General features: G+C 63.8%; 104 protein-coding genes, 1 tRNA gene and 1 pseudogene (1 of these 106 only partly in view). 63 read left to right on the plus strand and 43 right to left on the minus strand.

All coding sequences use genetic code 11. From position 1 onward, the window contains the following. The 6 genes from WBG56_RS14525 to WBG56_RS14550 form a co-directional block, all read left to right on the plus strand. Positions 1 to 260: hypothetical protein (locus WBG56_RS14525; RefSeq protein ID WP_424269569.1), on the plus strand; the 260-nt coding region annotated here is incomplete at its 5' end. A gap of 26 nt (positions 261 to 286) precedes the next feature. After that, complete coding sequence (locus WBG56_RS14530; protein ID WP_424269571.1) at positions 287 to 1108, plus strand: NAD-dependent epimerase/dehydratase family protein; 822 nt, start codon at positions 287 to 289, stop codon at positions 1106 to 1108. A gap of 40 nt (positions 1109 to 1148) precedes the next feature. After that, entirely contained in the window at positions 1149 to 1910 is a 762-nt protein-coding gene (locus WBG56_RS14535; RefSeq protein ID WP_424269573.1) for an amino acid ABC transporter permease, read from the plus strand. 9 nt (positions 1911 to 1919) lie between these two features. Beyond that, the gene (locus tag WBG56_RS14540; protein WP_424269575.1) at positions 1920 to 2570 is read left to right on the plus strand and encodes an amino acid ABC transporter permease; all 651 of its coding nucleotides are present in this window, start codon (positions 1920 to 1922) and stop codon (positions 2568 to 2570) included. After that, positions 2554 to 3282, plus strand: a complete 729-nt coding sequence (locus WBG56_RS14545) for an amino acid ABC transporter ATP-binding protein (RefSeq protein ID WP_424269577.1) — start codon at positions 2554 to 2556, stop codon at positions 3280 to 3282. Before WBG56_RS14540 ends, WBG56_RS14545 begins: the two co-directional genes overlap by 17 nt. Before the next feature lie 47 nt (positions 3283 to 3329). Beyond that, positions 3330 to 4121, plus strand: a complete 792-nt coding sequence (locus WBG56_RS14550; protein ID WP_424269579.1) for a transporter substrate-binding domain-containing protein — start codon at positions 3330 to 3332, stop codon at positions 4119 to 4121. Here WBG56_RS14550 and ppc read toward each other — a convergent pair whose 3' ends face one another. Together ppc and WBG56_RS14560 are read right to left on the minus strand one after the other, a co-directional pair. Then, entirely contained in the window at positions 4122 to 6971 is a 2850-nt protein-coding gene (gene ppc, locus WBG56_RS14555) for a phosphoenolpyruvate carboxylase (RefSeq protein ID WP_424269581.1), read from the minus strand. 165 nt (positions 6972 to 7136) lie between these two features. Further along, positions 7137 to 7904, minus strand: a complete 768-nt coding sequence (locus tag WBG56_RS14560; RefSeq protein WP_424269583.1) for an SDR family NAD(P)-dependent oxidoreductase — start codon at positions 7902 to 7904, stop codon at positions 7137 to 7139. 280 nt (positions 7905 to 8184) lie between these two features. Between WBG56_RS14560 and WBG56_RS14565 the strand changes: the two genes are divergently transcribed. The 15 genes from WBG56_RS14565 to WBG56_RS14635 all read left to right on the plus strand — a co-directional run bounded on the left by WBG56_RS14565 (position 8185) and on the right by WBG56_RS14635 (position 24779). Then, a complete protein-coding gene (locus WBG56_RS14565; RefSeq protein WP_424269585.1) occupies positions 8185 to 8892 on the plus strand; it encodes a Crp/Fnr family transcriptional regulator in 708 nt (235 codons plus the stop codon). A 101-nt stretch (positions 8893 to 8993) separates the two neighbouring features. Beyond that, positions 8994 to 10682: a dihydroxy-acid dehydratase gene (gene ilvD / locus WBG56_RS14570; RefSeq protein WP_424269587.1), complete on the plus strand. Its 1689-nt coding sequence runs from the start codon at positions 8994 to 8996 to the stop codon at positions 10680 to 10682. A gap of 118 nt (positions 10683 to 10800) precedes the next feature. Next, on the plus strand, positions 10801 to 11628 hold the full coding sequence (gene nadE / locus WBG56_RS14575; RefSeq protein WP_424269897.1) for an ammonia-dependent NAD(+) synthetase: 828 nt from the start codon (positions 10801 to 10803) through the stop codon (positions 11626 to 11628). A gap of 301 nt (positions 11629 to 11929) precedes the next feature. Then, positions 11930 to 12739 carry an enoyl-CoA hydratase gene (locus WBG56_RS14580; protein ID WP_424269589.1) on the plus strand — a complete coding sequence of 270 codons (810 nt, stop codon included), beginning with the start codon at positions 11930 to 11932 and terminating at the stop codon, positions 12737 to 12739. 40 nt (positions 12740 to 12779) lie between these two features. After that, positions 12780 to 13655, plus strand: a complete 876-nt coding sequence (locus tag WBG56_RS14585) for a branched-chain amino acid ABC transporter permease (RefSeq protein ID WP_424269591.1) — start codon at positions 12780 to 12782, stop codon at positions 13653 to 13655. A gap of 3 nt (positions 13656 to 13658) precedes the next feature. After that, positions 13659 to 14687, plus strand: a complete 1029-nt coding sequence (locus tag WBG56_RS14590; protein ID WP_424269593.1) for a branched-chain amino acid ABC transporter permease — start codon at positions 13659 to 13661, stop codon at positions 14685 to 14687. Position 14688: 1 nt separating this feature from the next. Continuing rightward, on the plus strand, positions 14689 to 15465 hold the full coding sequence (locus WBG56_RS14595; protein ID WP_424269595.1) for an ABC transporter ATP-binding protein: 777 nt from the start codon (positions 14689 to 14691) through the stop codon (positions 15463 to 15465). Continuing rightward, positions 15458 to 16159, plus strand: coding sequence for an ABC transporter ATP-binding protein (locus WBG56_RS14600; RefSeq protein WP_424269597.1), 702 nt, complete (start codon positions 15458 to 15460; stop codon positions 16157 to 16159). The genes WBG56_RS14595 and WBG56_RS14600 overlap by 8 nt, the downstream gene beginning before the upstream one ends. A 24-nt stretch (positions 16160 to 16183) precedes the next feature. Then, entirely contained in the window at positions 16184 to 17695 is a 1512-nt protein-coding gene (locus WBG56_RS14605; protein ID WP_424269599.1) for an aldehyde dehydrogenase, read from the plus strand. Positions 17696 to 17810: 115 nt separating this feature from the next. After that, entirely contained in the window at positions 17811 to 19040 is a 1230-nt protein-coding gene (locus WBG56_RS14610) for an ABC transporter substrate-binding protein (protein ID WP_424269601.1), read from the plus strand. A 38-nt stretch (positions 19041 to 19078) separates the two neighbouring features. Further along, entirely contained in the window at positions 19079 to 20734 is a 1656-nt protein-coding gene (locus WBG56_RS14615; protein WP_424269603.1) for an acyl-CoA synthetase, read from the plus strand. Further along, complete coding sequence (locus WBG56_RS14620) at positions 20731 to 21453, plus strand: GntR family transcriptional regulator (RefSeq protein ID WP_424269605.1); 723 nt, start codon at positions 20731 to 20733, stop codon at positions 21451 to 21453. Before WBG56_RS14615 ends, WBG56_RS14620 begins: the two co-directional genes overlap by 4 nt. Then, complete coding sequence (locus WBG56_RS14625) at positions 21450 to 22247, plus strand: enoyl-CoA hydratase/isomerase family protein (RefSeq protein ID WP_424269607.1); 798 nt, start codon at positions 21450 to 21452, stop codon at positions 22245 to 22247. The genes WBG56_RS14620 and WBG56_RS14625 overlap by 4 nt, the downstream gene beginning before the upstream one ends. A 43-nt stretch (positions 22248 to 22290) precedes the next feature. Then, positions 22291 to 23877: an AMP-binding protein gene (locus WBG56_RS14630; protein WP_424269609.1), complete on the plus strand. Its 1587-nt coding sequence runs from the start codon at positions 22291 to 22293 to the stop codon at positions 23875 to 23877. Then, a complete protein-coding gene (locus WBG56_RS14635; RefSeq protein WP_424269611.1) occupies positions 23874 to 24779 on the plus strand; it encodes a MaoC/PaaZ C-terminal domain-containing protein in 906 nt (301 codons plus the stop codon). The genes WBG56_RS14630 and WBG56_RS14635 overlap by 4 nt, the downstream gene beginning before the upstream one ends. On the opposite strand, the gene WBG56_RS14640 is transcribed toward WBG56_RS14635, so the two are convergent. Both WBG56_RS14640 and WBG56_RS14645 read right to left on the minus strand, forming a co-directional pair. Then, positions 24770 to 25750 carry an LLM class flavin-dependent oxidoreductase gene (locus WBG56_RS14640; protein ID WP_424269613.1) on the minus strand — a complete coding sequence of 327 codons (981 nt, stop codon included), beginning with the start codon at positions 25748 to 25750 and terminating at the stop codon, positions 24770 to 24772. The two genes, WBG56_RS14635 and WBG56_RS14640, sit on opposite strands and share 10 nt — an antisense overlap. Continuing rightward, positions 25747 to 26199, minus strand: coding sequence for a PaaI family thioesterase (locus WBG56_RS14645; RefSeq protein WP_424269615.1), 453 nt, complete (start codon positions 26197 to 26199; stop codon positions 25747 to 25749). The genes WBG56_RS14640 and WBG56_RS14645 overlap by 4 nt, the downstream gene beginning before the upstream one ends. A gap of 228 nt (positions 26200 to 26427) precedes the next feature. Here WBG56_RS14645 and WBG56_RS14650 point away from each other — a divergent pair, with 228 nt between their 5' ends. Continuing rightward, the gene (locus WBG56_RS14650; RefSeq protein WP_424269899.1) at positions 26428 to 27228 is read left to right on the plus strand and encodes an EamA family transporter; all 801 of its coding nucleotides are present in this window, start codon (positions 26428 to 26430) and stop codon (positions 27226 to 27228) included. Positions 27229 to 27232: 4 nt separating this feature from the next. Here WBG56_RS14650 and WBG56_RS14655 read toward each other — a convergent pair whose 3' ends face one another. Next, positions 27233 to 28645, minus strand: coding sequence for an L-serine ammonia-lyase (locus WBG56_RS14655; protein ID WP_424269617.1), 1413 nt, complete (start codon positions 28643 to 28645; stop codon positions 27233 to 27235). A 227-nt stretch (positions 28646 to 28872) separates the two neighbouring features. Here WBG56_RS14655 and WBG56_RS14660 point away from each other — a divergent pair, with 227 nt between their 5' ends. The 8 genes from WBG56_RS14660 (at position 28873) to WBG56_RS14695 (ending at position 36287) form a co-directional block, all read left to right on the plus strand. Continuing rightward, on the plus strand, positions 28873 to 29883 hold the full coding sequence (locus WBG56_RS14660) for a GlxA family transcriptional regulator (RefSeq protein ID WP_424269619.1): 1011 nt from the start codon (positions 28873 to 28875) through the stop codon (positions 29881 to 29883). A 42-nt stretch (positions 29884 to 29925) separates the two neighbouring features. Further along, positions 29926 to 30010: transfer RNA gene (locus tag WBG56_RS14665), tRNA-Leu, on the plus strand. Positions 30011 to 30301: 291 nt separating this feature from the next. Then, on the plus strand, positions 30302 to 31213 hold the full coding sequence (locus WBG56_RS14670; RefSeq protein WP_424269621.1) for a LysR substrate-binding domain-containing protein: 912 nt from the start codon (positions 30302 to 30304) through the stop codon (positions 31211 to 31213). 111 nt (positions 31214 to 31324) lie between these two features. Continuing rightward, positions 31325 to 32347: an LLM class oxidoreductase gene (locus WBG56_RS14675; protein WP_424269623.1), complete on the plus strand. Its 1023-nt coding sequence runs from the start codon at positions 31325 to 31327 to the stop codon at positions 32345 to 32347. A 16-nt stretch (positions 32348 to 32363) separates the two neighbouring features. Continuing rightward, complete coding sequence (locus WBG56_RS14680; RefSeq protein WP_424269625.1) at positions 32364 to 33461, plus strand: alkene reductase; 1098 nt, start codon at positions 32364 to 32366, stop codon at positions 33459 to 33461. Between the two features lie 91 nt (positions 33462 to 33552). Continuing rightward, positions 33553 to 34551 (plus strand): LLM class flavin-dependent oxidoreductase, encoded by a 999-nt coding sequence (locus WBG56_RS14685; protein WP_424269627.1) that lies wholly within the window; start codon positions 33553 to 33555, stop codon positions 34549 to 34551. A 113-nt stretch (positions 34552 to 34664) separates the two neighbouring features. Further along, entirely contained in the window at positions 34665 to 35339 is a 675-nt protein-coding gene (locus WBG56_RS14690; protein ID WP_424269629.1) for an NAD(P)H-binding protein, read from the plus strand. Positions 35340 to 35639: 300 nt separating this feature from the next. After that, the gene (locus WBG56_RS14695) at positions 35640 to 36287 is read left to right on the plus strand and encodes a DsbA family oxidoreductase (RefSeq protein WP_424269631.1); all 648 of its coding nucleotides are present in this window, start codon (positions 35640 to 35642) and stop codon (positions 36285 to 36287) included. A 333-nt stretch (positions 36288 to 36620) separates the two neighbouring features. Here the strand turns inward: WBG56_RS14695 and WBG56_RS14700 are convergent, their stop codons facing one another. From WBG56_RS14700 to sauS, 4 genes are all read right to left on the minus strand, one after another. After that, a complete protein-coding gene (locus tag WBG56_RS14700) occupies positions 36621 to 36758 on the minus strand; it encodes a hypothetical protein (RefSeq protein ID WP_424269633.1) in 138 nt (45 codons plus the stop codon). A 120-nt stretch (positions 36759 to 36878) separates the two neighbouring features. Beyond that, on the minus strand, positions 36879 to 38201 hold the full coding sequence (locus tag WBG56_RS14705) for an MFS transporter (RefSeq protein ID WP_424269635.1): 1323 nt from the start codon (positions 38199 to 38201) through the stop codon (positions 36879 to 36881). Between the two features lie 176 nt (positions 38202 to 38377). Further along, positions 38378 to 39901 carry an AMP-binding protein gene (locus WBG56_RS14710; RefSeq protein ID WP_424269637.1) on the minus strand — a complete coding sequence of 508 codons (1524 nt, stop codon included), beginning with the start codon at positions 39899 to 39901 and terminating at the stop codon, positions 38378 to 38380. Beyond that, positions 39898 to 41337: an acylating sulfoacetaldehyde dehydrogenase gene (gene sauS, locus WBG56_RS14715; protein WP_424269901.1), complete on the minus strand. Its 1440-nt coding sequence runs from the start codon at positions 41335 to 41337 to the stop codon at positions 39898 to 39900. The genes WBG56_RS14710 and sauS overlap by 4 nt, the downstream gene beginning before the upstream one ends. A 156-nt stretch (positions 41338 to 41493) precedes the next feature. Here sauS and WBG56_RS14720 point away from each other — a divergent pair, with 156 nt between their 5' ends. Continuing rightward, entirely contained in the window at positions 41494 to 42270 is a 777-nt protein-coding gene (locus tag WBG56_RS14720; protein WP_424269639.1) for an IclR family transcriptional regulator, read from the plus strand. 23 nt (positions 42271 to 42293) lie between these two features. On the opposite strand, the gene dkgB is transcribed toward WBG56_RS14720, so the two are convergent. Together dkgB and WBG56_RS14730 are read right to left on the minus strand one after the other, a co-directional pair. After that, positions 42294 to 43097 (minus strand): 2,5-didehydrogluconate reductase DkgB, encoded by an 804-nt coding sequence (gene dkgB, locus WBG56_RS14725; protein ID WP_424269641.1) that lies wholly within the window; start codon positions 43095 to 43097, stop codon positions 42294 to 42296. A gap of 115 nt (positions 43098 to 43212) precedes the next feature. Continuing rightward, positions 43213 to 43572: pseudogene (locus WBG56_RS14730) on the minus strand (MFS transporter); the annotation flags it as partial. A 103-nt stretch (positions 43573 to 43675) separates the two neighbouring features. Here WBG56_RS14730 and WBG56_RS14735 point away from each other — a divergent pair. Beyond that, a complete protein-coding gene (locus WBG56_RS14735) occupies positions 43676 to 44593 on the plus strand; it encodes a LysR substrate-binding domain-containing protein (protein ID WP_424269643.1) in 918 nt (305 codons plus the stop codon). 31 nt (positions 44594 to 44624) lie between these two features. Here WBG56_RS14735 and WBG56_RS14740 read toward each other — a convergent pair whose 3' ends face one another. The 6 genes from WBG56_RS14740 to WBG56_RS14765 all read right to left on the minus strand — a co-directional run bounded on the left by WBG56_RS14740 (position 44625) and on the right by WBG56_RS14765 (position 50683). Beyond that, positions 44625 to 45386 (minus strand): amino acid ABC transporter ATP-binding protein, encoded by a 762-nt coding sequence (locus WBG56_RS14740; protein ID WP_424269645.1) that lies wholly within the window; start codon positions 45384 to 45386, stop codon positions 44625 to 44627. 33 nt (positions 45387 to 45419) lie between these two features. Next, on the minus strand, positions 45420 to 46535 hold the full coding sequence (locus WBG56_RS14745) for an amino acid ABC transporter permease (RefSeq protein ID WP_424269647.1): 1116 nt from the start codon (positions 46533 to 46535) through the stop codon (positions 45420 to 45422). Further along, entirely contained in the window at positions 46532 to 47728 is a 1197-nt protein-coding gene (locus WBG56_RS14750) for an amino acid ABC transporter permease (RefSeq protein WP_424269649.1), read from the minus strand. Before WBG56_RS14750 ends, WBG56_RS14745 begins: the two co-directional genes overlap by 4 nt. Before the next feature lie 77 nt (positions 47729 to 47805). After that, on the minus strand, positions 47806 to 48834 hold the full coding sequence (locus WBG56_RS14755) for an amino acid ABC transporter substrate-binding protein (protein ID WP_424269651.1): 1029 nt from the start codon (positions 48832 to 48834) through the stop codon (positions 47806 to 47808). 267 nt (positions 48835 to 49101) lie between these two features. After that, a complete protein-coding gene (locus tag WBG56_RS14760; RefSeq protein WP_424269653.1) occupies positions 49102 to 50301 on the minus strand; it encodes an MFS transporter in 1200 nt (399 codons plus the stop codon). Between the two features lie 79 nt (positions 50302 to 50380). Further along, entirely contained in the window at positions 50381 to 50683 is a 303-nt protein-coding gene (locus WBG56_RS14765) for an ArsR/SmtB family transcription factor (protein ID WP_424269655.1), read from the minus strand. A 213-nt stretch (positions 50684 to 50896) separates the two neighbouring features. Here WBG56_RS14765 and WBG56_RS14770 point away from each other — a divergent pair, with 213 nt between their 5' ends. Then, positions 50897 to 51514, plus strand: a complete 618-nt coding sequence (locus tag WBG56_RS14770) for a glutathione S-transferase family protein (RefSeq protein ID WP_424269657.1) — start codon at positions 50897 to 50899, stop codon at positions 51512 to 51514. Here WBG56_RS14770 and WBG56_RS14775 read toward each other — a convergent pair. Then, on the minus strand, positions 51504 to 53393 hold the full coding sequence (locus WBG56_RS14775) for an ABC transporter ATP-binding protein (protein WP_424269659.1): 1890 nt from the start codon (positions 53391 to 53393) through the stop codon (positions 51504 to 51506). The genes WBG56_RS14770 and WBG56_RS14775 overlap by 11 nt on opposite strands. Positions 53394 to 53568: 175 nt before the next feature. On the opposite strand from WBG56_RS14775, the gene wrbA reads away from it, so the two are divergent. The 4 genes from wrbA to WBG56_RS14795 are packed head-to-tail and all read left to right on the plus strand — an operon-like array spanning position 53569 to position 56686. Beyond that, a complete protein-coding gene (gene wrbA, locus WBG56_RS14780; RefSeq protein ID WP_424269661.1) occupies positions 53569 to 54159 on the plus strand; it encodes an NAD(P)H:quinone oxidoreductase in 591 nt (196 codons plus the stop codon). Between the two features lie 42 nt (positions 54160 to 54201). Further along, positions 54202 to 55164, plus strand: coding sequence for a protein-methionine-sulfoxide reductase catalytic subunit MsrP (msrP, locus tag WBG56_RS14785; RefSeq protein WP_424269663.1), 963 nt, complete (start codon positions 54202 to 54204; stop codon positions 55162 to 55164). After that, a complete protein-coding gene (locus tag WBG56_RS14790) occupies positions 55164 to 55769 on the plus strand; it encodes a sulfite oxidase heme-binding subunit YedZ (RefSeq protein WP_424269665.1) in 606 nt (201 codons plus the stop codon). The genes msrP and WBG56_RS14790 overlap by 1 nt, the downstream gene beginning before the upstream one ends. Next, complete coding sequence (locus WBG56_RS14795) at positions 55766 to 56686, plus strand: Rossmann-like and DUF2520 domain-containing protein (RefSeq protein ID WP_424269667.1); 921 nt, start codon at positions 55766 to 55768, stop codon at positions 56684 to 56686. The genes WBG56_RS14790 and WBG56_RS14795 overlap by 4 nt, the downstream gene beginning before the upstream one ends. Here the strand turns inward: WBG56_RS14795 and WBG56_RS14800 are convergent. The 4 genes from WBG56_RS14800 to WBG56_RS14815 form a co-directional block, all read right to left on the minus strand. Then, positions 56674 to 57450, minus strand: coding sequence for a MipA/OmpV family protein (locus tag WBG56_RS14800; RefSeq protein WP_424269669.1), 777 nt, complete (start codon positions 57448 to 57450; stop codon positions 56674 to 56676). The genes WBG56_RS14795 and WBG56_RS14800 overlap by 13 nt on opposite strands. A 57-nt stretch (positions 57451 to 57507) precedes the next feature. Continuing rightward, entirely contained in the window at positions 57508 to 58239 is a 732-nt protein-coding gene (locus WBG56_RS14805; protein WP_424269671.1) for a type 1 glutamine amidotransferase, read from the minus strand. 26 nt (positions 58240 to 58265) lie between these two features. Then, on the minus strand, positions 58266 to 58976 hold the full coding sequence (locus tag WBG56_RS14810; RefSeq protein ID WP_424269673.1) for a ferredoxin--NADP reductase: 711 nt from the start codon (positions 58974 to 58976) through the stop codon (positions 58266 to 58268). Between the two features lie 149 nt (positions 58977 to 59125). Further along, positions 59126 to 60064, minus strand: a complete 939-nt coding sequence (locus WBG56_RS14815) for a LysR substrate-binding domain-containing protein (RefSeq protein WP_424269675.1) — start codon at positions 60062 to 60064, stop codon at positions 59126 to 59128. Between the two features lie 127 nt (positions 60065 to 60191). On the opposite strand from WBG56_RS14815, the gene WBG56_RS14820 reads away from it, so the two are divergent. From WBG56_RS14820 to WBG56_RS14840, 5 genes are all read left to right on the plus strand, one after another. Continuing rightward, complete coding sequence (locus tag WBG56_RS14820; protein WP_424269677.1) at positions 60192 to 61412, plus strand: CaiB/BaiF CoA transferase family protein; 1221 nt, start codon at positions 60192 to 60194, stop codon at positions 61410 to 61412. Between the two features lie 78 nt (positions 61413 to 61490). After that, a complete protein-coding gene (locus WBG56_RS14825) occupies positions 61491 to 62480 on the plus strand; it encodes a TRAP transporter substrate-binding protein (protein WP_424269679.1) in 990 nt (329 codons plus the stop codon). Between the two features lie 56 nt (positions 62481 to 62536). Beyond that, positions 62537 to 63016 (plus strand): TRAP transporter small permease subunit, encoded by a 480-nt coding sequence (locus WBG56_RS14830; RefSeq protein WP_424269681.1) that lies wholly within the window; start codon positions 62537 to 62539, stop codon positions 63014 to 63016. After that, the gene (locus tag WBG56_RS14835; protein WP_424269683.1) at positions 63009 to 64334 is read left to right on the plus strand and encodes a TRAP transporter large permease; all 1326 of its coding nucleotides are present in this window, start codon (positions 63009 to 63011) and stop codon (positions 64332 to 64334) included. Before WBG56_RS14830 ends, WBG56_RS14835 begins: the two co-directional genes overlap by 8 nt. A gap of 49 nt (positions 64335 to 64383) precedes the next feature. Then, positions 64384 to 65118: an enoyl-CoA hydratase/isomerase family protein gene (locus WBG56_RS14840; protein ID WP_424269685.1), complete on the plus strand. Its 735-nt coding sequence runs from the start codon at positions 64384 to 64386 to the stop codon at positions 65116 to 65118. A 27-nt stretch (positions 65119 to 65145) separates the two neighbouring features. Here WBG56_RS14840 and WBG56_RS14845 read toward each other — a convergent pair whose 3' ends face one another. The 4 genes from WBG56_RS14845 to WBG56_RS14860 form a co-directional block, all read right to left on the minus strand. Next, on the minus strand, positions 65146 to 65628 hold the full coding sequence (locus WBG56_RS14845; RefSeq protein WP_424269687.1) for a YajQ family cyclic di-GMP-binding protein: 483 nt from the start codon (positions 65626 to 65628) through the stop codon (positions 65146 to 65148). An 88-nt stretch (positions 65629 to 65716) separates the two neighbouring features. Next, on the minus strand, positions 65717 to 66037 hold the full coding sequence (locus WBG56_RS14850; RefSeq protein ID WP_424269689.1) for a branched-chain amino acid transporter permease: 321 nt from the start codon (positions 66035 to 66037) through the stop codon (positions 65717 to 65719). After that, positions 66034 to 66747, minus strand: a complete 714-nt coding sequence (locus WBG56_RS14855) for an AzlC family ABC transporter permease (RefSeq protein WP_424269691.1) — start codon at positions 66745 to 66747, stop codon at positions 66034 to 66036. The genes WBG56_RS14850 and WBG56_RS14855 overlap by 4 nt, the downstream gene beginning before the upstream one ends. 81 nt (positions 66748 to 66828) lie before the next feature. Then, positions 66829 to 67686, minus strand: coding sequence for an EamA family transporter (locus WBG56_RS14860; protein WP_424269693.1), 858 nt, complete (start codon positions 67684 to 67686; stop codon positions 66829 to 66831). Between the two features lie 128 nt (positions 67687 to 67814). On the opposite strand from WBG56_RS14860, the gene WBG56_RS14865 reads away from it, so the two are divergent. Beyond that, the gene (locus tag WBG56_RS14865) at positions 67815 to 69032 is read left to right on the plus strand and encodes a GGDEF domain-containing protein (protein ID WP_424269695.1); all 1218 of its coding nucleotides are present in this window, start codon (positions 67815 to 67817) and stop codon (positions 69030 to 69032) included. Here the strand turns inward: WBG56_RS14865 and WBG56_RS14870 are convergent. Both WBG56_RS14870 and WBG56_RS14875 read right to left on the minus strand, forming a co-directional pair. Beyond that, a complete protein-coding gene (locus WBG56_RS14870) occupies positions 68973 to 69755 on the minus strand; it encodes a uracil-DNA glycosylase (protein ID WP_424269697.1) in 783 nt (260 codons plus the stop codon). The genes WBG56_RS14865 and WBG56_RS14870 overlap by 60 nt on opposite strands. Next, positions 69752 to 71224, minus strand: coding sequence for a PLP-dependent aminotransferase family protein (locus tag WBG56_RS14875; protein WP_424269699.1), 1473 nt, complete (start codon positions 71222 to 71224; stop codon positions 69752 to 69754). Before WBG56_RS14875 ends, WBG56_RS14870 begins: the two co-directional genes overlap by 4 nt. Positions 71225 to 71339: 115 nt before the next feature. Between WBG56_RS14875 and WBG56_RS14880 the strand changes: the two genes are divergently transcribed. Beyond that, entirely contained in the window at positions 71340 to 72233 is an 894-nt protein-coding gene (locus tag WBG56_RS14880; RefSeq protein ID WP_424269701.1) for a DMT family transporter, read from the plus strand. A gap of 79 nt (positions 72234 to 72312) precedes the next feature. On the opposite strand, the gene WBG56_RS14885 is transcribed toward WBG56_RS14880, so the two are convergent. From WBG56_RS14885 to WBG56_RS14905, 5 genes are all read right to left on the minus strand, one after another. Further along, positions 72313 to 73056 carry an amino acid ABC transporter ATP-binding protein gene (locus WBG56_RS14885; protein ID WP_424269703.1) on the minus strand — a complete coding sequence of 248 codons (744 nt, stop codon included), beginning with the start codon at positions 73054 to 73056 and terminating at the stop codon, positions 72313 to 72315. Next, positions 73053 to 73733 (minus strand): amino acid ABC transporter permease, encoded by a 681-nt coding sequence (locus WBG56_RS14890; protein WP_424269705.1) that lies wholly within the window; start codon positions 73731 to 73733, stop codon positions 73053 to 73055. Before WBG56_RS14890 ends, WBG56_RS14885 begins: the two co-directional genes overlap by 4 nt. 46 nt (positions 73734 to 73779) lie before the next feature. Continuing rightward, entirely contained in the window at positions 73780 to 74577 is a 798-nt protein-coding gene (locus WBG56_RS14895; RefSeq protein ID WP_424269707.1) for an amino acid ABC transporter substrate-binding protein, read from the minus strand. Between the two features lie 164 nt (positions 74578 to 74741). Next, on the minus strand, positions 74742 to 76247 hold the full coding sequence (locus tag WBG56_RS14900; RefSeq protein ID WP_424269709.1) for an NCS1 family nucleobase:cation symporter-1: 1506 nt from the start codon (positions 76245 to 76247) through the stop codon (positions 74742 to 74744). Positions 76248 to 76322: 75 nt separating this feature from the next. Continuing rightward, on the minus strand, positions 76323 to 77045 hold the full coding sequence (locus WBG56_RS14905; protein WP_424269711.1) for an aspartate/glutamate racemase family protein: 723 nt from the start codon (positions 77043 to 77045) through the stop codon (positions 76323 to 76325). A gap of 120 nt (positions 77046 to 77165) precedes the next feature. On the opposite strand from WBG56_RS14905, the gene WBG56_RS14910 reads away from it, so the two are divergent. Beyond that, positions 77166 to 77849: a GntR family transcriptional regulator gene (locus tag WBG56_RS14910; protein ID WP_424269713.1), complete on the plus strand. Its 684-nt coding sequence runs from the start codon at positions 77166 to 77168 to the stop codon at positions 77847 to 77849. An 85-nt stretch (positions 77850 to 77934) separates the two neighbouring features. On the opposite strand, the gene WBG56_RS14915 is transcribed toward WBG56_RS14910, so the two are convergent. After that, complete coding sequence (locus tag WBG56_RS14915) at positions 77935 to 79488, minus strand: NCS1 family nucleobase:cation symporter-1 (RefSeq protein WP_424269714.1); 1554 nt, start codon at positions 79486 to 79488, stop codon at positions 77935 to 77937. A 306-nt stretch (positions 79489 to 79794) separates the two neighbouring features. Here WBG56_RS14915 and WBG56_RS14920 point away from each other — a divergent pair, with 306 nt between their 5' ends. Beyond that, positions 79795 to 82647: a bifunctional diguanylate cyclase/phosphodiesterase gene (locus WBG56_RS14920; protein ID WP_424269716.1), complete on the plus strand. Its 2853-nt coding sequence runs from the start codon at positions 79795 to 79797 to the stop codon at positions 82645 to 82647. Positions 82648 to 82700: 53 nt separating this feature from the next. Here the strand turns inward: WBG56_RS14920 and ovoA are convergent, their stop codons facing one another. Beyond that, positions 82701 to 84851 carry a 5-histidylcysteine sulfoxide synthase gene (ovoA, locus tag WBG56_RS14925; RefSeq protein ID WP_424269718.1) on the minus strand — a complete coding sequence of 717 codons (2151 nt, stop codon included), beginning with the start codon at positions 84849 to 84851 and terminating at the stop codon, positions 82701 to 82703. A 142-nt stretch (positions 84852 to 84993) separates the two neighbouring features. On the opposite strand from ovoA, the gene WBG56_RS14930 reads away from it, so the two are divergent. The 8 genes from WBG56_RS14930 to WBG56_RS14965 all read left to right on the plus strand — a co-directional run bounded on the left by WBG56_RS14930 (position 84994) and on the right by WBG56_RS14965 (position 97559). Further along, complete coding sequence (locus WBG56_RS14930) at positions 84994 to 86955, plus strand: sensor domain-containing diguanylate cyclase (protein ID WP_424269720.1); 1962 nt, start codon at positions 84994 to 84996, stop codon at positions 86953 to 86955. A gap of 130 nt (positions 86956 to 87085) precedes the next feature. Then, entirely contained in the window at positions 87086 to 88285 is a 1200-nt protein-coding gene (gene serA, locus WBG56_RS14935) for a phosphoglycerate dehydrogenase (RefSeq protein WP_424269722.1), read from the plus strand. Between the two features lie 307 nt (positions 88286 to 88592). After that, the gene (locus tag WBG56_RS14940; protein WP_424269724.1) at positions 88593 to 90008 is read left to right on the plus strand and encodes a NarK family nitrate/nitrite MFS transporter; all 1416 of its coding nucleotides are present in this window, start codon (positions 88593 to 88595) and stop codon (positions 90006 to 90008) included. A 79-nt stretch (positions 90009 to 90087) separates the two neighbouring features. Continuing rightward, positions 90088 to 93843 carry a nitrate reductase subunit alpha gene (locus WBG56_RS14945; RefSeq protein WP_424269726.1) on the plus strand — a complete coding sequence of 1252 codons (3756 nt, stop codon included), beginning with the start codon at positions 90088 to 90090 and terminating at the stop codon, positions 93841 to 93843. A 12-nt stretch (positions 93844 to 93855) separates the two neighbouring features. Next, positions 93856 to 95397, plus strand: coding sequence for a nitrate reductase subunit beta (gene narH / locus WBG56_RS14950; protein WP_424269728.1), 1542 nt, complete (start codon positions 93856 to 93858; stop codon positions 95395 to 95397). 13 nt (positions 95398 to 95410) lie between these two features. Then, positions 95411 to 96103, plus strand: a complete 693-nt coding sequence (narJ, locus tag WBG56_RS14955; protein ID WP_424269730.1) for a nitrate reductase molybdenum cofactor assembly chaperone — start codon at positions 95411 to 95413, stop codon at positions 96101 to 96103. Between the two features lie 10 nt (positions 96104 to 96113). After that, positions 96114 to 96803, plus strand: a complete 690-nt coding sequence (gene narI / locus WBG56_RS14960; RefSeq protein WP_424269732.1) for a respiratory nitrate reductase subunit gamma — start codon at positions 96114 to 96116, stop codon at positions 96801 to 96803. Between the two features lie 9 nt (positions 96804 to 96812). Beyond that, a complete protein-coding gene (locus WBG56_RS14965; protein WP_424269734.1) occupies positions 96813 to 97559 on the plus strand; it encodes a peptidylprolyl isomerase in 747 nt (248 codons plus the stop codon). A 7-nt stretch (positions 97560 to 97566) separates the two neighbouring features. On the opposite strand, the gene WBG56_RS14970 is transcribed toward WBG56_RS14965, so the two are convergent. The 3 genes from WBG56_RS14970 to WBG56_RS14980 all read right to left on the minus strand — a co-directional run bounded on the left by WBG56_RS14970 (position 97567) and on the right by WBG56_RS14980 (position 100084). After that, positions 97567 to 98316: a sulfite exporter TauE/SafE family protein gene (locus WBG56_RS14970; RefSeq protein WP_424269736.1), complete on the minus strand. Its 750-nt coding sequence runs from the start codon at positions 98314 to 98316 to the stop codon at positions 97567 to 97569. 65 nt (positions 98317 to 98381) lie between these two features. Beyond that, the gene (locus WBG56_RS14975) at positions 98382 to 99215 is read right to left on the minus strand and encodes a thymidylate synthase (RefSeq protein WP_424269738.1); all 834 of its coding nucleotides are present in this window, start codon (positions 99213 to 99215) and stop codon (positions 98382 to 98384) included. Positions 99216 to 99229: 14 nt separating this feature from the next. Continuing rightward, positions 99230 to 100084 carry an ABC transporter ATP-binding protein gene (locus WBG56_RS14980; protein WP_424269740.1) on the minus strand — a complete coding sequence of 285 codons (855 nt, stop codon included), beginning with the start codon at positions 100082 to 100084 and terminating at the stop codon, positions 99230 to 99232. Between the two features lie 115 nt (positions 100085 to 100199). Here WBG56_RS14980 and WBG56_RS14985 point away from each other — a divergent pair, with 115 nt between their 5' ends. Beyond that, positions 100200 to 101144, plus strand: coding sequence for a LysR family transcriptional regulator (locus tag WBG56_RS14985; RefSeq protein ID WP_424269742.1), 945 nt, complete (start codon positions 100200 to 100202; stop codon positions 101142 to 101144). A gap of 12 nt (positions 101145 to 101156) precedes the next feature. Here the strand turns inward: WBG56_RS14985 and WBG56_RS14990 are convergent, their stop codons facing one another. Genes WBG56_RS14990 through WBG56_RS15000 form a run of 3 tightly spaced genes read right to left on the minus strand, consistent with a single transcriptional unit; the run spans position 101157 to position 104524 of the window. After that, positions 101157 to 102713 carry a methylenetetrahydrofolate reductase C-terminal domain-containing protein gene (locus WBG56_RS14990; RefSeq protein WP_424269744.1) on the minus strand — a complete coding sequence of 519 codons (1557 nt, stop codon included), beginning with the start codon at positions 102711 to 102713 and terminating at the stop codon, positions 101157 to 101159. A 13-nt stretch (positions 102714 to 102726) separates the two neighbouring features. Continuing rightward, positions 102727 to 103614: a 3-methyl-2-oxobutanoate hydroxymethyltransferase gene (locus WBG56_RS14995; RefSeq protein ID WP_424269746.1), complete on the minus strand. Its 888-nt coding sequence runs from the start codon at positions 103612 to 103614 to the stop codon at positions 102727 to 102729. Between the two features lie 52 nt (positions 103615 to 103666). Next, positions 103667 to 104524 carry a 3-methyl-2-oxobutanoate hydroxymethyltransferase gene (locus WBG56_RS15000; RefSeq protein WP_424269748.1) on the minus strand — a complete coding sequence of 286 codons (858 nt, stop codon included), beginning with the start codon at positions 104522 to 104524 and terminating at the stop codon, positions 103667 to 103669. A 317-nt stretch (positions 104525 to 104841) separates the two neighbouring features. On the opposite strand from WBG56_RS15000, the gene panB reads away from it, so the two are divergent. From panB to WBG56_RS15040, 8 genes are read left to right on the plus strand one after another with little or no spacing between them, the layout of a single operon-like run. Then, positions 104842 to 105765: a 3-methyl-2-oxobutanoate hydroxymethyltransferase gene (panB, locus tag WBG56_RS15005; protein ID WP_424269750.1), complete on the plus strand. Its 924-nt coding sequence runs from the start codon at positions 104842 to 104844 to the stop codon at positions 105763 to 105765. A 57-nt stretch (positions 105766 to 105822) separates the two neighbouring features. After that, positions 105823 to 106131: a BMC domain-containing protein gene (locus WBG56_RS15010; RefSeq protein WP_424269752.1), complete on the plus strand. Its 309-nt coding sequence runs from the start codon at positions 105823 to 105825 to the stop codon at positions 106129 to 106131. A gap of 5 nt (positions 106132 to 106136) precedes the next feature. After that, complete coding sequence (locus WBG56_RS15015) at positions 106137 to 106772, plus strand: hypothetical protein (protein ID WP_424269754.1); 636 nt, start codon at positions 106137 to 106139, stop codon at positions 106770 to 106772. A gap of 23 nt (positions 106773 to 106795) precedes the next feature. Then, positions 106796 to 107107, plus strand: coding sequence for a EutN/CcmL family microcompartment protein (locus tag WBG56_RS15020; protein ID WP_424269756.1), 312 nt, complete (start codon positions 106796 to 106798; stop codon positions 107105 to 107107). Positions 107108 to 107135: 28 nt separating this feature from the next. After that, complete coding sequence (locus WBG56_RS15025) at positions 107136 to 108623, plus strand: aldehyde dehydrogenase family protein (protein ID WP_424269758.1); 1488 nt, start codon at positions 107136 to 107138, stop codon at positions 108621 to 108623. Between the two features lie 9 nt (positions 108624 to 108632). Beyond that, positions 108633 to 109061: a hypothetical protein gene (locus WBG56_RS15030; protein ID WP_424269760.1), complete on the plus strand. Its 429-nt coding sequence runs from the start codon at positions 108633 to 108635 to the stop codon at positions 109059 to 109061. A 19-nt stretch (positions 109062 to 109080) separates the two neighbouring features. Further along, entirely contained in the window at positions 109081 to 109464 is a 384-nt protein-coding gene (locus WBG56_RS15035; RefSeq protein WP_424269762.1) for a hypothetical protein, read from the plus strand. 15 nt (positions 109465 to 109479) lie between these two features. After that, the gene (locus WBG56_RS15040; RefSeq protein WP_424269764.1) at positions 109480 to 110811 is read left to right on the plus strand and encodes a SulP family inorganic anion transporter; all 1332 of its coding nucleotides are present in this window, start codon (positions 109480 to 109482) and stop codon (positions 110809 to 110811) included. 321 nt (positions 110812 to 111132) lie between these two features. Here the strand turns inward: WBG56_RS15040 and WBG56_RS15045 are convergent, their stop codons facing one another. After that, a complete protein-coding gene (locus WBG56_RS15045; protein ID WP_424269766.1) occupies positions 111133 to 111885 on the minus strand; it encodes an ABC transporter permease in 753 nt (250 codons plus the stop codon). A 41-nt stretch (positions 111886 to 111926) separates the two neighbouring features. Next, on the minus strand, positions 111927 to 112965 hold the 3' portion of the coding sequence (locus WBG56_RS15050) for an ABC transporter substrate-binding protein (protein WP_424269768.1). 11 nt of this gene lie beyond the right edge of the window; the window shows 1039 of its 1050 coding nt (coding positions 12-1050); its start codon lies off the right edge, out of view; the stop codon is at positions 111927 to 111929.

The following is a 112965-nucleotide window of genomic DNA, read 5'->3' on the forward strand; positions in this document are numbered from 1 at the left end:
GAAACGACAGCAGCCCGTCGTTCATTATTTCCTTCAGTTCCTGGTGCGCAATCATGAAAACGTCCTCTGGTAGTGAAAGAACGCATCAATCCGTTCTTTCCTTATTTAGATATACGTCATCATACAACATGATGGGGAATGAAGCAATGCCGAAAACGATCGCTCGCCGATCGTTGCATCTCTTTAACATTACGTTTGCGGCTGCTCAGGAAATTAGGGTAATTGCTGATTTCTGGTTATACGACAACATATCACAATAGCCCCTTGACCGTATGTGGAGAAGGGCGTGGCCGAGCACAAATTCGAACGACTGCTATTGACCGGCGCCGCCGGCGGGCTGGGTCAAGTCCTGCGCGACACGCTCAAACCCCTGGCGAACGTCCTGCGCCTTTCGGATGTGCAGTCCCTGGGCGATCCCCGGGCGAACGAGGAAGTGCGTCTCTGCAACTTGGCGGACAGGCAAGCGGTCGATGAACTGGTGCAGGGTTGCGATGCCATCGTCCACATGGGCGGGGTGTCGGTCGAGCGTCCCTTCGAGGAAATCCTCGAAGCCAACATCAAGGGTGTGTTCCACATCTACGAAGCGGCGCGTCGCCACGGCGTGCGCCGGGTCATCTACGCCAGTTCCGTCCATGCGGTCGGCTTCTATCGCCAGTCCGAACACCTGGACGCCATGATGCCCACCCGGCCGGATGGCTACTATGGCCTTTCGAAGGTCTATGGCGAAGGCATGGCGAGCTTCTACCATGATCGCTATGGGATCGAGACGCTGACCATCCGCATCGGGTCTTCGTTTCCGGAACCCAAGGATCGCCGGATGATGCATACGTGGCTCAGCAGCCGGGACCTGACCGAACTGATCCGCCGCGGCCTGTTCACGCCCGGCATCGGCCACACCATCGCCTTCGGCATGTCGGCCAACAAGGAGGTCTGGTGGACCAATTCGCAGGCGGCCCACCTGAACTACGCGCCGCAGGACACGTCGGAAACCTTCCGCGATCAGATCGAGCGGCAGCCCATGCCGGCGGCCGACGACCCGGCCATGGTCTGGCAGGGCGGCGTCTTTACTGCGCAGGGGCCTTTCGACCCCGTCAAGGCGCCGGCCTGACCGCCGATCATTCATCATTACGCCAGACGCGAGGTTCAGTGTGCGCTATACCTTCGATTTTCTAGGACTGGCGCCGTATTGGAAAATGTTCCTCGACGGCGCGGTCACCACTCTGGAACTGACGCTGGCCTCGACCGTGTTCGGCTTGATCCTGGGCATCTTGTGCGCGATCGGGCGGCGCGGCAGCCGGCGCTGGCTGTCGGGCTTGTGCGGCGTTTATATAGAAGCGGTGCGCAATACGCCGTTCCTGGTGCAGATCTTCATCTTCTATTTCGGCCTGTCCAGCCTGGGCTACACCATGCCGGCGGCCGTGGCGGCGGTGATCACCATGGTCATCAATGTGGGGGCCTATTCGGCGGAGATCATCCGGGCCGGCATGGACGCCGTGCCGCCGGGCCAGGTCGAAGCCGCCGAATGCCTGGGCCTGTCGCGTCCGCGCATCTACTGGCACGTCGTCATGCTGCCCGCTTTTGAAAAGGTCTACCCGTCCATCACCAGCCAGTTCGTGTTGATGATGCTGATGTCGTCCGTGACCTCGCAGATTTCCGCCGAGGAGCTGACCGGCGCCGCCAACAACATCCAGTCGATCACGTTTCTATCGCTGGAAACCTACATCGTCGTCGCAGGCCTGTATCTCGTGCTGGCCGTCATCCTGAAGACGCTGTTCTGGCTGGGCGGCACCCTGCTGTTTCGCAGGCGCCGCATCATCGCGCGGGACGCCCGTGCCGCGTCGCTGGCGTCTCACGCCGCCGCGCGCCGCCAGACCCCGCCGTCGGTGGCGGCCCGCCAGTCCGCCGTCTAGGAGCCATCCATGGACCATTTCACCTTCGTGCAATTCGTCTATCTGCTCAAGGGCCTGGGCTGGACGCTGGTGCTGTCGGCCTTGTCCTTCGTCCTGGGATCCATCGCGGGGTTCGGGGTCATGCTGGCGCGGGTTTCCCGGTCCGGCATCATCCGGGCCGTCGCAGCCGTATTCATCCAGATGATTCAAGGCATCCCCTTGCTGGTCCTGCTGTTCATCGTCTACTTCGGCGTGGGGATTTTCGGCATCGACGTGCCGCCGCTGGCCGCGGCGGGCATTGCCTTGATGGTCTACGTCAGCGCCTTTCTGGGCGAGATCTGGCGCGGCAGCGTGGAGTCGATCGAAAAGACCCAGTGGGAAGCCGCCGAATGCCTGGGCCTGTCGCGCTGGCAATCGCTGATCCTGGTGGTGATTCCGCAGGCGGTGCGTCTGTCCCTGCCGGCAACGGTCGGTTTCCTGGTGCAGGTGCTCAAGTCCACTTCGCTGGCGTCCGTGGTCGGCTTCGTCGAGTTGACCCGTGCGGGCCAGATCATCAACAACTCGCTGTTCCAGCCGTTCCTGGTGTTCGCGCTGGTGGGCGGCTTCTACTTTTTACTGTGCTACCCCTTGTCGAAGTGGAGCCGAACCATGGAGAGGAAGTTAAATGTCAGTCGTCGTTAGCCTCCAGAACGTTCATAAGAGTTTCGGGCACAACCAGGTGCTCAAGGGCGTGACCTTCGACATCGCCCGAGGGCAGGTCGTCGCCATCATCGGCCAGAGCGGGTCCGGGAAGAGCACCGCGCTCAGATGCATGGACCGCCTCGAAACCATCGATGAAGGCGCCATCCAGGTGTGCGGTCATCTGCTGGGCGGCGACAAGGTCGATCTGGAACAGCTGCGCAAGGACGTCGGCATCGTGTTCCAGAGCTACAACCTCTTTCCCCACCTGACGGTCGGCCACAACATCACCCTGGCGCTCAAGCATGTGCGCAAGCTGTCGCGCAAGGCGGCGGAAGACCGCGCCCGCGCCGTGCTGGAGACCGTGGGTCTGCTGGAAAAATACGACAGCTACCCGGAACAGCTTTCCGGCGGACAGCAGCAGCGGGTCGCCATCGCCCGGTCGTTGGCGATGGAACCCCAGGTCATGCTGTTCGACGAGGTCACATCCGCGCTGGACCCGAAGCTGACCGGAGAGGTCCTCAAGGTCATCGAAAAACTGGCGGAAGGCGGGATGACGATGGTGCTGGTGACGCACGAAATGGCCTTCGCCCGGCGAGTGGCGGACCAGATCATTTTCATGCACGAAGGGCAGGTCTGGGAAACCGGCGGCCCCGAAATCCTGGTCAACCCCGCCACTCAGGAACTGCAGGACTTCATAGGCAATGGCCTATAAATTCAAGAGGCGCGCAGCCTCGTCACAACCCACCGAAGGAGACTTGGATGAAGTTCAAGAAGACAGCATGGATCGCCGCCGCAAGCCTGTGCGCTTTTGGCATGACGGCGCAGGCCGGCGATCTGGATCAGATCAAGAAAGATGGCGTGATCCGGGTCGCCATCGCCATGGGCGTTCCCATGTTCAGCTACGCCAACGCCCAGATGCAGCCGGAAGGATCCGACGTGAGCACGGCTGAGATGCTGGCGAAGGACCTGGGGGTCAAACTGGAACTGGTGCCCATCACCAACGCGGCGCGCATCCCGACCATTCAGACCGGCAAGGCGGATATCGCCGTCGCCAATCTGTCGATCACCGCGGAGCGTTCCAAGGTCATCGACTTTTCCGTGCCGTATGCTTCTTTGCAGATCATCGTGGCCGCCCCGAAAGAACTGAAGATCGCGGACTACAAGGATCTGAAGGGGGTCAAGATCGGCGTGACCCGCGCAACGGTCAACGATACCGACATCACGAAGAACGCGCCGGATGCCAATATCCGGCGATTCGAGGATGATGCCACGCTGGTCACGGCAGCGGCCTCAAAGCAGGTCCAGGCCATCTCGTCGCAGTGGCCCAACGTGGCGGAAGTCAACAAGAAGCTGAAGAACGATCCCTACGAAACCAAGTTCGTCCAGCATGAATTCATGCTGGGGATCGCCATGCCCAAGCAGACCCCGAAGCTGAAGGCCTGGCTGGACGAGTGGGTGCGCAAGAACCTGAAGAACGGCAATCTGAATGCCGCCTACAAGAAGTACCACGGCAACGACCTGAGCCCGTCCGTGCTGGCCAACGGGGCTTGATTACCCTGAGTTCCGCAGGCCGGCCGCAATCCCGTTGATCGTCATGTGGATTGCCCGCTGGTCGCGGGATTCCTGTTCGTTGGCGCGGTGCGCCGATGCGGCGCCTGAACGCATGCGGCGCAGCAGTTCCACCTGCAGGTGGTTCAGCGGGTCGATATAGGCGAAGCGTTCGGCCAGGGCCGCCTGCAGCGGGGCATCGTGGGCCAGCAGCTCGTGCCCCGTGATGTCGCGGAATATGCCGAGGGTGGCGTGGTATTCGCTTTCGATGCGGGTAAAGATCTGCTTGCGCAAGGCCTTGTCGGTCAGCAGTTCGGCATAGGCGCGGCCGATGGCCAGGTCGGTCTTGGCCAGCACCTGTTCCATATTGGACAGCAGGGTGCGGAAAAACGGCCAGTCGCGGGCCATGGCCTGCAGGCGCAGCAGGCGCGTTTCGCGGCCCAGGGCATGATCGGGGCCGCCTTCGTCCAGATAGCGGGTCAGGGCCGTGCCGACGCCGTACCAGCCGGGCAGCGGCAGGCGGCATTGCGCCCAGGAAAACGACCAGGGGATGGCGCGCAGGTCTTCGATGCGCTGCAAGGCCTTGCGTGAAGACGGCCGCGACCCGATGTTCAGGCCGGCGATCTCCCGGATCGGGGTCGAGGCGAAGAAATAGTCCGTGAACCCTTCCGTGCCGTAGACCAGGTCCCGGTATGCTTCCCGGGCCGTCTGCGACATCCAGGCCATGGCTTCGCCGTATTCCGTGGCGTTCTGGTCTTCGTGGCGGGCGGCGGGCGCGCCCGCCAGGCTGGCTTCCAGGGTGGCGGCCACGAACAGTTCCAGGTGCCAGCGGCCGACCTCCGCGTCTTTGTAGCGGCCCTGGATGATTTCCCCCTGTTCCGTCAGGCGGATCTGGTTGTTCACGGTGCCGGGCGGCTGCGCGACGATGGAATCGTAGCTGGGGCCGCCGCCCCGGCCCACGGAACCGCCCCGGCCGTGGAACAGGCGCAGGCGGGTGCGATGCTTGCGGAAGACCTCGACCAGGCGGCGTTCCGCCTGGTACAGCGACCAGTTGGACGTCAGATAGCCGCCATCCTTGTTGCTGTCCGAATAGCCCAGCATCACTTCCTGGATGCCGTCCTGCGCCTGGCGCACGCGGGCGGCGACTTCGGGCAGCGACAGCCAGGCATCCATGATCTCGGGGCCGCGCTCCAGATCGGGGATGGTCTCGAACAGCGGCACCACCATCAAGCCTTCCTGCGCCGCGGGTTGGCCCACCGTCGGCGCGATCAGGCCGGTTTCCTGCTGCAGCACCAGCGCTTCCAGCAGGTCGCTGAGGGTCTCCGTGTGCGACACGATGGATTGGCGGATGGCGGCCGCGCCGAAGCGGCGGCGGCCATCGGCGGCCATGCGCAGGATGGCCAGTTCCTTGGTGGTTTCCGCCGAATATTCGACCCAGGGGGAGACCAGCGGGCGCGGTTCGCGCAGCTCCTGGCGCAGGACCCGGACGCGGTCCGTTTCGGACAACCGCGCATAGCGGACGGACTTGCCGTCCAGCGTGACACCGGCGTGTTGCATCAGTTCGTCGAACACGCGCTCGTGCACGTCGGAGCTTTGCCGCAGATCGACGGTCGCCAGGTGAAAGCCGAAGATTTCCACCGCCTGGCGCAGATGCGTCAGGCGCAGCCGGCCCACCAGGGCGCCGTGATGGGTATCCAGGGATTCGGCAATGGTGCGCAGGTCGGCCGCCAGCTCGGATGCCGCCGCGTAGGCGGGGGCGTCGTAGGTGTTGCGTCGGGCCAGCCGGCGCCCGGTCAAAGCCAGGGCGGTGGCGGCCAGCCGGGCATAGATATGGATGCTGGCCCGCCGATAGGGCTCGTCCTGGCGGTGGGTGGACGGGTCCTGGCTGCTGGCGGCAAGGTCGGCCAGGGCGGGCGTGACCTGCATCAGCGACTGGGACACCGACAGCTCGGCCCCCAGGGCATGGATTTCGGTCAGGTAATAGCGCAAGGCGTGGGCCGATTGGCGCAGCAGGGCTTGCTCCAGCGTGGCTGCGTTGACGTTGGGGTTGCCGTCGCGGTCCCCGCCGATCCAACTGCCCATGTGGGCGAAAGAGGGCAGCGGCGCGTTGTCCACGTCAAAGACGGATTTCGGCGGTTTTCGCAGCAAAGCCCCCATGTCCAGGTGCAGTTGGGGCAGGGTGCTGAAGAACGTGCTGGTGTAGTACGACAGGGCGTTGTCGATTTCGTCCAGTACCGTCAGCTTGCTTTGGCGCAGCATGCGGGTCTGCCACAGCGCGGCGATCAGGCCCGTCAGCCGTTCCTGCAGGTGCGCGGCTTCCAGGGGCGCGTGGGGCGCGTCCATGTGGCGCAGGTGCCGGGCGACTTCCTGGTGCAGGTCCAGGGTGCTCTTGCGCTGCACTTCGGTCGGGTGGGCGGTCAGCACCGGGACGATGCAGGCCTGGGACAGATGCTGGCGGATGCGGCTGCCCGACAGGCCGCCCGATTTCAGGCGTTCCACGGCATGTTGCAGGCTGCCGGGCGTGGCCGAGCCATCGGCCTGCCACTGCAGGCGCTGGCGGCGGGTCTGGTCGCGGTCTTCGGCGATGTTGGACAGGTGCAGGAAATAGCTGAAGGCGCGGGCGACCGAATTGGCCTCGCCGTCCGCCAGTTTGCGGATCTGGCGTTCCAGCATGCGGCCGTCCTTGTCCTGGCCTTCGCGGCGGAATGTGACGGCGGCGCGGCGCAGCTTTTCAATCACGTCGTAGATGGGGCGGCCTTCGCATTCCCGGATGACTTCCCCTAATGTGCGGCCCAGCAGCCGGATGTCCTGTCGCAGAGGGGAAATGACGTCGTTCGGGGATGCGGGCTTCACGGGGTCTCCATCATGGATCGAGGATTGAATGGCGCTTGGGTGCCGCGACCGCGCAGGGAGCCCCGCGCGGGCGGCCGTTCATAATAAGCGCATTAGGGCAATCTTCGCATAGCTGTTATGCGTTTTTCTTATAACAGCGCGGGCCGGGCCGGATGGCGGAGCTGCCTACAAGCCGCCGGCGCAAGCCACCGTGGTGCCGGTGATGTAGGATGCGGCCGGCGATAGCAGCCAGGCAATGGCCGCTGCGATTTCGCCGGGTTCCGCCAGCCGGCCCAGCGGAATCCTGGGCGCGATGCGCGTGGGGCGGTCCGGTTCGCCGGCCGCGGCATGGATGCCCGTCAGGGTGCTTCCGGGCGCCAGGCCGCAGACGCGGATGCCCTCGGCCGCGACTTCCCGCGCCAATCCCAGGGTGAAGGCGTCGAGCGCCGCCTTGCTGGCCGCGTAGTGCACGTATTCGCCGGGGCTGCCGGTGCGCGCCGCGACGGATGACACGTTCACGATCACGCCGGCCAGGCGGTGGCGCCTGAAGTGGGCCAGGGCCTGGCGCGTACAGCGCATGGCGCCCAGTACGTTGACGTCGAACACGTGTTCGATCACCTCGTCGGGCGTCCGGTCGAATGGTCCGATCGGTCCTGTGATCCCCGCGTTGTTGACCAGGCCGGTTATCCGGCCGGCGGCCGACTCCGCGTGTTGAAACATGCGCTGGACCTCGTCCGGGCGGGCGACGTCGGCCTGGATGGCGAATGCCCGGCGGCCCAGTGCCCGGATCTGGTCGGCGACGGCAGTCGCTGCCGCGTCGTCGCGCGCGTAGTTGACGATGACGTCGTGGCCCGCTTGCGCCACGGCCAGCGCCGTCGCTGCGCCGATGCCCCGGCCCGCGCCGGTGATGAGAATGGCGCCGGCCTGTTCGGCCGGCCGGTTCTGGCCGTTCATGATGTGGTTTCCTCGGCAGTGGCGTCGCCTGGGCCGCGCGCCGGGAACCGGCGCGGGTCGACGGACTTATTATGCCGGATCGGTTCCCGAAGAACGATGCCGGATGGGCGCGGAGGATCTGGTTTTCCGGGAGCGGCCCGGAAGTCTGCCGTCGTCCCTGCCGTGTCCTGGCCCGCGGGTATCCGGCTATGACGCAGTATGATGTTTTCGAGGGCGTCGGCCCTTGCAGGATGCGGGCCGCTTGGCCGCATGCCGCCTCATTCACAGGATTGGATTCACGATGACAAAAGTCGATGGGGCCGGGGGTTCCCCCGCCCAGGTCTTTGGCCACCCGCTGTTCCAGGGCATGCCCGAGGACATGCGGCCGATCTTGCTGCGCGATGCCGCCGTCCTGCACACGCAGGATGGCAAGACCTTGTTCCACGAGGGCGGGGAGGCCGTCGAATACCTGTATGTCTTCAGCGGCAGCATCGAGGTGCTGCGCCATACCCAGGATGGCCAGGAACGCGTGTTTTCGATTTTCCACCCGGGACAGATGCTGGCGGAAACCGCCATGTTCATGACCCATGGCCGCTACCCCATGGAGGCGCGTTCGCGGGGCGACGCCGTCGTGCTGTGCCTGAAGCGCACGGGCTTGCAGGAAGCCGTCCGGGCCTGGCCCGAGCTGGCCATGCGCCTGCTGAACCGCCTGAGCGACCGGGTCTATCAGCGCGTCAACGATGTCGAGTGGTACAGCGACAGCACCGCCGCCCAGCGCCTGGCCGATTACCTGCTGCGCTTGCACGGCGACCCCGCGGACGGCCCGGTGCGCCTGCCGCTGACCCAGCGGCAACTGGCCGCGCATCTGGGGGTGCGGCCGGAGACGCTCAGCCGACTGTTGGCCGATTGGGTCGCGCAGGGGCATATTTCCGGCGCCAGGCGGGATTGGGCCTTGCTGAATCCGTCGTTTCTGGAATCCCTGGCGCAGGCTGCACGGCGCAGCTTCTGAGCGACGGATACCTGCAGATTGCGCCGGTTCCCGCTGCGCCTGCGGCAAACAAGCCGTACACTTGAAGATTGTCCGCAGAAACAACCCGTAAGGATCCGCTCATGTCCAAGCCTTTGCGCTCATCCAACATCACCCAGGGGGTGGCCCGCGCACCGAACCGTTCCATGTATTACGCCCTGGGCTATACAGAAGACGACTTCAACAAACCCATGATCGGCATTGCCAACGGGCAAAGCACCATCACGCCTTGCAACAGCGGCCTGCAGCCGCTGGCGGATGCGGCGGCGGCGGCGATCAAGGTCTCCGGCGGCAATCCGCAGATGTTCGGCACGCCGACGATTTCCGACGGCATGGCCATGGGCACGGAAGGCATGAAGTATTCCCTGGTCTCGCGCGAAGTCATCGCCGACTGCGTGGAAACCTGTGTGCAGGGTCAGTGGATGGATGGCGTGCTGGTGATCGGCGGCTGCGACAAGAACATGCCCGGCGGCATGATGGGCATGCTGCGCTCCAATGTGCCGTCCATCTATGTCTACGGCGGCACCATCCTGCCGGGCAGCTACAACGGCCAGGATCTGAACATCGTCAGCGTCTTCGAAGCGGTCGGCGAACACGCCGCCGGACGCATGACCGAGACCGACCTGCGCAATATCGAAACCCATGCCATTCCCTGCAGCGGGTCCTGCGGCGGCATGTACACGGCCAACACCATGAGCTCGGCCTTCGAGGTCATGGGCATGAGCCTGCCGTATTCTTCGACCATGGCCAACGTGCACCAGGAAAAGATCGATTCGGCCGCCGAATCGGCCCGGGTGCTGCTGAAGGCCGTCGAACTGGATCTGAAGCCGCGCGACATCGTCACGCGCAAGTCCATTGAAAACGCCGTGGCCGTCATCATGGCCACCGGCGGCTCGACCAATGCGGTGCTGCACATCCTGGCGATTGCTCACGCCGCGGAAGTCGACTGGACCATCGACGACTTCGAACGCGTGCGCCGCCGCGTGCCGGTCATCTGCGACCTGAAGCCCAGCGGCAAGCACCTGGTGGTGGATTTCCACAAGGCGGGCGGCGTGCCCCAGGTGATGAAGCTGCTGCTGAACGCCGGCCTGCTGCATGGCGATTGCATCACCATCACCGGCAAGACCATCGCCGAAACGCTGAAGGACGTGCCCGACGTCCCCGTTGACCAGGACGTGATCCATACCCTGGACAATGCCCTGTACGCCGAAGGCCACCTGGCCATCCTGAAGGGCAATCTGGCCGAGCTGGGCGCCGTGGCGAAGATCACCGGCCTGAAGAACCCGGCCATCACCGGTCCGGCGCGGGTGTTCGACGACGAACAGTCCGCCATGGACGCCATCTTGGCGGGCAAGATCCATGCCGGCGACGTGCTGATCCTGCGTTACCTGGGACCCAAGGGCGGCCCGGGGATGCCGGAAATGCTGGCGCCGACCAGCGCCCTGGTGGGCGAAGGCCTGGGCGATTCCGTGGGCCTGGTCACCGATGGCCGCTTTTCGGGCGGTACCTGGGGCATGGTCGTGGGCCATGTGGCCCCCGAAGCGGCCGTGGGCGGCACGATCGCCCTGGTCGAGGAAGGCGATTCCATCACCATCGACGCCCATAAGCAATTGCTGCAGGTGAACGTCGCCGACGAAGTCCTGGCCAAGCGCCGCGCCGCCTGGACGCCGCCCAAACCCCGCTATACGCGCGGGGTGCAGGCGAAATTCGCCTTCAACTGCTCCGACGCCAGCACCGGCGCCGTGCTGGATCGATTCGAAGACCGCAGCTGATTCCGGGCGGCCCGCTCTATCGGCGGGCCGTTCTGCAGTATCGTATCGGGCTGGATTTCCCGGGCCGTCTGACGGCGGCTTCCGGGGTCCGGCCCTTTTTGAATGGAGACTGGTCTTGCTGACTGCCGAACAACGCGCTTTGCAATTGCAGATCCGCCTGGGTCTGGGGGTGCGCGACGCATTCGATGCCGCTGCCGAAATCGAACAGCGGGTGGATTTCCTGGCGGAACTGCTGCGCAGCACGGGCGCCCGCGCGCTGGTGCTGGGGATCAGCGGCGGGGTGGATTCCCTGACGGCGGGCTGCCTGTCGCAGCGGGCCGTGCAGCGGGTGCGCGAGCAGGGCGGGGATGCCCGGTTTGTGGCCATGCGCCTGCCCTATGGCACGCAGCTGGACGAGGCCGATGCCCAGGCCAGCCTGCAGGTCATCCAGCCCGACGAAACCCTGACGGTGGACGTGCGGCCCGCGTCCGACGCCATGCTGGCGGCGGTGCAGGCTTCGGGACAGGTGTTTCGCGATGCCGCGCAGCAGGATTTCCTGCATGGCAACATCAAGGCCCGCCAGCGCATGATCGCCCAGTATGCCGTGGCCGGCGCGCGCGGCGGGCTGGTGGTGGGCACGGATCATGCGGCCGAGGCCCTGATGGGCTTCTTCACCAAATTCGGCGATGGCGCGGCCGACGTCACCCCGCTGGCCGGACTGAACAAGCGCCGGGTCCGGGCGCTGGCCGGCGCCATGGGGGCGCCCGACGCCCTGGTGCTGAAGGTCCCCACCGCCGACCTCGAATTGCTCAAGCCCCTGAAGCCGGACGAAGACGCGTTCGGCGTCAGCTACCAGCAGATCGACGATTTCCTGGAAGGCCGGGATGTCTCTCCCGAAGCCTTCGAGATCATCGTGGGCACCTGGCGGCGCAGCGCCCACAAGCGGGCGCTGCCGATCGCGCCCTGACGCAACCGGCGCCCCGCCGCTTGGCGGCGCCCGTTTTCTCCAGGAACCCGGCTCTCTTCGAGTGACCGGGCCTTCCTTCCTGGACGATTCCCCTCCATCGCACCGATATCCGGGCGCCCGCGGGCCGGCACGGTAGATCGACTGCGGGTTCTTTCAACAAGGCCTTCTTCGCCAAGGCGTGTCCGCGTGTGCCTCCATTCTTTGATATCCTGTTGACGTACTGCTGATGTACACATAAAATACAATTAATAAATCTGATGATTATTAAAGATAAAATTCACGTTCGGAGGACGACGGGCTTATGTACAGCCAAATCATGTATGCGGTGGACGGGTCGGTGGCGACCATCACCCTGAACCGCCCCGAGCGTATGAATGCGCTCACCAAGGTGCTGGAAACTGAACTGTGGTCGGCCCTGGATCAGGCGGGACGAGACGACCAGGTCCGGGCGGTGGTCCTGACCGGGGCGGGACGGGCGTTCTGCGCCGGGATGGACATGGACGAACTCGAAGTCCTGCCGCCCGACGACATCGGTCGGCGCGAATGGATGCGCCCCTACGACATGAACCGTCGCGCGGATTATCAAACGCGGTATTCGTATTTCCCCAATATCGACAAGCCGGTCATTTCGGCCATCAACGGCGCAGCAGCCGGCTTGGGCCTGATCTTCGCGCTTTACAGCGATTTTCGGATCGCGTCGACCTCGGCGGTGTTCGCCACGGCCTTCGCCAAGCGCGGCCTGATCGCCGAACACGGTATCGCGTGGATCCTGCCTCGCGTGGTCGGCCATGCGCATGCCATCGACCTGTTGCTGACTTCACGCAAGGTCGACGCGGACGAAGCGCTGCGTATCGGACTGGTGCAACGCCTCGTCGAGCCGGAGCATTTGCTGGAAGAGGCCTACGCCCTGGCGGACACGCTGTCCCGCGATGTGTCGCCCCGTTCCGTGCGTGTCATGAAGCGGCAGCTCTGGGAGGCTCCCTATCAGAGCCTGGGCCAGGCGGTCGTCCTGGCCAACCGGGAAATGTACGACAGCATCCTGAGCGAGGATTTTCAGGAAGGCGTCGCGCATTTCAAGGAAAAACGCGCTGCCCGGTTCACCGGACGATAAGCGGCGTCCATCTAGACAGGCATCTCACTGAGAGGGTCGTATGCCGGGTATTGGAGAAATATTCAGCCAATTGACCAATGGGGTCATTCTGGGCTTGATTCTGGCGCTGGTCGCCACAGGCTTCACCATGGTCCTCGGGGTCATGGGCATTCTCAATTTTTCCCATGGACTGTTGTTCGCGTTGGGGGCGTATCTGGCGCTGACCATCTACAAGGTGACCGGTTATTGGGCGGCTTTGCTGCTTGCGCCGCTGCTGGTGGGCGCGCTCGGCATTCTGCTCGAGAACGTATTCATCCGGCGGCTCTATGGCAAGGATCCATTGTTCGTGCTGCTGCTGACTTTCGGCATCGCCATGGCGGGCGAGGACGTGATCCAGATGATCTGGGGAAAGCTGGCCTATTCCATCGATCCTCCCGCGCAGGTGCAGGGGGTCTTGAATCTGGGTTTCATGCTGTATTCAAAGTATCGCGTTTTCATGGGCCTGTTCGCCCTGTTGGCGATTTTCTCGGTCTGGCTGTTCATGGCGCGCACACCCTACGGCGCCATCATCCGGGCAGGGGCGTACGACAGCGAGATGGTGGGCGTCCTGGGCAAGAACCTGCCGCGCATCCGTTCACTGGTGTTCGGCCTGGCCGCCGCGATGGCCGCCTTGGCGGGCATCATCGCGGCTCCGTTGTGGAGCATCCGTCCGCAGATGGGGCTGGACGCCTTGTTGCCGGCATTTCTCATCGTGGTGATCGGCGGCATGGGGAGCTTCTGGGGCAGCGTCCTGGGCGGGCTGCTGGTCGGGATCTCCAATTCGATCGCCGTCATGTTCATCCCCAGGTTCGCCGACCTGATGATGTACGTGTTGGCGGTGGTCATCCTGCTTTATCGTCCGCGCGGCCTGATGGGTACGCGCAGTGTGCTGGAGTAATCCATGAAAACCGAAAAGAAAAGCGGGCGCGCCGCAGGCGGCATGCCCACGAAGACATTCCTGTTGCTGTTCGCCGGATTCGCCGTGTTGCCGCAGGTGCTGCAGGCGCTGGGAATCAGCCTGAACCTGGGGACGGAAATGCTCATCATCGCCCTGTTCGCGATGGGATACAACCTGATGCTGGGCACCACGGGGCTGCCCGCGTTCGGGCATGCGGCCTTGTTCGGGACAGGGGCCTATGCGGTGGGTGTCATGGGGGGCCATGGCATGGGCGGATTTGTCGAAGGCCTGGTCGGCGCCACCGTCGCCGGCATGCTGGCCGCTTTCCTGATCGGCGTGCTGGTCATGAAAAAGCGCGGGATCTACTTCGGCCTGCTGACCCTGGCGTTCGGCCAGATGTTCTATATCATCGCCTTGCGCTGGGACGAGGTCACGGGAGGCGAGACCGGGCTGACGGGTATCGAGCGCCCGATGCTGTTCTTCCTGGACATGAATAATCCCACTGTCTTCTATTGGACGGTCCTGGTAATTTTCTCGGCGTCCGTGGCCTTGCTCTGGAAGATCACGAATTCGCCCTTCGGCAGCCTGCTGACGGCCATCAAGAGCAACGAGATCCGCACGCGCTACCTGGGCTATGAGACGGTCTACTACAAGCTGCTGGCATTCACGATCTCGGGCGCTTTTTCAGGCCTGGCCGGAGGGCTGTTCGCCTGGCACCAGTATGCGGTCTACCCGCAGACGCTGTTCTGGGTCGAATCCGGCAATATCGTGATCATGACCCTGCTGGGCGGCGGATTGACCAGTTTCCTGGGGCCCGTGCTGGGCGCGGCCGTCTTCGTGGGCGCTCAGGACCTGATCAGCAGCTATACCGAGCACTGGATGTTTTTCTTCGGGTTGCTGTTCATCCTGATCGTCACTGCTTTTCCGAACGGCCTGCCCGAAGCGTTCTCCAGGCTGTACCGCGCGGTCCGGCGCAAGGCCGGCGGCCAGGGCTCGGCCCCGTCGCAAGATGCCGTGAAGGCGGGGGACTGACATGGAAATCCTGCGTACGGAAAACCTGTCCGTTCAATTCGGCATGATCAAGCCGGTCGACGACGTTTCGGTCAGCATCGAAGAAGGCAAGCTGACCTCCATCATCGGGCCCAATGGCGCGGGCAAGACTTCGTTCTTCAATCTGTTGACGGGCTTGTATGCGCCGACGAACGGGCGGGTGTTCTTCGATGGCGAGGACATCACCGATCTGCCGATCCATGAAAAGGTGCTGAAAGGCCTGACCCGGACTTTCCAGATCCTCAATATCTTCGATCCGTTGACCGTCGAGCAGAACGTGCGCATCGCCGTGCAGCGCCGCTTCGGCCGGCAATGGAAATTGTTCGACCGGGTCGACAGCAATGGCGAGGTCGAGGACGCCGTGAGCGAAGTGCTCGAGCGCGTGCGTCTCAAGGACAAGCGAGGGGTTGTGGCCAGCGATCTCTCGCACGGCCATCGGCGGCACCTGGAAATGGGCCTGTCCCTGGCGACGCAGCCACGGGTTCTGTTGCTGGACGAGCCGATGAGCGGTCTGGGGATGTACGAGAGTTCGGTGATGTCCGAATTCATCGGCGATCTGGCCCGGGAGCTGACGGTCGTGCTGGTCGAGCACCACATGCCGGTCGTGCTGTCGATCTCGGACACCATCCTGGTCTTGAGCCGCGGCCGCCTGATCGCTCAGGGAGCGCCGGCCGACATCCAGGCCAGCGAGCAGGTCCAGGAAGCCTACCTGGGCAGCCGCCGTTTCGATATCCAGGCCGGAGAGACGAGCCATGCTTGAAGTGAAGGGAATCAATACATTCTATGGCCATGCGCACGTCCTGTTCGACGCCAGCCTGGCGGTGCGGGAGGGAGAGTGCGTGTCCTTGCTCGGGCGCAACGGCGCCGGCAAGACGACCACTTTGCGCAGCATCATGAACCTGACGCCGCCCCAGGGGGGCGAGGTCGTGTTCATGGGGCGGGCGCTGGGCGGTCTGATGCCCTACCAGGTGGCAAAGGCGGGCATCGCGATGGTGCCGGAGGACCGGCGCATCTTCCCGACCTTGAGCGTCGAGGAGAACCTGAGTCTGGGCGCCAAGCGCAATGCCCAGGGACAGGCGCCCTGGACCCTGGAGCGCATCTACGACATGTTCCCGAAGATGGCGGAACTGCGCGAGCGCAGCGGGGGCAACCTGAGCGGCGGCGAGCAGCAGATTCTGTCGATCACGCGCGCGCTCATGGGGAACCCGCAGCTTCTGATGCTCGATGAGCCGACCGAGGGTCTGGCCCCGATCGTGGTGGAGGACCTGGTCGAGGCGATCCACAAACTGAAGCGCGAACGCATGACGGTCCTTCTGGTCGAGCAGAACCTGAACGTCGCCCTGGACCTGGCCGACCGTTGCTATGTGCTGGACCACGGCCAGGTCGTCAGGGAAGGCAGCGCGGAGGCGATCCGCCGGGACGATGGCCTGCGGCACGACCTGCTGGGCGTGTGATTTTTGTATTTCTGGGAATGAATCATGAGCGATAAAACACAAACCGCCCCGACGCGCGATGATTGGCAGGCGCACAGTCTGGATCTGGACATTCGGTCGGGGATATACATCGACGGCGCTTTCGGTTCCGCCGCGTCGGGCGAAACCTTTGCGTGCGTCAGTCCGATCGATGGCCGCACGCTGGCGCACATCGCGGCCGGCGACGATGCGGATGTCGATCGGGCCGTCCGGTCGGCCCGCGCAGCCTTCGAGGGCGGAGCGTGGTCCCTGCTGGCGCCGGCCAAGCGCAAGCGTGTCCTGCTGAAGTTCGCCGAGCTTATCCGCCGCCATCAGGACGAGCTGGCGTTGCTGGAAACCCTGGACGTCGGCAAGCCCATCCGGTTCTCGAGGACGGTGGATATCCCCTTGGCCGCGGATTGCGTGGCGTGGAACGCCGAGCTGATCGACAAAATGTACGATGAGGTCGCGCCCACGGACCCGAGCGTCCAGGCGACGATCCGGCGGGAACCCGTGGGGGTGGTGGGCATGGTCGTGCCCTGGAATTTCCCCTTGCTGATGGCCGCCTGGAAATTCGGTCCCGCCCTGGCTGCGGGCAACAGCGTCGTGCTCAAGCCCGCCGAGCAGTCCCCCCTGACGGCGCTGCGCGTTGCGGAGCTGGCCGTCGAGGCGGGCGTGCCCGCAGGCGTGTTCAATGTGGTCCCGGGCTTCGGCCACACGGCGGGGAAGGCGCTGGGCCTGCACGCCGACGTGGACATGGTCGCGTTCACTGGGTCCACCGAGGTCGGGAAATACTTCCTGACGTATGCCGGCCAGTCGAACATGAAGCAGGTCTGGCTCGAGTGCGGCGGCAAGAGTCCGCATATCGTCTTCGCCGATGCCTATGACCTGGATGCCGCGGTGAAAGCGGCCGGGATGGGCATTTTCTTCAATTCCGGGCAGGTGTGCAATGCGGGGTCCCGGCTGCTGGTGCAGCGTTCGATTCACGATGAGTTCGTCGAGAAACTGAAGGCCTTCGCCGCGCGCATGGTGCCGGGCGATCCGCTGGATCCCAAGACTGTGCTGGGGTCGGTGGTCAGCCAGGAGCACCTGGAGGCGATTTGCGGCCATGTCGAGACCGCGCGACGTTCGGGCGCCGTGCTGGAAGCCGGCGGCAGCGCCGTGGCGGCTGTGCCGGGGGGCAGCTACATGCAGCCCACGGTGTTCAGCGGTGTCGATAATCGCATGCCGCTGGCCCAGGAAGAGGTCTTCGGCCCGGTCCTGGCGGTGATTCCTTTCGATGACGAGGCCGAGGCCGTGCGGATCGCCAATGACTCGATGTACGGCCTGGCTGCGGGCCTCTGGACGAGCGATCTGTCCAGGTCGCACCGCCTGGCGCGGCAGATCCGGTCCGGCATCGTCTGGGTCAATACCTACGATGCCGGTGACATGACGGTGCCGTTCGGCGGCGTGAAGCAGACGGGGTTCGGTCGCGATCGATCGCCGCATGCCTTCGACAAATATACACAACTGAAGACTGTGTGGATCCACGTGGGCTGATGTCACGACGTGGCGGCGCGCCGGGCATGGCGTGCCGCCACGCGGCCTGCGGGGTCGGGAAGGAGTAGTCATTCCGGCTCATTCCGAGCCGGTCAATCATAAGGATGGAGTAGACATGAAATATGCCAAGATTCTGGGCAGCCTTTTCTTCGCCGGCAGCCTGCTGTGCGTCCCGGGCGCCCAGGCGCAGGAAACCCTGAAGATCGGGGCGCTGCTGCCCCTGTCGGGGAACTATGGGTTCCTGGGCATCACGGAACGGCTGGGTATCGACATGGCCGTCGAGGAAGTCAATGCGGCGGGCGGCATTCTGGGCCGTCAGGTCGAGGTGCTGTACGAGGATGCCGGGGCGCCGGCCCAGGCCGTGCGCAAGGCCAATCAACTGCTGGAAACCAAGAAGGTCGCCTTTTTCCTGAACGGCGGCGGCAGCGCCGTCAGCACGGCGGTGTTCGAGTTCGCGCAGCGCAATAAGGTGATCAACCTGGCGATCGATCCCAATGCGGAGGAACTGGTCACGATCAAGGCCAATCCCTATTCGTTCCTGGTCCCGCCGCCCAGCAGCATGATCGCCAATGCGGTCGTTCCGGAAATGGCCAAAATGGGCAAGTCGGTGTTCTTCCTGACGCACGACTATTCGTTCGGCCATACGCAGACCGCCGAGCAGCGCCGCGTGCTGGCCGGTTTCCCCGGCGTGAAGGACCTCGGCGAGATCAAGGTGCCGTTGAACACGCGCGACTTCAGCTCTCAGATCATCGCGGTGCGCAATGCCAAGCCGGACATGATCGTCGTGAACGTCGCGGGTGTGGACGCCACGGCCCTGCTGCAGCAGATCTGGGAATTCAATCTGTACAAGGAAACCAAGGTTGTCGTGCCGCTGCTGGACTTCGAGGACAGTTGGGCGATCGGCGCCGAGAAGAACACGCTGATCGCGCTGGCCGGCGTGGAGTGGCACTACGATGTGCCCGCTGCGGGCGCCCAGGCCTTCAAGGAACGCTACCAGAAGAAGTATCCGAAGGCGCAGTACCCGGTGCCCACGACCAATGCGGTGAATGCCTACCTGGGCGTCCGTGAAACCTTGCGGGCCATCCAGCGCGCCGGCACCACCGACAGCGACAAGGTGATCTCGGCCCTGGAAGGCCATCAGGTCGAGGATTCCCTGAAACCCAATCCCCTGACGATCCGGGCCTCCGATCACCAGTGGGTGCAGGACTTCTTCATCTACAAGACCAAGAATCCTTCCACCAGCAAGGAGCCGGGCGATATCTACGAGCTGGTTTCCGTGGCGAAGGGTTCGGACATCGTGGTGCCCGACAGTCAGCGCCAGGGGGTTCTGCCCGCCCGTCAGTAGATCTCAGCGCCATTTCTTCAACACCGGCGCTGCGGGCGGTGCATTGCCCGCCCGCAGCGACAGCACGGTTTTTCATCGATCGGATTATGTCAGAAACCAGGATGTACGACTGGATCGCCACGCATGCGCGCAGCCATCCGGACCAAGAGGCCCTTATCGACGATCATTCGTCGCGTTCGTTCACGTACCTTGAGCTTGATCGGCGCGTGCAGGCGTTGGCCGCTTATATGAAGCACCGGCTGGGGGTCCTTCCAGGCGAGCGGGTGGCGACCCTGGCGCATAATTCGACGCATATCCTGGAAGTGCAATTCGCCTGCCAGCGGATCGGCGCCATTTTCGTGCCCCTGAACGTCCGGCTGGCCGTCGCGGAGCTCGACGATATCCTGAGGGATTGCGGCGCCGTGGCGCTGTTGCATGATTCGGAATTCGTCGGCGCAGCCGAGACGCTGGCCGCGCGCCTGCCCATCCGGGCCATGCTGATGCATGAGCGTGGCGAGCCCTGCGAGTACGAGCAGGCCATCAAGGAGGACGTGGGGCTGGGCGACCCTCATGTGAGCGGGCTGTCGGATTGCTGGACGCTGATCTACACCTCGGGCACCACGGGGATGCCGAAGGGCGTCATGGTCACTTATCGGATGGTGCTGTTTCATGCCATCAATTACGGTTTCGCGACCGGCCTGACGTCGGACAGCCACGGCCTGACCTTTCTGCCCATGTTCCACACCAGCGGCCTGAATCTGGCGGCGAACCCCTGCCTGCTGGCAGGCGGGAAGGTCACGGTGATGCGCCGCTTCGACCCGGCGCGCGCCTTGGCGCTGATGTCTCGTTGTTCTCATGTGTTCGGCGTGCCGGCCAATTATCTTTTCATGCAGCAGTTGCCCGAGTTCGCGCAGGCCGATCTCTCCGGTCTGCGCAGCATGGGCGTGGGCGGCGCGCCTATGCCCATGCCTTTGCTGAGCGCTTACGCCGAAAAGGGGGCGGGCATGCAACAGACCTTCGGCATGACCGAAACCGGCCCGACCGTCACGATCCTGGGCGCGCACCGCACGCTCGACAAGCAGGGCTCCGCCGGATTGCCCGTGATGCATATGGAAGTCAAGGTCATGGGTGAGCAGGGCGTCGAGATAACGGGCGGCGAGATCGGTGAATTGTGGGTGCGGGGGCCGTCCATCACCCCGGGGTACTGGAACCGTCCCGAGGAAACCCGCAAGTCCTTCGTCGATGGCTGGTTCCGGACGGGGGATATGGTGCGGTGCGACGAGGATGGCTATTACCATGTAGTCGATCGCTGCAAGAACATGTACATATCCGGTGGGGAGAACGTCTACCCCGCCGAAGTCGAGCGGGTCATCGAGCGGCTGCCCGGCGTCAAAGAGGTGGCCGTCGTGTCCCAGCCCGATCCGAAGTGGGGTGAAGTCGGCCATGCCGCGATCGTGCCGGTCTCGGGCGCGCGGCTGTCGACGGAAGCCATCCTGGCTCAATGCCGTGAGCGGCTGGCGGGCTATAAAGTCCCGCGCCAGGTGAGCCTTCTGGATGCCTTGCCCCGCAATGCGACGGGGAAAGTAGACCGCAAGACGCTGCTGACCCGGCTTTCCCGCGGGGAAGGGATGTCGGAAAATACGGTACCCGTCGCGCCTGGCCTCCCCGGAGACAGGCCCGATCATTCCAGCATTCTTCAGGACCATTCCATATGACGGCTTCATTAAAAGGGCGAGCGCCGGCCAATACCGTTGCGCCGGATGCGTCGCCCGAGGCGCTTGGAGACGATTTCGCCGACCAGGCCTATCACGTGATAGAAGCGCGTATCGTGCAGGTCAAGTATCCGCCGCGGCATATGCTGTCGGAACAGCAGCTCAGCCATGAGTTGGGCATCAGCCGGACTCCGATCCGTGAAGCCTTGCGCAGGCTGGCCGAAGACAAGCTCATCCAGATACTGCCGCGCAAGGGGGCTTTCGTCGCCGATGTCGAGATCAAGCAGTATCTGCATCTGCTGGACCTGCGCCACCAACTCGAATTGTTCGCGGCCACGCGCGCCGCCAAGCGCCAGAGCGATCAGCAGCGCCAGCGCATGGAAGCCCTGGCCGAAGAGTTGCGCGCGGGCATCGGGGCGCCCGATCAGGCGGTCTTCGTCTATTCGGACAAGGCCTACAAGGACCTGATGATCGAGGCTTGCCAGAATCCGTTCATCGGCAGCATCCTCGCGCCTATGCATGCCCACTCGCGCCGGTTCTGGTATTACAACCGCGACCACTGGTCCGCGGACGAGGCCGAGCAGGCTATCGAGCGGCACCTCGGGGTCATGGGCGCCGTGGCGAAGGGAGACGAACAGGCGGTCGCTCGCGCCGTCCAGGTGTTGTTCGAGTACCTGGAAGGATTCGCCCATCGGGTTTTACGCAACGAGTACCTCATATGACATCTTTCGATCTTCAGGAAGAGATCCGGCACGTGGCCGTCGACCGGCCGGAGCCCCATATCGCCCGGGTCATGCTCCAGGGCCGGAGCCGCTACAACCTCATGTCGTACGCCATGCTGCGTGAATTGTGGGCCGTGGCCAACCGCTTGCAGGGGGACGCGGATCTGCGTGTCGTCATCGTGTCGGGATTGCCCGATGCGTTTTCCGCCGGCATGGATCTCAAGCAGGCTGAGGTTGCGGGCCATCGGGCGCTTTCCACGGCGGAACGGCTGGAGATTCATTCGATCGGCGCTCGCGCGTGCGCTGCCTGGGAATCCCTGGACGCGGTCACCGTGTGCGCCATAGAGGGCTATTGCCTGGGGGGCGGGCTGGCATTTTCCCTGGCTTGCGACTATCGCGTGGCCAGCAGTGGCGCCATGCTGGGCGCGCCGGAGTTGCGCAACGGCATGAACATGAGCTGGCAGAGCATCCCCCGGTTGGTCGCCCTGATCGGCCAGGCCAGGACCCGGAAGCTGCTGATGCTGGGGGATCCCGTGGATGCGCAGACGGCGGAGCGCTGGGGCCTGGTCGATGAGCTGTCCGATCCGGGCGACGCGCAGGAGAAGGCCTTGCTGCTGGCTCGCCGCCTGGCGAGCATGCCGCCGGTTCCCATGCGCATGACCAAACAGGCGATCAACGTCGCGGCCAACGCACTGGGCCATGCAGTCAGCTACATGGATCTGGAGCAGTACGTCGCTTGCCAGTCCACGGACGAGCATCAACAGGCGCTGGACGCGTTTTTTCAGCGCCGCTGACCGTACGGCGCATTCCATCATCCATCGATTGAAAGAGGCGAGTGTGTTGTATCAATCCTCCGCCGGGGCCTTGTTGTGCCTAGAGCTTGCCCGGCAAGCCCAGGTCTGCGCCGACCGGCCATTTTTGACGCAGGGCGACAGGGCGTTGAGTTACAGCCAGGCTCACCGCGTCGTGGAAAGTCTGGCCGCCCGCCTCCATCGGCATGGGGTGGCGCCCGGCATGCGGTGCATTCTCTGGATGGAGAACGGCCTGGACTACGCCTTGATCTGGCTGGCCCTGGGGCGGATCGGAGCGGTCTCCGTACCGTTGAATCAAGCCTATCGGGGCGCGTTGCTGGCCCATCAGGTGAATGACGTCCAGGCAGGCGCCGTGGTGACCGATGCCGCGCTGTGGGGACGCCTGGCGGAACAGTCGGATCATTTCCAGACGGCATTTCCCCTGTTGTTTCACGGCGGGCGCGGGGATGCCGACAGCCTGCCGCCCGATGCCATCGAGCTATGGCCGGACGAGGTCGATGCGCCGTGCGAATTGCCCTATCCGGATGCGAGCGCCACGCTCTCGATCTTTTACACTTCGGGGACGACCGGCCCTTCGAAAGGCGTGCTCTATACCCACGCCCAGGCTGCGAACACGGCGGCCAGCGTGGCGACGCACTTGGCAACCGGCGATGTGTTCTACATGACCAACCCCATGTGCCACGTCGGCTTGCCGCATTGCCTGGGCGCGGTCCTGCAGGCAGGGGCGTCCCTGGTCATACGGCCGAGGTTCTCGGCCAGCGGGTTCTGGCCGGACGTGCGCCGGCACGGTGCGACCGTGACCATGATGCTGGGGTCCGTGGCCAGTTTCCTGAACGCCGCCGCGCCCAGCTCCGACGACCACCGGCATTCCTTGCGCAAGGTGCTGATGGTGCCGGTGCTCAAGGATGCCGCGCATTTTTGCGACCGTTTCGGCGTATCCGTCATGAGCTGGTTCAACATGACCGAGCTCAGCGTGCCGCTGGATACCGGAGGGTTCTCGACCCGTCCGGACGGCGGCTGCGGACGGCCGCGCCTCGGCGTGTCCGCCAGGATCGTCGATCGGTTCGACCGGGAAGTGCCCCGGGGCGTGGCGGGTGAACTGGTGATCCGGGACGAGCGGCCCTGGACGGTCAGCCCAGGTTATTTCAATCTTCCCGAAGCCACGCTTTCGGCCTGGCGGAATCTCTGGTTTCATACCGGGGATTCCTGCATCCAGGACGATTCCGGCGCGTTTTTCTTCGTCGACCGGCTCAAGGACTGCATCCGTCGGCGGGGCGAAAACGTGTCCTCGTACGAAGTCGAGTCCCAGATACTGACTCACCCCGCCGTGCAGGAGGTGGCCGTGATCGGCGTTCCATCGGCCGAGGGCGAGCAGGAGGTCCAGGCGATTGTTGCCCTGCGCGATGGCGGTCGCCTGGACCTCCCTGAACTGCTGGATTATCTGTTCGAGAGACTGCCGCCGTTCGCATTGCCCCGCTATGTGGATTTCGTCGCGGGCCCCTTGCCCAAGACCGAGACGGGAAAAGTGCGCAAAAACGCTCTGCGCGAGCAGTACCCCCAGGGGCGTGGCGATCGGGATGCCATGGGATACCGCTTGAGGAAGTCGTCGTGACGAATACACTACCGTTTTCCGCCGGCGCTCTGGGGGCTGAATTGGCGCCGCTGCCGATGAGGGTGACGGCCCGGAACCTGATGAGCTACGCCGCCGTCATGGGCGCCCATGATGCCTGCTATCTGGATGATTCCCGGTCGGAAGGCATCGTGGGCCTGCCGACGTTCACGGTCGTGCCCGAATGGCGGGTGATGAACGGCGCGGCCTATCGCGCGGTCCTGGCCGCGGATGACGAACGCATGTGGCGCTGCATCCACGTCCAGCAGGATTCGCGTTTCCTGCGGCCCATCCGGCCTGGGCAGACAGTGGTCGTCCGGGGGAAGATCTGCGCCTTGCGCCAGACAAGAATCGGCGTCTACGTGGCGGTCAGGCTGGACACGGTGCTGGAGGATACGGGAGACCTGGCGACGCAGAGCTGGTTTTGCGGCATCTTTCTGGGGGATAGGCTGCAAGGCGACGGCGGTGCGATCGCCGAGCCCCCGGCATTGCCGGCCGCCAGGGACATCGCTGCCTGGGAATCGGCCCCCGAACCCGTCCTTGTCGTATCGCGGGCGCTACCGCATCTGTATACCGAAGCCGCGGCAATCTGGAATCCCATCCATACCGAGCGTGTCGCCGCCCGCGCGGCGGGCTTGAAGGACACTCTGCTGCACGGCACGTGCACGTGGGGCAGCGCAGGCCTGGCCTTGATCCGCCGGCTGGCGCAGGGTGACCCCGGGCGCTTGGCGCGCCTGGGCGCCCGCATGGTGGGCAAGGCCTGTGTCGGGGAAACCCTGTTTCTCAGGTATTGCGTTCGGGACGAGCCGCCGGACACCCCGGTCCGATCCGTGGCGTTCCAGGTGCTGGATAGCGCCGGCGGACTGATCCTGGATGACGGCATCGCGGAAGTCCTTCACGCATAGCCCGCCACGATTTCGTAGGACCGCAGCCGCGCTGCGTGGTCGTGCATATTGCAGGTGATCATCAGTTCGTCGGCCCCCGTGCGGGCGATGAAGGACCGGGTCTGGGCTTCGACGGATCCGGGTGATCCGATCGCCGCGCAGGACAGGATGTGATCCAGCAATTCCCGGGCGGCGGGCGGCAGGCTGTCCAGATAGCCGTCCACCGGCCGGGGCAGGCGGCCGGGCCGCCCGGTGCGCAGGTTGACGAAGGACTGTTGCCAGGAGCTGGCCAGGAAACGCGCCTCTTCGTCCGTGTCGGCGGCGAAGACATTGAATCCCAGCATGACGTAGGGCTTGTCCAGATGCTCGGACGGCTGGAAGTGCTGCCGGTAGACGCGGATGGCGTCCATCATCTGGGCCGGCGCGAAATGCGAGGCGAAGGCATAGGGCAGCCCCAGCGCCGCCGCCAGTTGGGCGCCGAACAGGCTGGACCCCAGGATCCAGATCGGGACTCCGTGGCCCTCGCCGGGGACGGCGCGCACCGGGTTCTCGCCCCGGAAATACCCCATCAGTTCCACGACGTCGCGGGGAAACGCGTCGGGATCGGTCTGCAGCGTGCGGCGCAGCGCCCGCGCAGTCGTCTGGTCCGACCCCGGCGCCCGTCCCAGGCCCAGGTCGATGCGGCCCGGGTGCAGGGCCTCCAGCGTGCCGAATTGTTCGGCGATGACCAGGGGCGAATGATTGGGCAGCATGATGCCGCCCGCGCCGACGCGGATCCGCGTGGTGGCGGCTGCCACATGGTTGATCAGGATGGCGGTGGCGGCGCTGGCGATGCCCGTCATGCCGTGGTGTTCGGCCATCCAGTAGCGGTGGTAGCCCCAGGCGTCCGCATGGCGCGCAAGGTCGGCGGTGTGGGCGAACGATTCGGCGGCGTTGCCGCCTTCCGTGATGGGCGCCAGGTCCAGGACGGATAAGGGGATGGTGAGGCTCATGGCTGGCGTTCCGGTACGTTGATGATGGTTTGCTGCATCAGGGCGATCGGTGTCTTTCGCCCGGCGTTCAAAGCAAAGACGTCCACCTGCACGATGGTCAGGGTGCGGCCCTTGCGGATGACCTGGCCGACGGCTTCCAGGGATTCGCCCTGGGCGGGGGCCAGCAGGTTGATCTTGAATTCCACGGACAGCACCGTGTGGCCGTCCGGGGCCTGGGTCATGGCGGCGAAACTGCCTGCGGCGTCCGCGATGGCGCTGGTCGCCCCGGCGTGGAACAGGCCCAGGTGCTGGGTCAGGGCGGGAGAGAAGGGCAGGTGCACATGTGCGCGGCCGCTGCTGACGTCGCCCAGTTTGGCCCCCAGGTGTTGCATCAGGCCCGAGCGATCAAGAAGGGCCTGAATGCGGTCGCGCAAGGCTGCCGTATCCCGGGAAGGTGGAGATGATGCCATCGAGAGGTCCTGTATAGTCGTATGTCTGAAAAGCAATGGGCGGAAAGAAGCCGCCGCGCCCAACCAGTGTCAAACGATAAGCCATTTTCACCGACCGCCCAAGACGCGCCCGCTGGCGGGACCCGACGCCCTGCGGCGCAGGGCGGGGATGCGTCTTCCGCCGAGGGCTCGGGCCCGCCGATACGGGGCGGTGGTCTGTGGCTGGCGGTGGGATTGGGCGTGGCATCCATGATCAGCGTCCAGACCGGGGTGTCGCTGGCGGTGCCCGTGATCGCGGACTACGGGCCGCTGAGCACGTCCGCCCTGCGGATTTGCTGGGCGGCGGTGGTCCTGTTCATTTTCGTGCGTCCGCCCTTGCATCGCTTCAGCGCTGCACAGTGGCGCGCGACGTTGATCCTGGGGGCCGGCATGGCCGTGATGTCCCTGGCATTTTTTGTCGCCTTGGAGCGCCTGCCCCAGCATTTGACCGTGGCGCTGGAATTCTGCGGGCCGCTGGCCGTGGCCGCCTTGGGCGTGCGCGGCTGGCGGGCGCTGGCCTGGCCCCTGCTGGCCGCCCTCGGCATCCTGCTGCTGGCCTGGGGCGACGCGCACGACGGCCCTGGCGCAGATCCGGTCGGCATCGCCTTCGCCTTGCTGGCGGCCGGCGGCTGGGCGGTCTACATCGTCATGATGAAACGCGTCGGCCGAAGCCTGCCGGGCTTGCAGGGCCTGTCGGCCTCGCTGCTGGCGGCGGCCGTGCTGTCGCTGCCCTTTGCTATGGTGGAATCCGGCACGGCCCTGTTCCCCTGGCGTCAGTTGGGGTTGACGGCGGGCTTGGCGGTGCTGGTGCCGCTGGTGCCCTACATCCTGGAAATGCAATCGTTACGCCGCCTGCCGGCGGCCGCCTTTGGCGTGCTGATGAGCCTGGAGCCCGCCATCGGCGCCCTGTCGGGCTGGCTGATCCTGGGCCAGGGCATGGATGGCGGGCAGATTCTGGGCGTGGGGCTGGTGGTGGCCGCCACCATCGGCGTGGTGCGGGCGGGGCGTTAGGGGATCAGCATTCCACCACGTTGACCGCCAGGCCCCCGCGCGACGTTTCCTTGTATTTGGATTTCATGTCGGCGCCGGTCTGGCGCATGGTTTCGATCACCATGTCCAGCGTCACGTGGTGCTTGCCGTTGCCGTGCAGCGCCAGGCGGGACGCATTGATGGCCTTGTTGCCGCCCATGGCGTTGCGCTCGATGCAAGGGATCTGCACCAGTCCGCCCACCGGGTCGCAGGTCAGCCCCAGATTGTGTTCCATGCCGATTTCGGCGGCGTTTTCGATTTGCGCCACCGTGCCGCCCATCACGGCCGTCAGGCCGGCCGCCGCCATGGAACAGGCCACGCCGACCTCGCCCTGGCAGCCGACCTCCGCCCCGGAAATCGAGGCGTTTTCCTTGTACAGGAAGCCGATGGCGGCCGCCGTCAGCAGGAAATCCACCACGCCGTCTTCGGACCACCCCGGGATGAAGGTGCGGTAGTAGCGCAGCACCGCCGGCAGCAGCCCGGAGGCCCCGTTGGTCGGTGCCGTCACTACCCGGCCGCTGGCGGCGTTTTCCTCGTTCACGGCCATGGCATACAGGTTGACCCAGTCCATGGCGAACATCACGTCGTCCGGGCTGGCGGGGCAGGGGGTCCGGGATTCGCCCGATTTGGCCTTCAGTTCGCGATACAGGGCCGGCGCCCGGCGGCGGACCTTCAGCCCGCCGGGCAGAATCTCGTCGGCGAAGTCGCCCTGCAGGCCGCAGCCCCGGTCGATGGCGTCGTCCATGACCCGGGCGATGCGCAGCACCCCGGCGCGAACCTCGTCCGCCGGGCGCAGCGTGGTTTCGTTGGCCATCATCAACTGGGGGATGGTGAGCCCATGGCGGGCGCACTGGTCCATGAGTTCGGCCGCATTGGCGAAGGGGTAGGGCATGGGCTCGTGCTCGGGCACGGTTTCATCCGTTTCGATGCTGTCCAGCGCCCGGATGAAGCCCCCGCCGATGGACACGTAGCGTTCGTCGAGCACGGTGCGGCCCTGGGCGTTCAGGGCGATGAAGCGCATGCCATTGGGGTGCTCCGGCAGGGGCTGCACCCGACCGGAAAACACGGTCTTGGGGTCGAAGGCGATGGTGTGATGGTTCCACAGGGCCAGGCGGTGATCACGGGCCACGGCGCCGACCAGTTCGCCGATGGCGGCCGGGTCGACTGTGTCCGGGGCCTCGCCCATCAGCCCCAGCATGATGCCCATGTCGGTGCGGTGGCCCGCGCCGGTTTCCGCCAGGGATCCGTACAGATGGATGGACAGGCTGGACACCTGATCCAGCAGTCCGCGCGCATCCAGGTTGCGGGCGAAATTGCGGGCGGCACGCATGGGGCCCACCGTGTGGGAACTGGACGGACCGATGCCGATCTTGAAGATGTCGAAAACGGATAAAGCCATGCTTGTCTCTTGTGCAATAGGTGCGGGGAATCCGCGCGCTGCCGGGCGGCGGCGGGCATTCCCTGCTTGCCTTTGATTCTAGTGATTTGGCAAAATATGGATTGAATGAAAACGACATTCATCATGTATTTATTGCTCTATGTCTCTGTCTGCGGATTTGTAGCGCTTTGATGCGCTTTTATCTGGGTTCTTATTTTTGGTATATAAGCGACTTGAAAGCTCTATAAATGAATAAAAGCGACATTACAGGGACTGAAGATATCTCCGTGCGCCTGGGCTTCGTCCTGCTGCCCCAGTTCGCGCTGGGCGCGTTCGCCGCATTTGCCGACCTGCTGGGCCTGCTGGACGCCCAGACCGACACGCCCGGCCCGTGTTCCTGGGAAGTCGTGGCCGACACCCTGATCCCCGTGCGCTGCGCCAGCGGTGTGCAGGTCGTCCCCTCCGACCTGCTGGGGGATCCCCTGCGCTTCGATTACATCGTGGTCGTGGGAGGTCCCCAGCAGCCGCAGGACAGTCCCGGCCCGGCCCTGCTGGCCTGGCTGCGGCAGGCCGCCCGGGGTGGGCGCCGTCTGGTGGGTCTGTGCAACGGCGTTTTCGCCCTGGCCCAGGCCGGTGTGTTGGTCGGCCACCGCCTGGCTGTCAGCAGCAGCCTGTATCGCGAATTCACGGAACGCCACCCGGCCTTCGGGCCGGACGCGCTGGTCACCGACCAGCCCGCCGCCTTCGACCGGCGGCGCATCAGTTGCGTGGGCGGCCCTGCGGTCACCGACGTCGCCGTGCGCATCCTGAGCCGCTACCTGCCCCAGGCCGACATCCAGCGCGCCCTGCGCCTGCTGCAGATCCAGGCCGGCGAGCCTCACCGCCAGGTGCAGCCCCCGCCGCCTGACGTGCCGACGGACAGCCCCCCCGCCGTGCGCCGCGCCGTCCTGCTGATCCAGCAGTACGCCGGCCAGGCCCTGGGCCTGGACGACCTGGCCAGCCGCCTGGGCCTGTCCCCGCGTCAGTTGCAGCGCCTGTTCCGCCAGCACCTGGGCACCACCCCCCAGGCCTACGCCCGTGTCGTGCGCCTGCGCCTGGCCGCCTGGATGCTGCGCCAGACGGACAAGAGCATCGCCGCCGTGGCATCCGACTGCGGCTTCGCCGACGCCGCGCACATGGGGCGCAGTTTCCGGGCGGAATACGGTTTGTCGCCTGGGGTTTGGCGGCGCCAGGCAGGTTCGTCTGAAAACACCGTATAATGGCGGTCCATTTCCGGAGTGACGATCTGTCACCCCGACCCTGCCCGGGTGGTGAAATTGGTAGACGCAGGGGACTCAAAATCCCCCGCCGCAAGGCGTGCCGGTTCGATTCCGGCCCCGGGCACCATCTAAAATCAACAACTTATGAACTTTCCGCTCACATGTGGAATTCGAGCGTAAGCGTGCGTGCCCGTTAACGGTCCAGAGCTTTCTTAAAACACTGCTGGCTGCGTGCCGGGTAAGGGGCTATGGCATAAGACAATTCCATTGTGCGGCATGAAGGCGGACTTGCCACCGCATGATGTGGCAACGCGTCTCGATAAGCTTATTAATTTGGACATATTGCAATAATAAAGCGATGATTCGGGAAATTGGTTCCCGTTTTGGGGAGCGTATTTGACCAGGAGGAAGCCCCCAAATGGAACCCAATCGTCTCGGCGACATTACAGCCTTTGTCGCGGCCGTTAGAACCGGCAGCTTTACGGCCGCCGCATCCTCGCTTGGGCTGACCCGCTCCGCGGTGGGCAAAAGCGTGGCGCGGCTGGAAGCCCGGCTGCAATCGCGTCTGCTGCATCGGACCACGCGAAAGCTGAGCCTGACGGATGAAGGCCGAGCGGTTTTTGAACGCTGGCGACAGATATTGGAAGATCTTGAAGAGGTCGAGGCCACTATGGCGGCGCGCCGGGGCCAGCCTAGCGGCACCCTGCGGCTGACTGCACCGCTTTCTTTTGGCCAGCGCCATATCCTGCCGGTGCTGGGCCATTATTTGAAGCAGTGGCCCGATCTGCGGGCCGACGTTCGCTTCACCGATCGGTTCATCGACCTGGTGGAAGAGGGGTTCGACATTGCGGTGCGTATCGGTGAGTCCCGAGAGGATGCTCAGTTGCTGACCCGCACGGTGGCTGAGCAGCAGTTTGTCACGTGTGCCTCGCCGGACTACTTGGCACGCAAGGGAGTGCCCCAGCGGCCGCAAGATCTTGCAGTCCATGGCACCATTTCGTTTCTGGGCGGAGAGCAGCCTAGCCCTTGGCGCTATCAGACCCCGGAGGGCCTTTACTTGTGCGAAACGCCGGGGCGGTTGAACATCGATAGTTCCGAAGCCATGCGGGAAGCCGCCCTGGCCGGCTTCGGACTGATACATCTGCCGACTTACATTACCGGCAATGACTTGCGTGCCGGCGCCTTGGTCGAGGTGTTGAAACCTTATCGCGCGCCGCCCGACCCGATTCGCGTGGTCTACCCCAGCAAGCGACACCTTTCGCCGCGTATCCGCGCCTTCATCGATCTGTTGGTAGAAAGCTGGCGGGAAGGCGTGCCTTGGGAGAGCTAGCTTAGGCCATTAGGGATTTTAATTCCCTATTGATGGTCTCTAGAAGGTGTTTATCAATGGCCTGGATTCAATCACACTGTCATCAAGGTGAATTGAATTGGAGTCATTGCCATGTCCGCTCTTGCGCAGCCTATCGAAAAGGAGTCATCCTCTTTAGTCGTACGCCCTCATCCCAAGCTTGAGCGCCATCCGGGCTTTCAGCGCCTGTTCCGGCCCGGCGCGCTGACCGTCGGCCTGATCCTTCCGTTGGAAACACATCCTTCCCGGCCCGCGCCGACCATGCGCGACCACGTTGCCATGGCGCAACGCGCTGATGAGTTGGGCTTTGGTGCGCTGTGGATGCGCGACGTGCCCTTCTATGACCCGGAATATGGCGATACCGCCCATATCTTCGAATCCATGGTCTACATCGGCTACCTGGCCGCCGCGACGCGCCGGATCGTCCTGGGCACTACGGGCATCGTGCTGCCGACCCATGAACCCATGTACTTGGCCAAGCAGGCCACATCGCTGGATCAGCTCAGTGGCGGTCGCCTGGTGCTGGGCTTGTCGTCGGGAGACCGTCATAGCGATTACCCAATGCTGGGCATCGACTTCGATACCCGGGGCGAACGCTACCGCGACGCTTGGTCGGTGTTTCGCACGCTGACCGAAGAAAGCTTTCCCAATTTCCGCTCGGCGCGTTTTGGCGGTTCGCGCGGCACGCTGGATCTGGTGCCCAAGCCGCCATTTGGCCGCATACCGTCCATGGCGGTGGGCCGCTCCCAGCAGAGCACGGAGTGGCTGGCGAACAACCTGGACGGGCTGCTGGTCTTCGCGCCGGGTCCCGACAGCCTGGTAAATGTATTTGACGATTGGCAGATGCACGTGCGAGCCGCCGCCGGTGAAGAGGCCTTCAAGCCACTCAGCCTGGGCGGCTACCTGGACCTGAGCAGCAACCCGAACGAGCCGTTCCGGCGCATTCCGGGGGGCTTTCGTGCGGGCCGCAATGGGTTGGTAGCTTATCTGGAACGGGCCCGGGACGCTGGCCTATCGCATGCCGCCTTGAACCCTAAGGTCAGCCGCCAGCCCTACGCCGAGATCCTCGACGAATTGGCCGAGTACGTGTTGCCGCATTTCCCCTCCCATGAGTGAGCCAGGAGCTACTGACATGTCCGCCTTGTTTGAACCCTATGATCTGGCCGGCCTGAAACTGCCCAACCGCTTGGTGATGGCGCCGATGACACGCGCACGGGTGCCGGACACCGTTCCGCCGGCGCAGATGGCGCTGTACTACGCTCAACGTGCCGGCGCGGGACTGATCATCACCGAAAGCGCCCAGGTGTCGCCACAGGGCTGCGGCTATCTGTGCACCCCGGGTATCCACAGCGAGGCACAGATTGCCGGCTGGCGGCGCACAACGGACGCCGTGCATCGTGCTGAAGGACGCATCTTTGCGCAGCTCAGCCACGTCGGGCGCGTGTCCCACACGTCGGTGCAAGAAAATGGCGCGGCCCCCGTGGCTCCCGTCGCCGTGGCCGCTGCCCAGACGTCGGTACAGGCCTTCAATGCCAAAGGAGAACCGTCGCAGGTGCCTGCAAGCCAGCCGATAGCGCTGGATCTGGCCGGCATTCGAGGCGTGATCGACGACTTCCGCCGCGCCGCGCGCAATGCCATGACCGCTGGCTTTGATGGCGTGGAAATCCACGCGGGCAACGGCTATCTGTTCGAGCAGTTCATTAACGGCGGCCTCAATACCCGGGAGGACCACTACGGCGGCACGCCCATTGCCAACCGTTTGCGTCTGTTGCTGGAAACCGTCGACGCCATTTCTGCCGAGATCGGCAGTACCCGTGTCGGTGTGCGCGTTTCGCCTTTCGCCCGGCTGGCGGATCTGCATGCCTTCGAGGGCGAAGAAGCCACCTGGTTGGCTCTGGCTGGCGCGCTGTCGCAGCGCAATCTGGCTTATGTTCATGCCAGCCACTTGGGAACGTCTGCATTTCAAGCGTTGTTTCGGTCTGCCTATTGCGGGACCTTGTTGCTGGCTGGCGGTTTCACGCCAGAGACCGCTGCACAGGCGCTGGCCGACAGGGACACTGACCTGGTGGCTTTCGGCAAGCCCTTCATCGCCAATCCGGACCTGGTCGAGCGTTTGCGCAACGACTGGCCGCTGGCGGAAGCGGGGCGGGAAGCCTTTTACGGCGGGGGGGCGGAAGGCTATACCGATTACCCGAGCTATACCCCGGAAGCATGGGCTGTGCCGGCTTGATCAAGAGCGATGAATGGAATCCTTGAACGCCCCCGGATAACGGAAGTTCGCAGCGTTTCGACACTACACACTATTATTCATGGAGTCAGTTATGACAGCACTATCCGTACTGGATCTGGTCATGGTCGGCGAAGGCAAGACCTTCGCCGATGCCATCGACGAATCGCGCCAACTGGCGCGGCATGTAGAACAGCACGGTTTTGGCCGCTACTGGATTGCCGAGCATCACGACATGCCTGGCATCGGTTCGGCCGCCACTTCGCTCATCATCAACGAAATCGCTTCGGCCACTTCCAATATACGTGTTGGCGCCGGCGGCATCATGCTGCCCAACCATTCGCCGCTCGTGGTGGCAGAACAGTTTGGTACGCTTGCCACTCTGTACCCGAACCGCATCGATCTGGGCATGGGCCGCGCGCCCGGTACGGGCGGCCCGACCATTCAGGCCTTGCGCCGGGGCGCCCCTGAACGGGACTTCCCCCAGGATGTCATCGAAGTCATGGATTACCTTGCCGACAATGGGCGCAGGCCGGTACGCGGTGTTCCTGGCTCTCATGACGTCCCGGTATGGATTCTGGGCTCCAGCCTCTTCGGGGCTGAGTTGGCCGCTGTGCTCGGTCTGCCGTATTCCTTCGCCTCGCACTTCGCACCGCGCTTTCTGCATCAGGCCATTGCCCACTACCGCAAGAACTTTCGGCCGTCGGAACATCTGGCCCGGCCTTACGTGATGATCGGCGTCAATGTGTTCGCAGCCGACACCAACGAGGAGGCCGACTTTCTTGCCAGCTCGCATCGTCAATGGATGACGGATCTGCATGTGGGGCGCATGGGCTTGCTGCCCAAGCCGCGCGAAGGCTATGTGGAAAGTTTGCCCCCCCATGAACGGGATGTGCTGAATCAGGTCATGGCCTGCACGGTGACGGGCGATCGGGATACGGTCGGTGAGGGGCTATCCCGCCTCGTGGCGCAGACCGGCGCCGACGAGCTGATGATCGACTGTCGTATCTATGAGCCCGAAGCGCGGATGCGCTCTCATGAGTATGCGGCCCAGGCGATGGGCGAGACACTGGCGCAACCGGCTTTGGCTTGATTTTTCCGCCTTATGGAATCGTTGAGATGCTTTGCATGAGCAGCGGATCACGCAGGCGTGTGGCTTGCATTTGAACAGTGAAAGATAGTCCATAACCATAGGAGTAAACATTCATGGCTGACACTAATCGGGTAGTGATCATAGGAGGGCATGGCAAGGTAGCCTTGCTCGCGGCGGGCAAGCTACAAGCTGCAGGCTACGCGGTCGATTCGATCATTCGCAATCCAGACCATCGTGAAGATGTACGAAACGCAGGCGGCAATCCTGTTGTGCTCGACATTGAATCGGCCCGCGTCGATGAACTTGCATCGGCATTCTCCGGCGCCCGAGCTATCGTTTTCTCGGCAGGAGCGGGTGGCGGCAATCCGGCGCGCACCCATGCTGTCGACTACGAGGCCGCGACGCGCGCCATGGCGGCTGCCGGTCAGGCGGAAGTCAAGCGCTTCGTCATGGTTTCCTATGCGGGAGCCGACGTAGATATCCATCGGCTCGACCCCCAGAATTCTTTCTACTCTTATGCCAAGGCCAAGCATGACGCGGATGCCAAGCTGCGCGAAAGCACGCTTGACTACACCATTCTCGGCCCCGGCTTGCTGACGACCGCACCAGCCACGGGGAAAATTATGAGAACCGAAAATGTTGGAAAAGACTGGCCGGATGACAGGCGTGTTACCTCGCGCGAGAACGTGGCTGAAGTCATCTCGCATGTCATCAAGACCAACTCGGCTGTACGTCAGACCGTGAATTTCTATGATGGGGATCTTCCGATTGCTGCAGTCGTGAAATAGTGCATGGCGCTTTGAGAGGCCTTGCGAGTTTCGCTGCCGCCCGCAGCGAGGCACGAAATGCTTCCCGGTAATTGGCGAGCAGCCAAAAGCCGGGTTTTTTTACAGAAGTAGCGCCACCGATTGGGCTATGGTGGTGAAACAAGTTGATCGCCTGCGGGCAACCCCCTCCTCATGCCCACGTCCTCCAATCGGTTCATACATCCTGACGGATCGTTTGTGTTGCAACCCGGCGGCATATCGGTTTTCACGGCCGCTCTTGGATAAACTATAGTAGTTGCCGTCTATTGGTAGGAGTGTCGCATGGTCCCCCGTATCAAGATCGATTTCGTCTCCGACGTGTCTTGTCCCTGGTGCGCGGTGGGGTTGGGCTCGCTGGAGCAGGCGTTGTCCAGGATCGATGGCGCAATCGAGGTGGAACTTCATTTCCAACCCTTTGAGCTGAACCCGGACATGCCACCCGAAGGGCAGGATACCGTCGAGCGCCTCTCGCGCAAGTACGGCATGACGCCGGAGCAGGTCCGCCAAAATGGCGAACTCATCACGGCGCGGGGCCGCGAGGTCGGCTTCACCTTCAATATGGACAAGCGCACGCACACCTACAACACCTTCGATGCGCACCGACTGCTGCACTGGGCTGGTCTTGAAGGCCATCAATTGGCCTTGAAGCATGCGCTTTTGAAGGCGTATTTCACGGATGGCGAGAACCCCAGCGATCACGAGACCCTGATCAGGCTGTGCCGAGAGTCGGGGTTGAACCAGGACCGCGCGCGCGAGATTCTGGACTCCGACGAGTACTCGGCGGAAGTACGAGCGCGCGAACGCTTTTACACCCAGCAGGGTATCAATTCCGTCCCTTCCATCATCCTGAATGACCGGCATCTGATCCAGGGTGGCCAGGCTCCCGAGACTTTCGAGCAGGCGTTGCGGCAGGTTGCGGATGCCCGGTGAATCGGCCCAAAGCCAGCGATTCGCGCCACTTGCGCAAGCAATCCGGAACAGGATTGCCGCGTCGGAGCCAACCTGAAGGAAGCCGGGGCGAGAGACGACGAAATCGATGATATCGACGAAGTTGCCGCCCGACTTACGATCTCAGCTTTCAAGTCTGCCAAGCGATAAGAGCGGTATTTCTGCTTTGCTGTACCGCTATTTTTGTTCTGGTGGTTGGGGACATCAGCAGAGCCTCTGTTGAACGTGTTTTTCGCAAACAAAGGCTGATGAATGCTGGTGTCCCCCATGAATGAGGTAGGGCCTGGTCAATGGCCCTGCCCGGCGACAAGATGCCTACTTGTCGGAGCTTTGCTCTTTCTTGTCTTGTTTATTCTCGCCGGATTCGGATTCCTGGTCGGATATCTTTGGGGCTTTCCAGTTAAGCGGTGGCGCGACGATGTCTTTCCAGGCGACACGTTTAGGTGTTGACATGGTTTTCTCCCAAAGCAATGTGGCAGCACACTGTGCGCCGCCACTATCACTGTATAAAATACCAGCATTATTGAATTATGTCAAATCAGAATGGCAGTGTGGCTCCCAGGGTGATGGCGGCTATTTCAGACCGGGGCTCGCATTGATCTGTAGTTCCTTGGCACGATAGCCCTCGCTTTGAGTATCCGGCGCGCGTTTCACGGTCTTGCGTGGATCGATCAGCAGCGCCGTCAGTGCACCCACCCCGAGCAGGCCAGCGGAAATCAGGAACGGCAAGTGGTAGCTGCCCGTGCTCTGGATCAAGAAGCCAAATGCGACGGGGGAGATCATTCCAGCCACACCAAAGCCCGTGTTCATCATGCCAGCTGCTGTACCCGCGTAATCACCGGCAATATCGATGGGCAGGCTCCACAACACTGCATTTGTCAGCTCCAGGCAGAAGAATGACAGCGACAGAAGCAGTACAGCCATGAGCGGATCTTCCATGGAAACCATGGGTACCATGCACAATAGCGCGCCTACCAGCCCGAAGGTCAGGACCGACACGCGGGCGAAGCGGATGTTCCCGGTCTTCTTCAGCAAGGTGTCGGACACGATGCCGCCCAATGTGTCGCCCACCACGCCGGCCATCAAGGGCAAGGCCGTGAACAGCGCCATGGCCTTCAGGTCGAAGCCGCGCTCGTCCTTCAAGTAGGACGGCAACCATGTCAGGTAGACCCACAGCGACCAGCCATAGCAGAAGTCGACGAACGTCACCTTCCACATGCCCCTGATCAGTCGTCCCCATGGTGTCGGACCTTTCTCTTTCTTAGGTTGTTCCACCCTGCCGGCGTTGATTTCCGCCAGTTCAGCCGGGGTGACCCGTGGATGCTCAGCCGGGGTGTCGCGGAATACGAAGAGAAACAGCACGGTCCAGGCCAGGCTGACGGCGCCCAGCACGATAAAGGACTCACGCCAGCCGGCCAGGGCGATGATCAGGACGACCAAAGGTGGAGTGATCGCGCCGCCAAGGCGAGAGAACGAGTGGGTGATTCCCTGGGCAAAACCGCGCTGCGTAATGGGCATCCAGTAGGTGAAGGCGCGCGTTGCGGTCGGAAACGCCCCGCCTTCGCCGATCCCCAGCGCGAACCTCATGACCAACAGGGCGATCACACTGCCCACGAAGCCGGTCAACAGGGTTGCTGCGCCCCAGATCAGGGACAGGACGATGAGTACCTTGCGCGGGCCGAAGCGGTCGGCCAGCCAGCCGCCGAAGATCTGCATGGCGGCGTAAGGGTAGGCAAATGCCGAGAACACGAGTCCGAGCTCCAGGTTGCTCAGGCCCATTTCGTCCCGGATCAGGGGTGCTGCCACGGAAATGTTGACGCGGTCGATATACGCAATGAAATACAGCAGGCACATCACCATCAATATCAGATGATGGGTTTTTACTCGACGTTGCATGTTTGTCTCCCCGGTCGGCGCGAGCGATCCAAGGTCATTTGCGCCGGCTTGATTAGATTGTGTCGGGTATGCGGATTCTGTGCGGCTTTACTGCAGCTTCTTGTGATCTGTTCAAAGGTCTCCCGCCGCGCATTTCCGATGCTGGCGTAGTTGTGGGAAAGGAGGGCCGGACTTGGTCACGCACCAAGTTCCAGCAGTTTGAGGCGCTGTACTTTGCCCGATGGGCCGCGGGGCAGCTCGTCGACTACAACATATTTGCTGGGTGTCTTGTATTTACCCAATTCGCTCAGGCAGTGGCGGCGCAAGGCATCGCCGTCAAAAGCCGCCTTGTCGCGCAGCACCAGATACACGGCTATATCCTGGCCATAGTCGGGGTGCGGCACACCCACCGCGGCCGCCTCCAGGATGTTGGGATGCTTGATGACCGCCTCGTCGATCTCGCGTGGTGCAATATTTTCACCCCCCTTGATGATCAGTTCCTTGGCCCGGCCGGTAACGTAGAAGTAGCCTTGCTCGTCCTGATAACCAATGTCGCCGGTCTTGAGCCAGCCATCATCCGTGAAGGTTTCGCGTGTGCGCTCCGGATCTTTGTAGTATCCCAGCATGACGTTGCGGCCGTGGAGGATGATTTCGCCTTTTCCCTGCGGTGCGGCTTGCTTGCCATCGGCAGTGATCACCATGGCGCGCATGCCAGACGGTGTGCCGATGCTGCCGATGCGTCGTTCCTCAGGTTCTATGGGGTTGCTGAATGCGGGTGCGGCCGTTTCCGTCAAGCCCATGGTCTCGATGATGCCGATGCCGAACCGGTTTTCGAAGGCGCGATGATGTTCCGGCGCCAATGCTGACGATGCTGACCGACAGAACCGCAGGCGGGACAGGTCCGGCATCGCGCGGTCATTGCCGTCATTGAGCAGGTAGGAAATGATGGTAGGCACCACGTTGATCCAGGTGCACTGGAAACGGCTGGCATCCGTCCAGAAGGATGCGGCCGAGAATCGCGGCGTCATCACCACTGACCCTTCGTGCACCAGCGGTGCGATCAGCGTCACCACTAAGCCGTTGATGTGGTAGAGCGGCAGCGAGCCCAGCACCCGATCATTCCGGGTCAGGCGGTGAGCCTCGCTGATGCAGCGGCCGTTGTAGATCAGGCTGTCGTGGCTGTGCAGCACACCCTTGGGTACACCTGTCGTGCCGGATGTGTACATCAGCAAGGCCGGGTCGTCCGGCGCGGGCTCGGCCATGGTGGCGCCGGCGACCGGGTCTGGCGCGAATAATGGTACGTCGTCGCTCGCCGGGTCGCACTCCACCACCCGGATGTCACGGTCCACCTCGCGCAAGGCGGCCGCCAGCGTGCCGGCTTGCTCCTTGCTCGTGAAGATCAGCCGTGTATCGGAGTGGTCGAGAACATGCTTGAGCTGTGCGTGCTGGCACATCAGGTTGATCGGATTGGCGACCAGGCCGTTGGCCATGATGCCCAGCAACAGGACCGCCGTCAGTTCGCCGTTGGGCATATAGACGGACACCTTGTCGCCCGTATCCAGGCCCAGTGCCTTGAATTGTCGCCCCAGGTGCTGACACTGCTGCCACAGGCGCCCGCAGCTCAACTCGCGGCCGCTGTCGGACGAAATGAGATAGGGGCTGTCCGGCTGGCGAGCAGCCAGAGAGCGCAGCAATTGCGCGAAAGTAAGTTGCTCGCTCATGCGCCATACCTCTCGAAGTATCCGCCCAGCACCTGCTCCACCGTGGGCTTGCGTTCCGGAATCCGGCGCGCTACGCGCGTGATGTTCATGTAGTGGCGGTAGTGCATGTTGCCGGAGAAGTTGTTGCCGCCCCATGTGCCGCAGCCCATGGACAGAGAGAAGGGCAGTCCGTTGTCGAAATTACCGCCCGTGGCAAAGCAATGCGCCTGGTTGACGATGACCCGGGACACCGGCAGCGTCTGGCCCAGCACCTCTGCTTGATTCTTGTCACTTGTGTGCAGGCCGACTGAATGGCCCGCACCCATGTAGGCATACTGACGCCATACCATGTCGCAGGCCTCGTCGAAATTCGATGCGCGGTAGACGGTCAGAACCGGCGAAAGCTTTTCTCCGGAAAAGGGGTGATCGCTGCCGAAGTCGGTCTCTTCGACCAGCAGCACCGTCAGTGCGTCCGACGCGATCCGGTCGCTCAGGTCCAGGCCGGCGATGGTGGCTATTTCAGCGGCTGGCTTGCCTGTCACTGCGCCGCTCAGCTTGCCGGCAGTCCACATGACAGCTTGCAGTCGCTGTTTCTCCGTGGAGGTGAGCAGCACTGCTCCTTGCGCCCGCAGGGCGGCCAGCAAGGCGTCGTACGCTGAAGCAACCACCACCAGACTGTTTTCCGAGGAGCAACTGGTGGCGTTGTCGAAAGTCTTGGAAGCCACGATCTTGGCAGCGGCGTCCATCACGTCGGCAGAACCATCCACGATCGATGCCACGTTGCCTGCGCCCACTCCAAACGCCGGCGTGCCACAGGTATAAGCCATGCGGACATTGGATTTCGATCCGGTGGCGACCACGAGGTCTGCCTGGCGCATGAGCTCGGCCGTCGCGGCCTTGGTGATGGGCGCCGGCAGGCATTGCACCAGATCAGCGGGCAGGCCGCATTTGCGTAGCTGCTCGTGAATGAAGCCGATCAGCATCTGGCATGAGCCCAGCCCCTTGGGGGACGGCGCCACGATGACCGCATTGCCACATTTGAGTGCATTGATGATCTTATTGGCGGGTGTAGCAGCCGGATTGGTGGATGGCGTGACGGCGGCCACCACCCCGACGGGGCGGGCGATCTCGGTAATCCCGGTCGCCTCATCGTGAGTCATGACCCCGGTGGAGATGACCCCTTGCAGGTCGCGCAGCAGGCCCAGGGTCTTGCGATCATTCTTACGGATCTTGTCGGCCACGTTTCCCAGCCCGGTGTCGGCAACCGCTCGTTCGGCCAGCAGGCGATTGCGCTCGGGTTCCATGATGGCCCAGGCGGCGGCAGCGACAGCATCATCCAGAGCTTCCTGCCCCATTCCCGAGAATAGGATCTGGGCGCTGCGCGCCCTTTGTATCAATTGATCGACCTGGTCGTTCCTGGCGATTTCCGTATCCGGACGGATTTCCTGAAGTTCCATCTCCTGCTCCTCCTGGTTGGACGGACTAGCATCCAATCTACGTGAGCGGAGAAATAAAGCGTCCCGATTTTTCATGATTCGGTGACGGGATCATCGGTGCGGATGGAAAGACGCGGTTTTCGGGACTACAGTCAATGAAAACGTGAGGAACTCCGCATGTCATCGACCCAGAGCAATGCTACGGCAGTGCGCGCCTTCCGCATCATAGAAATCCTGTCCCAGGCCCGGGAACCGCTATCGCTGGCACAGATCTCCGATCGCATCGAATTGCCAAAGCAGTCCGTTCATCGGCTGCTCAAGCAGCTCGAGAGCGCGTGGCTGGTGACGCGCAATAGTCCAGGGAAACATTACGAATGTTCGTCACGCGTGCGCCGGATGGCCATCAGTATGCTGATGGTGTCAGGGCCGGCAGCGGCTCGAAGGGCGCTATTGCAACAGCTTGTGGACGCTGTGGATGAAACCTGCAACCTGACCATGTCCAGCGGTGACGGTATCGTATATCTGGACAGAGTGGAAGCCAACTGGCCTTTGCCCACGACGCTGCAGGCGGGCACTCGGGTTCCCTTGCACTGTACTTCCAGCGGCAAGCTGTTGCTCAGTTTCATGCCCAGGCAGCAGCGCGAACGCTTGCTGGAGAAGCTGCCCTTGCGTGTGAGTACGCAACAGACCATCACCAGCCCTGAAGTGCTGCGGGAAGAGCTGGTGCGCATCCGTCGCAACCGGCTCAGCTTCAACAATCAGGAGTACATGCCGGGTATCGTGGGAATGGCAGTGCCGGTCATGCTGGACAGCCGCCGTGCGTGCGCGGCGGTCGCCATCCAATCGTCGATAGAGCGTACGAGCGTGGAAGGCCTGACGGCTCATCTTTCGCAGCTGCGCGATACTGCCGAGAAAATGGCCGCCATTTTTCGCGAAAATCACGCATCGCTCTAGACGGGCAGCCACCCCCCCAGAAATCAATCCCAATCCGGAACAAGACCCTCCGGGTTCGCTAACCGCTCGTTCCGATCCAGCTGGGCGATCGCGGCAAGATCTTCGTCATCCAGGCTCAGGGAAGCCGCCTTGAGATTGCTCTCGAGATTGGCGCGTCTGGTCGACGACGGGATGACGGAGAACCCTTGCAGCAGCGCCCAGGCCAGTGCGACTTGCGCCGATGTCGCGCCGTGCTTGTCGGCAATCTGTCGCAATACCGGGTCCTGTACCGCCTTGCCATAGGCGAGCGTCATGTACGAGGTCAGATGAATGCCGTGTTCGCGAGCGAACGCCACCAATGTTCGGTTCTGCAGGTAGGGGCTGATCTCCACCTGATTGGTCGCGATGTTCTCGCGCCCGATCGCGGCCATGGCTTCACCCAACAGCGCAGTGGTGAAGTTGGAAACGCCGATCTGTCGTGTCAGCCCCTGTGCGCGTGCTTCGAGCAGGGCTTGGAGCGACTCGGCCAACGGGACGGCGCCGCCGGGCGACGGCCAATGGATCAAGGTCAGATCAACGTGGTCCGTCCGCAATTTCTCCAGACTGGCTTCCAGGCTTGGAATCAGCGTGTCGCTCGATAGATTGTCGATCCAGATTTTCGTGGTGAGGAACAATTCATTGCGCGGAACGCCGGATTCCATGATCGCCTGACCGACTGCCGCTTCATTCTCATAGATCTGCGCGGTATCGACAGCGCGATAGCCGACTTCGAGGGCGGTGCGAACCGAATCGACCGCGGTCTGGCCCTGGAGACGGAAGGTGCCGACACCGATAGGGGGGATGGACATGGGAATAACTCCTGTTTGATTAAATGAAAATGCGGCGCGGCGCGGCGTGCACTCGCCGGCCTTCGCGATCGCGTCGGTCCAGCCGGCCGGCCCGGACGGTCATCAACAACGCCAGCACCACGCTGGCCGCGATGATCGGCCCGATCGAGAAGAAGACACCGTGCGCCAGGCTGGTCGGCATGCGTGTCACGATCAGTGATTCGTAGCCTGGTGCTTGCCAGGCCACCAGGTTGCCGATGGTGAACAAGGTCATCAGGCCGAGCAGCAGCGCCTTGCGCGGCGCTTTGCCGGTCAAGGCGGTCAGCATTGGCGCGCCGACGGCCACGCCCAGCGCATAGAGACTGACCAGCAGCCCGGCGGCCGGCAGGCTGACGGATAAGTCGGCGGCGATCGTAGGGAGCAGGTCCGCAATGACGAACTCTGTCGTCCCGATGGCGAACGCACCGATTGTCAGTGCCAATAGAGCGATGGGCATGATTGCAGTCTCGCGTCGAAGATGGAGAAGATGCAATTCTGGGCCAGATCGTTTATTCTAAAAAGTCCATATTCATGAAATTACGTTTGATTTAATATCAATAATGAAGTCAACTCTGGATGAGATGCAGGCTTTGATCGCCGTGGTCGATACGGGGGCGATATCGCGTGCTGCGGAACACCTTGGACTGACAGTGTCAGCGGTCAGTCGCACCTTGAGCCGGCTGGAAGAAAAGCTGGACACAACGCTTCTTCAGCGCACCACGCGGCGTCTGGAATTGACCGAGGAAGGCGCTGTCTTTCTCGAGCGGGCCAGAGAGATCGTCGCCAGCGTGGAGGACGCCGAGGAAAACCTGTCCACGCGTCGCGAACAGCCGGTCGGGCGTCTGCGCGTGGATGCCGCCACGCCCTTCATGTTGCATGGCGTGGTTCCCCTGGTCGCGGGGTATCGGGCGCGCTATCCGCAGGTGAATCTGGAATTGACCAGCAACGACGGCTTGATCGACTTGCTGGAGCAGCGCACGGATGTGGCGATCCGCATCGGCAGGCTGAAAGACTCGACGCTGCACGCCCGGTTCATCGGAAGCTGCCGCCTGCGGGTGCTTGCGGCGCCTGGCTACCTGGAGCGCCATGGGCGCCCGCGCAACATCGCCGACCTGGCTCATCATGTCCTGTTGGGCTTCACACAGCCTGCCGTGCTCAATGAATGGCCTTTGCCGGCGCGGGACGATATGCCGTTGCGCATCACGCCAACCATCGCGGCCTCCAGCGGGGAAACTTTGCGTCAATTGGCGCTGGATGGCGCGGGCATCGTTTGCCTGTCCGACTTCATGACCCATCACGATCGTGCCGCAGGGCGCCTGGTCCCACTGTTTTCCAGCCGCACCCTGGATGTGCGGCAGCCGATCAATGCCGTGTACTACCGCAACACGGCGCTGTCGGCCCGGATCTCCACGTTCGTGAACTACTTGAGCGACCATTGGGATACGGGTGCTGGCGGCAGCCCCCCATCGCGTCCGTGATGGGAAGAAAGACCTGGCGGTCCCCGCGCCCTCAGTGATGCAGGATCTGCTCCAGGAACAATTTCGTGCGCGCGCTCTTGGGCTGCGAGAAGAACTCCGCCGGCGGCGCTTCCTCGATGATCTGCCCCTTGTCCATGAAGATCACCCGGTCCGCCACGGTCTTCGCGAAGCCCATCTCGTGTGTCACGCACAGCATCGTCATGCCGGACTGCGCCAGTTCGATCATGACGTCCAGGACTTCCTTGATCATTTCCGGGTCCAGGGCGGACGTCGGCTCGTCGAACAGCATCACGTCCGGCTTCATGCACAGCGCCCGCGCGATCGCGACGCGCTGCTGCTGCCCGCCCGATAGCTGGGGCGGGAATTTGTTCGCCTGATCGGGAATGCGCACGCGGTTCAGGTATTCCATGGCCGTGGCCTCGGCTTCGCGCCGGGGGGTCTTGCTGACCCACATCGGGGCCAGGCAGCAGTTCTGCAGGACCGTCAGGTGGGGGAACAGGTTGAACTGCTGGAACACCATGCCGACGCGGCTGCGGATCAGTTCGATATCCTTGACGTCGGCCGTCAGCTCCACGCCATCGACGGTGATGCGTCCTTGTTGATGTTCCTCCAGCCGGTTGATGCAGCGGATGAAGGTGGACTTGCCCGATCCCGAGGGGCCGCAGATCACGATCCGCTCGCCGCGCTGCACGGTCAGATTGATGTCCTTGAGCACGTGGAACTGGCCGTACCATTTGTGCACGTTTTCGACGTGGATGACGGTTTCTTTGGGGGTGGCGGTTTCGCTGGACATGGGCTTTATGGGTGTCAGAGGTTCATACCTGGGCTATTCGTCCCCGGCCCCGGCGCGCAGCTTGCGTTCCAGGTTGCGGCTGTACAGGGACAGGCCAAAGGTAAACACGAAGAAGATGGCGGCCACGAACAGGTAGGCTTCCGTCGTCACGTCGCCCCAGGCCGGGTCGGAAATCGTGGACTGGATCGTGCCCAGGATGTCGAACAGGCCGATGATGAGGACCAGCGTGGTGTCCTTGAACAGGGCGATCAAGGTGTTGACGATGCCGGGGATCACGGTTTTCAGCGCCTGGGGCAAGATGATCAGGATCATCTTTTTCCAGTAGCCCAGGCCCAGGGCGTCGGCGGCTTCGTACTGGCCGGGTGAAATCGCCTGCAGGCCGCCTCGCACGATTTCGGCCATGTAGGCCCCCCAGAAGCAGCTCATGCCGATGAAGACCCGCAGCAGCTTGTCGAAGGTGACGTCGCGCGGCAGGAACAGGGGGATCATCACCGATGCCATGAAAAACACGGTGATCAGCGGCACGCCGCGCCACAGCTCGATGAAGGCCACCGACAGGCCGCGGATAGCGGGCATCTTCGAACGCCGGCCCAGGGCCAGGAAGATGCCGATGGGCAAGGATGCCACCATGCCGGAATAGGCCAGCACCAGCGTCAGCATCAGGCCGCCCCATTTGTTGGTGGCCACGACCGGCAGCCCGAACAGCCCGCCGTAGATCAGGATGAACCCGGTGATGGGCAACACCGTGAAGCCCAGCGTCAGCAGCACTCTGCGCCCGGGAAACCCGGGAATCATCTGCGGCGCGAAGCAGGCCGCGATGATGAAGAACACGACATTGACGCGCCAGGTCTCGGCGTCGGGGTAGAAGCCGTAGATGAAAAAGTTCAGGCGCTGGCTGATGAATACCCAGCAGGCGGCGCCGCGCGTGCAGTCGGCTTCGGAGGTGCCCAGGAAATGGGCGTCGATGAGGGACCAGTCCAGGAGAGGGACCAGCAGGCGGACCAGGGCGTAGACCAGCACGACCGTGAGCAGGCCGTTGTACCAGGTCGAGAACAGATTCTTGCGGACCCAGCCCAGGAGTCCGGTCTGCGATCTGGGGGGCGGCAGGTCGGGCGCCGCGTCCGGGGTGTTCAGGGCAGGCGTGGTCATGAGCGGCCCCCTCGGAGAGCGACTCGCTGGTTGTACAGATTCATGCTCAGGGAAATCAGCAGGCTGATCGACAGGTACACCCCCATGGTGATGGCCACGATTTCCACCGCGCGGCCGGTCTGGTTCAGGGTGGTCCCCATGAATACGGCCACCAGGTCCGGATAGCCGATGGCGGTGGCCAGGGAGGAGTTCTTGAACAGGTCCAGGTATTGCGTGGTGAGCTGCGGAATGATGACGCGCAGGGCTTGCGGAATGATGACCAGGCGCAGCGACCGCCCGGGCCTGAGGCCCAGCGCGGATGCCGCTTCGCGCTGGCCCTTGCTGACGGATTCGATGCCGGAGCGCACGATTTCGGCGATGAAGGCTGCGGTGAACATGGTCAGCGCGACCAGCAGCGCGCCCAGTTCGGGGATGAAGTTCAACCCGCCGCTGTAGTTGAATCCGTGCAGGGCGGGGATGCTCCAGTGCAGCGGCATCCCCAGCAGCAGGAAGACCAGGATGGGGAGCCCGATGATCAGGGCCGCGTTGATCCAGAACACCGGAAGCCGTTGGCCGGTGCGTTCCTGCCTGCGGCGGACATAGGCCGACCATCCCAGGCTGGCCGCGATGGCCAGCGCGAAGGCCAGCGTCACGAAGCCGAAGCCGGCTTCTGCCTGGGGGGCCGGCAGATAGATGCCCCGGTTGTTCAGGTAGAACAGGTCCAGCACATTGAGGCTGTTACGAGTGCTGGGCAGGCCGCGGATGACCGCGAAATACCAGAAGAAAATTTGCAGCAACAAAGGGATGTTGCGAAAGATCTCGATGTAGGCGAGCGCCAGTTTGGACACCAGCCAATTGCTCGACAGGCGCGCGATCCCGATGATGAACCCCAGGATGGTGGCCAGCACGATGCCGATTGCCGAGACCAGCAGGGTGTTGAGCAGGCCGACCAGGAACACGCGGAAATAGCTCATGCTCTCGTTGTAAGGGATCAGCGAGAACAGCACGCCGAAACCGGCCTGGTTGTCCAGGAACCCGAAGCCTGTGCGGATGCCTCGCGCCTGCATGTTGTCCAGGGTGTTGTCGAACAGTGTCCAGCCCAGCCAGACGACCAGCGCCAGGGCGACTGCCTGGAACAGGATGGCGCGGATATGCGGGTCGTTGCGCCATCGGCGCGCGGGGGGACGATGGGAATGCGGGGTGGTCGTTGTCATGGATGCATGGCGTGCTGCGCGGGCCGGGCCCGGCAGCACGTATTGACAGGGACGGAGCAGCTAGTCGTAAGCCGGGATCAGCGCAAGGGCATGGCGTACATCAGGCCGCCATCGGTCCAGAGCGCATTGACCCCGCGCTTCAGGCCCAGTTGTCCGTGGGCGCCGACCGTATGGTCGAACATCTCTCCGTAGTTGCCCACCTGCTTGATGGCGTTGTAGGCGAACTGATCCGACAGCCCCAGTTTCTGGCCCATGTGATCGCTTTTGCCCAGCAGGCGCTGGATCAGCGGATTGTCCGATTTCATCATCTCGTCGACGTTCTTGGACGTCACCCCCAGTTCCTCGGCGCGGATGATGGAATAGTAAGTCCAGCGGACCAGGGTGTCCCATTGCGCGTCGCCCTTGGCCACGGCGGGGCTGAGCGGTTCCTTGGAGATCAGTTCCGGCAGGATGACGGCATCGTCGGGGTTGGGCAGCTTGACGCGCAAGGCGGCCAGCTGGGACGAGTCCGACGTCAGGGTATCGCAGCGGCCGTCCTTGAAGGCCGTGATCGATGCCGCCGTGTTGTCCACCACCAGCGGGGTGTACTTCATCTTGTGCGCGCGGAAATAGTCGGCCAGATTCAGCTCGGTGGTGGTGCCGGTGATCGTGCAGACCGTGGCGCCGGACAGGTCCTTGATGTGGTCGACCCCCAGCGATTTCTTCACCATGAAGCCCTGGCCGTCGTAGAAGGTGACGCCGGTGAAGCTGACGCCCAGTTCCGCGTCCCGGGTCAGCGTCCAGGTGGCGTTGTGCGCGAGCAGGTCGATGGCGCCCGTCTGCAGCGCCGTGAAGCGTTCTTTATCCGGCAGCGGCGAGAACTGGACCTTGGTGGCATCGCCCAGCACGGCGGCGGCGACGGCGCGGCAGAAGTCGACGTCCAGCCCGGTCCATTGGCCCTTGTCGTCGGGTGCGGCGAAACCCGGCAGGCCGGTATTGACCCCGCAGCGGACATAGCCGCGCTGCTGGACGTCGGCGAGCGTGGCCGCCGAGGCGCTGGCCGCGAAGGTGCCTGCGAGTCCGAGCGCAAGAACGGTCAGGGCCGCCTTGAATGTGGTGGTGCGCATGTGTGAGTCTCCTCTGGGTTTGAAGTGACGAAGCAGCCGATGTTCTTTCTGTGATCATGTCCGCCATGCCGGCGAGCGCAGGGTGGGCACTGCCGCCGCCCCGGCCTGGGCCGGTGGTGGTACATGATAGAACTGCGGCCCTGAAAGGAAAAGCCGGGAGAAACCCCGGTAAGCGAAGCGGGCCTTGCCGGAAGCCATGGGTGCTTCGGATCGCCGATCGATCCTTCCTTCGGAGGTCCCTGTGCGCCGGGCGGGGCGGCAGGCCGCTCAGCGACCGGCGATCGAGCCGCTGGCGTAGCCTTGCGGCGCGCGGCTGCGCAGGGCGGCCATCAGGATCAGGGAAGCCAGGATCAAGGCGACGGACAGCCAGGGCAGATCCGCCAGCCCGAAAGTCTGCGTCGCCAGGCCGCCCAGGGCGGTGCCGATGGCGATGCCGATCTGCATGCCGGACTGGTTGAGTCCCACCAGGACCCCTTGCGCCCCCGGGATCATCGCCGCGGCCCTGACCTGTTGGGCCGGCCCTGCGGCCCATGCCGATATCGACCACAGCATCAGGATGGCGGCCACCGCCGCCAGCGACCCGGGCGCCAGGACCCACGCGGCCAATGGCAGGGTGGCCAGAAAGAGCATTTGCAAGAGTTTGGAGACGACCAGGGTTGCGTGGAACCCGTGCCGGTCGGTGCGGCTGCCGCCCAGCCGCGAACCCGCCAGGCTGGCCACGCCGAACGCCAGGAGCACCGGGCTGACCCATTCGCTGGGCAGATGCTGGACGTCGATCAGGTAGGGAGTCAGGTAGCTGTAGGTCGTGACGTATCCGGCCATCCACAGCACGGTGACCATCAGGCCTCCGATGATCGCCGGGCGCCGGAGGATGGCAAGTTGTTCGCGCAGCGGAATGGAGGCGGCGGGGCTCAAGGCCGGCAGGACGATGCGGTGGCTCAGCGCCGTGGCCAGGCTCAAGAGCCCGATTAGCGGGAATACGGCATGCCAACCGAAGCGCAGGGCGATTTCCCGGCCGATCGGGACCGCCACGATCAGGGACGCGGTGAACCCCATGATGACGGTGGCGATCGCGCGCCCCTGGCGCTGAACGCCGGCCAGCGTGGCGGCGGTGGACAGGGCGGTCACGACGGCGGTGCCGCCCGACAGCGCCTGGATGATGCGCAGCGGGACGAACGCCCAGAAGTCGTTCACCAGCAGCGTGAGCATGCTGGCCAGCCCGTAGACCGTCATGGCGGTGATCATGACCGTGCGCCTGCCGATGTGACTGCTCAAGGCGATGACGAGCGGTACGCACAGGCCGTAGACGAATGCGTAGAGGGTGATCAATTGCCCGGTGAGCGCGACCGGGGCGTTCAGGCCCGGGGCCACCAGGTCCAGTATGCCGGCGAGTATGTATTCATTGGCCCCGGCGACGAAGGTCGTCATCGCGAGCAGCAGGATTTGGTATCTGGGAGAGAGTGTCATGATTTCATATCTACGATTTGGAATTTATCGATGTATTGAAATAAAAATGGACGCGCATGCGGGGGCTTGGGCGTGTTGGCTAGAGTTCCCGGACGATGGCGGAAGCCACTGCGGCCACCGCGTGTTCGTCCCGCTTGTAGCGCGTGTATTTCCCGACCCGGGCCGCCGTGACCAGGCCTGCGTCGCGCAGCATCGACATATAGGTCGAGGCCGTGGACTGATTGACGCCCAGGAGTTCGGAAATCTGCAGGACGCAGACGCCATCGGCGGCGGGATCGGTGCCGCCGACAGGCCTGAAGTGCGTGCGTGGATCCCGCATCGCCGACAGCACGGTGCGGCGATGGGTATTGTCCAGAGCTTTGAGTGCCAGATCGAGGTCCATGACGGGATACTAGACGACATATTGCAAATCGTCAAATTGTTTCGAATTGCCATGCGCGGGAGCGGCCGCATGCGCACCGGGCAATCGGGGCGGATCCGAGGGCCGCAACCGGCGTCTGCCGGGCCCCGGACTGGCCCCGGACGGCGTTCGGCGGCGCCGCTTGCGTTATCGTTGTCCCTTGGGAGTTCCGTTTTTCACCCAGGAGGGTCGCACATGTCCGATGGCATCATTCTGTATACCAACCCCCAGTCGCGGGGCCGCGTCGCGCGCTGGATGCTGGAAGAAACCGGCATCGCCTACCAGACCCGGGTGCTGGACTTCGGGACCAGCATGAAGGCTCCGGACTATCTGGCGATCAACCCCATGGGCAAGGTGCCGGCTCTTCGTCACGGCGAGCAGGTCGTCACCGAATGCGCGGCGATCTGCGCCTATCTGGCGGATGCGTTTCCGCAGGCGGGCCTGAGACCCGCGCCGGACAATCTGGCCGATTATTACCGCTGGCTCTTTTTCGCCGCCGGCCCGCTGGAAGCCGCGATCACCGATGCCCGTGTCCTGGGCGTGGTGCCGGATGCGAAGAAGCAGGCGGTGGTCGGGTATGGCAGCTATGACGCCGTCATCGACGCGCTCTCGCTGGCGGTGTCGTCCAGCGACTATGTGGCCGGGAATCGGTTCACGGCGGCGGACGTCTACGTGGGCGCCCAGGTCGCCTGGGGCCTGAATTTCGGCACCATCGAAAAACGCCCCGAATTCCAGCGATACGCGGATCGTGTCTGCCAGCGTCCGGCTTTCCGCCGCGCCGCCGAACTGGACGATCTGCTGATCAAGAAGTAGGCCGGGGCATGTCGGGGCCGGCCTTGTCCGGCGCCATGAAGCCGCCGGTCTGGCGGCGCCACAGGTGCGCATACAGCCCGCCCCGGGCCAGCAGTTCGGCATGGGTGCCGGTTTCGGTGATGCGGCCCTGGTCCAGCACGACCAGGCGGTCCATGCGGGCGATGGTCGACAGCCTGTGCGCGATGGCGATGACGGTCTTGCCCTGCATCAGGATGTCCAGGCTGTCCTGGATGGCGGCCTCGGTGTCCGAATCCAGGGCGCTGGTGGCCTCGTCCAGCACCAGGATCGGGGCATCCTTCAGCAGCACGCGCGCGATGGCGATGCGCTGGCGCTGTCCGCCGGACAGTTTCACGCCGCGCTCGCCCACGGTGGCATCCAGGCCGCGATGGCCGTCCCGGTCGATCAGGTCCGGGATGAAGCCGTCGGCCTGGGCCTTGCGGAGGGCTTGCAGGATTTGCGTTTCGGTCGCGTCGGGCCTGCCATACAGGATATTGTCCCGGATCGAGCGGTGCAGCAGGGACGTGTCCTGGGTGACGACGCCGATCTGCGCCCGCAGGCTTTCCTGGGTGACGAGGGCGATGTCCTGCCCGTCGATGGTGATGCGGCCCTGGTGGATGTCGTGCAGGCGCAGCAGCAGGCTGACCAGGGTGGATTTCCCGGCGCCGGAGGGCCCGATCAGGCCGACCTTTTCCCCGCCCTGGATGCTCAGGTCCAGTCCGGTGAAGACAGGGTGCCGCGGATCGTAGTGGAAATGCACGTCCTCCAGGCGCAGGGCGCCGTCGGCGACGCGCAGCGGCGGCGCGTCGGCCGAGTCCTGGACGGCCCTGGGCTGCGAAATCGAAGTGATGCCGTCCTGCACCGCCCCGACGTTGGAGAAGATGCTGTTGACGACCGACATGACCCAGCCCGACATATTGCTGATGCGGATGACCAGTCCGGTGGACAGCGCGATATCGCCCACGGTGACTTCGCCCCGGCTCCAGAGCCACAGGGCCAGCCCCGACGTGCCGGCGATCAGCAGACTGTTCAGGGCCGTGACGCCCGCGTCCAGCGCGGTGGTGACGCGGGTCATGCGGGCCAGTTTGTCGGTCTGTTCGGCCAGCGCTTCGGCGACGTAGACTTCTTCCTGCCGGCGGCGTGAGAAGAGCTTCAGCGTCAGGATGTTGCCGTAGCCGTCGACGATGCGGCCCATCAGCTTGGAGGCCGCTGCCGAGGCTTGCCAGGAGCGGTCCTTCATGAGCGGCACGCAGACCCGCAGCAGGGCCGCGTAGATGGCGATCCAGACGATCAGCGGCAGGGCCAGCCGGTAGTCCGCGTGCGCGAACAGGGCGATGGCGCTGCCGGTGTAGACCACCACGTACCAGAGCGCGTCCACCAACTGGACGGCGGAATCCCGCAACGCATCGCCGGTGCGCAGGATGCGGTTGGCGACCCGGCCGGCATAGTCGTTCTGGAAGAACCCCAGGCTCTGGCGGATCACGTAGCGGTGGTTCTGCCAGCGGATGCGGTTGGTCAGGTTGGGGACGATGGTCTGGTTGACCAGCAGGTTGTGCAGGCCGCTGAAGACGGGGCGGGCGACGACCGTGATCAGCGCCATCCAGATCAGTTCGCGTGCGTGGCGGGTGAAGAAGCCCGGTTCGGGGATCTCCTTGGCCAGATCCACGATACGGCCGATGAAGCCGAACAAGGCCACTTCGATCGAGGCCACTCCCAGCCCCACCACCAGGATGGCCAGGAACACCGGCCAGACCTGGGCCAGATAGAAGGCATAGAAACGCCCCACCGACGTCGGCGGCATGCGCTCGTCGGGTTCCTGGAAGACGGCGATCCGGGATTCGAACCAACGGAACAGGGGGGTGATCAGGGTAGAGAAACGCATGGTGTGGAGAGGCCCATTCTACGCGGTCGCGAGCGCGCCGTTTCACGATCCGGGGCGCGGCGCTGGCGCTCGCCGTTTCTGATCACGAAGCGCAGGACACCCGGATCAATTTGGCGTACAGTCAAAAAGACCGTCCGATCCGGCGGTCTTGATCTGAACCTTCCAGGAGATTCGCATGAGTGTTCGGCTTGCCGTCATTTATTACTCGACCTATGGCACCAATTTCCAGATGGCGTCGATCGCCGCCGAAGCCGCCAAGGCCGCGGGCGCCGAGGTCCGGTTGCTGAAAGCGCCGGAAACGGCCCCGGCCCAGGTGGTTGCCGGCCAGGAAGCCTGGAAGGCCCAGGCCGACAAGACCGCCGATATTCCCGCCGTCACGGCGGGTGATATGGAATGGGCCAATGCCTACCTGTTTTCCTGCCCCACCCGGTTCGGCGTCATGGCCAGCCAGATGCGCGCCTTCATCGATACGCTGGGCGGCGTGTGGGCCAAGGGCGGCCTGGCCAACAAGGCTGTGTCGGCCATGTCGTCCGCGCAGAACGCGCACGGCGGCCAGGAGGCCACCATTCTGTCCTTCTATGCCACGGTATGTCACTGGGGCAGCGTCATCGTGGCGCCCGGCTTCACCGATCCGTCCATTTTCAAGGTCGGCGGCAATCCGTATGGGTACAGCCATACCCAGGGCGCTCCTTTCACGGATGACGTGAAAGCCGCCATCGGCTACCAGGCCCGCCGCCTGGTGCAGTTTGCGGGAAAGCTGGAATAAACGAGAGGGCCGGCGGCGCCTGCGGCCCGGAGGTTTGACATCATGCGCACGAAACAGGGACCCTTCATTCCATCGTCCGAGATCACGCCCGAATCCGTCTGGCTCGGGCGGCGACGGTGGCTGCGCCAGGCGGCGCTGGGATCCCTGGCGCTGGGGGCCGCCGGGCTGGCGCGGGCCGCCGATGACGACAGCCCCGTCGGTCCTGTGCTCGACGCCCCGCTGGATGCGCGCTGGTCCACGACCGAAAAGCCCAATGGCTGGCGCGACATCACCACCTACAACAATTTTTACGAGTTCGGCACGGGCAAGGGAGACCCCGCCGCCCATGCCGGGCGCATGAAGCTGCAGCCCTGGGCCGTGAAAATCGACGGCGCAGTGCAGCATCCCATGACGCTGGATCTGGACGACCTGCGCAGTCTGGCGCCTCTGGAAGAGCGCGTCTACCGGCTGCGCTGCGTCGAAGCCTGGTCCATGGTCATCCCCTGGATCGGTTATTCGCTGTCGCATCTGCTGAAGCGGGTCGGGCCGACCTCGGATGCCCGCTATGTGGTGTTCACGACCGTTGTGCAGCCCGACGTCATGCCGGGGGTGCGCCAGGGGATCCTGGATTGGCCCTACACCGAGGGCCTGAGGATGGACGAAGCCATGCATCCGCTGACGCTGCTGACCTTCGGGGTGTACGGGCGCGCGCTGCCGGCGCAGAACGGCGCTCCGCTGCGGGTGATCGTGCCCTGGAAATACGGCTTCAAGTCCGCCAAATCCCTGGTCCACATCCGTCTGCAATCCGAGCCCCCCGTCACGAGCTGGATGCGGGCGGCGCCCCGGGAATACGGCTTTTACGCCAACGTCAATCCCGCCGTGCCGCACCCGCGCTGGAGCCAGGCCACCGAACAGCGGATCGGTTCGGGCTTTTTCGCGCCCCGCCTGCAGACGCAGCCGTTCAACGGCTATGCGAACGAGGTCGCCGCGCTGTATGCCGGCATGGATCTGAAGCAGAACTTCTGATGCGTTCCGGAGGGTGGCTGACCGTATGCATTCACGGCCTGGGCCTGTTCCCCCTGCTGCGTTGGGTGGCGCTGGGGGCGACCCAGGGCCTGGGCGTGAATCCGCAGGAATTCCTGACCCGCTCATCGGGCACCTGGGCGCTGGCCCTGCTGTGGATCGTGTTGTGCGTGACGCCGCTGCGCCGTCTGGCGGGCTGGGGGCGCCTGGTGAAGCATCGGCGGGCCCTGGGGCTGTATGCGTTTTTCTACACGATCCTGCACGTGATCGCCTGGGCGATCTGGGATCGCGGCGGTGTGCCTGCCGCAATGTGGACGGACATCTGGCAGCGGGATTTCATCGGCGTCGGAACGGTGGCCGTGTTGCTGTTGCTGCCATTGGCGTTGACGTCCACCAAGGGCTGGATGCGACGCCTGGGACGCGGGTGGAAGCGGCTGCACTGGCTGATCTACCCGGCTGCTGCGTTATCCGTCCTGCATTTCGAGTGGATGCGGGCGGGCAAGAATGATTTCATGGAACCGCGTCTGTATGCCGTGGGGCTGGCGATCCTGCTGGGCTTGCGCGTGTTCTGGTGGTATCGGGCCAGGCAAGAGAGACACATGCGATGAATCCTGTATCTGAAGAGCAGTCGGGACCGCGGCTGGAGGCGCTGCGGCTGGGTTTTATCGGCGCCGGGCGCCTGGCGCAGGCGCTGGCGTTGGCCTTGCAGCAGGCCGGAGCGCCGGTGGCCTGGGTGGGCAGCCGCCGCCCGGACGGCGCCCGCGCCATGGCCGGGATGCTGCAGGCTTGCCAGGCCTGCGATCCACAGGGCGTGGCCGATCACTGCGACCTGGTGTTCATCACGACGCCGGACGCGGCGATTGCCGGGGTGGCTGAGACCGTGGCCTGGCGCGCGGGCCAGGGGGTGGTGCATTGCAGCGGCGCGACGTCCGTGGCGGTGCTGCAGCCGGCCGCCGACGCGGGCGCGTGGATCGGCGGCTTTCACCCCATGCAGGCATTCGGCGCCGATCCGCAGGCGGCGGTGCGCAGCCTGCCGGGCTGCACCGTAGCGATCGAAGCGGCCGCGCCGCCGCTGGATGCCTGGCTGCATGCGCTGGCGCAGCGCCTGGGATGTGCGGGGCTGACCTTGCCGCCGGGCGCGCGGGCGCGCTATCACGCCTCGGGCGGGTACGCCTCGCAGCATGTTCATGTGTTGCTGGCCGAAGCCGTGCGTCTGTGGCAGTCCTGGGGGGCGACGGAACAGCAGGCGCTGGATGCCTTGCTGCCCTTGTTGCGGGGGACGCTGGCCTCGCTGGCCCGCAGCGGCGTGGCGGGCGGCATGCCGGGGCCGGTGTCGCGCGGGGATGCCGGCACCGTGCGATTGCATCGGCAGGCCTTGCAGGCGGTGGACCCGGCCATGCGCGACCTGTACGACCGCTTGTGCGTGCGCGGAGTCGCTTTGGCTCAGGCTGCGGGGCGGCTGGACCCCGCGCAGGTCAGCTTGATGCAGCAGACGCTGGACGCGCTGCCCGATCAGAAGGAATAGCTGCCGCCCAGCAGGGTCTGGAACTGGGTTTTCTGTTTGACCATCGGGCTGTCGCCGGCTTCTCCGACCAGCCGGCTGGTGCCGACCAGACTGGTCAGGCTCAGGCGTTCCGTCACGGCATAGCGGGCGGTCAGCCGGGCCGAGACGTCCTTGAGGCCGGATGTGGGCTGGTACCGCGCCAGGCCGGAACGGTTGGATTGAGTGCCGTTGATGCCGAAATAGCTGTCCATGTACTTTTCGTTGGCCCAGCTGGCGCCCACGCTGGGGGTCAGGCGCAGGCGGTCGGTCAGTTCGTATGGGTAGGACACGCGGGAGTCGACCAGCAGGCCCCGGTCGCGGTGGGTGACGGCCTGGGTCGCCGCCACGCTGAGGATCGTTCCGGCGACGGTCGTGGACACGCCCAGCCGCGCGCCGACCGCGTCGGACAGGCCGCCGATGCCGGGCGGAACATCGTCCCCGCCGTAGCCCCACATCATGTTCAGGCCGGCATCCAGGGTCAGGTTCTTGCTCTGGATCAGGCTCATGCCGATACCGTCTTCGGTGCGCGCGTAGAAGCGGCCGAGCCGCGCATTGACGATGGGAATGGTCCTGCCCTTGTATTGATCCGAGCCTTCGTAGCGGGGCGTGGCGGCGATGCCGGCCCCCAGGGTGACGCTGTTTTCCGCCGCGTATGTGGCGCCGATGGGCGCGGTGGACACGCCCAGCAGGAGAAGCGCGATATTCAGGTGCGAAGCGCGGGGACGTGAAAAACGAAGGGGATTCATGATCATGGGGTGTGGTTCAAGAGTCGGACAGCGCACTAGTAGCGGCGATGGGCGTCGTCAAGGCGCGGCGGTGGGGCGTCGCTGTCCCTGACGGATGAAGTTCAGGATCCAGCGGCCGACCAGCAGATCGTCCGTCGGGCCGCGCAGGCTGTGCCTGGCTGCCAGCAAGCGTTCGGGGGCGATGCGGTCCCGGCGGGTGGACAGCAGGTCTTCCAGGTAGGCGCGGGAAAATTCCGGATGCCCCTGGATGCCCAGGCAAGTGTTGCCGATCTGCATCATGTAGATCGGGCAGAAACCGCTGCGGGCCAGCACCCGGCCCTGGGGCGGCAGTTCGACCACCTGGTCCTGGTGGCTGGCCAGCAACTGCAGCGTCTGCGAGCGCCAGGGCGTCATCCAGGGTTCCTGCTGGTCCAGGGTGGTCGGGTAGGCGCCCAGTCCCCAGCCCAGGGGGCTGCGTGCCACGCGGCCGCCCAGCGCCTTGGCGATCAGTTGGTGACCGAAGCAGATGCCTACCAGCGGTTGGCGGGTCTGCCAGAGCGCGCGGATGAAATCCGAAAGCCGCCCGATCCAGTCGGCGTCGTCATTGGCGCCGCATTTCGACCCGGTGGTGATCCAGCCGTCCACATCCGTGGCGCGGTCCGGCATCCGACCCTGGTGACAGGCGAAGACCTGGAACTGCAGTTCCGGGTCGACCGCCCGCAGCAAGGCCTGGATCATGTCGGGGTAGTTGCCGTGCCGCCCGATCAAAGGCTGGGCGACGTCGTCGCATTGCAATAAACCGATCTTCATGGGTGATGCAAGAGGTTGGCGAGGGATCAATAGCCCTCGAATTCTTCGGCGCGGATGTTGTCTTCGTTGGCGCCGATCTCGATCAGCAACGCCCGCGTGGCCTTGACCATGCCTTCGGGGCCGGCCAGGTAGAACCGGGGAGCAGCCAGGTCGGGCACGTGGCGGCGGATCATGTCGCCATCGACGCGGCCGTATTCCGCGCCGTCCACGCGGGCCTGGGTGTAGGCCGGGACGAACGTGAAGTTCGCGTGCTGGCGGGCCATCTGCTGCAGCTCGGCGGTATAGGCCGCCTGAGCCGGCGTGCGGTTGGCATAGATCAGGGTCAGGCGGTGGCTGGTCTTGTCGTGCAGGGCTTGTGCGATCATGCTGCGCACCGGGGTGATGCCGATACCGCCGATGATGAATACCGCCGGCACGGATTCGGTTTTATGCAGGGTGAAATCCCCAAACGGCGCGATCAGCTTGACCACAGTGCCGTCCGGTGTTTTTTTGAAGGCTTCCTTGAATGGCGTGCCGCGCATCCGCGTGGCGACCGCCACGTGGGGTTCGAACGGCGCGTTGACGAAGGAAAACCCGTGCATGCCGTCGTGTTTGGGCGTGCCTTCAGGGCTGGGCAGCTTCACGTCGCAGAACTGGCCGGCGCGAATGTCCAGACCAGCGGGTTTTTCCAGCGTGAATTCCATGGTGCCCTCAGCCACTTCCCGTTTGCTGATGAGCTTGACGTCGTATGTCGTCATGGTGTGCCCCTTTTTATACGGTCGATCACAGTGTGTTCTCGTCGCGCAAGGCGGAACATCCGGGAACAGTATAGGTCGTGCGGCCGGGCGCCGGCGGCTTTCAGGGGATGGCGGCAGGGGTATCGCTCGGGCCCTTGGGAAGCGGGGGGCTAGTGCCCGCCGGAATGATTGATGACGCGGCAGCCCTGCCAGACCCCCTGAAGCACCAGATCCGTGGCCAGGCGGCTGCACATTCCGAGGACTTCCCGCGTGGCCACGGAGATGGGCAGCGTTTCGCTGACGCACAGGCAGATTTCCCGCGAGAGTTCGAAGGCCAGGGGATGCATGGCGATGCTTCCAAGCTGCACTTCGTCGTGACCCGCGGAGTAGGGCAGGACGGTGGTGGCGATGCCGGCTTTGACTGCGGGGATGAGGATGGCGGAAGTGCTGGCCTCGGCCAGCAGGTGGTAGGACAGGTGCCGCTGCAAAAAGGCATGCTCGATCCGTGACCGCAGTGTATTGGGCAGGCTGGGCAGGACCAGCGGATGGCGGGCCATTTCTTCCAGGGATACGGGACTGTTGTCGTGCCGTAGTGAAGGATGGGTGAATAAGTACAGGTCCTCGAACAGCAGGGGTTGGCAGTGCATGCCTTTGGGTTTCTTTGGGTCGGGGGCCAGGGCGAAATCGACGCGGCCCTGCATCACCATGGATGTGAGGTCGGCGCTGGGCACGTCAACGATTTCCAGCACGATGGCCGGATGGCGCGCTCTGAGCAGTTCGATCAGACGCAGCGCCAGCATTCTTGCGGTGCTGGACGCCATGCCGATGGAGACCGTGCCGGAGATGAGGCCTTGCTTGCGGGAAATCAGCGCCCGCGTGTTGTCGACCTGCCGCAGGATGGCGCGGGCGTGCTGATACAGCAGCTCGCCTTCCTCCGTCGCCAGCATGCCTCGGGCCGTGCGGTTCAGCAGTTTGACCCCGAGTTCTTCTTCCAATAACGTGATTTGCTGACTGAGCGCGGGCTGTGCGATGTGCAGCATTTCCGCTGCGCGAGTCATGTTCTGGGCTTCGACGATGCGGGTGAAGTAATTGAGTTGCCTCAGATTCATCCTGGCCTCTTTCAGCGTGTCGACCCGTTGATTATAAGTAAATCCGATTGCTGGCTCAGTAAATACTATTTCAATTCGCCGCACGTCGTCCCTAGAATCGTTGAAAAGACATCAAGGAGACAAAACGGTGGATCTGCCGCTTAAGGGACTGAAAGTTCTGGATTTGACCCGTGCTTTGTCGGGGCCGTTCTGTACCATGATCCTGGCGGACATGGGGGCCGAGGTGATCAAGATCGAGCCCACGCCTGGCGGCGACATGATCCGCCAGTGGGGGCCGTTCGATAACGGTATAAGCGTTTATTATCTGAGTGCCAATCGCAATAAAAAAGGGGTGGGCGTGGATTTCCGTCATCCCGATGGTTTGCCCTTATTGCGGCGTCTGGCCCTGCAGTCGGACATCCTGGTTGAAAATTTTCGCGTCGGGACTGCTGAAAAAATGGGTCTGGGGTACGAGAGCCTCGCTGCCGAGTGCCCCAGTTTGATCTATGCGTCGATTTCGGGTTTTGGCAATAAAGGACCGGCCAAGGATTGGCCCGGGTTCGATCAGATCGCCCAGGGTTATTCAGGCTTCATGAGCCTGTCAGGCACCCCTGAGACCGGCCCTATGCGGGTCGGCACCGCCATCGGCGACCTGACCTCTGGCATGTGGGCGGCCATCGGCGTGCTGGGCGCGTGTGTCGCGCGTCAGCAGACAGGGAAAGGCCAGTATGTGCATAGTTCGTTGCTGACCAGCCTGATCGGTCTGCTCAGCGTTCAGGGCCAGCGCTATCTCAGCCTGGGCGAAGTGCCGCAGCCGTGCGGGAATGTGCATCCGGTGATTGCGCCGTACGGCACCTTTCAAACGGCCGATGGTCCCTTGAACCTTGCGCCTGCCACTCAAGAAATGTGGGTGCGACTGTGTCATTTGCTGGGCTGCCCCGAATGGACCGAGGACACGCGTTTCAAGCGGAATGCGGATCGAATCCAGCACCGGCTGGCCCTCAAAGAACTGATCGATGCGCGGCTGCAGACGCGCGGCCGGATGGAATGGACGCCGCTCTTCATCGAGGCCGGCATTCCCGCCGGGCCCATCAATACCTTGGCCGATGTCTTTTCGGATGAGCAGGTCCATCAGATGCAGTTGGTGGAGGCCGTCCAGCATCCGGATCTGGGGGAATTGCGCCAGGTGGGGCTGCCGTTTTTGATGCGCAATGCCGCCGGCCAGAGTTCCGCTGGCGCCACGGTGCAATCGCCGCCGCCCCGACTGGGGCAGCATACGATTCAGGTACTGCGGCAGTATGGGGTGGACGGTGGCGAAATAGATCGTCTATTGAAGGATCAGGTGGTTTTCCAGGGAGCGGATTCGTAGCGCTCAGGCCGATTAAAACAGTAGGACCCAGCACCACAGTCACGTAGAGGACGGGTGCCAACCATCCAGGAGACAAACATGAAATTCACAACCTTATTGCTGGCTGCGATGTGCGCGCTGGGCGTCACGGCGGTTCAGGCGAAGACTTTGAAGCTGACCCACCAGTGGCCCCAGGGAGATGGGCGGGATGCGGGGGCGCGGATGTTCATTCAGGAGGTGCAGAAGCAGGACCCATCCGTCAAGTTTCGCGTCTACCCGGGCGCGTCGCTGATCAGCAACCCGTTGAAGCAGATCGATGCGCTGGCCGATGGTTCGATCGATCTGTCCATTTTTCCGCTGATCTATGCCGTGGGGAAGGCGCCCGAGTTTTCCATCACGATCTTGCCGGGGGCGATCAGCAGTGTGCAGGATGCGATGCGCTTCAAGGGCACGGACTACGAAAAACGCCTGCAAGAGGTGGCGCGCCAGCAGGGCTTTCATATCCTGACCTGGTGGTGGACGGAAGGAGGAATTGCCGACAAGGTGCGGCCCATCACCACGCCCGACAGTGTCAAGGGGCTGAAATTCCGCGGGGCCGATCGCACGATCGACACCATGCTGAAGGCGGCTGGCGCCTCGGTTTTCGCCATGCCTTCCACCGAGCTCTACAACGCCATGCAGACCGGAGTCCTGGACGGCTTGATGACGTCTTATGAAACTTTTATGAGCATGCGCCTGTACGAGCAGACGAAATATGCGACGCTGGGTGGGGATTACACCATTTTTGTGGTGTTCCAGCCGCTGGTGATCTCGACCAAGACCTGGGACAGTCTCAGCGACGAGCAGAAAAAGATCTTCGAGAAAGCGGCGGACGCCACGTTGCCTTCGTTCAACAAGGAACAGGATCGGATCAAGCATGACGCCGTGAAGAAATTCAAGGCGGCGGGAGTCGATGTCCATGCCATGAGCAAGGAGGATTACGCCAGCTGGCTGGCTCTGGCGCACAAGACGGCATGGCCGGAATACGCAGCCATCAGCCCGGCGGCCAAGGGTTTGCTGGAGTCTGTTGAAGCCCTGATCAAGAAGTAGCCGGTACCTGTTCACCCACGCCGCCGGAGGGTTCTGTGCTCACCTTGGAAAAATGCATGGCTAGGGTCAATGTGGCCCTGGCGATACTGGCCGCCATCTTGCTGGTTGCCGCGACCATCATCATTACCTGGATGGTGTTCAAGCGCGGCATCGGTCTGCAAAGCTCATGGGAGCTGGAAACCGCGATCGAATTGATGATCAGCGCGACTTTCCTGGCCTCGCCCTATACGCTGACTACGGGGGGGCACGTCAAGATGGACCTTCTGGACAGTCTGTTGTCGGGATCGTCAGCGCATTGGATGGCATTGCTGCCCAGGGTCCTGGCCTGCGGGGTATGTTTCTATCTGGGCTACGCCGGCCTGGAAATGACGATTCATGCGTACCTGACCGGCGAGCGCGCCCTGGGTATTTGGCAGCCGCTGGTGTGGCCCAAATACTCGACGGTCGCCATTGGCATGTTGCTCACTGCCTTCCAGTATGTTCTGGAGATCGTGCGGGTTTTCGGAGAGCGGCGGCAGGAGATCGACAATGTCTGAACTGCAAATTGGTTTTCTGCTGTTTGTCGCGACGTTTCTGGTTCTGTTTTCCGGCATCCCCATTGGTTTTGGGCTGGTCTTCATCTCCATCGCATTCCTGGCGATCTTCGGCGATGGCAGCGCCCTGGCGACGCTGTCCAATGTCTTCGTCGGCGAACTGTCCAGCTTCGCCTTGCTGACTATCCCTTTGTTCGTGCTGCTGGGTTGCACCATCGGGGCGTCGCGTGCCGGTAAGGACTTGTATGAATCCCTGCATCGCTGGCTGGTTCGCGTGCCGGGCGGGCTGGTGATCGCCAATATCCTGGGGTGCGGCCTGTTCGCGGCCATGTGCGGCTCCAGCCCGGCCACCGCCGCGGCCATCGGCAAGATCGGCATTCCGGAAATGATCGATCGCAAGGTGCCGGCGCGATTGGCGACGGGTTCCATCGCGGCGGGCGGCACGCTGGGGATTCTGATCCCTCCGTCACTGACGCTCATCGTGTATGGCATCGTGACGCATACTTCGATCGCCCGCCTGTTCCTGGCGGGCGTGGTGCCGGGCATCATCCTGGTCGTATTGTTTGCGGTGTATGCCTGGCTGGCCAGCGTCCGCTACGACCGCATCGGCCAGGGCGACAAGTCGATGCTGGAAGCCTATTCCTTCGGCGAGAAACTGCGGGGTTCGATCAAATCACTGCCCTTTCTCGCCATCATCGTGGCGGTGACGGTATTCATGTACACCGGCTTCGCGACCCCGTCCGAGGTCGCCGCCGTGGCCGCCTTCATGGCGTTGGCCTTGGTCATGTTCCTGTACCGTGCCTACCGGATGCGGGATATTTGGCCCATGATGCGCGACACGGTGCGCGAGTCCTGCATGATCCTCATGATCGTGGCCGGGGCTGCCGTGTACGCCTACATGATGTCCTATCTCTACATCACGCAAAGTTTGGCGGAATGGGTTTTTGGCTGGGGGCTCAGCGACTGGCAGCTGATTCTGCTGCTGAATGTCTTTCTGCTGGTTGCCGGGTTCTTCCTTCCGCCCGTGTCGGTCATCCTGATGAGCATGCCGGTCATCCTGCCGGTGCTGACGCAAAGCAATATCGATCTGGTCTGGTTCTCGATCATGATGACCATCAATCTGGAAATCGGCTTGATTCACCCCCCGCTGGGATTGAACCTGTTTGTCATCCAGGGGGTGGCGCCTCAGGTGGCTTTGCGCGACATCATGTTGGGCGTTCTGCCTTTTGTCGCCATCATGCTGGCATTCATCGTCACACTGGTGGTTTTTCCCGGAATCGTCACTTGGCTGCCGGATCTCTTGATGGGACCTGGGGTGTGACTGGCGGGTGAATTCCGATTGCACCCGTATTGGACAAGGAGCGCACATCATGCAGGATCAAGCCCCGGTGCTGACATTCGATGGGGATGTGGCGACACTGACGCTGTGTCGGGTGTCGCAACATAATCGTATTGCGCCGGATGACTGTAGCGTGATCAGCAGCCATCTGCGCGAAGTGGCCGGTCGGGAGGGAATCCGTGCGCTGGTCGTGACCGGGTCGGGCGAGAAGACCTTCAGTTCCGGCTATACCCTGGGGGCGATCCGTGACCAGCTGGACAGCCGTTTTGAAGACATGCTGGATGCATTGGAGGTCTTTCCGCTGCCCACGATCTGTGCATTGAATGGCAGCGTGTACGGTGGGGCGACCGACCTTGCGCTGTGTTGCGATTTTCGTATCGGTGTCGCCGGTAGCCGGTTTCTGATGCCGGCGTCGCGGATCGGGCTGCATTACTATCCGGGCGGCATCCGTCGCTACGTGGCCGTGTTGGGCCTGGCAGCGGCAAAGAAACTGTTTTTGACGGCCCAGGCCATCCAGGATCAGGAAATGCTGCGGATCGGGTTTTTGCACGAACTGGTGGATCGTCGGGACCTGGCGAGCGCGGTCGAACGCTATGTGGAAGGCATCCGCGCTTGCGAGCCGACGGTCCTCGGGACGATGAAGGCCGACCTGTTGCAGGTCGCGGCGGGTCGCTGGGACGAGGCCGGACTGCGGGCGCACTACGAAGCCTCGCTGCGGTCGGATGCCCTGGCGCTGCGCCTGGCCGCCCTGGCCGGGAAATCCTGACCTGGCAACCGCAGCCTGCGTTGCGTTTCAGTCCCGGAAGTTCTGGTACTGCAGCGGGAGTTCCACGTCGGTCTTGCGCAGCAGGGCGATGACCTCTTGCAGGTCGTCGCGTTTCTTGCCGGAGACGCGCAGCTTGTCGCCGTTGATCTGGGTCTCGACCTTCAGTTTGGCCTGCTTGATGGCGGCGATCAGCTTTTTGGCCGTGGCTTGTTCGATGCCCTGGCGGACCGTGACTTTCTGGCGGGCGCCGCCCAGGTTTTCCAGCGGATCGGCCACGTCAAGGCAGCGCACGTCGATGCTGCGCGCCGACAGGCGCCCGCGCAGGATGTCCAGCATCTGGCCCAGTTGGAACGCGCTGGGGGCGGATTGGTTGATCACGTAGCCGTCCAGTTCGAAACGGGCGTCCGTGCCCTTGAAGTCGAATCGGGTCGCCAGTTCGCGGCTGGCCTGATCGACGGCATTGGTCAGTTCGTGTTTGTCGACTTCGGAAACAACGTCAAAACTGGGCATGGTGACATCCTGAGGCTGGAAAGCGATACCTCGATTGTAGAGGATGCCCGGCCGGCTCCGGTGGGATCAGGCGTCCGGCAGTCCGGGTCTATAGCGTCCGCAGCACCATGTAGGCAGCCGTCCCGGCGACGATGCTCAGCAGCGTCTGCCGGGTGCGCCATTGCAGCAGCACGACGAGCGCCACCGCGATCAGTTCCTGCCAGGGGCCGTAGGGGTTGTTGCGCGCCTGGCCCGCCACCGTATCGACCAGCAGCAGCACCATGATGGACAGGGGCAGGGTATCGCCCAGTTTATGCACCAGCGGATGGCGGCGCAGCCAGTGCCCGCCGATGAAGGGCAGCGCCCGCAGACCCAGGGTGAGGGCGGCCATTGCGCCGATGACGGTCAGGACATAGCTGGTGTCGGTCATGAGGCATCCGGTCGTTGCGGGGTGGCGCTGGGGGTGTTGGGTTGTCGGGCGGGCCGCAGGGCTGACGCCGCGAGGCTCAGGGCGATGGCCAGCGCCAGCGCCTGCGCGGGCAGCACCAGCAGCGCCAGAGCGTAGGCAGCCAGGGCGATCCAGATGGGCAGCAGGTCGCGCCGCGCCCGCCATTGTTCGACGGCCAGGACGGCGAACAGGGCGGCCAGCACGAAATCCAGCCCGGTCAGGCCGATCTGGACCTGGGCGCCCAGCACGACCCCCAGCACCGTTCCCAGGACCCACCATCCCTGATTCAGGGCGCAGACCAGCGCCATGCGTCGGGAGCGGGCCTGGGCGGGCAGGGCGGTCAGTACGGAATAGCTTTCGTCCGTCAGGGCGAAAATGCTGTACCACCGTTGCCAGCGGGGGGCCGGCATGTGGTTCAGCAGGGACAGTCCGTAGAACACGTGGCGCAGGTTCAGCACCAGAGTGGCCAGGGCGATGGCGCCGATGGGCAGGCCTGCCGCCAGCATGGGCACCATCATGAATTGCGCAGCGCCCGCGTAGATCAGCAGGCTGGACGCGATGGCCAGCCAGGCGCTGCCGCCCGCCTGGACGAACAGGAATCCGAAAACCGCGCCCAGCGGGATGTAGCCCATGGCCACCGGCGCGGTCAGGCTGGGAATGGAGAGTGGAGCGGGTGTCGAAGGCTGTGGCATGAGGGATGTGGATCGTGGCGGCCTGCGCCGTCGCGCGGGTCCGGCCATTATACGGATTGGGGGCGGCGCCCGAGGACCCGCCTAGCCCAGGCGCAGCAGCGCGGCGCCCAGCACGAGGATGCCTGCCCCCAGCAGCCGCTGGCGCGTCAGTCTTTCATGCAGCACCAGTCCCGAAATCAGCATGCCGAACAGGATGGATGTTTCCCGCAGCGCGGCCACGACGGGGATGGGCGCCAGGGTCATGGCCCACAGCGCGGTGCCGTACGAGATCAGCGATCCCGCTCCGCCCAGCAGGCCGGGCCCCCAGCGGCCCGACAGCTCGCGCAGCAGACCGGGGCCGCGCGCGGACAGGCCCAGGGCCAGCATGACCAGCCCCTGGGTGAGGAAAATCCACAGGGTATAGGCGGCAGGGGCCTGGGAGAGCCGCACACCGGTGCCATCCACCAGGGTGTAGGCGGCAATGACGGCGGCGGTCAGAAGGGCCAGCCTCAATCCGCCCGTCCCCGCGGCCTGCTGCGTCCGGCGGCGCGCGGGCAGGCCGATGCACAGGATGCCGGCGCAGATCGCCAGGATGCCGCCCAGCGCCCAGACGCCCAGGTCTTCCCGCAGGATCAGCACCGATACCATGGCGACCAGCAGCGGCGCGGTGCCGCGCATGATGGGGTAGCCGACGCTCATGTCGGTCACCTTGTAGACGCGGGCCACCAGCCGCATATAGCTGACCTGCAACACCAGCGACACTAGAATGAAGGGCCAGCTGGCGGCCTCGGGCTGCGGCAGCCAGGGCAGCAGCCCGGCGGCCAGGATGCCGGACCAGACGGTGATGTTGATGGCGCTCAGCCAGGTATCGGCGCTGCCCTTGACCAGGGCGTTCCAGACCGCGTGCATCAGGGCGCCGGCCAGGACGGCGGCATAGACCAGGTCAAAGTCGATGTTCATGAGCGAAAGGTGGCTGGGATGTCATCAAGCCCTATATCATAGTGACTTGAACTTGATACAGATTGTGAATGTCGGCGTGTGACGCTTTGTCGTGACTTGCCTGCGATCCTTGAAAAGGCAAGCCTCTGATGGTGAATCTTGATCCGCGTACCATGCTGGTGGTCGAAGCCTTCGTCCTGTTCCTGGTCGGCGGCTTGACGTTCCTGGCCGCGTTCCAGGTGCAGCGCGACCGGACGCTGTTATGGGCGGCAACCGGGATGTGGCTGGCCTGCCTGGGGTTCTTGCTGGGCGTGACGCGTGAATACGCGGACCTGCTGGCGTTTTCCATCATCGTCACCAATATGCTGATGATCACCGGCCATGCCTGTCTGTGGATCAGCGCGCGGGTCTTCGCCGGGCGGCCGGTGTCCTGGCACTGGCTGGTGGCCGGAGCCGTCGTGTGGTTGCTGATGGGGCAGTGGCCTCGGTTCATGGCCGATGCCGATTTGCGCGTGGCGACCTATTCGATCCTGTGCCTGGGCTATATCGGCGCGGCGATGGCGGAACTCTGGTCGGAATGGCGGCGGCACCCGGGGGCCGTGTCGCCTTTGATGGCGTTCCTCACGATCCATGGCCTGTTCTACGTGTACCGGATTCCCCCGGCCCCCGCAAAGCAGGTTGTGTGGCAGAACTGGCCGGATTTCGCGCTCGTCATGTTCGAAGGTCTTTTTTTCGCGATCAGCCTGTCCTTCAGCATCCTGATGATGGTGCGGGCGCGTGCCGAGCAGGATTACCGCCATGCCGCTTTGCACGACGCCCTGACCGGCCTGCCCAATCGCAGAGCCTTGTTTGAACGGGGCAAGGCCCTGCTGGCGCAGGCCCGCGAATCGGGCGCCGACGTGGCCGTGCTGATGTGCGATCTGGATTGGTTCAAGCAGGTCAATGACCGCTTCGGCCATGAAACCGGCGATCGTGTGCTGGTGTGCTTCGCCCGGGTCCTGCAGCAGGCGGCGGGCGCCCATGCCCTGCATGCCCGCCTGGGCGGCGAGGAGTTCGTCGTCGTGGCCGCCAACCTGGGGCCGCTGGGGGCGCAGGATCTGGCGGCCCGTCTGCGCCGCCAGTTGTCCGCGCAGGCCGGCGTCCTGCCGTGCCGCCTGACGGTCAGCGTCGGGGTCGCCTGTTCGCGCCCCGTCGGCTACGATCTGGACCGCCTGTTGGCGCGGGCCGATCAGGCCCTGTATGCGGCCAAGACGGCCGGGCGCGATTGCATCCGCCTGTGGCCGGTGGCGGAATCAGGATCCGCGCCCTCAGCCGCCGTATCCCGCGGCAGCCTGGGGCGCTTTGGCGAGCATCCAGTCGATGCCTGATTCCCCTTGGGACTGCAGCCATTCATTGGCTTGCCGGAAATGACCGCAGCCGATGAACGGGCGTGGCGGGCGCAGGGCCGACAAAGGCGACGGGTGATTGGCCATCAACACCTGGACGGGGCCGGCGGGGGCCTGTAATTCCAGCAATTGACGGCGGGCCTGGGCATGCGAGCCCCACAGCAGCAGGACCTTGGGGCGCGGCTCGCGCAGCACCCGCATGATCAGGGCATCCGTGATGTGCTCCCAGCCTTTCTTGGCGTGGGATGCGGGTTGGTGCGCCTCCACGGTCAAGGACGTGTTCAGCAGCAGCGCCCCTTGTCGCGCCCAGCGCACCAGACTGTTGCGCGGCGGCTGGGCCGGGTCGCCGTATTCCCGCGCCAGTTCCTTGAACATATTGCGCAGGCTGGGGGGCGTGGGACAGAAATCCGGCACGGAAAAAGCCAGACCCTGGGCCTGGTTGGGGCCATGATAGGGATCCTGGCCGACGATGACCACCTGCACGGCCTCGGGAGGGATTTCGATCAGGGCGCGAAACGGCCGCAGGGGGAAGATCTGTGCGCCGGCCGCCTGCCGTTCGGACAGCATGGCGTCCAGCCGGGATAAAACGCCCTGCAGGTGGGGAGCCTCCAGCGCGGCGCGCCAGGCAGGCGGCAAGGCTTCGAGCTGCGCGTGCAAAGACCCCGTGAATGCGTTGAGAACTTCGGAAGAATGCGGATCGGTCATGATCGGTGTGGCAATGGCATGAAAGGAGAGGATTCGGCAATGCCGGCAGTATGCGCCATGTGTCCAGCCTGATCCATCAGGGTCGTCAGCAGGCCGGGCAGCCGGGGGTCATCCATCTGCGACACGTTGAATCGCAGCATGGCGGTGGCGGCGCGGGATAGGCTGAAGACGTTGCCGGGCGCCAGGACCAGGCCCTGTTGCAGACCCAGCGAGGCCAGTCGGGTGCTGTCCAGGGCGCCCGGCAAGCGGCACCACAGGAACATGCCGCCCGGCGGCACGTGCCAGGGCTCCAGCCCCAGTTGCCGCAGCAAGGGCACGGCGCGGCTCATGGCCTGGGCCAGACGCTGGCGCAGCAGGCCGATGTGGCGGGGCCAGGCAGGGTCCTGGATCACATGGCTGACGATGGATTGGGTCAGCCACGCGCCGGAAAATGTCGTTGCCGTGCGCAGATCGGCCAGGGCGTCGACCCAGTCCGCGCGCACCGCCAGATAACCGCAGCGCAGGCTGGCCGACAGGGTCTTGGAAAAACTGCCGACCTGGATCACCCGGTTCAGCCCGTCCAGGCTGGCCAGGTGGGCGGAGGGCGCCGGTTCGAAGGCGCTGAAAATGTCGTCTTCCACCAGGATCAGGTCGTGGGCCCGGGCCAGATCCAGGATCTGCCGCGCCTTGTGGTGGGACAGGCTGGCGCCGGTCGGATTGTGCAGGCCGGAATTGCTGATGTACAGCCGGGGCCTGTGCCGGGCCAGCGCCTGGTGAAAGCGGTCCATGTCCGGGCCATCGGGCTGATAGGGAACGCTGACGATATGGGCCTGGTGGGCGCGCAGCAGGGCCAGGAAGTTGTAATAGCAGGGGTCGTCGACCAGGACGGTGTCGCCCGGACGGATCAGGAAGCGGCACAGCAAGTCGATGGCCTGGGTGCCGGAATCCGTCACCAGGATCTGTCGGGGGTCCACCGGCTGGCCGCGTTGCGACAGTTGCTGCGCAATGGCCGTCCGCAGCGCCGGAAGACCGAGCGCGGCTGCGTAGTCCGTCAGCAGGGTGGCGGGTTCCCGCGCGGCGTGCCGCAAGGCGTTGCGGATGGCCTCGGTCGGCATCCAGTCGGCGGGCAGCCAGCCGCAGCCGGGTTTCAGCGCCTGGGCGCCCATGTCCAGCGACTGCCGGGCGACCCAGAGCGGGTCGATCTGACGGTCCAGCCGCGGGCCGATTTCCGCCAGTGACAGAGGGGCCAGCGGGCCGGCGACGTAGAATCCCGACCCGGCCTGGGGGCGGATCGTGCCATTGGCCACCAGCCGTTCATAGGCCTCGACGACGGTGGATTTGGAGACCCCCTGGTGGCGGGCCATGGACCGCAAGGACGGCAGGCGCGTGCCGGGTTGCCATTCGCGGGCCGCGATGCGCTGGTGCACGTATTGCATGACGTGGGTGGTACGGCCGACCTTGGCGGCGGGCGCGGTGATGGCGGCAGTCATAGTGGGTGAGACCAGTACAGTTTCGTCTCACTGTACCAGACTGTATCTGGCCCGGACAAGGCGCTGCCCGCATAGTGGATGCCGGATCATCAGTATCGACAAAGCGGGATATTTCATGCAGGCAAGCACACGAGGATGGATCAACGGCGCGATCGGCGTGGCGATTTTCAGCGGCTCCCTGCCGGCCACGCGGGTGGCCGTGCTGGGGCTGGACCCCTTGTTCGTCACGGCGGGACGCTCCGCGCTGGCCGGCTTGCTGGCCGTGGCCCTGATCATGGCCGGACGCAACCGGCGTCCCACGCGCGCCGAATGGCGCACGCTGGCATTGGTGGCGCTGGGGGTGGTGGTCGGCTTTCCCCTGTGCACGGCGCTGGCGCTGCGCACCATCACATCCGCGCATTCGCTGGTCTTCATCGGGCTGCTGCCGCTGGCCACCGCGATCTTCGGCACCTGGCTGGGGGGCGAGCGCCCATCGCGCGCCTTCTGGGCGTTTGCCGTGCTGGGGGCTGCATCCGTGGCCGGCTTTGCCTTCAGCCAGGACGGGTCCGGGTCGTTGGGGGCGGACGCGCTGATGGTGGGGGCGATTCTCAGTTGCGGCTATGGCTATGCCGAAGGCGGCCGTTTGTCGCGCCGCCTGGGGGGCTGGCAGGTCATTTGCTGGGTGCTGGTCTTGTCGTTGCCTTTCAGCCTGCCGTTGATGGGGGCGCTGTGGCCGGCCGATGCGGCGTCGGTGCCGCTGTCAGCCTGGCTGGGCCTGGCCTATGTCGCCGTTTTCAGCATGCTGGTCGGTTTCATCTTCTGGTACCGGGGCCTGGCTCTGGGCGGCATTGCGGCCGTGGGCCAGTTGCAGTTGCTGCAGCCCTTCCTGGGCCTGCTGTTGTCGGCCTGGCTTCTGGGCGAATCCGTCACGGTGACGATGATTGCGGTCACCGCCTTCGTCGTGGCCTGCGTGGCGGGGGCGAAGTACACGGCAGCTGCTCCGGCGCCTGCGCCGGGGGTGTCTTCCTGAGGCGACGGGTGCCCGGGGCCGGGCCGGTGGCGCTTCGGTCCGTCAGCGCCAGGTTTCGCCGGCCGCATGGGCCGCGCGTTCAGCCTTGCAGCGTGATCACGAAACGCTGCGTCCTGGGGTCCCGGGGATGCTGGAACAGCTCCTGCGATGGCCCCGATTCGACGATGGCGCCGTCTTCCAGGAACACAGTCTGGCGGGCGATCTGGGCGGCCAGCCGCAGATCGTGGGTGGCCATCAGCATGGTCATGCCTTCCTGGGCCAGGGCGCCCAGCACGGCCACGACTTCGGCAGCCAGGCCCGGGTCCAGGGCGGATGTCGGTTCGTCGCACAGCAGCACGCGCGGCTCGGGCGCCAGGGCGCGGGCAATCGCCACGCGCTGCTGTTGGCCGCCCGACAGGCTGGCGGGCCAGGCGTCGGCCTTGTCGCGCAGGCCGACCTTGTCCAGCAGCTCGCAGGCGCGCGCGTAGGCCCGGTCACGCGGCCAGCGCTTGACGGTGATCAGGCCTTCCATCACGTTCTGGATGGCCGTCTGGTGCGGGAACAACTGGAAGTTCTGGAACACCATGCCGGTCTGCTGGCGGATGCGTTGCACGGCGGGCCGGTCGGGATGCTGTCCGGCTTGGAAGCGCACCGTTTCCGCGCCGATGGTCACTGTGCCTTCGTCCGGGGTTTCCAGCAGGTTCACGCAGCGCAGCAGCGTGCTCTTGCCGCTGCCGGACGGGCCGATCAGCGCCGTGACCTGGCCTTCGGGGATGGCGACGCTGACGGTTTTCAGGACGTCGTGTCCCCCGAAGGATTTGCGGATGCCTTGCAGCTGGATCATCGCTGGCCCTCGGAAAAGACGGCGTGTTGGCTGAAATGGCGTTCCATCCGGGTCTGGGCCGCAGACAGGAAGGAGCACAGCACCAGATAGATCAGGGCGGCTTCCGTGTACAGGATCAGCGGTTCATAGGTGACGGAAGCGATGCGCTGCGCCGCCTGGAAGATTTCCGGCACCGTGATGACGGCTGCCAGGGACGTGTCCTTGACCAGCGCGATGAAGGAATTGGCCAGCGGCGGCACAGCCACCCGGGCAGCTTGCGGCAGGATCGTGCGCCGCAGCGCCTGCGCGCGGGTCATGCTCAGGGAATAGGCGGCATCCCACTGCCCGCGGGGGATGGCTTCGATGGCGCCCCGGATGACTTCCGCGTTGTAGGCGCCGACGTTCAGCGAAAAACCGATCAGGGCGGCGGGCAGCGGGTCCAGGACGAAACCGATGCTGGGCAGGCCGTAGAAAATCACGAACAGCTGCACCAGCAGGGGCGTGCCCCGGATCAGCCAGATATAGAAGCGCACCAGGGCGACCAGCGGCGCCGGCCCGAACAGCCGCGCGATGGCCGCCAGAAAGGCCAGCGCCAACCCCGCCAGGAAGGACAGGATTGCCAGCGGTACTGTGAATTGAATCCCCCCGACCAATAGCGGCCAGAGGGAATTTGCCATCAGATGCAGCCAGTCTGGCACGGTCGGGAACTCCTTGCAGATCGTGTCGCAGTATAGACCACCGGGTTTACTTCACCCGGGAAGACAGGTCGGTGCCGAAGTAGCGTTCCGAGATGGTCTTGTAGGTGCCGTCGGCGCGGATGGCGTCCAGCGCCTTGTCGACGGCGGCTTTCAGGGCCGGTTGGTCCTTGCGCATCAGCACGCCCGATTGGCTGAATTCCGCGCTGGTATCCGTGGCCACGACCTTGACCTTGGCGGCGGGCTGCTGCTTCTTGAAGTCCAGAAAGGACAGTTCGTCGTTGATGGTGGCATCCACCCGTCCCGAGGTCAGCAGCGCGATGGCGTCGTTGAAACCCTGCACCGGCACGACTTCAGCCCCGTAGTGCTGGGCCAGCTTGCCGAAATTGCTGGTGATGGTGTTGGCCGAGCGCTTGCCTTTCAGGTCCTGGAACGTGCTGATCGAGGTGTTGTCGTCACGCACGATCAGCGCGGCGGCCGATGAAATATACGGCTTGGAAAAGTCGTACTTGGACTGACGTTCCGGTGTGATGCCGACCTGGTTGATGACGACGTCGTAGCGGTTGACGTTCAGTCCGGCGATCAGGCCGTCCCATTTCCCCTCGACGAACTCCGCCTTGACCCCCAGTTGCTTGGCGATGGCGCGGCCGATGTCCACGTCGAAGCCCACCAGCGTGTTGTCTTTCTGGTTGTGAAAGGAAAACGGCGCGTAGGTGCCTTCGGTGCCGATGCGGATGACGCCGGCCTTCTGGATGGCGGCGAGATCGTCGGTCGCGGCCTGGGCGGCGGGCGCCATCGACAGCAGGGGCAGGGCGGCAGCCAGAATGAGCGCGGAAAGTTTTTTCATGAGCAGGCCTCGGTAGTAGAAACCCCGCCGCCCGGAAGGGAAGGCCCGGGCGGCGGGGGTTTAATCGGTACCGTTATATCAACGGCATTCCTTATGGGTTTTAATTCTATCCAGACCGAATGGCGGCTGCAAAGCTTTTCGAACCTTAAGCATATGGCAAGGGGTTATTTGACCTCGTCGGCAGGCAGGATCACGACCCGGTTGTTGGCCAGGAAGTAATAGAGGATGCCGGCCAGCGGCGCGCCGATGAACCAGCCGAAGTCCTTGATCTCGGAGAAGGCCGGCAGCAGCGCCACGCTGAGCGACACGATGGCGGATGGAATCAGGGCATACAGGGCGTAGCGGCTGACCCCTTTGTTGAAGTAATAGATCGATTCCGGCTTCGGCAGGTACATGTGCCGGATGCTGAATTTCTGCTTGCGGATCAGGTAGTAGTCGACGACCAGGATGCCGAAGAACGGGCCCAGCAGGGCGCCCAGGCTGCCCAGGAAATAGCCCACGATCACAGGATTGTTGAAGTAGTTCCAGGGAGTGACGATGATCGAGACGATGGCGGTGATCAGGCCGCCCGTGCGAAAGCTGATGCGGCGCGGGTTGATGTTGGAAATGTCAAAGGCCGCCGACACGAAATTGGCGACGATGTTGACGCCGATGGTGGCGAAGACGAAGGCAGTCGTGAAGACATAGAACATCACGGAGTTGTCGACGTGTTCCAGCAGGATGCCGGGGTCCTTGATCTGGCTGATGTCCGCGTTCAGGACCTGGGCGGCGGCGGCCGTCGTGACCACGGACGTGATGGCGAAGGCCGTCCAGTTGATCGGCAGGCCCCAGGCGCAGCCCGACACGATGGATTTCCGATCGGGGGAATACCGGGCGAAGTCCGAGAAATTCAGCATCAAGGTCGCCAGCGTCCCGACGGTCTGCGCCATGGTGATCAGGATGTTGCGTGTTTGCGCATCCCCCGAAACCTTGGTGCCATTGGGGCCCGTGAACCAGTCGAACGACCAGTTCGCCTTGGACAGGAAGTAGAACATCAGGACCAGCATGACGATCCAGATCACGGGGCCGGCCAGGCCCTGGAAGTGGCGGACGGCTTCCATGCCCCTGCGCACGATCACCAGCTGGATGATGGAGAGCGCCAGAAAGCAGATCCAGCCGCCGATGGACAGGTTCAGGAAGCTGGCGGAGGTATCCAGGCTGAGTTCCCGGAAGCCCGGGATGGCCCGGGACAGCAGGGCGTTCAGGGCGATGGAGGCCAGATAGGTCTGCACGCCGTACCAGGCGATGGCTACGATGCCCCGCACGACGGCCGGGATGTTGGCGCCCCAGATCCCCCAGGTGATGCGGCTGATGACCGGGTATGGGGTGCCGGTGGCCTGGCCCATGAAGCCGGACAGGCAGCACCCGGCCAGAATGATCAGGGAGCCCAGGAAGATCCCCAGAGTGATGTCGAAGGCGGACATGCCCAGGCCGACGAACAGGCCGGCCGCCCACGTGTAGTTCCCTGCGTTGTGGGCATCGTTCATCCACAGGGAAAAGAGTTGGTAGCCGTTCCATTTGCGGTGGGACGGGTGGGAGGGAGCGAGGTCCTCGTTGTACAGCCGGCCGGTGGGATCCTGGGCGGCGAGCTCCTGGTTGGAGGGCGTGTGAAAGGTTTCCTGTGACGACATGAGCTTCTCTTCAGAGGAATTGAGCCATCGTGCGACTGGCTGGAAAGGGTGGCGGATCGGTCTGTTGAAGAAAAATCAGGAACTCAGGGGCCAGCCGCGCAATTGTTTCCGGCGGGCGGGGGCATAGGTACGGACTTTCGATGTGCTGAGTTTCATCCGGATCAGGCCTTCGGCCAGCGTGACGGCGGATGCGACCCCGTCCACGACCGGAGCGCCGGTCGCTTGCGCCACGGCCTCGTTCAGGCCGGCCATGCCGCCGCAGCCCAGGCAGATGACTTCCACGCCGTGTTCACGGACGATATGTTTGGCTTTGTCGATGATGGTGGCGATGGTCCGGGCATGGTCCTGCTCCAGTTCCAGGACGCTCAGGCCAGTGGCGATGACGGCGCTGCAGCGACGGTCCAGGCCCGCAAGCAGCAGGCGGTCTTCGATCAGGGGCACGGTGCGGTCCAGTGTGGTGACCACCCCGAATTTGTGGCCCAGCAGGCCGGCCATGATGGCGGCCGCCTCGGTGATGTCCACGACGGGGACGTCCAGGGCTTCCTGCAGGGCTTCTCGTCCGTGCTCGCCGAATCCGGCCTGGATGACGGCATCGAAGGGTTCGGGGTACTTCAGCACGCAGTCCAGCACCCCCAGCGCAGCCAGGTAGCTTTCAACGTTGCCTTCGCAGGATTCCGCCCCGAAAGTCGGCGTCAAGCCGACGATTTCCGTGCCCGAAGCCGCAGCGGCCCGTGCCGAGGCGACGATGGAATCCGTCATGGCCTGGGTGGTGTTGACGTTGACGACGAGAATGCGCATTTCCTGACTCCAGAATCAGTCATATAGGGGTTCACACTAACATTTCAGGATATATGTTAATTGTGATACAACGTATAATAAGACCGATTGTCCCATCCATGGCCTAGGGGTTTCCCTGTAATGAGTCCAAGAAAAAACACCGGAGATCTGCTGCTGGCTGATCAGGCTTTCCTGGCATTCAAGCAGTTGTTGTTGCGGGGAGACGTCCGTGCGGGGCAGATGGTGTCGATCGCCGAACTGGTCGAACGGTCCGGCTATCCCCTGGCGCCTGTGCGGGAAGCCGTCAAACACGCGGAATCCGTGGGTCTGGTGCAGATCCTGCCCAAGCGCGGGGTGTTGGTCATCGAACCGACCCCGGATACCATCCGGGCCTGTTTCCATCTGCGCTGCATGATGGACCAGGAGGGGGCCAGGGTCCTGTCCGCCTGTCCGGACAAAGACGCCTTGCAGGCGCTGCGGGAAGAACACGCCGTGGTGCGTATCCGGGCGGAAGAGGGCATTACCCCCCAACTGCAGCGCCAGGCCATGGAAGTCGACTGGAAACTGCACCTGGCCTTGGCCGATGCCCTGGGCAATCCGCTGGCGGCCCGCGTCTATGCCAGCAATCATGATCGCATCACTGTGCTGCAGCTCTCGCGCCGCTTGCTGCCGGAACGCATCATTCCGGCGATGGACGAACATCTGCGGATCCTGGACGCCGTCCTGCAGGGGCGGGAAGAGGCCGCCATGCAGGCGGTTCGCCTGCACCTGGCGGGCACCTTGCGCTGGTGGGGCGTGGACCTGCCGGAGTTCGCGGTGGCCTGATCCGGCGCCGTGCGCGTGCCGGTCGCGCGAAAACGGCGATGGCCCTCTTGAAGGGCCATCGCCGTTTTCACGACCGCCGTGAGAATCAGGCAGCGCGCGCGTAGGGGTGCTTCATGGCCGGGATGCGGCACAGAACCATGTATATGGCCCCGCCGATGATGACGCCGAAGAACCAGCCGTAAATGCCCCACCAGGAAGGCAGCCAGTTGGTCAGGTGGGGCAGGATGCTGGAGAACAGGCCGCCGACCACCGTGGCGATCACGGCGGCGATGTTCCAGCCTTTGTGGAACTGATAGCGGCCGTTTTCCCGATATAGATCGGCGACGTCGATCCGGCCTTTGGCGATCAGGTAGTAGTCCACCACGATGATGCCCAGCAGCGGCCCCATAACGGCGCCGATGGCGCCCACGAAATTCGCGGCATTGCCGTCCCACGGGGAAAACGGGTACAGGCACAGGGCGATCACGGCGGTGATGTAGCCGCCGCCCTTGAAGCTGATCTTATGGGGAAAGGCGTTGGAAATGTCGAAGGCCGGAGAGACGAAGTTGGCGACCACGTTGATGCCCAGCGTCGCCACGGCGAACGTCAGGGCGGCCAGCAAGGCCAGGAACCAGCTGTCGAATTTGGCGGAGATCTGTTCGGGATGCAGCAGGACTTCGCCATAGACCTGGAAGGCGGCGATGGTCGTGACGCCGGCTACCAGCGAAAACAGGATCAGGTTGACCGGCAGCCCCCACAGATTGCCCTTGCGCACCACGGCTTTGTTCGGCGCGTAGCGGGCGAAGTCGCAGAAGTTCAGGTATAGCGCGGCGAAGTAGGTGATCCAGGTGGCGGCAACGGCCATCAGGGCCGACAACGAACCGGGTTCGCCGGGGACCCCCGCATCGCGGGTTTTCTCCAGCAGAATATCCAGAGGGATGCCGTGTTCCAGGGAAAACCCGCCCGCCTTGATCACCAGTCCCACCGCCAGCACCAGCATGGCGATCCAGACGGCGGGGCCCGCCCAGTCCTGGAATTTGCGCACGGTCTCCATGCCGTTCTGGATGATCAGCAGTTGCAGGGCCCAGACCACGACGAAGCAGATCACTTCCAGGCCGGAATGGCCGAACAGATGCGTCGTCTGATGGAAGTTCATCAGCGTTTCGTTGCGCGTCAGCAGAGCGACGACCGCCCAGGACGCGGCGGCGGTCTGCGCGCCGTACCAGAAGCAGGCCACCACCGCCCTCACCAGAGCCGGCAGATTGGCGCCCCAGACGCCGAACGACGCCCGGGCCAGCACGGGATAAGGCACGCCGGTCTTGACGCCGGCATAACCCAGCATGTTCATGATGGCGAAGATGACCAGGGAACCCAGGCCGATGGCCAGCAGGAAATTGACGAAGCTGCCGCATAGCAGGAACAGGCTGGCGGCCAGGTAATAGCCCCACAGGCTGTGCACGTCCGAGGTCCAGACGTTGAAGATGCTGAAGGCCCCCCAGTTGCGTTCCTTGGCGGGGGCCAGGTCTTCGTTGTACAGGCCGCGGCAGACGTCTGCGTTCAGCGTGGGGCTCCAGCAAGTGGAGGAGCCGCTGTGCGGCGGCGCGGACGAGGATGCGGGCGGGGCGGCCTCGCCGTTCAGGTTTTGACTTGCGGTTGCCATGTGGAGTCTCCGGGGCGGGTGTCGAGCGCTACTTGCACCGACCTGGGCGGTAGGGCCAAGCACTTCTATCGTCTTCGGCATTGTTGAGATGCCATCTGACATTTCACGATATATGTTATCTGCGATACGAAGCATCATAAAACTGAATATTCGATCCATGACCTAGGAGTTTCCCTGATGTGTGGCTTCGACCGTCCGTCCGTGGTTCAATCGTGGTCGCCCGGCGCCCCGGATGTCGGGAAACCGGTGGCTTGTCAGCGACCGAGGCTCCCCAGTACATTGATACATGACCCATGAATAGCGGATATGTGGATACACCCTAGCTATCAGGCGGATGCGCGTCGCGCCGTCCGTTCTGTCAGTGTGCTGATGGTGCTGCTGATCCTGGTCAGCGGCCTGACGTTTCCTGCGTCATTTCATCAGATCGCCCACTATCTGCCGCTGCACAATCTGGCCGAAGCCGTCTCCGTGATGGTGGCGTCGTTGATTTTCGCGGTGCTGTGGGCCAGCCGCCACGAAGCCCTGCCCGGTAATCTGCTCTTGCTGGGCAGCACCTTCCTGGGCGTGGCCCTGCTGGATTTCCTGCATTTGCTGGCCTATCCGGGCATGCCGGATTTCATCACGCCCAATGATTCGGACAAGGCCATTTACTTCTGGCTGCTGGCGCGCCTGCTCGGCGCGTTGGGGCTGCTGGCGGTTGCCGGCCTGGCCTGGAAAGGCCGTGCGGTTCGTGTCCCTTTGTGGCTGCAGGTGATCGGCGTGCTGGTGCTGGTGGGGGGGCTCACCGCGCTGTATTTTCGATGGCCGGACAGGATTCCCCGGGCCTTCATTCCCGGCCAGGGACTGACGGCCTTCAAGGTGTACGCGGAGTACGGCCTCATTGTGCTGTATCTGGCCGCGGCGCTGCTGTTCTGGCTGCGCATGCGCCAGCCGCGGTATTACAACGTCGGAGACCTGTTCGTGGCGGCCTGTGTGATGGCGCAGGGGGAATTCTTCCTGACCCTGTATTCGGGGGTGACGGATGTCTATATCCTTTTCGGCCATATCTACAAGGTCATCGCCTACGCCTTTCTTTACAGGGCCGCCTTCGTCGAGGCGGTGCGGCATCCCTATGCTTTGCTGCAGGATTCCCAGGACAAATTGCGGGCGACGCTGGATGCCATGCCGGATCTGGTCTTCGACATGGATATCGATGGCCGCTATCTGTCGGTCCATACCAGCCGGCCGTCGGATCTCTCCGCGCCCGTGGATCAGTTGCTGGGCCGCGTCGTGGGCGATGTCCTGTCGCCCAGGGCTGCCCGGATCGTGCTGGGCGCTTTGCGGGAAGCCGCGGCGCAGGGACAGTCCCGGGGACAGATCATCACGCTGGATGACCCCGATGGAAAGCCGCGTGAATTCGAGCTTTCCGTCGCACGCAAGGCCATGCTGCGGGGGCACGCGCCCCAGTTCGTGGTGGTGTCGCGGGACGTCACCGCCCGGCTGAAAAACGAGCAGGCCTTGCGCACGCTGTCCACCGCCGTGGTGCAAAGCCCCGTCTCGATCATCATCACCGATCGGCATGCGCGGGTCGAGTTCGTCAATGAAGCGTTCACGCGCATCAGCGGCTATGCGGCCTCCGAGGTCCTGGGGCGCAATCTGCGCCGCTTGAAACCCGCACGCACGCCCGCCACCACGTTCCGGGCCATGTGGTCGCAATTGGCGCAAGGCAAGGCATGGCGCGGCGAATGGCACAATCTCAGCAAGAGCGGCCAGGAATACGTCGAGTCCGTGTTGATCTACCCGGTTCGCAATGCCCAAGGGACCGTCACCAATTATCTGGCCCACAACGAGGATGTGACGGAAAAGCGCCAGGCGGCCGAACGCATCCGGCGGCTGTCGCAATTCGATCAGCTCACCGGCCTGCCCAATCGGAATCAGCTGCGCGAGCAGTGCCGCGATGCCATGGATCGCGGCGGCCGCCTAGCCGCCCTGTGGATGGACCTGGATCACTTCAAGGCCGTCAACGATTCCCTGGGCCATCATGTCGGGGACGCCCTGCTGCAGGAAATGGCGCAGCGCCTGCGAACCCAGTTGCCGAGCATGGCCCTGTTATCCCGGTATTCCGGGGATGACTTCGTCGCCGTGCTGCCCGGGGCCACCCGGCAGCGGGCGTTGGCGCAGGCGCGGGCACTGCTGCAAGCCGTGGCGCTGCCGCTGCGGCTGGCGGATCAGGACATCTTCAGCTCCGTCACCATCGGGGTGGCGCTCTACCCTGACGATGCGGCGGAGTTCGATGCTTTGCTCAAGAGCGCGGAAACCGCCATGTACCGCGCGAAAAGCGACGGGCGCCACCGGGTCGGGGTGTTCACGCCCGAGATGCAGGCCCACGTCAGCCGCGAACTGATGCTGGGCAATGCGCTCAAGCAGGCCTTGGCCAATCAGGAACTATTCCTGGTCTACCAGCCGCAACTGGCTCTCCAGGACGGCGCCATCCTGGGCGCCGAGGCGCTGCTGCGCTGGGAATCCCCCCAATGGGGGCGTGTGCCGCCTTCGGAATTCATTCCCATCGCCGAGGCCAGCGGTCTGATCATCCCCATCGGGGAATGGGTATTGCGCACCGCCATGCGGCAATTGCGCCAATGGCTGGACCAAGGGCTGCCCATGCTGCGCATCGCCGTGAATCTGTCCGCCGTGCAGTTCAACCAGTCCGACCTGCCGGGGCGGATCAAGCGGATCCTGACCGACACCGGGGTGCCGGCCGGCCTGCTGGAATTGGAACTGACGGAGGCCGTGGCCATGAAGGCGCCCGAAGCGGCGGCGCAGCGCATGGAAGAACTGTCGCGTTTCGGGGTCCGGTTCGCCATCGACGATTTCGGCACGGGATATTCGTCGCTCAGCTACCTGAAGCGCTTCAAGCTGCACAAGCTGAAGATCGACCAGTCCTTTGTCCGCGACATCAATGTCGATCCGGAAGACCAGGCCATTGCCGTGGCCATCATCCAGCTCTCGCGCAGCCTGGGGCTGCGCACCATCGCCGAAGGCGTGGAAACCGCCGAGCAGCAGGAATTCCTGAAAGCCAACGGCTGCGAAGAGGGCCAGGGCTATTACTACAGCCGTCCGCTGACGGCGGACGCTTTTGCGGCTTTCGTGCGGGATGGCCAGGCGCCGACGGCGCCCTGAAGCGACGCCGCATCCATGACGGGGATGCGGGCGCGCGGATCAGGCCGCCGGGACTAGCGCCTTTCCCAGATGGTCATTTCCGACAGCGTGTGCTGGAACTTGCGCCGGGTCTCGCGGATCACGAAGGGCACGTCGGTGGGGCCGGACACCAGGCGGAAATGGGCGCCCAGGTGGTCCTGCAGGCCGTCCAGTGTGGTGTAGTTTTCCGCGTCCTTCTTGAACCCGCCGATCCAGGCCTGACGCGGCGTGTGTTCTTCCAGCCAGGTGTAGGGCGAGGCGATCACCAGCAGGCCGCCGGAGACGACGCGCTCGTGGATCTGATCCAGGAAGCGGGCAGGGTCGTACAGCCGGTCGATCAGGTTGGCGGCCAGAATCAGGTCGTATTGCGTGAACTGGGGTTTCAGATTGCAGGCGTCGCCCTGATAGAACTCGACCCTGCCGGTCGTATCCTGCAAACCCAGATCGGCCAGGCTGCGGGCTTTGTAGGACACCAGCTCGCCTTCGTCGGCCAGGGTGTAGCGCAACTGGCCGGATTGGATCAGCTGCACGCCCTGGTTGATGAAGCGGGCTGAAAAATCCACCCCTGTTACCTGATCGAAGGCGCGGGCCAACTCGAAGGTCGCGCGCCCCGAGGCGCAGCCCAGGTCCAGGGCGCGGCGCCGGGGGCGGTCGGCCATGGCGGCGATGGCGTGTTGCGCCAGCGCCTGCGAGAAGTTCTGCACGCCGAAATAGCTGTCGCCGTAATGGAATTCGGCGTATTCGGACATCAGCTTGTCGGTTTCGTAGTAGGCGGCGGGGGCTTCCGCCGGGGCGTGGGAAATCACGTAGCGGAACCCGGCGTGCTGGAAGAAATGCCGCCGGAAGGCATAACGCGAGGCGCGCACGGCCTCGTTGCCGCAGGCGATCCAGGACCCGCCTTTCATCAGATTGTGCCGGCCGTCGAAGGTCGGCGTGGTGAAGTCGTCATAGATCGGGTGGACGTCGAAGCCGTTGAACGGGTAGGTGGGGGTTTCCGTCCATTGCCAGACGTTGCCCACCACGTCGAACCAGTCGCCGTGGGCGTAGCGGTTGACCGGGCAGGACGACGCCCCGTGGTCCAGATGCAGGTTGGCGGCGCAGGCCTGGTCGTCGGGATCGCGCAGGCCGGCGGCATCGTACAGGCGATACCATTCGTCTTCGGTGGGCAGGCGCACCGGCTGGCCGGTTTCGGCGGCCTTCCAGTTGCAGAAGGCCTTGGCTTCCAGGTAGTTGACCTCCACCGGCCAGGACCAGGGCATGGGGATTTCGCCGGTCATCAGGCGCAGCGCCCAGCCCTGGGTCTTTTTCACCCAGAACGTCGGATGTTCGGCTCCGCTGAAGGCCAGCCATTGGCGGCCTTCTTCCGTCCAGTCGCGGTGGTTGCGGTAGCCGCCCGCCTCGACGAAGGCCAGGAATTCCTGGTTGCTGACCAGGTAGCGGCTGGCCTGGAAGGATTCGACGTCGGCGCTGTGGCTGCCGTATTCATTGTCCCAGCCGTATTGGGGGTCCGAGAACGCCTTGCCGATCTGGACTGTTCCGCCCGGCACGCGAACCGGCTCGTTGTCCGGCGCGGCATCGCCCGCATCGGGCTGGGGTTCCCAGCCGGCGGCGGGCTGCACGTATTTCAGGGCGTGCTGGCGGATCAGGACGGACGAGGTTTCCAGATGGATGCGTTCGTGTTCGATCCCCATGATGATGGCCCACCAGGGGTTCTGCCAGTCGATGGGGGATTGCAGGGGCGCGTGGTCGATCAGGTCGCAGACCAGCCGGCGCACTTTGTGGCGGTAGGCCCGGACTTCGGCGATGGTCGGCCAGGCGTAGTTGTGTTCGTCCAGATCGTCCCAGCTCATTTCATCCACGCCGACGGCGAAGATCGACTCCAGGCGTTGATCCAGGCGTTGGTCGATCAGGCGGGTCAACAGCAGCTTGTTGACGAAAAACGTGGCGGTGTGGCCGAAATAGAAGATCAGCGGGTGGCGCAGCGCGATAGGCTTGACGAAATAGGCCTCGTCATCGGCCAGACACTGGAACAGGGACTCGTAGCGATCGCAGGTTTCCAGGAAATACTGCCGGATCGATGCCCGCAAGCGGTTGGTGTCCGGCTCGACCAGATTCGGCGTGCGCATGAATCGCGCCGACTGCAGGGGGGCTGGGGCGGAAGAAAGCGGGGTGGCGGAGGAAGGCATGAGGATATCCGGACGAAATAAGGGCCACGTGAACGCTTTAGCCTAACACGACGGTTTAAAAAATCGCGAGGCGCGGGCTTCACATGCATAATGTACTGATGCAGCATAACCCTGATACGTTTCATGGGGGGCCTGGAGGGGCATGGGTTGTTGGCATGGGCGGAAAGTCGGCTGGGGGTGGCGTGCCTCGCGGGTCCGCGGGCGCGCGCGCCTTGCGTGGCTGGTCGCGCAGGCGCTGCTGGGCGCCTGGCTGATGCTCGCCGGCCCTGCGGCTGCCGTCGCCCAACCCCTGGACGCGATGTGCCCGACCCGGCCCTTGTCCTTGCTGCAGCCGGATGTCCCGTCGCTGGCCGATGTCTGCTTCGTGCAGGACGACCAGCGGGCCCTGGGGCCGGGAGACGTGCTCAGCGGCCGCTGGCCTGTGCAGCGTCGCGACGCCGATCAATTGGTGTTCACCCATACCCGGGCGGCATATTGGGTCTATGTGCCGCTGCGCAATCCCGACCCGGTCGACCATACCTGGTTCCTGCAGCTGGACTATCCCTTGCTGGATGAGGTGGACTTCTGGGTCTATGACCTCGAACCCGCCGGCGCCGCGCCTGTCTTGCTGCATGCCGAACGCATGGGGGACGCGCGGCCGTTCGGACTGCGTCCCGTGCGTCATCGCCTGTTCCTGCTGCCGCTGGATTTCAGGCCGGGGCAGTCCCTGGGCGTAGTGATCCGGGTGCGCAGCAGCGGCGCCATCAACATTCCCTTGTCGCTGCATACGGCGGAATCCGCCTTGGCCGGCACCCAGAACCACAGTCTGGCGCAAGGCATGTTCCTGGGTGCGCTGGGGCTGCTGATCATTTTCAACCTGACACTGTTCCTGCGCCTGCGCATCCTGCAACCCTTGTACAACGCGGCCTACATCCTGTGCGCGGGCCTGTTCCTGGCGTCGATGTCAGGGCTGAGCTTCCAGTACCTGTGGCCGGATTCCCCTTGGCTGGCCAATGTATCGGTGCCGGTGACGGAAGTGCTGGCGATTCTCAGCCTGTTGTTGTTCACGCGGGTCTTTCTCGGGGTTCGCGCCGACCGCTGGCCGCGTCACACGCAGTTGATCCGGGGCCTGTTCGCGGCGGGCGCCGTGCTGTTCGCCGCCAGCTTCTGGGCGCCGTATTCAGTCATCATCAAGGTCAATACCGTGTATGCCCTGGCCAGCATGCTGTGCATGTTCGCCATCGGGATCCGGCACGCGCGGCAGGGCGAACGCGCCGCCCGCTGGTACGTGGCGTCCTGGCTGGTCTTCTATGCGGGTTTTCTGTTCTACAGCCTGGCCGCCTTCGGCTATGTTCCCGGCTTCATGGCCCAGGAACGCTGGATGCAGGCGGGCTTGGGCAGCCAGATCTTCCTGCTGACCTATGCCGAAATCATGCAATTGCGCGATCTGCTGGACCGCGCCTTGCGGATCGAATCCTCGGCCCGCAGCTCCCTGCAGCACGAGGTCCAGGCCCGCACCGCCGACTTGCGGACCGCAATGGGGTCCCTGGAGCAGGCCAATCGGCAGTTGCGCGAGCTGACCCGGCACGACCCCCTGACCGGCCTGCTGAACCGGCGGGGTCTGGATGAGTCCCTGGACCGGGTGCTGGAGGGCCCCGATTGGGTGGAGCCGCATGTGGTGCTGGCCATTTTTGATCTGGACCGCTTCAAGCGCGTCAATGACGACTATGGCCACGACGTGGGCGATTTCGTCCTGGAATGGGTCGCCGAAGTCCTGCGCAATCTGCTGCGGCGCAAATCGGACGTGCTGGCCCGTTTCGGCGGTGAGGAATTCGTGGTCCTGTTGCCGGGCATGGCGGCGCAGGATGCCGCGGTTCTGATCCAGCGGGTGCTGGATCACGTGCGCCGGCATCCCGTGGACCTGGATGACGGCCGCCAATTGCCGCTGACCCTCAGCGCGGGGGTCGCCGCCTGGCGGCCGGGGGACACCGCCCAGTCGTTGTTCCGGCGCGCGGATGCCAGTCTGTATCGCGCCAAGAACGCCGGACGCGACCGCCTGGTGATCGATTCGGACCAGGACGGCCTGGCCGATGCCGGGGAAGAAATCTCGCGCGATTCGGCATAAGCATATACGGCCGGGCCGGGGATACCCGTGAAATCGACCCTTTTTGACCCTGCTTCCATTAGGGATGACCCTGACGCGGACTCAGAAATATCGCACAATGGTCGTTTTCCAATGCTTGAGAAGGATCAAGATGGCACGCATCGTTCTGTTCGAAAACATCCATGCCAGCGCCAAGGAAGTCTTCGTCGCCGCCGGGTTTGACGAGGTCGTCACCTATCCGGGTGCATTGACGGGAGACGCCCTGCGCGAAGCCCTGCAAGGAGTGCATGTCGTCGGGATCCGCTCCCGGACCCATCTCGATCAGAGCGTGCTGTCCGACCTGCCGGACCTGCGGGCCATCGGCTGCTTTTGCATCGGCACCAACCAGGTGGACCTGGAAACGGCCGCGCTGCGGGGCATCCCGGTGTTCAATGCGCCGTTCTCCAACACCCGGTCCGTCGCCGAACTGGTCCTGGGCGAGGCCATCCTGCTGCTGCGCCGGATTCCGGAAAAGAACGCGCGGGTCCACGAGGGCTTCTGGGACAAGACCGCGGACGGCGCCTACGAGGCCCGCGGCAAGACCCTGGGCATCGTGGGCTATGGCAACATCGGGTCCCAGGTCGGCATCCTGGCCGAATCCTTCGGCATGCGGGTCCTGTACCACGACATCGAGGCCAAGCTGCCGCTGGGCAATGCCCATGCCACCAGTTCGCTGAAGAAATTCCTGGCCCAGGCCGACGTGGTCACGCTGCACGTGCCGGGCGGCAAGGACACCGCCAACCTGCTCGACGCCGATGCCATCGCGGCCATGAAGCCGGGCAGCATCCTGATCAATGCCTCGCGCGGCACGGTGGTGGATATTCCGGCGCTGCAGCGCGCCCTGAAATCCGGCCATCTGTCGGGCGCCGCCATCGACGTCTTTCCGACAGAACCCAAGAGCCGCGACGAGGCTCTGGACAGCCCGCTGCGCGGGATGCACAACGTGATCCTGACGCCGCACATCGGCGGCAGCACCCAGGAATCCCAGGAAAACATCGGCCGCGAGGTCGCGGAAAAGCTGAAGCGCTTCGTCAGCAGCGGCACGACCAAGGGCACGGTGAACTTCCCGGAAATCTCCTACCACGAGCAGGCCGGCGCCGTCCGCATCATCCACATCCACCAGAACGTTCCGGGGGCCATGGGGGCGCTCAGCAACCTGATGGGCGAGTTCGGTCTGAACATCGTCAGCCAGCAGTTGCAGACCCGCGGCAAGATCGGCTACGCCATCACCGACGTCGATGGCGAGGTCACGGACCAGGTGGTCGAAGGCCTGCGCCGCCACCCCATCACCATTCGCTGCGATCGCGTCTGATTGCGCGAAGCGACGCCCGCGCCGCGCAAGCGGCCCGGGGCGTTCGGAGAAGGGCCGCACCCATCCGGGATGCGGCCTTTTTTTTCGCCGCAAGTAGTCTTTGGTGATTCAGACACTTATACTGGGCCCATTCCGTCAGATCATGGGGCCCTGGACTTCACGGGGTCTGGGCAATCTTCCGGACAGGGTGGTGTGCTTCCCCGGGCGCTGGGGCGCTTGTCGGAAACTCCGGTGGGTTTGATCCAGATCAGCATCCCTATTCATCGTGGGGTCTATCGTACAGGGTCTTTATCCCAGGAGTCCTTGCATGAGCACAGTGCATGATGATGCCTCCGGACGCCAGCGGGGCCGCCTGCTGACCGTCTGGACCCCGGAAGACAAGGCGTTCTGGGCGCACGAAGGCCGCGCCATCGCCAACGTCAATCTCTGGATCTCGATTCCCGCGCTGTTCCTGGCCTTCGCGGTCTGGCAGATGTGGAGCGTGGTCGCCGTCAATCTGCCCAACCTGGGCTTCAAATACACGGAAAACCAGCTGTTCTGGCTGGCGGCGCTGCCCGCCTTGTCGGGCGCCACGCTGCGGATCTTCTATTCCTTCATGGTCCCGGTCTTCGGCGGACGGCGCTGGACTGCCCTGACGACCGCCAGCCTGCTGTTGCCCACCATCGGGGTGGGGCTGGCCGTCCAGGATCCGGCCACGCCGTATTCCACGATGTTGCTGCTGGCGCTGCTGTGCGGGCTGGGGGGCGGCAATTTTTCCTCCTCCATGTCCAACATTAGTTTTTTCTTTCCCAAGGAACGTAAAGGCTCCGCCCTGGGCTTGAACGCGGGCCTGGGGAATCTGGGCGTGTCCTCCGTGCAGTTCCTGGCGCCGCTGGTGATCACCATGGGCATCCTCGGCCCCTGGGCCGGCGAGCCCCAGATGGCCAAACTGTCCGGCGCCCATGGCGTGGCCGAGGTCTGGGCGCAGAACGCCGCCTTCATCTGGGCGCCCTTCATCATCATCGTCTCCATGCTGGCCTGGGTGGGCATGCACGACATCGCGGATGCCAAGGCGTCCTTTCGTGAACAGGCGGTCATCTTCAAGCGCAAGCACAACTGGATCATGTGCTTCCTGTATCTGGGCACGTTCGGGTCCTTCATCGGCTTTTCGGCGGGTTTCCCGCTGCTGATCAAGTATCTCTATCCCGATATCCGGCCTTTGCAATATGCCTGGCTGGGGCCCCTGGTCGGCGCCATGGCGCGGCCCTTCGGCGGCTGGCTGTCCGACAAGCTGGGCGGCGCCCGGGTGACGTTCTGGACGTTCTTCTGGATGGTGCTGGGCGTGCTGGGCGTCATGGCGTCGCTGCCGGGCTCCGGCTCGCCGGGCAGCTTCACCGGCTTTTTGCTGGCCTTTCTGTTCCTGTTCTTCCTGACCGGCATCGGCAATGGGTCCACCTTCGCCATGATTCCGGTCATCTTCAATACCCTGGCTCAGCGCCGACATGCGGCGGGCTCTCCGGCGCAGGCGGAATCCGAAGGGGCCAAGGAATCCGCCGCCGTGCTGGGGTTCAGCGGCGCCATGGGCGCGTATGGCGGGTTCTTCATTCCCAAGAGCTTCGGCACGTCCTTCGATCTGACGGGTACTCCGTACGCGGCGCTCGTGTTCTTCGTCGTGTTCTATGCCGTCTCCATTGCCGTCACCTGGTGGTATTACTCGCGGCGCGGCGCGGAGATCCCGTGCTGAGGCCCTGCATGTCCCGGTCTGGCGGCCGGATCGCCATTGATCGGTGTTTTATCGAACGCTTTCCAACGGAGCAATCATCGTGAGCCATTTCATTGATCGCCTGAAGTATTTTTCCCGGCCCAAAGAACCCTTTTCCAATGGGCATGGCACTGTCGTCCACGAAGACCGCACCTGGGAAGACGCCTACCGCAATCGCTGGCAGCACGACAAGATCGTCCGTTCCACGCACGGCGTGAACTGTACCGGGTCCTGTTCCTGGAAAATCTACGTGAAAGGCGGCATCGTCACCTGGGAAACCCAGCAGACGGACTATCCCCGCACCCGGCCCGACATGCCCAATCACGAGCCCCGCGGCTGTCCCCGGGGCGCGACGTTTTCCTGGTACCTGTACAGCGCCAACCGGGTGAAATATCCCATGCTGCGCGGGCGCCTGGCCCGGATGTGGCGCGAACAGCGCAAATCCATGGATGCCGTGCAGGCCTGGGAAGCCATCGTCACCGATCCCGACAAGTCCAAGGCCTACAAATCCGTGCGCGGCCTGGGCGGTTTCGTGCGGTCCACCTGGGACGAGGTCAACGAGATCATCGCCGCCGCCAACATCCACACCATCAAGCGCCACGGCCCGGACCGCATCGCCGGATTCTCGCCGATCCCGGCCATGTCCATGGTGTCGTATGCCTCGGGCAGCCGCTATCTGTCGCTGCTGGGCGGATCGCTGCTCAGCTTCTACGACTGGTATTGCGACCTGCCGCCGTCCAGCCCCCAGACCTGGGGCGAGCAGACCGACGTCAGCGAATCGGCGGATTGGTACAACTCCACATTCATCATGCTGTGGGGCTCGAACGTGCCGCAGACGCGCACGCCCGACGCCCACTTCATGGTCGAAGCCCGCTATCGCGGCGCCAAGGTCATTTCCGTGTTCCCGGACTACGCCGAAGGCGCGAAATTCGGCGATCTGTGGATCCACCCGAAACAGGGCACCGATGCCGCCCTGGCCCTGGCCATGGGGCACGTGGTGCTGAAGGAATTCCACCTGGCGGGGAAAAGCGCCTATTTCGACCGCTATTGCCGCCAGTACACCGACATGCCGTTCCTGGTGCGCCTGGTGCGCCAGGGCGACCGCTACGTGCCGGACCGCAAACTGCGGGCCGCCGATTTTCCCGATCGCCTGGGGCAGCAGAACAACCCCGAATGGAAGACTGTCGCCTGCGACGAACAGACGGGTGAATTCATCGTCCCGCAGGGGTCCATCGGTTTCCGCTGGGGCCAGAAAGACGGCGAAGACGCCGGCAAATGGAATCTGGAATTGAAGGATGCCCGAGGCCAGGACGTCAGCCCGCGCCTGTCCCTGATCGATGCCCACGATGAAGTCGTACCGGTCGCCTTCCCGTATTTCGGCGGAGTGCATCACGATTACTTCAAGGGCACGGACCACGACGAGGTCCTGCTGCGCAATCTGCCGGTCAAACGCGTGCAGACGGCCGAAGGCGAGGTCCTGGTCGCGACGGTGTTCGACCTGTTCGTCGCCAATTACGGCATCGATCGCGGCCTGGGCGGGGACAATGTGGCGTCGTCCTACGATGACGACGTGCCCTATACCCCGGCCTGGCAGGAACGCATCACGGGCGTGCCGCGCGAGCAGGTCATCACGGTGGCCCGCCAGTTCGCCGACAACGCCGACAAGACCGAGGGCAAGTCCATGGTCATCCTGGGGGCCGGCCTGAACCACTGGTACCACATGGACATGGCGTATCGCGGCATCATCAATCTGGTGTCGATGTGCGGCTGCGTGGGGCAGTCGGGCGGCGGCTGGTGCCACTACGTGGGCCAGGAAAAACTGCGCCCGCAGACCGGCTGGACCATGCTGACCTTCGCGCTGGACTGGCTGCGTCCGCCGCGCCACATGAACGGCACCTCGTTCTTCTATGCGCATACGGACCAATGGCGCTACGAAAAGCTGCAGGTGTCCGAGCTGCTGTCGCCGCTGGCGGATGCCTCGAAATACCAGGGCAGCCTGATCGACATGAACGTGCGGGCCGAACGCATGGGCTGGCTGCCCACCGCGCCGCAGTTGCAGACCAATCCGCTGCAGGTGGTGCGCGATGCCCAGGCGGCCGGGATGGACCCCAAGGAATACGCGGTGCGGGGCCTGCGCGACGGCAAGCTGAAATTCGCCTGCGAAGACCCCGACAATCCCGATAATTTCCCGCGCAATCTGTTCATCTGGCGGTCCAACATCCTGGGTTCGTCGGGCAAGGGGCACGAATATTTCCTCAAGCACCTGCTGGGCACCCAGCATGGCGTGCAGGGCAAGGACCTGGGCGAAATGGGGGCGGGCAAGCCCCTGGAAGTCAACTGGCGCGACGAGGCCCCGCAGGGCAAACTCGATCTGCTGGTGACCTTGGACTTTCGCATGTCCACCACCTGCGTGTATTCGGACATCGTGCTGCCTACGGCCACCTGGTACGAAAAGAACGACCTGAATACCTCGGACATGCACCCCTTCATCCACCCGCTGTCGGCGGCCGTGGACCCGATCTGGGAATCGCGCAGCGACTGGGAAATCTACAAAGACCTGGCGAAGAAGTTCTCCGAACTGGCCGCCGACGCGGACCTGCCCGACGAAGACCTGGTGCTGCAGCCCATGCAGCACGACTCCCCGGGCGAACTGACCGACCCCTATGCCGTGCGTGAATGGCGCAAGGGCGAATGCGACCTGGTTCCCGGCAAGACCATGCCCAATCTGATGGTGGTCAACCGGGACTACAAGAACGTCTACAAGCGCTTCACGACGCTGGGGCCGCTGGCTGAAAAACTGGGCAACGGCGGCAAGGGCATTTCCTGGGACACCAAGGAAGAGGTCGAATTCCTGGGCAAGCTGAACTACCGCGAGCGCGAACCGGGCGTCGGCCAGGGACAACCGCGCATCTTCACGGACATCGACGCCTGCGAGACCGTCCTGACCCTGGCGCCGGAAACCAATGGGCACGTGGCCATGAAGGCCTGGCAGGCGCTGTCGAAGATCACGGGGCGCGACCACACGCACTTGATCCGATCCAGCGAACATGAAAAGATCCGTTTCCGCGACATCCAGGCGCAGCCGCGCAAGATCCTGACCTCGCCCACCTGGTCGGGCATCGAGTCCGACAAGGTCAGCTACAGCGCGGGCTATACCAACGTGCATGAACTGATCCCCTGGCGCACCCTGACCGGCCGCCAGGAGCTCTACCAGGATCACCCCTGGATGCGCGATTTCGGGGAATCGCTGTGCGTGTACCGGCCGCCCGTGGACACCAAGACCATCACGCCCATGCTGGACAAGCAGTTCAGCAATGGCGAACCGCACGTGGTCCTGAACTTCATCACGCCGCACCAGAAATGGGGTATCCATTCCACCTATTCCGACAACCTGATCATGCTGACGCTGTCGCGCGGCGGCCCCATCGTCTGGATGTCGGAAATCGATGCCGCCAAGGCCGGCATCGTGGACAACGACTGGATCGAGGTCTTCAACGTCAATGGCGCCCTGGTGGCCCGGGCGGTGGTCAGCCAGCGGGTGCCCGAAGGCATGACCATGATGTATCACGCCCAGGAAAAGATCGTGAACGTGCCGGGGTCGGAGCTGACCGGGAAACGCGGCGGCATCCACAATTCCGTGACGCGCACGGTCGTCAAGCCCACCCACATGATCGGCGGCTATGCCCAACTGGCCTATGGCTTCAATTATTACGGCACGGTCGGCTCGAACCGGGATGAATTCGTGGTGGTCCGCAAACTGAAGAAAGTCGATTGGATGGACGAAACGCACGAAGTGTCCGTCCAGACGCAGGCCTAAGGAGTCGCACCCATGAAAATCCGCGCACAAGTCGCCATGGTCCTGAATCTGGACAAATGCATTGGCTGCCACACCTGTTCGATCACCTGCAAGAACGTCTGGACGTCCCGTGAAGGCATGGAATACGCCTGGTTCAACAACGTCGAGACCAAGCCGGGCGTCGGCTACCCCAAGGAATGGGAAAATCAGGACCGCTGGAATGGGGGCTGGCGCCGCAAGGCCAACGGCCGTATCGAACCGCGCCAGGGCGGCAAACTGAAGCTGCTGTCGCGCATCTTCGCCAACCCCAATCTGCCGCAGATCGACGACTACTACGAGCCCTTCACCTACGATTACGACTATCTGCAAAAGGCCCCGGAACGCACGACGCCGCCCGTGGCCCGGCCGCGTTCGCTGATCACCGGCCAGCGCATGGAAAAGATCGAATGGGGGCCCAACTGGGAAGAGATCCTGGGCGGCGAATTCGCCAAACGCTCCAAGGACTACAACTTCGAGGCGGTGCAGAAAGACATCTACGGGCAGTTTGAAAACACCTTCATGATGTACCTGCCGCGGCTGTGCGAACACTGCCTGAATCCGACCTGCGTCGCCAGTTGCCCGTCGGGGTCCATCTACAAGCGCGCCGAAGACGGCATCGTCCTGATCGATCAGGATAAATGCCGGGGCTGGCGCATGTGCATTTCCGGCTGTCCCTATAAAAAGATCTACTACAACTGGAAGTCCGGCAAGGCGGAAAAGTGCATCTTCTGCTATCCCCGCATCGAGGCCGGCCAGCCCACGGTCTGTTCCGAAACCTGTGTCGGGCGCATCCGCTACCTGGGCGTGTTGCTGTACGACGCCGACGGCATCGAGGCCGCCGCCAGCGTGCCCAATGAAAAGGATCTGTATCAGGCCCAGCTGGATCTGTTCCTGGATCCGAACGATCCCGAGGTCCGCCGCCAGGCCCTGGCCGACGGCATCCCCGAAAACTGGCTGGACGCGGCCTGCAATTCGCCGGTCTACAAGATGGCCGTGGACTGGAAGATCGCCTTCCCGCTGCACCCGGAATACCGCACGCTGCCCATGGTCTGGTATGTGCCGCCGCTCTCGCCCATCCAGTCGGCAGCCAACAGCGGCCAGATCGGTTCCTTCGGCGAGATCCCGGACGTCAAATCCCTGCGCATTCCGCTGCGCTACCTGGCCAATCTGCTGACGGCCGGCGACGAGGCCCCGGTGGGCGTTGCCCTGGAACGCATGCTGGCCATGCGCGCCTTCATGCGGGCGCGGTCCGTGGATCGCCAGGAACGGCACGACATCCTGGACCAGGTGGGCCTGTCGCTGAATCAGGTCGAGGACATGCACCGCTATCTGGCCATCGCCAACTACGAGGACCGCTTCGTGATCCCCACCGCGCATCGGGAAAATGCCGAAAACGCATTCGAAATCCGCGGCGGCTGCGGATTCACTTTCGGCAACGGCTGTTCGGGGGGCAGTTCCGACGGATCGCTGTTCGGCAAGCCGCGCGGCAAGCGCAAGCCGTCCGTGGTCTTCCTGGACCCGGCCCGGACCGCATGAAGAGGCAGACACCATGACGCATGCATTGACCCTTCAAGACACGCCGGTCTTTTCCGTTCTGTCGGTTTTGCTGAGTTACCCGGAGCAGGACTGGCTGGACGCGTTGCCCGAATTGTCCGATACGCTGCCGCCGCCCGCGCGGGAACGCCTGGACCCGCTGTTCGTTTTCCTGCGCGGGTTCGATGATCTGATCGATCTGCAGGAAAGCTACGTCGCCACGTTCGATCGGCGGGCGGCCCATTCCCTGCATCTGTTCGAGCACGTCCATGGCGAGTCCCGCGACCGCGGCCAGGCCATGGTCGACCTGCAGCAGGAATACCTCAAGCACGGCTTGGAGCCCGCCACGACCGAGTTGCCGGACTACGTGCCGCTGTTCCTGGAATTCCTGGGGCAGATTCCGCCCCAGGCGGCTGAAGACCTGCTGGGCGACGCCATCCACGTGCTGGCCCGCCTGGGCGACAAGCTGGCTGAATCGGACAGCTCCTATGCCTGCATCTTCGCCCAGTTGCGCACCATGACGGCCGTCCAGCCCGAAGTCCTGCCGGACCCGCCCGAAGGCGACATGGAGGAAACCATGGTCACGTTCGGGCCGCAGGCGGACGGCACCGAACCCCTGCTGATGCGCCGCCCTGGCGATGGCGCTCAACCGATCGTGTTTCATCCGCCACGCGCGCGAGCCAGCCATCCGAACGGCAGCCAGACCTGAGGAGACCATCATGAAAGACACACTTGATCTGTTTTTTTTCGGGGTGTACCCCTACATAGCCCTGACCGTGTTCCTCTTGGGCAGCCTGGTGCGCTTCGAGCGCGAGCAATACACCTGGAAAAGCGATTCCAGCCAGATGCTGCGTTCCGGGTCGCTGCGCTGGGGCAGCAACCTGTTTCACATCGGGATCATCTCGCTGTTCTTCACGCACCTGGTCGGGCTGTTGACGCCGCCCGCCGTCTACCACGCCTTCGGCGTCACTACCCATTTCAAGCAGTGGATGGCCATCGTCGTGGGGGCCATCCTGGGCGTGATCTGCCTGATCGGGCTGGTGCTGCTGATTCATCGCCGCTGGTCGGAGATCCGCCTGCATCACAATTCCACCGTCTCGGACTGGGTCACGCTGCTGTGGATATTGCTGGTCCTGGTCCTGGGCCTGATCTCGCTCTTTACCTCGGTGCAGCACACTGACGGGGCGGTCATGGTGCAGTTGGGCGATTGGGCGCAGCGCATCGTGACCTTCCGCGCTGGGGCCGTGGGCGCTCTGGCGGGCGTGCCGGAAATCTACCGCATCCACATGGTGCTGGGCATGACGCTGTTCGTGATTTTTCCCTTCACCCGCCTGGTGCATGTGTGGTCGGGGTTCGCCTCGGTCACTTATCTGGCGCGGCCCTGGCAACTGGTGCGTCCGCGCCGCTGAGGACTTCTCATGATTACCGTGAATGACGTTGCCATTGCCGAAGCCGATATCCTGGCCGAAGTCCCGAACCACGAACAGGAAGCCAACCCGCGCCTGGCGGCCGGCCAGGAACTGGTGCTGCGCGAGCTGATCCGCCAGCGGGGAGCCGACCTGGGGCTGAACGCCGACGGCGATGAAGCCTTGCTGGCGGCGGTGCTGGCTGAAGACGTGCGCACCCCGCAGGCCGACGAGGCCAGTTGCCGGCGCTATTACGATCAGCACCCGGATGAGTTCCGGGAAGGCGATCTGGTCGAGGTCTGGCACATCCTGTTCCAGGCCACGTCCGGCCTGGATGTGCAGAAATTGCGGTCCCGCGCCAATCTGCATCTGGCGGAACTGCATCGCAAAGGCGCGGGCCAGTTCGCCGGCTTCGCCCGTGAGTATTCCAACTGCCCTTCGGGGGCGGAAGGCGGCTCCCTGGGGGAACTGAGCCGGGGCGAGATGGTGCCTGAGTTCGAGAAAGCCGTGTTTGCGCTGCCGGAATACACCCTGGCGGGCGAACTCATCGAAACGCGTTTCGGCTTCCATATCGTGCGCACCGGCCGCAAGGTCGAGGGCCGTCTCGTGCCCTTTGACGAGGCGCGCGAAAGGCTGGCCGCCTGGCTGGAAGAATCCAGCTACCGCCGCGCCGTGCATCAATACCTGCAGCAGTTGGTGGGCGCGGCGCAGATCCAGGGCATCCCCATGCAGGGGGCGGAGTCGCCGCTGGTGCAGTAGCGGGGGGCTAGATAAGCAAGGCGAGCGTGCCTATCCCCAGCAAAGCGTACAGGGAGGCTCGCTTGAGCAATACCTCGCGTTTGCCGGCTTTGCGATGGAGCAGGGCGCCCAACAGGGTGGCTGCGATGGCGAAAGGCAGCAGCATGACGATCCAGACGCCCTGGCGGGCGGTCAGCTCGCCGCTCAAGCCCAGGGGGATCAGGACGGCCGACTGCGCCAGGACGAAGAACACGATGTTGGCCGCCCTCAGGGCGGCATGGGGCATGTCGCGGTCCGACAGCATGTATAGCACCACGGGCGGGCCGCCGATGCCGGCGATCGCCGTCATCGTTCCGCTGAGGACCCCGGTCATGGTGTCCTGGAGAGGGCCCCGCCGTCCCCTGTAGTGCCAGCCGGCAAGCATCAGCAGCGCGAGGACGATGACCATGAACGAGACTGTCTTGCGCATGGCGGCGGGTTCCAGCCATTGGAGCAGCGCCAGGCCGGCCGGTATGCCCAGCAGCGATGGAAGGAACAGGCGTAGCACCAGGCGCCAGTCGACGTGGCGCATGGCCTCCGGCATGATCGGGAAGGAGACGATCAGGCTGATGCCGAGCACCAGTATCAGGACGTCCGTAGGCGCCATCAGCAGGCTGAAGATCGGCGCCATCAGCAGGCCGGCTCCGAATCCGGTGAACCCGAGCAGCAAGCAGCCGGCGAAGCTCGTGGCCGCCAGGGCGAGAAAGACCGGCCATGCGGGCAGCCAGGCTGAAATCATGGATGATGCCGCATATGGGACCTGGCCCTGTTCATGACCGTCCGCTGCCTCGCGCCTGCCGGTCTCTAGATTGCGACCGGAGCGACGATCTTCGGATACGGGTCATAAGCGTCCAGGGTGAAATCCTCGTATTTGAAGGCGAACAGATCCGTCACCGCGGGGTTCAGGTGCATGGTGGGAAAAGGGCGCGGCGCCCGTTTGAGCTGTTCACGCACCTGGTCGAGATGGTTCAGGTAGATGTGCGCATCACCGAGCGTATGGACGAACTCACCGGGCCGCAGGCCAGTGACTTGCGCCACCATCAGCGTCAGCAGGGCATAGCAGGCGATGTTGAAGGGCACCCCGAGGAAAAAGTCGCCGCTGCGCTGGTAGAGCTGGCACGACAGGCGGCCGTCGGAGACGTAGAACTGGAACAGGGCATGGCATGGAGGCAGCGCCATGTCGCCGATGTCGCCCGGGTTCCAGGCGACCACCATGTGGCGGCGCGAGTCGGGGTCGGTGCGCAGGGACTCGACGAGTTGCGCGATCTGGTCGATCTCGCGGCCATCGCCGGTCTTCCAGTGCCGCCACTGGCGGCCGTAGATTGGCCCCAGATCGCCGTCCTCGGGCGCCCATTCGTCCCAGATCGTCACGCCGCGCTCCTGCAGCCAGCGCGCATTCGTGTCTCCGCGCAGAAACCACAGCAGCTCGTAGATGATGGACTTCAGGTGCAGCCGCTTGGTCGTCAGCAGCGGGAAGTCCTGTTCCAGGGAAAAGCGCATTTGCATGCCGAACAAGGACAGTGTGCCGGTGCCTGTCCGGTCGGACTTGCGCGCGCCCCGGGTGAGAATGTCCTCCAGGCGCTCGAGATACTGACATTCGGCGGGGTTGGAACGCGTCTCCCGATGTTCCGTCTTCATGCGCGGCTTCCTGTTCATGTCGGGGGGTTGACTGTGTCCTGCACTTCGCTCCTGAGCGCATGCAGCAATTCACTTTGCACCTGGATGAAGCGTGAACTGGTGATGAATTCCTGGACCCTGGGCTTGGGCTCGTTGATGTCGATCGCGAGCTTCACCCGGCCCGGTCGCTGGCTCATCAGCAGCACACGGTCGGATACGAATACGGCTTCGGCGACATCGTGCGTGATGAAGATGATGGTCGGTTGATACTGCTGCCAGAGCTGGAGGACCAGTTCCTGCATCATCAGGCGGGTCTGTGAGTCCAGCGCGCCGAACGGCTCATCCATCAAGATGACGCCGGGCTCTGAAATCAGCGCGCGGGCGATCTGCACGCGTTGCTGCATTCCGCCGGACAGTTGATAGGGATAGTGCTTTTCGAATCCGGTCAGGCGTACCGCCGCCAGAAGCTGGCGCGCGCGATCCATGTAGATGGCTGAGGACATGCCCCGGGACTTCACCCCCAGAATGATGTTCTCGAGTACCGTCAGCCAGGGAAACAGCGACGCCTGCTGGAAGACGATCGAGCGATCCGGCCCCGGCTTGTTGACCGGCACACCGTCCAGCAGGACCGTGCCGCTGGAGGGGCTTTCAAAGCCCGCGATCATGTTCATTGCCGTCGATTTCCCGCAGCCGGTGGGGCCCAGGATGCTGATGATCTCCGTTTTCTTGATCCGGACGTTCAGCGAATCGATCGCCAGGGTCGGTTGGCCGCTGTTGCCATGCTGGGGGTATGTCTTCGAAACATTCTCGAAGACCACCATGTCCTCGCGGGTATCCGCGTTCGGGGGCGTGTCAGCAGTCGGTGGGCGAGTGTGCCATAAATCATTCATTTTCATTTCTCCAGCCTCCAGTTGAATTCAGCGTTTTCTTTATTGTCTTTGTATTGGATTTATCGGATCATGTCGTGGGCCTCCCTGGGTTGAATGAATCTCGAGATCGGCGATTATGATGACTGCGAATCTGCGAAAACTGAGTCACGTGGTGGCGCTTGGAAAATATGGAACATTTGCACAGGCCGCCGATGCGGTTCACCTGAGCCAGCCGGCATTCAGCCGCAGTATCCAGTCGATCGAGGACGAGTATGGCGTCAAGCTCTTCCAGCGCAGCACGCGCAAGATCGTTCCGACGCCGTATGGCAAGATCGTCATCGCGCGTGCGAACAAAATCCTCCAGGAAGCCCGGGGGCTGCGGCGGGACGTCGAGTTGATGAAGGCGTACGAGTACGGCGAGGTAATGATCGGCATGGGGCCTGTGCCGGCCGGGATGCTGCTGATCCCCATGGTGTCCAGAATGGTGCGCGAACACCCGAAAATCCGCACGCATGTCGAGATCACCCATTGGCGCAATCTGCTGCGCCTGCTGGAAGCCGAGCAAATCGATCTGTTCATCGCCGATACCCATGAATTGCTGGACAGGGAAAACCTCGAAATCATCCCTCTGTCGGATCTGCATATCAGCTGTTTCTGCCGTGCAGACCATCCGATTCTGAAGACGGGGAAAAAGATTCCGGTCGAGGCGCTGCACGAATATCCTATCGGGGCCTTTCGCTTTCCGGATGTCTGGGTCAGCAAGGTCATGGAAGGATTCCACTTCAAGAGCGATCCTCGCACACTCCTGGGTTTTGAATGTGACAATCTGTTGGTGCTCGAGCAGGTGGCTCTTTCGACCGATATCATCATACTGGGCCCGGTATCCGCCTTTCAGTCATCCGTCAAGGAAAAGAAACTGGTTGAAATCAAGTTGACTCCCGCGCTCCAGATATTCTCGCATTTTGGCGTTGTTCTCCTGAAAGGGCGGATGCGCTCGCCGGCGGTCGAACTCTTTGTCCAATTTGCGCTCGAAGAAATGCCACGGTCCGGCAGGCATCGGCGTGCCATTCCGGCAAAATAGCATTCGCATGCGTTACTGTTCCGGCTTCGGTTTCTTTCCAGCTCCGATTTTGACGCGCACCACTTTCGGATTGGTCCCCTCGTAGTAATTGATCCAGGACGAGGTGCCGCGCGTGCCGTCGACGGCGGGCACCAGGACTTCCTCCAGATCCCGGAGGCGGCCGGTTGCCTTGGCGAGGCGGTACTTCCGATTGTGGACGCATTCGCGGTCCTTGAATTCGCAGACGTTGTCATCCGTACCGGAACAGGGGCCATTGGCCAGGCCCTTCGGGCAGGTTTCCGGACAGACATAGTTCAGGTGCTCAATGCGGCAGAATCCGCAGGTCTCGCATCCGAGCGCGGCCGATTTCGCCATATGTTCAAATTTCAATAGCGCGCGTTTGCCAGGTTCGGTCGAGTTGACTGCCCGCATGAGCGGCCTGAGCGCCTTGGCGCCGATTGCGCCCGGGTCGAACATCACCTGGTGTATCCGCGACATGCGACGATACTGGGCCATTTCCTCGCTGGAGGGAGCGGTACCGCCCAAGTCCGGCAGGGCGTCGAGGCTGCCGGGGGCAGGGCGTTCGCGGCCGAACATGTACAGACCGCCAGGAGGGTTGAACGTCACTGTCCGGCCATCAGGCAGTCGATTGAGATCGGCCCAGGCCTGGTCCCAGGCATCGCGGCTGGCGATGGTCTGTTCCAGCGTTTCGACCCGGTCGATGATTTCGGACAGCGCTTCGTAGGTTTCGACGCCGCTGAGCTGCACGCCTGCATAGCCCATGAGCTTGACGCCCACGACCTGCATGGCCAGGCGCTGGTGATAAAGGGCGCGGGCCGCCTCCTTGCCCGTCTTGTATTCTTCCGAGATCAGGGCGAACAGACTGTCGGACATATAAACGCCGGGCAACCGGCCCGAGTGGATGCCGCGCGCCCAGCCGATGGAGGGCAGCAGGAGGTTGGCGACGATAGGGATGTCGAAGCCGCGCGCGTCCCGGTACCAGATCAGCTCTTCGAACTTGCGCATGTCCCAGCTGCAGTTCGTGATGATGTAGTTTGCGCCCGCCCCGATCTTCTTGACCATTTTCAGGTACTGGTTCGCAAGCTCCTCCTCGCGGTACTTGAACGGGGACATGGCGGTGGCGACGGTGCAGTCGCGGTCCATGCTCTTGGCATCCTGGATCGCAACCACGGACTCATGGTAGCGGGTGCGGCCCGGCCGGGTCGGCTCCATGATCCGGTCGCCGGTCACCAGCAAAAGATTGCATAGTCCCGCATCCAAGGCGCTGCGGATCACGCCGGTCGCTTCGTGGGGCAGACGGTCTTTGCCGGCCAGGTGCAGCAGGGGCACCAGGCCGCTGGCCTCGGCGGCGATCTTGCCGCATTCCACGGTGCTGAAGCATGCGGTGGATTTCACCCGGTCGCCGATGTTGACGCCGCGCATCCGCGGATCGCTCCCGACCCGTTCGGCATTGCGCGCGAGTTCGTCCAGCGCTTTGCTGCCGTCGCTGAGCAGTGCCGGCACATGCTCCAGGGTATAGAGGAACTGGCTGTCGCGCAGTCCTTCGCGTATCGCATTTCGGTAAGCCATGGTCCACGTGCCTTCAACGATTGAGGTCTTGATGCGCAGCGGATGCCTCGCACAGGGACAGGAAGCGCCGGTGCTCTTCCGGCGTCATGTGCTGCGTGTGCTCGGCCAGAGGGTAGGCGCCCGCCAGAACATGTTCCTTGTAGGTGCGAAGGCCTTGACCGATGAGCGCCGAAATATCCACGAAAGCCTTGGCTTGTTTGGGACGCGGGAAGGCGCTGTAGCCGATGGCGTCGCCCGTCCCTATGTACATGCCGTCGGGCGAGGGGCCCGAACTCACGCTGACGATCGGGACTGGCAGGGTTTCGGCCAAGTACTGTGTGATCTCGAACGGCACGTATTCCAGGATGATCGCGAACGCCCCGGCTTCGACAAATGCGCGCGTGCTGTCCACGATCGCCGCCGCCTCCACCGCATCCCGGCCCTTGAAGCCGTAGCCGCTTTGTTCGAGCATGCGTGAAGCCTGCATGCCCATGTGCCCGATGACCGGGATGCCGGCGCGCACGATCTCGGCCACGTGTCTCGCGGTGTGGCGGTTGCCTTCGCACTTGACCGCGTCGGCCCCGCCTTCGCTGACCAGGCGCGCGGCGTTGCGGACGGATTCCGAGCCGGAAATGTTGTAGCTCATGTACGGCATGTGGGCCACCTTCATGCCGTATTTCACGACCCGGTTGACCGCCTGGGTCAGGATGAGCTGTTCTTCGAAACGGACGGTCAGCGGCGTGGGGTGCCCCAGCAGGGACATGGGGCCTGCGTTGCCGTTGATCAGCAGGTCGAATCCGATCTCGTCGGCGATCGCCGCCATCGGTGCGTCATAGGCGGCAATGCAGACCAAGCGCTCGCCGCGCTGTTTCTTGGCGAGCACGGACTTCACGGTGACTTTCTTTCGCGGAATTTCGGTCATGGCTGAGTCTCCTGGTGGGGGGGCGGGGCGGAGTCGCCGGTGGTTCTTGGCGCTACTTCACCAGGCCCAGGAATTTCTCGTGCTCTTCGGCGGTCATGTGCTGCGTGAATTCGATGTTCGGATAGCTGCCGTTGAGCACTTGCGTCTTGTATTCCCGCAGGCCTTGCTGGATGAGCGGGCGCACGTCGACGAACGAACCTTCGTGCTTGGGGCGCGGGAAGGCGCTGTAGCCCACCGCGTCTCCGCTGATCAGGTAGATGCCGTCGGGCGAGGCCCCGCCCCCCACGCTGATGACAGGCACGGGCAGGGTGCGGGCCAAGTACTGCGTGATTTCGACCGGCACGTATTCGATGATCATGGCGAAGCTGCCAGCTTCTACGAAGGCGCGCGCGTCCTCGACGATTTTGTAGGCCTCTTCGGCGGAGCGGCCTTTGAAGCCGTAGCCGCTTTGTTCGAGTTTGCGCGAGGCTTGCATGCCCATGTGGCCCATGACGGGGATGCCGGCGCGCACGATTTCGGCCACGTTCTTGGCAGTGTGTTTGTTGCCTTCGCATTTGACGGCGTCCGCGCCGCCCTCGCTGATGAAGCGCGCGGCGTTTCGCACGGCCTCTTCCGCGGAAATGTTGTAGGTCATGTAGGGCATGTGGCCCACGACCATGGCGTGCTTCGTGACCCGGCTTACTGCTTGAGTCAGGATGAGCTGTTCTTCGAAACGGACGGTCAGCGGCGTGGGGTGCCCCAGCAGGGACATGGGGCCTGCGTTGCCGTTGATCAGCAGGTCGAACCCGATCTCGTCGGCAATGGCGGCCATGGGGGCGTCGTAGACCCCGAGGCTGACGATGATCTCGCCTTTTTCCTTTTTATTCATCAAGTGCTTGATAGTGGTTTTTTTCCGCTTTTCGGTGCTCATTTGCAGTGTCTCCTGTAGCGCGGTGATGTCGGTGAGGCCGCTGTGCGGCATACCCAGGAGGCAGACTAGCACCGGGTATTCCATACATCCAATGCATTATTTTTTCCTCTTTGATGCAATGAATGCATTTATTGGCGCATCCCGGGATCCCCCTGAGCGAAGACTTCCGAGTGTTTCTTTAAATTGCAATAAATGCATTGAATTGCTGAAAACAATGCATTGGATGTATGGGATGCCCGATGATAATCTGGCCGCCATGTCACCTTTCAGCACGTCGTGTCGACAGGCCCCGGCGTCGTAGAACAGGATCTTTCTGTATGAGCCAGAATCCCGCAGTACAACGCAAGCGCGTGACTCCGAACGGCATACGAAGCCGCAAGAATGGCGCCGGTTCCATCACGATGGTGTCGGCGTACGACTACCCGTTCGCTCGCTGCGCGGACGAGGCCGGCATCGACATCGTGTTTGTGAGCGATGCGCTCGCCAGTGTCGGACTGGGGCGCAGCGACACGCTGTCGGTCACGCTCGACGAGATGGTCCATCACACGAAGGCTGTCAGGGCGGGGGCGGGCAACAGCCTGGTGCTTTCGACCCTGCCATATCTGTCCTATCCGAATCCCCGCGAGGCGATCGCCTCGGCCAGTCGTCTGGTGAAAGAGGGTGGCGCCAACGCCGTCGAAGTCGAGGGTTGCGCGGACCTGGGGCCTACCGTTCACGCGCTCGTCGACAGTGGCATCGCCGTGGTGGCGCATGTGGGGCTGACCAAGAAAATCGCCGCGCGCACCGGCAGCTACCGCACGTTGGGCACGGATATGCCGTCGGCGCTCGAAACCGTGGAAGACGCGCTGTCGCTTGCCGACGCCGGCGCTTTTGCCGTCATCCTGGAATGCATCCCCGACCGCCTCGCGCAGCTCATTACGCAGTTGATCGACGTGCCCACGATCGGCATCGGAGCAGGCCCCTACTGTGATGGCCAGGGGCTGGTCACCCAGGACATGCTGGGCTTGTTCGACAAGTTCGTTCCCAAGTTCGTGCAGCAGTTCGCCCATCTGGGCCAGGCCGCGATCGAAGGTTATGTCCGTTTCCGGGACAGCGTCGAGCAACGCCAGTTTCCTGCATCGCAACATACCGTCCGGGCGGACGATCAGGTCTTGGCCGACATGCTGCGGCACCTGCGGTCGCTCGACGACAAGGTTTCTTTCAACCACGCCCAGTCGGGTGGCTTCACGGTTGCGGCATAGGCAGTGGTTCCAGTGTCGTACCCCTTTATTTAAATCATCACTTTTGAGGTAGAGAAAATGGCAAACGATGGTCATATCGCTCTGGGTCTGGTGGAAACGCGGGGCCTGGTAGGCGCAATCGAGGCGGCTGACGCCATGGTCAAAGCGGCCAATGTGTCGCTGCTGGGCAAGGAGATGATCGGCGGCGGTTTTGTGACCGTGATGGTTCGCGGCGATGTCGGCGCGGTCAAGGCGGCCACCGACGCGGGGGCGGCCGCAGCCAAGCGGGTCGGCGACCTGGTGTCGGTTCACGTCATTCCGCGCCCGCACGGCGACCTGTCCGCAGTCCTGCCGGCGCGCGCCGCCGACGCCTCTCACGCCAAGTGACGGCCATGACGACGAACAGCAGCAATCTGCAATTGCGGGCGTTCTTTTATATCGACCGGATGCAGGCCCAGTACGCAGCGTACTTCGGCACTGTCACGTCGGGGGATATTCCCGTTGCGGGGATGGCTCAGCTCTACGTCGAGCTGGCCCCCGGCAACGAGGTGTTCCGCATTGTCGATATGGCGCTCAAGGCCACCGACGTCAAGCCGGGAGTCCAGATCGTCGAACGCGAGTTCGGTGTTCTGGAGGTGCACTCGGAATCCCAGGAGTCCGTGCGCGAGGCGGGCCGCGTCATCCTGGAGCGGCTGGGGATGCAGGAGGAGGACCGGATCCGGCCCAAGGTTGCCTCGGTGCAGTTGATCACCAATGTATCGCCTTACCAGGCGCAACTGATCAACCGCTCGCGGCGCGGCCACATGCTGGTTCCGGGCGAGGCGTTGTACGTGCTGGAAGTCACTCCGGCCGCATACATCGACCTTGCCGCCAATGAGGCGGAAAAGTCCGCCAATGTGCGTCTCATCCGTTTGCAGGACGTGGGCCGTTTCGGCCGGCTGTTCATGGCCGGAACCGAGGCCGAGGCCCGCACCGCGCAATTGGCGTCGATCGCCGCCATCGAAAATCTTGGCGGTGTCGACAAATGACCACCCACTGATCGAGCCAAGCCATGCTGATATGCCGAACCATAGGGATGGTGGTCTCCACCATCAAGCAAGACGCCCTGGCCAGCAGCAAGTTGCTGCTGGTGCGGCGCACGGCCGCCGACGGCAGTGTCATCGGCGAGCCGTTCGTCGCGATCGATACGGTCGGAAGCGGCGAGGATGAACTGGTGCTGGTAGCGACCGGCAGCGCCGCCCGTGAAACGGAGCGGACCCGCGCCAGTCCGGTGGATGCCGCGATCGTCGGCATCATAGACTCGGCCTCGGGCAGCGGCAAGCTGACGTTCTCGAAGTCGGGGCCTGTGCGCAAATCGCGGTAGCGGCAAGCGCAACCCGTAGGAGAAAGCTGTGTCACAACAAGAGTATGACAAGGACTTGCGGTCCGTGCAGCAGGCACGCCGTCTACTGGAGCAATGCCGGGCCGCCCAGCGGCAGTTCGCCTCTGCCGACGCAGCCCAGGTCGACGCGATCTGCCAGGCGATGTCCGAGGCGGCCTATCAGGAGGCTTCCCGCCTGGGACGGATGGCGCACGAGGAGACCGGCTACGGCAATCCCGAGCACAAGACCGTCAAGAATCAGCATGCCGCCAAAGCGGTCTGGGAGTCCATTCGCGGGATCCAGACGGTCGGCGTGGTGGCGCGTGACGAAGCGCGCAAGCTCCTGACCATCGCCGAGCCGATGGGCGTGGTGGCCGCGTTGACGCCCAGCACGAATCCGACCTCGACGGCGATCTTCAAGGCCTTGATCGCCGTCAAGGGGCGCAATGGCATCGTGATTTCGCCGCACCCCTCGGCTGCCGGCTGCACCCAGGAGGCGGTCCGCATCGTGGCCGCGGCGGCCGAGCGTGCCGGCGCCCCCAGGGGCTTGGTCGCTTGCCTGGAAGAGCCCACGCTGCAAGCCACCCAGGAGATCCTCAGACACTATGCGGTCAATGTGATCCTGGCGACCGGCGGCGGGCCCATGGTGCGTGCCGCGCACAGCACCGGCAAACCGGCCTATGGGGTTGGACCGGGCAATGTGCCGGCCTGGGTCGATCGTTCAGCCGATGTCCGCAAGGCCGCCCGCGACCTGGTGCGCAGCAAGTCCTTCGATTGCAGTCTGATCTGCGCGACGGAGCAGACGGTCGTCGCCGACCAGGCGATTGCGCAGGACCTGCGCCGTCATATGGAAGAGGCCGGCGCGTACTGGGTGGACGAAGCTCAGGCCGCGCGTTTGGGCGAGTTGTTATTCCATCCCGACGGCGGCATGAATACCCGCGCCGTGGGTCGGAGCGCCCGGGCGCTGGCCGAGGCCATCGGCCTGACGGTTCCCGATACGGTCAAGGTGCTGGTCGCTCCCCTGGGCGGCGTCGGCGCTCAGTATCCGCTCTCGCGTGAGAAATTGACCTCGGTGTTGGGCTTCATCACCGCGCCGGACGCGCGCCAGGGCTTGGAGACATGCCTGTCGATCCTGAGATTCGGCGGCGATGGGCATACGGCGGTGATCCATTCCCAGGAGCCGGGACAGGTCGAGGAGATGGCGCTGCGCTTGCCGGCATTCCGCATCGTGGTCAATTCAATGTCCACGCTGGGCAGCGTCGGCGGCACGTGCGGTTTTGCGCCCTCGTTCACCCTGGGAACCGGGGGCATCGGCGGGGCGATCAGCGGCGACAACATCACCGTCACGCACTTGGTCAATACCAAGCGCGTGGGCTGGGAGCTTGCGCCCTGGACGCCATCCGGGGAGCAGGAGGATGCTCGTTCCGATGCGCATGGCCTGCAGGACGTTGATGCAATCGTCCGCGGGGTGCTGGACCGTCTCAGAGCTGCCGGGGCGCCCCGCGGCCTGACCTCCTGAGGGGGCGCCGTGGCTTATTTCCAGCCTTCGCAGGAGCGTCCGCGCCATGTCAAACGCTTTCTCACCGTGCGCGACATCGAGGATGCGGCGACCAGCGGCTGCCGCGAAATCGTTCACGCCGATGATCTGGTGATCACCGACGCGGCGCGGGAAGCGGCGCACGACCTGGGCGTGGCAATCGTCAAACCCGATGCTGCCCGGCAGGCGGCGCGGCCCGCGGCAGCGCCGGTGGCCAGCCAGCCGCCCGCTCAGGCTCCGTCTCCCCAGGCCGCGCCGATGCCCTATGCGGCAGCGCCGCGCATGCCTTCCGCCCCTGCCGCCTTTGCGCCGTCGCCAGGCGCCCACGCCGATGAGCATCCGCTCGTCCAGGACTTGGCCCGCGCGATCCGCGCCCGCTGGCAGCCGGTGCGTCGGCGGCGGCGCCAGCTACTCGACTGACTCCAATGGAATCCATGTCATGACAGCCAGTTCCTCGTCTTACTATGATCCCCCCGTGCGTTTCCGCGAGGTCTACACGCGTGCGGACATTGATGCGCTCGTCAGCCAGGGGCGGACGACCCTGACCTTGGGGGCGTTCGGCACGATGACCGACGAAGCTCGTGAGCAGGCCCTTAAGCTCGGCATCGTCATCCAGCATGAGGGCCGGGAGCCCGGGAAGGCCTCGTCGGACCCGTCGCGGTCCGTGCCGGCCCCAGCCTCGGGCCCGACCCGTCCGGCCGTTGTCGCCGGCCTCATCGATGCCGTGGTCGCCGAGCTGCGCGCGCGAGGGATCGCGCCTTCGGCTGCCTTGGTTCAGGATGTCGTGACGGGCGTGAATGACGCGCTCGCCGCCCGCCGCTGAGAAGAGGCGCCTTCCATGGCAGGGTCCCGCGTGCGCAGGTTGCTGCCGTTCCTCCAATGGCAGCGGCCGACGGCGGCAACGCTACGAAAGGACGCCTGGGCGGGGCTGAGCGTCGCGCTGGTTCTGATTCCGCAGTCCCTGGCGTATGCCACCCTGGCAGGCATGCCTCCGGAAACCGGTCTTTACGCGGCGATGTTGCCGTCGGTGGTCGGAATTCTCTGGGGATCTTCTTCGCTGCTGGCTGTCGGGCCGGTCGCGCTGACCAGCCTGTTGACCTCCGCCATCCTGCTGCCTCTGGCCGCGCCCGGAGGCTCGCAATGGGTGGCCCTGGCGATCTGGCTTGCCGTTTATTCCGGGCTCATACAGTTTGCCCTGGGGGTGCTGCGCTTGGGGAGGATCGCGTATGTGGTGTCCGACTCGGTCGTCACAGGGTTCATCAATGCCGCGGCCATGATCATCATCCTTTCGCAGGTTCCTCCGCTCCTGGGCCTGCCGCCCATGGCGTTCGATGCGCGCTGGCCGTTCGAGGCGCTGGCCGCCCTGCGTGAATCGCCTCTCCCGGTTGCCCTGACGAGCGCCTTCGGCCTAGGGGCGCTGTGCCTGCTGACGCTGCAGCGCCGCTGGGCGCCCCGCCTGCCCGGCGTGTTGCTGGTCTGCGTCGGCGGTATCGTCGCCAGCAGCCTGGGCCACCTGGCGGAATACGGCATGGGTATTGTCGGGGAGATCCCCCAGGGAGGGCCCGACTTGCAGGTGCCCTCGGGCATCGACGCCTCGCAGCACCTCGCTTTGCTGTCGGGCGCTTTGATCATTGCGTTGATCAGTTTTACCGAAGCCATGTCCAGCTGCCGGATCCTGTCGAAAAAATTCAATATGCAGTGGAACGAAAACCAGGAATTGATCGGCCAGGGCCTGGCCAAGATCGTCAGCGGCTTCAGCGGCGCTTTCCCGGTCAGCGGGTCGTTCTCGCGGTCAGCGCTGAACGCCTATGTGGGGGCCACCAGCGGCTGGTCCGCGTTGTTCGCCTCGGTATGCGTATTCGCGTGCCTGCTGTGGGCGACGGACTATCTCTTTCATTTGCCGCGCGCCGTCCTGGCGGCGATCATCATCGCCCCTGTCATGGGGCTGATCGATCTGCGCGCAATCTGGCGATCGGTGCGCGAGACGCCTGCCGAGGGTATCGTCATGCTGACGACCTTCGTCGCCACGCTGGCATCCACGCCGGCGCTGCACTGGGGCGTGATGGCGGGTCTGGCGGCGTCTTTCTGCAGCCGCCTGCATCGTCGTTGGTCCGCCAAGGCCGGGCAGGATGCCGCCAAAGACCGCTTGACGGGCGAACGGGACGATTGATCCGAGCGAGGATGAGGCTGCCGGCCCAGGGCCGATCCGTCCAGGACAAGCAGGGGGGCCCGGAGCGTGGGCGTCATCTCATCTGTTGCGAGGCCGCTCGGGAAGGCGGTCTTGAGCCGGCATTCCCGGGGTCCCATGCGCGGCGTGCCGATATCGGCGTGAGGATGCGAGAGGCGTTCCAGACGTAGGAACAGCGGAAGACGCGCCGGGGGGGATGTGGGATGGCGGCGGCGCGGTCGTCCGGTGGAGGGCGAAAAGCGCCGCCTCGCCGGACGATGAACTGACCGGGCGAGGGCGCCTTGCACCGCCGATGGCGTGGACTCAGCGTCCCTTCCAATGCACCAGCGTGGTTTCCGTCATGCTCAGGATGAGGTTCAGGATCAGTCCGATCAGTCCGATCAGGGCGATACCGACGAAAACGACCGGAATCTGGAAGAGTTGCGCGGCATCCGAGATCATGAATCCGAGACCGCGTTGCGCGCCGACCAGTTCGGCGGCCACCACCACGGCCCAGCTCAGGGCCATCGCCACCTTCAGGCCTGTGAAGATCTGAGGCAGCGCTGCCGGCAGTACGATCTTGCGGAACAGCTGGAACTGGGTCAGCCCCAGCGACTGAGCGGCGCGCAGGTACTGGATGGGGACGTGTGACGCGCCAGAGTGCGCGTTGACGTGCGCGTAGTTGAAGGCTGTGAAGAAGATCAGCACGACCTTGCCCAGTTCGCCGAGCCCGAAATACAGGACCACCATCGGGATGAAGGCGATCGGAGGAATCGGCCGGATGAAGGCCATGATGGGCGACACCATGGCATCGCAGGCGCGGTAGTAGCCTGTGATCAGGCCGGTCGGGACGCCGAGCGCCACACCCAGTGCGAAGCCGGCCAAGGCGCGAAACAGGCTGATGCCGATGTGTTCGCTCAGCGGCACCCGCTGGTAGCCGTTCATGATCAGGTCGTAGGTGACTGCGATCAGCGCCTGGGGAGATGGCAGGTAGGTTGCGCTGATGAACTGGAATGTGGTCGTCGCCCACCATATCGCCAGCAGGCCCAGGATGGTGCCGGTGGATATCCAGGCCATTGAGAAGGATCGATGCGTTGTCGAGTTGTTCATCCCTGGCCTCACTTGCCTTTCTGTTGCGACATGAACGTCTTCATATAGGACGCGTCGATGGATTGGTTGATCACGTCCCAACTGAGCGGTTTGGGAATGGTGCCGGCTTTGGCGAGCATTTCGCTGGCGAGGTGAAGTTGGCCGGCCAGCCCGCCTTGCGGGGACACCAGCGAATAGGGCGAGGCGGGATCGAGCTGCTGCGCGAAGGAGGGCATTTTGTCGCCCGAATGGAGCTCATAGAAGCGCTTGGCGACTTCGGGGGTGAGTTGCAGATAGCGTTCGAGGGCCTTGATTGCCAGGCTGGGATCCTGTTTCACGCGTTCCATGATTTCCGCGTGCGCCTTCATCATCCGGATCGGGACGTCCGGATACTTTTCCAGGTATTCCTTCCTGAATGCGTTGACGCTAGGGCAGACTCCGCCGTAATCCGCGTCCCAGCTCACAACCTTGACATTGGGGGCCTGCACGATCGTATAGGGGGCCCAGCCGATTGCGGCATCGATCGAATTCCGGCTGGCGAAAGCGTTGGCGAACAGCGGAGGCGCCAGGTTGACCACATTGAGGTCGCTGACCTTCACGCCAGCCTTTTGGGCGATGATGTACAGGCTGACCTGCGAGCAGGTGCCCGGCTGGGCCGCGATGGTCTTGGCCTTTGCGATGTCCTTGTAGCTTAGGACCCCGCTGTCGCTTTTGGCCAACAGGCCTTCACCCTGGCCGTTGTCCAGTTCCCAGGAGACAATCCTCAAAGGGATGTTCTGGCCGATGGCGAAGACGGTGGCCAGGCCGGTGACCACTTGGTCGATGCTGCCGCTTTTAAGCGCGGCCAACAGGGGGGCGCCGCTGGTGAACCAGTGGAATGTGGGCTTGAGGCCGTATTTTTCGTAGGTGCCCAATTGTTCGGCGAGATAGGTGTTCCAGTAGCCGGCGCTCGGTCCGCCGACATTCACGGGAATCAGCTCCTTCTCGGAGGGCGCCTGCTGCGCCGGGCTCGGGCCGCTCAGGCCCAGGCCGAGGATTGCGGATGCCAGCAGGATGGTCAGTCTTTTG

It is taken from the genome of Castellaniella sp., from assembly GCF_049671645.1.
Lineage (GTDB): Bacteria > Pseudomonadota > Gammaproteobacteria > Burkholderiales > Burkholderiaceae_B > Castellaniella.

What these genes read in the sequence shown, in the direction of transcription:
- narH (WP_424269728.1), top strand. Translation starts at nt 93,856, where the DNA reads ATGAAAATCCGCGCACAAGTCGCCATGGTCCTGAATCTGGACAAATGC.
- WBG56_RS14845 (WP_424269687.1), bottom strand. Translation starts at nt 65,628, where the DNA reads ATGCCCAGTTTTGACGTTGTTTCCGAAGTCGACAAACACGAACTGACC.
- serA (WP_424269722.1), top strand. Translation starts at nt 87,086, where the DNA reads ATGGCACGCATCGTTCTGTTCGAAAACATCCATGCCAGCGCCAAGGAA.
- WBG56_RS14870 (WP_424269697.1), bottom strand. Translation starts at nt 69,755, where the DNA reads ATGACCGATCCGCATTCTTCCGAAGTTCTCAACGCATTCACGGGGTCT.
- WBG56_RS14970 (WP_424269736.1), bottom strand. Translation starts at nt 98,316, where the DNA reads ATGATTTCAGCCTGGCTGCCCGCATGGCCGGTCTTTCTCGCCCTGGCG.
- WBG56_RS14645 (WP_424269615.1), bottom strand. Translation starts at nt 26,199, where the DNA reads ATGGCATCATCTCCACCTTCCCGGGATACGGCAGCCTTGCGCGACCGC.
- ilvD (WP_424269587.1), top strand. Translation starts at nt 8,994, where the DNA reads ATGTCCAAGCCTTTGCGCTCATCCAACATCACCCAGGGGGTGGCCCGC.
- WBG56_RS14910 (WP_424269713.1), top strand. Translation starts at nt 77,166, where the DNA reads ATGAGTCCAAGAAAAAACACCGGAGATCTGCTGCTGGCTGATCAGGCT.
- WBG56_RS14795 (WP_424269667.1), top strand. Translation starts at nt 55,766, where the DNA reads ATGAATCCTGTATCTGAAGAGCAGTCGGGACCGCGGCTGGAGGCGCTG.
- WBG56_RS14680 (WP_424269625.1), top strand. Translation starts at nt 32,364, where the DNA reads ATGTCCGCCTTGTTTGAACCCTATGATCTGGCCGGCCTGAAACTGCCC.
- narI (WP_424269732.1), top strand. Translation starts at nt 96,114, where the DNA reads ATGAAAGACACACTTGATCTGTTTTTTTTCGGGGTGTACCCCTACATA.
- WBG56_RS14610 (WP_424269601.1), top strand. Translation starts at nt 17,811, where the DNA reads ATGAAATATGCCAAGATTCTGGGCAGCCTTTTCTTCGCCGGCAGCCTG.
- WBG56_RS14675 (WP_424269623.1), top strand. Translation starts at nt 31,325, where the DNA reads ATGTCCGCTCTTGCGCAGCCTATCGAAAAGGAGTCATCCTCTTTAGTC.
- wrbA (WP_424269661.1), top strand. Translation starts at nt 53,569, where the DNA reads ATGAGTGTTCGGCTTGCCGTCATTTATTACTCGACCTATGGCACCAAT.
- WBG56_RS15010 (WP_424269752.1), top strand. Translation starts at nt 105,823, where the DNA reads ATGGCAAACGATGGTCATATCGCTCTGGGTCTGGTGGAAACGCGGGGC.
- WBG56_RS14850 (WP_424269689.1), bottom strand. Translation starts at nt 66,037, where the DNA reads ATGACCGACACCAGCTATGTCCTGACCGTCATCGGCGCAATGGCCGCC.
- WBG56_RS14770 (WP_424269657.1), top strand. Translation starts at nt 50,897, where the DNA reads ATGTCCGATGGCATCATTCTGTATACCAACCCCCAGTCGCGGGGCCGC.
- WBG56_RS14755 (WP_424269651.1), bottom strand. Translation starts at nt 48,834, where the DNA reads ATGCGCACCACCACATTCAAGGCGGCCCTGACCGTTCTTGCGCTCGGA.
- WBG56_RS14900 (WP_424269709.1), bottom strand. Translation starts at nt 76,247, where the DNA reads ATGTCGTCACAGGAAACCTTTCACACGCCCTCCAACCAGGAGCTCGCC.
- WBG56_RS14745 (WP_424269647.1), bottom strand. Translation starts at nt 46,535, where the DNA reads ATGACCACGCCTGCCCTGAACACCCCGGACGCGGCGCCCGACCTGCCG.
- WBG56_RS14875 (WP_424269699.1), bottom strand. Translation starts at nt 71,224, where the DNA reads ATGACTGCCGCCATCACCGCGCCCGCCGCCAAGGTCGGCCGTACCACC.
- WBG56_RS14995 (WP_424269746.1), bottom strand. Translation starts at nt 103,614, where the DNA reads ATGACCGAAATTCCGCGAAAGAAAGTCACCGTGAAGTCCGTGCTCGCC.
- WBG56_RS14670 (WP_424269621.1), top strand. Translation starts at nt 30,302, where the DNA reads ATGGAACCCAATCGTCTCGGCGACATTACAGCCTTTGTCGCGGCCGTT.
- WBG56_RS14685 (WP_424269627.1), top strand. Translation starts at nt 33,553, where the DNA reads ATGACAGCACTATCCGTACTGGATCTGGTCATGGTCGGCGAAGGCAAG.
- WBG56_RS14865 (WP_424269695.1), top strand. Translation starts at nt 67,815, where the DNA reads ATGGTGAATCTTGATCCGCGTACCATGCTGGTGGTCGAAGCCTTCGTC.
- WBG56_RS14880 (WP_424269701.1), top strand. Translation starts at nt 71,340, where the DNA reads ATGCAGGCAAGCACACGAGGATGGATCAACGGCGCGATCGGCGTGGCG.
- sauS (WP_424269901.1), bottom strand. Translation starts at nt 41,337, where the DNA reads ATGGAACTTCAGGAAATCCGTCCGGATACGGAAATCGCCAGGAACGAC.
- ovoA (WP_424269718.1), bottom strand. Translation starts at nt 84,851, where the DNA reads ATGCCTTCCTCCGCCACCCCGCTTTCTTCCGCCCCAGCCCCCCTGCAG.
- WBG56_RS15000 (WP_424269748.1), bottom strand. Translation starts at nt 104,524, where the DNA reads ATGAGCACCGAAAAGCGGAAAAAAACCACTATCAAGCACTTGATGAAT.
- panB (WP_424269750.1), top strand. Translation starts at nt 104,842, where the DNA reads ATGAGCCAGAATCCCGCAGTACAACGCAAGCGCGTGACTCCGAACGGC.
- WBG56_RS14805 (WP_424269671.1), bottom strand. Translation starts at nt 58,239, where the DNA reads ATGAAGATCGGTTTATTGCAATGCGACGACGTCGCCCAGCCTTTGATC.
- WBG56_RS14800 (WP_424269669.1), bottom strand. Translation starts at nt 57,450, where the DNA reads ATGAATCCCCTTCGTTTTTCACGTCCCCGCGCTTCGCACCTGAATATC.
- WBG56_RS14915 (WP_424269714.1), bottom strand. Translation starts at nt 79,488, where the DNA reads ATGGCAACCGCAAGTCAAAACCTGAACGGCGAGGCCGCCCCGCCCGCA.
- WBG56_RS14540 (WP_424269575.1), top strand. Translation starts at nt 1,920, where the DNA reads ATGGACCATTTCACCTTCGTGCAATTCGTCTATCTGCTCAAGGGCCTG.
- WBG56_RS15045 (WP_424269766.1), bottom strand. Translation starts at nt 111,885, where the DNA reads ATGGCCTGGATATCCACCGGCACCATCCTGGGCCTGCTGGCGATATGG.
- WBG56_RS14905 (WP_424269711.1), bottom strand. Translation starts at nt 77,045, where the DNA reads ATGCGCATTCTCGTCGTCAACGTCAACACCACCCAGGCCATGACGGAT.
- WBG56_RS14860 (WP_424269693.1), bottom strand. Translation starts at nt 67,686, where the DNA reads ATGAACATCGACTTTGACCTGGTCTATGCCGCCGTCCTGGCCGGCGCC.
- WBG56_RS14985 (WP_424269742.1), top strand. Translation starts at nt 100,200, where the DNA reads ATGATGACTGCGAATCTGCGAAAACTGAGTCACGTGGTGGCGCTTGGA.
- WBG56_RS14760 (WP_424269653.1), bottom strand. Translation starts at nt 50,301, where the DNA reads ATGACACTCTCTCCCAGATACCAAATCCTGCTGCTCGCGATGACGACC.
- WBG56_RS14720 (WP_424269639.1), top strand. Translation starts at nt 41,494, where the DNA reads ATGTCATCGACCCAGAGCAATGCTACGGCAGTGCGCGCCTTCCGCATC.
- WBG56_RS14605 (WP_424269599.1), top strand. Translation starts at nt 16,184, where the DNA reads ATGAGCGATAAAACACAAACCGCCCCGACGCGCGATGATTGGCAGGCG.
- WBG56_RS14885 (WP_424269703.1), bottom strand. Translation starts at nt 73,056, where the DNA reads ATGATCCAGCTGCAAGGCATCCGCAAATCCTTCGGGGGACACGACGTC.
- WBG56_RS14835 (WP_424269683.1), top strand. Translation starts at nt 63,009, where the DNA reads ATGTCTGAACTGCAAATTGGTTTTCTGCTGTTTGTCGCGACGTTTCTG.
- WBG56_RS14980 (WP_424269740.1), bottom strand. Translation starts at nt 100,084, where the DNA reads ATGAATGATTTATGGCACACTCGCCCACCGACTGCTGACACGCCCCCG.
- WBG56_RS14930 (WP_424269720.1), top strand. Translation starts at nt 84,994, where the DNA reads ATGGGTTGTTGGCATGGGCGGAAAGTCGGCTGGGGGTGGCGTGCCTCG.
- WBG56_RS14940 (WP_424269724.1), top strand. Translation starts at nt 88,593, where the DNA reads ATGAGCACAGTGCATGATGATGCCTCCGGACGCCAGCGGGGCCGCCTG.
- WBG56_RS14855 (WP_424269691.1), bottom strand. Translation starts at nt 66,747, where the DNA reads ATGCCACAGCCTTCGACACCCGCTCCACTCTCCATTCCCAGCCTGACC.
- WBG56_RS14620 (WP_424269605.1), top strand. Translation starts at nt 20,731, where the DNA reads ATGACGGCTTCATTAAAAGGGCGAGCGCCGGCCAATACCGTTGCGCCG.
- WBG56_RS14595 (WP_424269595.1), top strand. Translation starts at nt 14,689, where the DNA reads ATGGAAATCCTGCGTACGGAAAACCTGTCCGTTCAATTCGGCATGATC.
- WBG56_RS14600 (WP_424269597.1), top strand. Translation starts at nt 15,458, where the DNA reads ATGCTTGAAGTGAAGGGAATCAATACATTCTATGGCCATGCGCACGTC.
- WBG56_RS14975 (WP_424269738.1), bottom strand. Translation starts at nt 99,215, where the DNA reads ATGAAGACGGAACATCGGGAGACGCGTTCCAACCCCGCCGAATGTCAG.
- WBG56_RS15040 (WP_424269764.1), top strand. Translation starts at nt 109,480, where the DNA reads ATGGCAGGGTCCCGCGTGCGCAGGTTGCTGCCGTTCCTCCAATGGCAG.
- WBG56_RS15020 (WP_424269756.1), top strand. Translation starts at nt 106,796, where the DNA reads ATGCTGATATGCCGAACCATAGGGATGGTGGTCTCCACCATCAAGCAA.
- WBG56_RS14710 (WP_424269637.1), bottom strand. Translation starts at nt 39,901, where the DNA reads ATGAGCGAGCAACTTACTTTCGCGCAATTGCTGCGCTCTCTGGCTGCT.
- msrP (WP_424269663.1), top strand. Translation starts at nt 54,202, where the DNA reads ATGCGCACGAAACAGGGACCCTTCATTCCATCGTCCGAGATCACGCCC.
- WBG56_RS14810 (WP_424269673.1), bottom strand. Translation starts at nt 58,976, where the DNA reads ATGACGACATACGACGTCAAGCTCATCAGCAAACGGGAAGTGGCTGAG.
- WBG56_RS14660 (WP_424269619.1), top strand. Translation starts at nt 28,873, where the DNA reads ATGAATAAAAGCGACATTACAGGGACTGAAGATATCTCCGTGCGCCTG.
- WBG56_RS14565 (WP_424269585.1), top strand. Translation starts at nt 8,185, where the DNA reads ATGACAAAAGTCGATGGGGCCGGGGGTTCCCCCGCCCAGGTCTTTGGC.
- WBG56_RS14815 (WP_424269675.1), bottom strand. Translation starts at nt 60,064, where the DNA reads ATGAATCTGAGGCAACTCAATTACTTCACCCGCATCGTCGAAGCCCAG.
- WBG56_RS14705 (WP_424269635.1), bottom strand. Translation starts at nt 38,201, where the DNA reads ATGCAACGTCGAGTAAAAACCCATCATCTGATATTGATGGTGATGTGC.
- WBG56_RS14580 (WP_424269589.1), top strand. Translation starts at nt 11,930, where the DNA reads ATGTACAGCCAAATCATGTATGCGGTGGACGGGTCGGTGGCGACCATC.
- WBG56_RS14740 (WP_424269645.1), bottom strand. Translation starts at nt 45,386, where the DNA reads ATGTCCAGCGAAACCGCCACCCCCAAAGAAACCGTCATCCACGTCGAA.
- WBG56_RS15035 (WP_424269762.1), top strand. Translation starts at nt 109,081, where the DNA reads ATGACAGCCAGTTCCTCGTCTTACTATGATCCCCCCGTGCGTTTCCGC.
- WBG56_RS14750 (WP_424269649.1), bottom strand. Translation starts at nt 47,728, where the DNA reads ATGACAACGACCACCCCGCATTCCCATCGTCCCCCCGCGCGCCGATGG.
- WBG56_RS14640 (WP_424269613.1), bottom strand. Translation starts at nt 25,750, where the DNA reads ATGAGCCTCACCATCCCCTTATCCGTCCTGGACCTGGCGCCCATCACG.
- WBG56_RS15015 (WP_424269754.1), top strand. Translation starts at nt 106,137, where the DNA reads ATGACGACGAACAGCAGCAATCTGCAATTGCGGGCGTTCTTTTATATC.
- WBG56_RS14965 (WP_424269734.1), top strand. Translation starts at nt 96,813, where the DNA reads ATGATTACCGTGAATGACGTTGCCATTGCCGAAGCCGATATCCTGGCC.
- WBG56_RS14655 (WP_424269617.1), bottom strand. Translation starts at nt 28,645, where the DNA reads ATGGCTTTATCCGTTTTCGACATCTTCAAGATCGGCATCGGTCCGTCC.
- narJ (WP_424269730.1), top strand. Translation starts at nt 95,411, where the DNA reads ATGACGCATGCATTGACCCTTCAAGACACGCCGGTCTTTTCCGTTCTG.
- WBG56_RS14775 (WP_424269659.1), bottom strand. Translation starts at nt 53,393, where the DNA reads ATGCGTTTCTCTACCCTGATCACCCCCCTGTTCCGTTGGTTCGAATCC.
- WBG56_RS14990 (WP_424269744.1), bottom strand. Translation starts at nt 102,713, where the DNA reads ATGGCTTACCGAAATGCGATACGCGAAGGACTGCGCGACAGCCAGTTC.
- WBG56_RS14625 (WP_424269607.1), top strand. Translation starts at nt 21,450, where the DNA reads ATGACATCTTTCGATCTTCAGGAAGAGATCCGGCACGTGGCCGTCGAC.
- WBG56_RS14550 (WP_424269579.1), top strand. Translation starts at nt 3,330, where the DNA reads ATGAAGTTCAAGAAGACAGCATGGATCGCCGCCGCAAGCCTGTGCGCT.
- WBG56_RS14560 (WP_424269583.1), bottom strand. Translation starts at nt 7,904, where the DNA reads ATGAACGGCCAGAACCGGCCGGCCGAACAGGCCGGCGCCATTCTCATC.
- WBG56_RS14590 (WP_424269593.1), top strand. Translation starts at nt 13,659, where the DNA reads ATGAAAACCGAAAAGAAAAGCGGGCGCGCCGCAGGCGGCATGCCCACG.
- WBG56_RS14700 (WP_424269633.1), bottom strand. Translation starts at nt 36,758, where the DNA reads ATGTCAACACCTAAACGTGTCGCCTGGAAAGACATCGTCGCGCCACCG.
- WBG56_RS14690 (WP_424269629.1), top strand. Translation starts at nt 34,665, where the DNA reads ATGGCTGACACTAATCGGGTAGTGATCATAGGAGGGCATGGCAAGGTA.
- WBG56_RS14895 (WP_424269707.1), bottom strand. Translation starts at nt 74,577, where the DNA reads ATGAAAAAACTTTCCGCGCTCATTCTGGCTGCCGCCCTGCCCCTGCTG.
- WBG56_RS14650 (WP_424269899.1), top strand. Translation starts at nt 26,428, where the DNA reads ATGATCAGCGTCCAGACCGGGGTGTCGCTGGCGGTGCCCGTGATCGCG.
- dkgB (WP_424269641.1), bottom strand. Translation starts at nt 43,097, where the DNA reads ATGTCCATCCCCCCTATCGGTGTCGGCACCTTCCGTCTCCAGGGCCAG.
- WBG56_RS14840 (WP_424269685.1), top strand. Translation starts at nt 64,384, where the DNA reads ATGCAGGATCAAGCCCCGGTGCTGACATTCGATGGGGATGTGGCGACA.
- WBG56_RS14830 (WP_424269681.1), top strand. Translation starts at nt 62,537, where the DNA reads ATGGCTAGGGTCAATGTGGCCCTGGCGATACTGGCCGCCATCTTGCTG.
- WBG56_RS14790 (WP_424269665.1), top strand. Translation starts at nt 55,164, where the DNA reads ATGCGTTCCGGAGGGTGGCTGACCGTATGCATTCACGGCCTGGGCCTG.
- WBG56_RS14585 (WP_424269591.1), top strand. Translation starts at nt 12,780, where the DNA reads ATGCCGGGTATTGGAGAAATATTCAGCCAATTGACCAATGGGGTCATT.
- WBG56_RS14825 (WP_424269679.1), top strand. Translation starts at nt 61,491, where the DNA reads ATGAAATTCACAACCTTATTGCTGGCTGCGATGTGCGCGCTGGGCGTC.
- WBG56_RS14545 (WP_424269577.1), top strand. Translation starts at nt 2,554, where the DNA reads ATGTCAGTCGTCGTTAGCCTCCAGAACGTTCATAAGAGTTTCGGGCAC.
- WBG56_RS14920 (WP_424269716.1), top strand. Translation starts at nt 79,795, where the DNA reads ATGTGGATACACCCTAGCTATCAGGCGGATGCGCGTCGCGCCGTCCGT.
- WBG56_RS14695 (WP_424269631.1), top strand. Translation starts at nt 35,640, where the DNA reads ATGGTCCCCCGTATCAAGATCGATTTCGTCTCCGACGTGTCTTGTCCC.
- WBG56_RS14765 (WP_424269655.1), bottom strand. Translation starts at nt 50,683, where the DNA reads ATGGACCTCGATCTGGCACTCAAAGCTCTGGACAATACCCATCGCCGC.
- WBG56_RS14735 (WP_424269643.1), top strand. Translation starts at nt 43,676, where the DNA reads ATGAAGTCAACTCTGGATGAGATGCAGGCTTTGATCGCCGTGGTCGAT.